Genomic DNA, 115,343 nt, shown 5'->3' with positions numbered 1-115,343 from the left:
TAATAGACGTTTGGTATATATTTGCCTCCCAAGTCGGTTCTTTTTCTAAGATATCATTCACTAGATCTTCTAGTGACTTTGGGTCTGGTGTATCCCCATATACAAAGTTCTCAAGTGTTTGTATATGGTCTAAGTTTCCGAGAATTGTACACTCTGATTTATGACCATCTCTACCAGCTCTGCCTATCTCTTGTGATAGTCCTTCTAAAGATTTGGGTAGATCATAGTGAATAACTCTGCGTATATCTGATTTATCGATCCCCATTCCAAATGCAATGGTCGCAACGATAATGTCTACTTGACCTTTCATGAAAAGTTCTTGAGTTTCTCTTCTTAGGTCATTAGATAATCCAGCATGATATGGTCTTGCACAATATCCTTTCTCAACTAGTTTGGTCGCAACTTTTACCGCAGAATCTTGAAGCGTGACGTAGATAATGGTTGGAGCCTTGGGATCTATTGAGATGAGTTGATCGATATGTTCAATCTTATCCTCAATACTGGTGCCCTGGATGTTGATATTGAGGTTGTCTCTATAGAATCCTGTTGAAATAACATCCTCTGAAGAGATATTGAATTTTTTAATGATATCCTTCTGAACCACCTTGGGTGCCGTTGCCGTCAATAAAAGAACTTGAGGAAAACCAAACTCTTTTTTGTATTCAGGTAGCTTTATATAATCAGGTCTAAAGTTATGTCCCCATTCTGAAATACAGTGTGCCTCATCTACCACAAGCATTGAAAGAGTAAGAGAGTGCAAGAATCTTCTGAAACGTTCATTTTTGAATCTTTCAACAGAAACGAAAAGAATTTTATGTTTTTGATCAACTAACTCTTGTTTTATTTGTTGTGCTTGTGGAGGCGTTAGTGTCGAATCTATCTTTACTGCAGAGATATTTCGAGAATGTAGGAATGCCAATTGATCATCTATTAATGCTATCAGAGGCGAAACAACTACTGTTAGTCCGGGAAGAAGAAGTGCTGGTAGTTGATAACATAGCGATTTACCACTTCCTGTAGGAAAGATTGACAATACTGATTTCCCTGCAAGAATCCGTGTAATTACCTCCTCTTGTCCTTCTCTGAAGTTCGGAAAACGGAATGTGTCTTGGAGTACTTGTAGATGTATTTTAGTTGGATCCATGAATTAAATAAAAATATGAAAATATTGGATGGAACAATTTTGATACGAATAAAGTTTATATTTACGTCATTAACAAAAGTAAAAAATAATGAATCAACGTACTAGAAATATATTGATAGGTATTGGTTTTATCTTTTTGGCATTACTCTTATGGTATTTTAGTGATATTGTCATTTACATCTTGATCGCCTCTGTTTTGAGTGTGTTAGGTAGACCAATAAAGAACCTTCTAGAAAAGATTCACATCAGAAAATGGCGTATGGGAGACAACCTCTCTTCTGCATTAACATTGATTGCTTTGTGGATTGTAATTATTGGTTTTTTCTCTTTTTTAATCCCGATGTTTGCTTCCGAAGCAAAAGAACTTTCCAATGTGAACGTTCACTCTGTGGTTGCTTATATCAAGGATGCTGCAGAACAACTGACCACAAATTATCCGTTTATTAAACTTCCTTCATTGGATGAGCAGAGCTTGGTGGAAATGGCAAAAGGAGAGTTATCTCAGGCCTTCGACCTATCTAAAATGACCAATATATTTAGTTCCGTTTTTGGTACTTTAGGAAGTCTCTTGATCTTATCCTTCTCTGTTAGTTTTATCCTCTTCTTTTTTCTTAGAGATGAGAATATGTTTACCGATGGGATAATGCTATTTGTGCCGAGTGAATATGAGTCAAAGGTAAGAAACATACTTCACTCTACCTCCTCGTTGTTGAAGCGATATGTTATCGGTATTATTCTAGAAATTTTAGGTATAATGATCTTTGATACCATCGGTTTTACAGTAATTGGATTGGGATTTTCGCATGCTGTTGTGGTCGCAACATTCGCTGGTCTTATGAACGTAGTACCTTATGTTGGACCATGGATTGGGGCTATATTTGGTGTTCTTGTGGCAATTGCAACCAATGTTCAGTCACCGTTTATGGAGGTAACCTTACCACTTATCGGATTAGTCCTTCTTGTGGCTGCACTATCTCAGATTGCTGATAATATAGTTTTCCAACCACTGATTTACTCTAATAGTGTGAAAGCACAGCCTTTAGAGATCTTCTTGGTTATTTTAATGGCAGGATCTGTTGCTGGAGTACCTGGTATGATTCTAGCAATACCTGGGTACACTGTCATACGAGTGGTCTTAAGAGAGTTCTTTTATGGTTTCTCTTTTGTCCGGAAATTAACGCAAGGAATGGATATTGCGGATGATTGAATCTATTCCCATTGCATTTAAATATGGTTGTGGGAATAAGTTAATGGTACCCATCCTAATGGTCGTATAGGTAAAAGGTGAAGCTGAAAAGTTTCACCTTTTGCTTTTTCTTATATTTTGAAGTGCAATTGACTAAATTTTGTTACCGATCTTAGTTTTGACTTTAAAGGAATGACACCATTGAAAACAGGAAGATCCGACTTTCGTTTGTATGTTTGATCCTTTCGGTTTCGAAGAATCGAAGGCAATTTCAGATAGAAATCTCTATGTGCCTTTAAGACCGATGGTATAAGTTTATACTCTCCTGTAAAAAGGAAAATAACCGAAGCCACTCCATCCAATATCATTCTAATAAATAGTGTGTATAACCACTCTTTAGGATGCAAATTTCTCGCTAGTAGAAATAGATTGTTTCGAAAGTTTAAGTATGTCTTCTTTGGATTGCCGTATGGTAGTGATCCCCCTCCGAGGTGAAAGACTCTCGATTGTGGTTCCACTTTAATGGTAGTTCCCTGGTTTAGCGCACGCCAACATAGGTCAATCTCCTCCATATGTGCCCAAAAGATCGTATCAAATCCGTTAAGATCGTGCCAAAGCGTGGAACGGATAGCTAAAGAGGCTCCTGATGCCCAGAAAATATCTTGGGTATTATCATATTGATGGGTATCTTTCTCTATATGATCCATGATACGACCTCTACAAAAAGGATATCCTGCACTGTCTAGGTATCCACCTGCTGCACCTGCATATTCAAAATGATCTCTCCTCTTGTCATCAAGAATTTTGGGTTGTAGTATACCGACCTCTGGTTGTTTATTAAATACCTCCATCAAAGGTTCGAGCCATCTATGAGAAACTCGAATATCTGAATTGAGCAGTATATATACATCTGAATTAATGAGTTGAAGAGCCATGTTATATCCCAATGCAAAACCATAATTCTTATCAAGAGGAAGCCATTCAATAGTGTCGAAATTATCTACCACTCGTTTGCTTTGATCGGTAGATCCATTGTCTGCAACAATAAGACGACATTTATCGTATGTCGAGTGTGCCACTAATGAAGGGAGATACTCTTCTAAGAGAGAGGCTCCATTCCAATTAAGAATGACAACTGCGACGGATAGTTCTGATGATAGTGGTTGATGCATGAATACTCTTTTATTGTAAAAATAAGAAACTATAGCAAAGGTATACTGTTTTTGTACTCCTTCAAAGGGATACGAATCTTATCTCATGTTACACTCACTATCTTTTACGCGTTGTGTATCAAACATAGTGCTTCGGATGGAGTTTTAAGAGGATCTAATGATGTCGTTTTAACTTTAGCTACTCTTTCTTATGCTTCCATCTTTTATGTGACCACAACCAGTATTCAGGATTTCTACGGATTATCTCTTCTAAATGTCGAGTATCCTTTTCTGTAATAGCAAAAGGTGCTTCCTCTTTTGGTTTATCTGTGATGAGGGTAAACTTCACTAGATAATGTCCACGTTTGGGTTTCTGTATCTCTGCAGTAATCACCACTGTATCTAATTTCTTTGCAATCTTCTCGACCCCTAAAAACATAGGAGTATCTTGATTTAAGAATGTGGTCCAATATTGAATATTTTCTCTCTTCGGGGTCTGGTCATTGACAAAACCAGAGACAGATGGAATGCCTTGCTTCAAATCGTTATATAGTCTCTTGAAGATGGTGTTCTTTGGAATAGGTTCGGCACCAAAACGGCTTCTTAGATTTCGGTAGAACTTATCAAAAGCTTTGCTGTGCAGCGGTTTATATACGGGGTAGTAATTTGCGTTTGTATAGTACTTAAGAAAGCATAACCACTCCCAATTGTTATAGTGGCCGAGGGAGATGATCACCTGCCTACCTTCGTTTAGGTACTTAATAGGTAGTTCAGGATTATCTATCGTAATTCGTTGTTCAATCTCTTTTGCCGAGATATCCGCAAAGTATAGTGTCTCCACCGCAAGGTCTGCAATATGTCGATAATACTTCTTCTCTATCTCTTTAATTTCAGAGATTGAACGTTCCGGAAATGAATTAATGAGGTTTCGGCGCACAACTTTTCGTCTGTACTTTACAATATAAAAAGCGAAGACATAATAGAGGTCTGAGAACCAATAGTGTACTCGTAGAGGTAGAAAGTTTGTCGTACGGGTAATGCCCCTTATGATAAAATATAAAACCTGTTCCATTGCATTGCGTTATTCAGAATCAAACAATAATTTATTGACGTGGATTCTATTTGTCAAAAAGTATACCATTCTATATTTAGAATAGGTAAAATGTTCATTGCATATTAAATATATAACTTTTGTAAATATTTACCATGAAAAATCCAATGTATATTTGGGTTATTTAACAAGTGTGTTAAGTAGTCTTATGGTCTGTAACATAATAACATGGAGGTGTTATGTTAAGTATTGGGGATGCAAGTATTGCTTGTCCATTCAATCCTGATATGGGCAAAATCCAAAGGCTGTATTGTCCTTATTTAAACTCTAAGATCATGCTTAATTAAGGAGATATATCGTGTGCTTTTGATGTACAATTGGTTGAAAAATATTCGATCCTCCCTTTTTTGAGTTAAAAGTCTTCTCCCTTACAAACAGTATAGCTTATATATCCACACTTTTTTTTATTTTTGTATCCTTAGGATAAGAAGATAAATATTGAAATTTAATATATAATAGAAGAATTGATGGAAATACCTGGCAAGTACAATCCGGCGGATGTTGAAAGTAAGTGGTATAAATATTGGATGGACAATAAAATGTTTCATTCAGAGCCAGATGAGAGAGAACCTTATACAATCGTAATTCCTCCACCAAACGTCACAGGAGTTTTGCATATGGGACATATGTTGAACAATACGATTCAAGATATCTTGATTCGTCGTGCTCGCATGCAAAACAAGAATGCTTGTTGGGTTCCAGGAACCGATCATGCTTCTATTGCTACCGAGGCCAAAGTCGTTGCTCGACTTAAAGATCGCGGTATTGAAAAGAGCGATTTAACCCGTGATGATTTCATGACACATGCTTGGGATTGGACGGACGAATACGGTGGAATTATCCTTGAGCAGCTTAAAACTCTAGGTGCTTCTTGCGATTGGGATCGTACCGCTTTCACAATGGATGAGGAGAGATCAAAATCTGTCATCACAGCATTTGTTGATCTCTTTAATAAAGGCTTTGTTTACCGTGGTGTGAGAATGGTAAACTGGGATCCTGCTGCTCTGACTGCTGTTTCTGATGAAGAGGTGATTCATAAAGAAGAGCAGAGTAAACTTTACTACCTTCGTTATCAAATTGAAGGAGCAGATGAGTTTGTTACCATTGCAACAACGCGTCCTGAAACAATTTTGGGTGATACTGCTGTTTGTGTCAACCCTAACGATGAGCGTTTCAAGCACCTTGCGGGCAAAAAAGTTATCGTACCATTGGTAAACCGAGTAGTTCCAATTATCCAAGACGAGTATGTGGATATGGAGTTCGGAACTGGATGTTTGAAGATAACTCCAGCACATGATGTAAACGATTATGAGATTGGATTAAAATATAACCTTGAGTCGATTGATATCTTCAACGACAATGGAACCATCAATGATAAAGTAGGCCTATTTGTTGGAGAGGATCGTTTTGATGTTCGTAAGAAGATCATTCCTCAGCTAGATGAATTAGGTAACCTTGTTAAGGTGGAAGATTATGTGAACAAAGTAGGTTACTCAGAACGTACCAATGTCGTGATTGAACCAAAACTGTCTGCACAGTGGTTCTTGAAGATGAGTGATATGGCTAAGCCTGCCTTGGATAGTGTGATGAATGACGAGATTGAATTTCACCCTAAGAAATTTAAGAACGTATATCGTCACTGGATGGAGAATGTAAAGGATTGGTGTATCTCTCGTCAGTTATGGTGGGGACATCGTATTCCTGTATACTATCTAGAAGATGGTTCTTATGTTGTTGCTAGCAACATGGATGAAGCCGTTAAGATTGCTCAAGAGAAGACGGGCAACACATCTCTTACTGCGGAGAACCTACGTCAAGACGAAGATGTTCTTGATACATGGGCATCTTCTTGGTTGTGGCCTATTTCTCTTTTCGATGGTATAGACAATCCAGATAACGAAGAGTTCAACTACTACTATCCAACAAATGATCTTGTAACAGGTCATGACATTATCTTCTTCTGGGTAGCACGTATGATTATTGCTGGTTACCAATTTAAAGGTAAGATGCCATTCAAGAATGTATATTTCACAGGAATGGTTAGAGACAAACAACGTCGTAAGATGTCTAAGTCTTTAGGTAACTCTCCTGATCCATTAGATCTAATGGCGAAGTATGGAGCAGATGGTGTACGTGTTGGTATGTTGTTATGTTCTCCTGCTGGTGGTGACCTTCTTTTTGATGAGTCACTTACAGAGCAAGGCGCAAACTTCACTACTAAGGTTTGGAACTCATACCGCCTTGTTAGTGGATGGAGTGTTGATAATACAATACCTCAGCCAGCTTATGCTGCAAAAGGAATTGAGTGGTTCAACAGCAAGTTGGATGGTGTTATTCTGAATATCAACGATAACTTTGACCAATATCGTCTTTCAGAAGCACTGATGTTAATCTATAATACATTCCGTGATGAGTTCTCTGGCTGGTTATTAGAGGTCGTAAAACCTGCTTATCAACAGCCAATCGATGCGAAAACATATGGTGAGGTACTTGCAATTTTTGATAAATTGTTACGTATCCTTCATCCATTTATGCCTTTTATTACCGAAGAGATTTGGCAATTACTTCAAACTCGTGAAGAGGGGGCATCCATTATGTTGGCACCATGGCCTGAAACGGCAGAAGTGAATGAGCAACTAATCGCAGATTTTGAAGATCTTAAAGAAGCTGTTGCGGGTATCCGTACAATTCGTAAAGAGAAAAATATCGCGAACAAAGAAGCTTTAGAACTATCTATTCTGGCTGGAGATAAAGGTTATCATGCGACATTAAACCCCGTGTTTGAGAAGATCGCAAACTTATCCTCTCTACAGGAGGTGAATGAAGAGATGAGCGGTGCTTTATCATTCCTTGTGAAGTCGACACAGTTCTTCTTGCCTTTGGGTGATTTAGTAAATGTGGAGGAAGAACTTGAAAAGCTAGCAACAGAACTAAAGTATACGGAAGGATTCCTAAAGACTGTTATGAAGAAACTAGGTAACGAGAAGTTCGTTAATAGTGCTCCAGAAAAAGTCGTTGAACTTGAACGTAAAAAGAAAGAAGATGCCGAAGAGAAGATGCGTGTAATCAATGAACGTATTGCTTCTTTAAAGTAATCTGAAGAATATATTTGATTAAAAGGTAGTCTTGATAGGCTACCTTTTTTTATGTGCTAAAAAGGGTGTAAACAAGTATGTCTACACCCTCAAATGGTAAAAAGGATCATTGTCCAAAGACAATGTCAATTGTATTAAAATATATAAACGGTATAATTACACCTATTTCATCTGTTGAGATACAGCTACAGCCACTGCTACAGAAGCACCAACCATTGGATTATTTCCCATACCTATCAACCCCATCATCTCAACATGTGCTGGAACTGAAGAAGATCCTGCAAATTGGGCATCAGAGTGCATACGTCCCATGGTATCTGTCATACCATAAGAAGCAGGTCCTGCTGCCATATTATCAGGATGAAGTGTTCTTCCTGTACCCCCTCCTGAAGCTACCGAGAAATACTTCTTGCCTGATTCATAACACTCTTTTTTATAAGTACCAGCAACAGGGTGCTGAAAACGAGTGGGGTTGGTCGAATTTCCTGTAATCGACACATCTACTTCTTCAAGGTGCATGATGGCTACCCCTTCTCTTACATCATCTGCACCATAACATCGAACTTGTGCTCGCTCTCCTTTAGAGTAAGACTTCTCTTTCGATACCGTAAGCTCTCCTGTATGGTAGTCAAAGATGGTCTCTACATGTGTAAATCCATTCATTCGCGAGATGATTTGGGCAGCATCCTTACCTAGACCATTAAGAATCACCTTAAGTGGCTCTTTGCGAACTTTATTGGCCGATTTTGCTAACCCAATAGCCCCCTCTGCTGCCGCAAAAGACTCATGGCCTGCAAGGAATGCAAAACATTTTGTCTCAGGACGCAGTAACATAGAAGCTAAGTTCCCATGCCCTAAGCCTACCTTACGGTCATCAGCAACAGATCCTGGAATACAGAATGCCTGTAATGCCTCACCTAGAGTGATGGCAATATCTGCCGCTTCTCCTTGACCACGACCAATAGCTACAGCAGCACCAATAGTATATGCCCAACCAGCATTTTCAAAAGCGATCGGTTGAATCTCTTTTACAATACTTTGTATATCTAGATGATGTTCTTTACAGATCTGTTCTGCCTCCTCTAATGATGATATATTGTTGGCCTCCAAAAACGTTTGAATATTCTCTATTCTTCTTTCGTATCCTTCGAAAAGTACCATAACTATTACTGTTTTCTAGGGTTAATATATTTTACTGCATCATCATATCGACCATAGGTCCCTGTCGCTTTAACAAGAGCATCATCAGCTGTTAGACCTTGTTCTATATACTCCATCATCTTTCCTAACTGTACAAACTGATAGCCTATGATCTCGTTATCCTCATCAAGTGCTTGCCTAGTTATATACCCCTCAGTAACTTCTAAATATCTAGGCCCTTTTTTGATCGTTCCATATGTGGTTCCAATCACCGAACGTTCCCCTTTGCCAAGGTCTTCTAACGCTGATCCTACAGGTAGACCTCCTTCTGAAAATGCGGTCTGACTCCTACCATAAACAATCTGTAGAAAGAGTTCCCTCATTGCTACATTAATTGCATCACACACAAGATCTGTGTTCAATGCCTCTAGAATTGTTTTCCCCGGCAAGATCTCAGAAGCCATCGCAGCAGAATGTGTCATCCCTGTACATCCAATCGTCTCAACGAGTGCTTCTTGAATTGTCCCCTCTTTGATGTTTAGTGTGAGTTTACATGCTCCTTGTTGTGGTGCACACCAACCAACTCCGTGAGTTAAACCATTAATGTCTCTTATCTCTTTTGCTTTTGTCCACTGTCCTTGTTGTGGAATAGGAGAAGGTCCATGATTCGGGCCTTGTGCAACAATGCACATGTTTTTGATATCCGAAGTATAATCCATCGTTAATCCATTAAAATAATTAGATATTAACTATGTAATAATTTTGAATCAAAGCTATGGTAAAATGAAGCTCATTGTTCACCTCTTTTGTTAAATTAACAATGTGAATTAGTGTTTATTATGGCTTGTAGGCATGGCGATTAATCCACTCTGATAAGCTCTGGGTTGAGGTGTGAGTATCTAGATATAGACTTTACCAAAGAGTTCGTTAAATCGTGATTTATCCCATTTATAAGCTTTTATATCTAAAATAATAGTGTGTGATCTTCTTGTCAGTAACACAAAACATTATCATAGAATGTCTGATAACACTTTTTTGTAGTATGATCTATTTAAAATCTTTCTATTGTTGCTTATTAACAGTAGTCGTTCTATTTTAAGTTATGTTGCCATTCTTATATTCCTATTCGATCTTCAATAACTAATTCGATAGCTACTAGGAGCTAGCCATACGTAATCGATATCACCTTGATGTTTGACAACCAATCAAAGTGATAGATAAAAAAAAGGATATCTTCCTTTTTCGGGGGAGATATCCTTCTTAATAGTCTAATAATAACCTCCATTGTCTCAAAGAGACAACAAGATCACATAAATCCAGTTTATTCTTATTTATTTAACTCCAGGAGTAAGAGGTATCCATGAGTCAACAGGTCCAGCAGCATCCGTGCTAGGTGTATTCACTCCAGGAGTAAGAGGTATCCATGAGTCAACAGGTCCAGCAGCGTCTGTACTAGGTGTATTCACTCCAGGAGTAAGAGGTATCCAAGAGTCTACTGGTCCAGCAGCATCTGTGCTAGGTGTATTCACTCCAGGAGTAAGAGGTATCCAAGAGTCAACTGGTCCATCTGTAGTATTTCCTGCTACAGCACCTTGAGTGTTAGGAGCAATATCATCTAAGCTGTCTACTAGGTCGTTTGAACAGCTGAAGCAAAGCATAGAAATGCTTAGCATAAGGAAAAATCTTTTCATGTCTAGGTTTGTTTTGAAATAAGTTATTTTGTATTCGATATCTTAATAGTAAGATATCGAATACAAAAGGTAATACATCTAAATATGTATTACTTCATCATACGCAGCAGCAGCTGCTTCCATTATTGCTTCGTTCATGGTTGGATGAGGGTGTACAGCACTTATGATCTCATGAGCCGTTATCTCAAGATCTTTACCTACAACCAATTCTCCAATCATTTCCGTCACATTCGCTCCAATCATATGAGCTCCTAATAGTTCGCCATATTTTTCATCAAATATAAGTTTGACGAAACCTTCTTTTGTATTAGATGCACTTGCTTTACCTGATGCTGAGAATGGGAATTTACCTACTTTGATATTGTGCCCAAGCTCTTTTGCTTTGGCTTCAGTATAACCTACTGATGCCACTTCAGGTGATGTGTAAGTACACCCTGGTATATTATTGTAGTTGATGATACGTGGACTCTTACCTGCGATCTTCTCAACACAAGTAATCCCTTCAGCAGAAGCAACGTGTGCTAGAGCTTGCCCTTTCACAATATCTCCAATAGCATAAACTGATGGAATATTAGTTTGATAGTAGTCGTCTACTGTGACTTTACCATTTTCAACTAGAATACCCACCTGCTCTAAGCCTATATTTTCAATATTAGGAGTAACTCCTACTGCCGACAGTACAATCTCTGCTTCAACAGTCTGTTCTCCCTTCTTTGTCTTAACCGTAGCTATACAACCACTGTCCGTAACTTCAACATGTTCCACTGCGGCATTGGTCATGACTTTGATCCCGCTTTTCTTGAAACTTCGAGCCAATTGCTTCGAAACCTCTTCGTCTTCATTCGGAACAATATTTGGTAAGAACTCAACCACAGTAACCTTCGTTCCGATCGAATTATAGAAATCAGCAAACTCACACCCTATGGCTCCAGAACCAACAACAATCATACTCTTCGGTTGTTTTGGAAGAGTCATCGCTTCTCTATAACCGATAATATTCTTGCCATCTTGAGGAAGATTAGGCAACTGTTTTGATCGTGCTCCTGTTGCTAAGATTATATGATCTGCTTCAACGATCTGTTTTTGATTGTCTTTATCAGTGACCTCTATTTGGTTTGGCGAGACCAAAGTCCCGTTGCCCATGATAACTTCAATCTTGTTCTTATTCATCAAGAAGTCAATACCTTTGCTCATCCCTGATGCCACGCCACGACTTCTCTCAATCACCTTGTCGAAGTGAATTGTTGGCTCTGACTCTAGTGAAATACCATACTCTTGAGCATGCTTCATTTGATCAAAAACATGAGCACTTTTAAGAAGTGCTTTGGTCGGAATACATCCCCAATTAAGACAGATCCCTCCAAGGTTTTCTCTCTCAATAATACCAACTTTAAATCCTAGTTGTGCAGCACGGATCGCTGCTACATATCCTCCTGGTCCACTTCCAAGAACAACAATATCGTATTTTGTCATGATTTTTTGTATTTATCAATGCTTTAAACTCACAGCCCTAAACAATGTTTTAGACTATATGTTCTAACGAAGTACTAAAAATCTTCATACAAATAACATGCAAAAAGTCATAGTATAGGCTTCATAAGCCCCATTTATTCTATGACTTTCCATGTCATATATACTAGCGTAAAAGCGTTGCTAATTTCTTGTCTAGTTCGTCTCCTACAATTCCTTTGGCAACGATCATTCCGTTGGGATCAACCAAGTAGCAAGTAGGAATACTTCGTACATTATACAGTTGCGCTAGCTCTGTCTTCCACACTTTAAAATCACACGTATGATTCCATGTGAAGCCCATATCTTCAATTCCTTTTTTCCATTTTACCTCATCTTTATCTAGTGAGATCCCAAAAATGGTGAAATTATCGTTCTTATATTTGTTGTATATTCTTACAAAATTAGGAGCCTCTCTTCTACATGGTCCACACCATGATGCCCAGAAGTCAAGAAGAACATATTTCCCTTTAAAAGTGTCAAGAGTGATTGTATTACCATCGATGTCTTTTACCGAAAAGTTCGGAGCTTTCTGTCCAATAGCTGTCTTTTTCTCTTTTGCAACTCTTTCAGAGAGTACTTTAACTACAGGTGAATTCGGGAAGTTCTTCTCAAATGTTTTACTTAACTCTTCCATTTTAGAGAACTCCATCTGTCCATTTAAATCATAAGTTGTCATATAAACAGATACATGAGAATCCATGTGTTCATCAATAAATCTAATTTGATCTTTTATAATTAAATCACTAAGTTCAATTGCATTTTTACGAATCTCACTCTTCTTTACTGGATCTTGTTCTGCATGATAAGCTTTGATCATAGGCTTTAGCTGATCCTCTATCTTCTTCTGCTCGTCGTTTAATGTGTTAACTAAATCCTGTGAAGCCGAACCTTGAATAATAATCTTTTCTGCTTCTGCTATATCTCCTTCAATAGTGATGTCCTTATTTTCAACATATAACCTGATGTTCTTTGGTCTTGCTCCAGTTGGCCCAACAAACATGAGTGTCGGATACTCTACTTTCCCACTAAACTCAAAATGTCCGTTTTGAACTTCTGTACTATCTATTTTTGATAATGAATTATTCTCAATTACTTGAAGATATACTGTTCCATCTTTAATGCCTACAACATCTCCTGTGATCTTAAAAGAGCTCTTTTGGCAACTTGCTAGGATAAATAGAGAGAATAGTAAATACGCGATTTTTTTCATCATAATTAAACATTGTTACTTAGTAATTAATCACTTGAATTTACTACTATTTTTTGTAAAAGCATTTTTAAAAAGGTAAAAATTTAGATACTTTTTATGAATTTAATGATACGGTTACTTTTGTGTTATTTTATGTTTAATCATTAAGCCCCAACTGATTGACCAAATTGTCTGCTCTCCTTCTATATGATCTTTCTGCCTTAACTACCCCCTCATTGATTATAAGTTTGTCCTACACTTTTTCTATCCTCCTCCCACTCTCCTTCGTGTTTCCTTCGTGTTTTCTTCGTGTTTCCTTCGTGTTTCCTTCGTGTTTCCTTCGTGTTTCCTTCGACTATTGGTCACATATTAGATATCGGTTGGTCATATATTGGTTACTAGTTCTCCATAATAATGTGGAGGAAGGATGAGCAGTATGTGACTAATATGTGATCAATATGTGAACAAGAGTCGAAGGAGGTACGAAGTTGGTACGAAGGAAACACGAAGGAGAGTGGGCGGAAGATAGAAGGAGAGTGGGAGGAGGATTGGAGGAGAGTTGAAAGGTTTGTCTATATTTGGGTGGAGTCGATCTGCTTTTTTATATCCTTGTGAAGGGGGAGGATGCATAAGAATTTTAGTGAGACATGGTGTTTATGTTTATTTCTTATGAATACAATGAATTTGAGAGGAAAGGGTGAACAATATCAACTTTATTCTTACTTTTATATAGATTGAATGGAAGCTATCCGATTCAATGTTTGTATTGTTGGATTCTTAAAAACAAAAACGAGATGAAAAAAGTGAAGATATCGGCTGTGTCATATTTGAACAGCAAACCGATGGTTCATGGAATCATGAAAGATCCCATTATGAATAGTATTGATCTAGCTCTAGACCATCCTGCAGACTGTGCAAAAAAACTTCTGCAAGGGGATGTTGATCTAGGTCTTGTTCCTGTTGCGATACTCCCGAAGATGAAGGAGTACCATATTGTATCGGACTATTGTATCGGTGGTGATGGACCTGTTCATACGGTCGTGATAGCTAGTGATGTTCCTCTTCATGAGATCCAAACAATATATTTAGATTATCAGTCCCGAACTTCTGTGATGCTTTGTCAAATTCTCTGTCGTTTCTTTTGGAATATTACCCCAGAGTTTAAACCAGCTTATGAAGGATATCATCAGGAGGTGATTGGAGGAACGACTGCTGCGGTAGTGATTGGGGATCGTGTATTCGATATTGAGCATAAGTATAAGTTCATGATCGATCTTTCGGATATGTGGAAGAAGTCGACTGGTGAACCATTTGTTTTTGCTGCTTGGGTGGCAAATAAGCCGTTAGATAGTTCATTTGTTGATGAACTGAATAATGCATTGAAAGATGGGTGTACTCATTTAGATGAGACCATTGAGATATATCAACCACTTTTCCCTAAAGTGGATATTGCAAAATATTTTGAAGAGGAGATTGTTTATGATATGACTGAAGATATGCATCGCGGTCTCGATCTCTTTTTACAATATGTACATAAAATAGAAAGTGAATAATATGTGGAATAGAGTTTACCAGCTTTTGATGATTATTGTTTTGTGTTTTTGTTCGCATGTTGGACAGGCTTCACAAAAGAAGATCCTTTCTTATAACTTGAAGGATGAGATTAATAGTGTTAGCTGGTATGATACTAGAATGGCTTTTGAAAAGGCTGAAGAAGATAGTGTAGATGCTATTTTGATATTGATGAATACCTATGGTGGAAGAGTGAAAGATGCGGATTCGATACGTTCGCGTATACTCCGCTCTAAGATACCTGTCTATGTCTTTGTTGATAACAATGCGGCTTCTGCTGGTGCAATGATTTCATTGGCTTGTGACTCGATCTATATGACGCCGGGTGGTAGCATTGGAGCTGCTACTGTTGTAGGGATGGATGGCAAAGCGATGCCAGATAAATATCAAAGTTATCAGAGGGCTACCATGCGTGCTACTGCCGAAGCGAAGGGTAAGATTGTGGATGGTGATGGCAATGAAGTTTGGCGACGTGATCCATCTATTGCGGAGGCGATGGTGGATGAAGATCTACAGATTGAGGGGGTGAGTGAAGAGGGCAAGGTGTTGACTTTTACTGCCGATGAGGCATTGAAATATAGGTATTGTGATGCGATTGTTCTTTCAGAACAAGATTTGCTCTTGCGATTGGGATATGAAAAAGAGCAAGTGATATCTTTTGAATTATCTGCACAGGACAAGTATATTCGTTTCTTTGCGTCCCCATTTCTTCCTACAATTATTGTCACTTTTCTATTGATAGGTTTGTTCTCTAGCTTTAAGATGCCAGGACTGTTCTCCCCATTTCTTATGATTATTGGGTTTGGAGCACTGTTCTTTATTCCTCTATTTCTATTTGGATACGCTACGACATGGGAGGTGCTTATCTTTATGGCTGGTGTTGTCCTGCTGTTTCTAGAGATATTCATTGTCCCAGGGTTTGGTTTTACGGGGATATCAGGAATATTGTGTGTTGTCACTTCGCTAGTGCTTGCGATGGTCGATAACGATACTTTCAATTTCGAATGGGTAGAGACCGATGCATTATCTACAGCACTTACGATTGTGTTGGGAGCTTTGATCGTTGCTCTCGGTGCGATGTTCTATATTGGAAAGAGCTTTTCCACAATGAATTCGCCCTTATTCCGTAAGTTTGCATTGCATACAGAATTAGAAGGTGATGCCACGACAAGTAATGTCCTTTCAGAAACAAAACAGTCCCTCGTTGGATGTGAGGGTGTGGTTGTTACAGACCTTCATCCGATCGGAAAGGTGAGCATTAATGGTGCGTATTTTCAAGCGACAAGTATCTCTGGTATGTTGACCAAAGGGGATCGTGTGTTGGTTAAAGATAAATCTATGGGACAACTCGTTGTTCAGAAGATTAAAGATAAAAATAGCTAATCTCTTTTTGTTATAGAGTCAGTAGTGGCTGCATTGAGAAACCCTCAATATCTTATAAAGAGATGTTGGGGTTTTTTATGCTCTGATAAACTTGGTTCTTCGATATCTATCTCTCCTGTGAATTATCGAGTATGGTAGAGTTATTAGTTTGTTTGTAGTTGTCTGATTATTAGGGTTTATTGTGTTGGGTTATGTGGATTGTGCTATTAAATGTATTATATCTATTAATTCATTATATGTGAAAGTATTAGCTTATTACAGTTGTATTTATTTTTGTTAAAAATAGTAGTGATTGTGTTAAAAGTAGATTTATTTATGTTAATAGAAATCTTGCTGTATATGGATATTTGCTCTAGATAAAATATTTATAATAGATCACGGATTGTAGGGGAAGAGGTGTCCTATATTTTTAATTCATCTATCATTTCTCATATTAAAACTAATAGTGTGCATTCGTAGAGGTCATTCGTTTTACATTTTGCGTTGGACTTCTCTCTTTACAGTCTGTGTTTTGCAAATAATTTCTTCAATGAAAAATATCTACTTTCTACTGAGCTTATGGCTTTTGATATTTCTTGGGGGTCAGCGTGTGAATGCGCAAACTAAAATTACCACAGGAAATAAGTATGTTTCACCTTTAGGAAATGATGTCCTTAATAATGGGTCCAAAGTGAGTCCATTTAAGTCAATAAAGTTTGCACTGTCTAAAATAAAGGCAGGAGATACGCTATATGTTAGAGAAGGTAATTATCATGAAGAGCTTCATGTGAATGGTATAAAAGCCTCAAGTGGGGCGCCAGTTGTAATTGTTAATTATAATAATGAAAGAGTTGTTGTAGATGGCTCACTATCGGTTTCAGATCTTTCAAAAGGAGGTTGGCAAAGTGATCGAGATAATATCTATAAGATCAAGCTAAATGATCGGATATGGCAACTGTTTAATGATGGAAAGTGGTCTATGTTAGCACGATGGCCGAATGCTTCTTTTCAAAATGATAATGCCTGGAAGAGAGAGTTATGGTGTCAAGGGGATGAGAAGAGGTCAAAAATCACGACCAACGCGGTTGGTGATAAGATTGGTGTCGAATATGACGATCCACATGGAGGGATTGATTTGAAGAATATTGGTGTTGATCTTGACAATGCTATGGTGGTATTGAATGTATTTAACTTCTTTACCTATGCAAAAAAAGTGACAGAGCATCATATTGGAGAGGATCATTTCTCGTATAAAGCAGGAGGTGTCCAATTGAAACCTGTTTTTCATCACTACTTCTTTGATTCAAAATATGAATTGATTGATGAAGCAGATGAGTGGTATTATAATCCCAAAGATTCCATGCTTTATTATAAGCCATTAACTGTTGGAGTTCCTTCTGGTGTCAAGGTGCGAAATATTGATAAAGCCTTATCGATTGAAGCTTCTGAGAACATTAAAGTGGTTGGAATTCACTTCTTTTCTGCAGGGGTCCGTGTTAGTAAATCAAACTATATCTCTTTCGAGGATTGTAAATTTGATTATCCATGTTTTAACAAAAGAACTTTAGGTAAAACGGGTGCAGAAACAGGCTTGTTGTTTGATAATTGTCGTCACTCTAGTATAATAAATTGTGAATTGGCATATACGGATGGCTTGGTAGCAAAGTTCCAAAAGGGGAGTCATAATTTGGTCGAGAACTGTCTGTTACATGACCTTGACTATTCTGTTGCTCCTCATCAGGGAAATTCAGGTTTTATATGGTTTAGAAATTGTCCTAATAGTACTTTTCGTCGTAATGAAGTATACCAGACAGGTGCATCAGAGGGGGTGATGGCTTCTGGGAATTCAATTATAGAGTTGAATAAAATACATGATATTCATCCTCTTCAACATGATGGCGCAATGGTTCACTTCTTTATGGGAGCCAACGATTCAGAAGTGCGTAATAATTGGTTTTACAACAATACGAAGAGATGTATTCGTATGCAAGATGGACCTAAAGATGTGTTAAATCCAAGGCAAGGTCCAGGTTTGGTTCGTAATAATGTGAATTTCAACACTCCTGATGTTGGAATGATGTTGAAAGGAGACTATAAAAAGGCGTATCATAACTTGAGTTTAGAGAGAATTGATTTTGCAGATACTTCAAAAGATCCTGCTAGTGGTATCCATAAGAATTCAAAAAGTGCCAATAATGCGACTCGTGATGGGGTCTCTTTTAAGGCTGGTGACCATAAGAAGAATTGGGATGGTAAAACAACTGGTCTTAATCTTGAGGATCAGGTGTATGATTGGATTAATAGAGATTTTCGTCCTCGTTTAGAGTCGGAATTGATTGATCAAGGAGTTGATATTGGGTATAAATATGTTGGTGTTAAACCTGATATTGGTGCCTATGAATGGGGGGATAAGAATTATTGGATTCCAGGACGTAAGCTCGTAAAATCAAGTATGCCAATACCAAATGATAAAGGAGCTACATCATATAGTTTAGTTGATCTTATGTGGCTTCCTGCGTATAAGGCAGAGAAATCAGATGTGTATATATCGACCTCTTTAAGTGAGGTTACATCGGCTACTCCAAGCTCTCTATCTTATAAGGGGCGATTGGATTGTAATGTCTATCATCCATCGAACTTAATGAAAGGAACGAAGTATTACTGGAGAGTTGATGGAGTGCTGAAAGGCGCGATCGTAAAAGGGAATATATGGGAGTTTACTGCTGGTGAAAGTGCGAATATTGCAAAAAACACATTGACGATTGATGTATACGGTAAGAATGGAGCTAAGGTTGAAACGTTAAGTGATGTGAAAGTCGTGTGTACTGGGGTGAATTATAATACCAACCCTTTAGGCCGAACCGTGATTACTCCTATTGAGGATAACGTCTATACAATCAATCTGAGTAAGGCTGGATACCATCCCAAGTCATTTAGAGTAAATGTGCATGGTAATGTATCAATTAAAGATACACTTGAGCAAGATCTCACCTCTTCAGTTTCGTCAAAAAGAAGTATGCCTCCAAAATTTATTCTTTATCCAATTCCAGTAAATCAGGTGGTTAATATTGAGTGTAATACAGAAGTATTTACATATCAAGTGATATCCTCTACAGGAGTAGTAATAACGGAGCAGAAAGTATATAGTAAACAAGTTAGAGTTGACTTGTCCACTCTTGGTGCTGGTAACTATTTTATGAAAATAGAAACGGCAAAAGGTGTTCTTTCTAAGCAGTTCACCAAGAGATAACAACATTTAGTTTAGTGTTTTTATTGGGTTTTATTTTAAGGTAGAAGGGGTTTTCTCGAGAAGAGAGAGTCCTCTTCTATTCTTTTTCAAAAAGGATCTAAATACTCATTGATCTCTATTTATATGATATTGGATCTTACGTTGGAATTTTTCGTGATGAATTTATAAAAGTTTTACATAAAGGAAGATGAAATATGAAGAAGATTTGGATGTTAGTATTGGTAATGTCAATAGGTTATTTGAGCTGCTTGGGACAGAAATCAAAGAAGACACTACATGTTCAAAGAGCTCGTTATGTAGTAGAGATGTCAAATGATAGTATTGCGCGTAGGTTGTCTTTGGATAAGTTGAAGCATTTGGCTGAAGAAGGAAATCGTTATGCCTATAATGCATTGGGTTTGATTTATCTGAAAGGTGCTAAAATACCAAGAGATACGTTATATGCTTTGGATATGTTCCAAAGGGCTGCAGCGTTAGGACTAGGTGATGCAATGTGTAATGTTGGAAAACTTTATCGAGAAGGAAAAGGAGGAGTACAAAAGAACCTCAAAAAGACATATGCCTATTATAAGATGGGTTCTGAAACGGGTCACCATTTATCTATTTATAGCTTGGCTCGATGTTACTATCTTGGAGAGGGAGTTTCTCAAGATTATAAAGAAGCATATCGGCTGTATAAAGAAGCAAGTGAATTCAATATACAGACGGCCCTATTCAAGATTGGGACATTAACTTATAAAGGGCGTGGTGTGGCACAAGATAAAGAGAAAGGATTAGAGATAATCAAAGAGGTGTATGAACAGGGGTATGTGAAGGCGGAGGTTTTCTTTAACAGCAATAATATTCCATATAATAAAAGATAAATCAATAGATCTATATTATGTAGATCGTCGTGAAAGAGATCTTTAATGAGGAGAGTGTTGTTATTTGATAAGGGGAATTGATTGTATTCGTCTTTCCTCTATTTTGTTATTATATATTAATAATAAACTAAGCATGGGGCTAATGGCATAATAAGAATTGGTAAATATATTTTTATTTTATATTATTGTGATATATGTTAAGTACAGATGTGTGCCATTTTGATCTAATATTGAGCCTTTTCATGTTTATCTTTCAAGAAAAATTAGTGGTGTCCTTGGGGTGTTTGAAACTCTTTAAAAGATACATTGGATGGATTAATGAAACTCACTTTTAGATAGAATTGGTATCATTTAACAACCAATCAAAACTTGCTAAAATGAGGACGATATTGCTACTAGTCTTAGTCATGACAATAAACTTTCAGAAGAGTCATGCAAATAATGAAAATAGAGTCGATAGAAAAAGCTCTCTCATGGTGCAACGATCTCGTTATGTCGTTGAGATGTCTGAAGATAGTATAGCCCGCAAAATGTCATTAGATAAACTGAAAGCACTAGCTACCCAAAACAATAGTGAAGCATACAATGCACTCGGGATACTCTATCTTTATGGTAAAGGTCTTCCGAAAGATACTCTAAAGGCTTTTGATATGTTTAAGAAATCTGCAGAACTTGGACTTAAAGATGGAATGTGTAATATTGGAAAATTATATAGAGAAGGTAAAGGTGGGGTTGAACGGAACTATACTGAAGCATTCAAATACTACAAGATGGCAGCAGACGCAGGTCACCATTTAGCAACTTATAGTCTTGCTAGATCTTACTATCGAGGTGAAGGCGTAGAGAAGAACTTTGATATTGCATATCCATTATATAAAAAAGCTGCCAGCTTCAATATCCCTGTCGCAAAGTTTAGAGTAGGGACTTGTACTTTTAGTGGTAAAGGAGTCGTACAAGATAAAGAAAAAGGTATTGCTATTGTTAAAGAAGTCTATAACGAAGGGTTAACTAAAGCAGAGCGTTTTTTTAAATATAATAAAATACCTTACGACAAAAAGCAGTAGTTTTATCCCCACGTATACGTAACCCAATCCTTTAGATAATAGATGACAGAAAATAAAATTGCAGAGTACCTACTTCAGGTGCGCTTTAGGCGTACTATCGACTTTCTTTATATCATAGTTATAATTGCATGTTTATCACTGATTCTGTTATCTATTACCCTATTGAAGGCAGATGTGGCTATCGGGACAATAACATCTTCCATATTGCTCACTCTATTTTCATACCTGATGATTGAGAGAGCTGCAGCCAAGAAGAAGATTGGCTTACAAGTAACTGATTATGGTTTTAGTTTTGAAGATAAAGCAGAGATATGGTATTGGGAAGATGTGAAGTGGTTTAAAATAAAGGAGCAGAGGAGATCATTACGAATGATCTTGAGCATTAAGATGAATGATGGTACTCGATTTGATTTTCCTCAGAACTATCCTTTTGATTGTAGTGAAGATATCGATGAGTATATTCGATTTTATGATGATATGAATATATTGCTTCCTCGTTGTACACAGAAGAGTAACGTCTTTCATCCAAATAAAGGGTTAAAGAGATTACGAAGGGCTATAAGTATTTTGACTGTGCTGTTGTTAACTTACAGAAATCGAGCTTCTGATGAGTTTATTTCAGAAACATTGATGGTAATAATGATACTTACTGTGGTCGATTTTACTTTACCTTTTGTGTTAGAAGTATTACGAAAAAGAAACTCTGCACAATCTTAGATATGTAAATGGTATAGGTCCTACATCTACATTCTCAATGACTCTTCACTGTTTCGTAGATGTAGGGTATATTATTTTTTATCTATTAAGACCAACCTGTAGCTGCAATCTCAGCATTAGAGAATCCTAATCGTGCACATTTAGTTCTATTATATTCTCTTGTGGCAGACATCACTGTAAATAGTCTGATCAATCCCCAAATACCAAAACCGGCAAAGGTAATATAGAATAGTATTTGGGTTCCAATTTTATCAAGAGATCCATAACTCCATCCAAGGAAGAATTGAAGTACTAACATCAATGTGGGGTCTTTCATCTGATTTTTTGCAAGCATAACGCGGTTCATGTCAACATCAGATATTATCTTTGGGTCTGTCATAATTGTTGGTTTTTAAATGTTTTTGTTTTACAAAGTTATGAATTGTATTAGGATAAAAAATAGATAGTGTAAATATTGCATCTATCCATATTTTGCTATGCACATAGAATGCATAGTAATACGTTTTTTGTTGGAGTATGTGTATATAATGAATGGATCAAGATCATTATCCGGAGATATTTACTATCACAAATAAAATAATGATCTCGATCCAAACATGTAAAGTCTATAAATCAAACAGTGTTTCGTATGGAGATAATCCTGAAAGAAGGAGACTAGGCTCTTCTAAAAGCTGTTTTACTTTCACGAGAAATCCTACGGAGTCTTTTCCATCAATGATGCGATGGTCATAAGATAAGGCCACATACATCATGGGACGAATCACGACTTTACCATCTTCTGCAATTGGACGTTCAAGGATGTTGTGCATTCCAAGTATTGCAGACTGAGGGGGATTGATAATCGGTGTACTCATCATAGAACCAAATGTTCCACCATTGGTGATCGTGAATATACCACCTTCCATCTCGTCTAAAGTGATCTTCTTATTTCTTGCACGTGTTGCTAAGTCTTTAATCTCCGCTTCTACTTCAGGTATGCTTTTTTGATCGACATCTCGTACTACAGGAACCATCAATCCTTTGGGGGTTTGGACGGCAATACTGATATGATGACGATGATGTACAATAATTTGATCACCATCAATGCTTGCTCCCACCATAGGGTGATGTTTTAGTGCTTCGCTGACAGCTTTGGTAAATAGGGACATAAAGCCGAGCTTAATCCCATGCTTCTTTTGGAAAGCACCTTGGTACTGTTTGCGTATCTCCATGACCTTATGAAGATTGATCTCATTGAAGGTGGTTAACATCGCTGTCTCATTCTTCACAGACACCAATCTTTGGCTTAGTTTCTTGCGAAGAGCAGACATTGGAATTACCTCATCTTCTTTAGGAATACTACTTTTAATATTTTCTTTTAAAGTGCTTTGTAATGGGGTGTCGATCACCTGCATTACATCCTTTTTTTGTATGCGTGCCATACCAGCAAGGACCTCCTCAAGATGAAGACCATTCTCCTCTATTACTGCTTGAGCTGATGGGGTGACTTTTATATGTTCATGTTCTGGTTTGACCTCTCTCTTTTGAGGAGCTTTATTCTCTTCTTTCGGAGTTAACGGAACTTCTTTCACCTCAGCTACCTCTTCTTTTGGTGAGACATCACCTTCAGGAGCTATTGCTTCGGTGTCGATATCTGCTACTTTTGATCCGACCATTACTGTTTCACCCTCTTTCGCGAAAATATGAATCTTCCCTGCGACATCTGCTACCAATTCAAGGGTTGCCTTGTCTGATTCTATCTCTGCAAGGGCCTGGTTCTGTTCGACATATTGTTGATCTTCAACAAGCCAGCTGCCAATTTCTACTTCTGTGATGGACTCTCCTGGGGTTGGAACGATTACTGCATACATAGTCTCGGGTTATTTTAAGTCTTTAAATACTTCTGAAATAATATGATTCAAACGAACAATATGTTGTTTTGGCAAACCAGTGGCAGGACTACCACTCTGAGGACGTGTAATAGGGGTTAGTCTTAAATCCATGTGATTGAGTGCAATTGAAGGCCATGTGCCCATGTTGTATGGTTCGTCTTGTACCCAAAAATGCTTTTGTGCTTGTGGATACTTCTTTTGAATAGCCACGATCTCTTCTGATGGTAATGGATATAGCTGTTCCACTCTTACCAGTGCTACTTTATTGTTGTCAAGTGAGTTCATCTTCTCTACTAAATCAGTATATATTTTCCCAGTACAGAATACCACTCTATCTATAATATTCACATCTTCTACTTTCTCTTCGATAAGTGGTTGAAATTCCTTGATCGTTAGTGAATCCAGTGTGTCATATACCACGGGGTTTCGGAGTAAACTTTTTGGAGTATATATGATCAAAGGGATGCGACAACGAGAGATTACTTGATTACGCAAAGCATGAAATAGATTGGATGGAGAGGTTAAATTCAGTACCCTCATATTGTTATTTGCACATAGTGTTAACATCCGTTCTATTCTTGCAGAAGAGTGTTCTGGACCTTGCCCTTCATATCCATGTGGAAGGTATAGGGTGACTCCATTTTTCAATCCCCACTTCTCTCCAGCACTACTAATATATTGATCAAAGATAATCTGAGCACCGTTTGCGAAATCTCCGAACTGCGCTTCCCAAATGGTAAGCCCATCAGGTCTCGCTAGCGCATAACCATATTCAAATCCCAATACACCATACTCTGACAGGTGGGAGTTGAATACATGAAAAGGAACTTTCTTACCTTGGATCGTTTTGAGTGGGAAGTACTTCTTAGTACTATCTTCTCTCACCCATGCCGCATGACGATGAGAGAATGTTCCTCGCTCAGAATCTTGGCCAGAGAGCCTAACGGAGTAGCCTTCATCTAATAGAGATGCATATGCCAACTGTTCTGCTATAGCCCAATCGATAATACCATCAGCGATCATCTTTTTACGATCGTTATTTAGTTTCAATATCTTTTTAAAGAAACTGCCTTCGTTAGATACCTTTGTCATCTCTTCACCTAACTCAATCACTTTCTCTTTCGATAGAGAAGTATCTTCATAGCATATCTTCTCATCTCCATTGGGTAAAATATAGTTGTGTTGTTCTTCCAAGAGGAACTTCTTGATCTTAATACGTCCTAAAGCTTTGGATGCCTCTAGATTCTCATCTAAGATATGTTCCACCTCTTCGATCTTTGATACTACATTCTTTCTTTGAAGTACCCCTTCTGAAATAAGTTTCTCAGCATAGATATCTCGTGGGTTCTTATGTTTGGCGATGATACTATATAATTTAGGTTGAGTGAAGCGAGGTTCATCTCCTTCATTATGACCATATTTTCGATAACATAGGATGTCAACAAATACATCTGAATGGAACTTCTGACGAAACTCCATGGCCAATTTGATGGTGTAGATTACCGCTTCTACATCGTCGCCATTCACATGGAATACCGGACACCTTGTGACTTTTGCCACGTCTGTACAGTAGGTGCTAGATCGACCATCCAAGTAGTTGGTTGTAAATCCCACTTGGTTGTTGATCACAAGATGAATCGTTCCACCACATCGATAACCATCCAACTGTGACATCTGTATCGATTCATATACGACCCCTTGGCCTGCAATGGCAGCATCTCCATGAATAACAATAGGTGCAATCTTGTCTTCGTTCTTTTGATATTTAGCATCCACATAACCTCTAGCCATCCCCATCGTTAATGGACCAACTGTTTCTAGGTGGCTAGGGTTTGGAAGCAACTTAATTGCCACTTTTTTACCTTTATCTGTCGTGATCTGATTTTCATAACCTAGGTGATATTTTACATCACCAAGTGTAATGCCCTCTTCGTATTCCGTTCCGATAAATTCATTGAATATCTCCTGACTTGGCTTCTGCATGATATTACAAAGTACGTTGAGGCGACCTCTATGGGCCATTCCTACAACAAACTCTTCAATCCCCAGTTCAGCACCCCATTCAATAACACTATCTAGTGCAGGGATTAATGTCTCCGCCCCTTCAATAGAGAAACGTTTTTGTCCAACAAAGCGACGATGAATGAAGTTCTCAAAGCCTACTGCATGACTTAGATGGTGAAAGAAATGACGTTTCTTCTCGGCCGTCAGTGGCTCCCTGTTTTGTGATCTCTCCATTCGTTCTTGAAGCCATTGCACCACTTCAGGATGGCGCATATACAGATATTCAACCCCAACGGAATCACAATAGGTGTGTTCTAAATGAGCAACAATCTCTCTCAATGTAGAGGTAGGTAGCCCAATCTGTTGTGCTGCATGAAATTTAGTATCTAGATCCTTATCTGATAAACCAAAATTCTCTAGAGCCAAAGTAGGAGCATACTGTCTACGTGTCCTAACAGGGTTCGTCTTTGTAAAAAGGTGCCCTCGTTGCCTGTATCCATGGATCAGTTCTATGACCCGAAATTCTTTCTGTATGGGTTCACTCAGAGCAATATCCCCTGGTTTTTGTGGGTAGTGGGTTTGTGCAAAATCAAACCCTTCAAAGAAATGTCTCCATGATGCATCTACCGCATCAGGATCCTCTAGAAAGCTCTCATACATACTTTCTACACTGCTTAGCTCTTGGTTGCCAATATTGGAGAATTGATCCATAAAACAGGATTTTATATTGATTTCTTATCATAACCGTTTTCTAAGGAAAATGTTCCATAAAAAGAGCTGTTTTTATGGAATAGAAGTACGATTACATCTAACCCTTAGTATGATATGATGATGCTTTACTATTATTATTAATCTTTTCTGTGTGAAGCTAATTTTAGTGTTTGAGATCTATATTGAATTTAGGATCAAATATGAACACTTCGTTTAAAGACTTAAATAGATCACTTACTCTTTATTAAGTATTTACGTGTAATTGATGACGTATTCTTCGTTACAAGAATTTCGGTGTCTTTTAAGTTAAATCACAGGAGTTTACAATTCTCATATGCAAAAAAAGTTCAATGGTAAGCAATAAAACACATGTCAATATTTATGATAATCTAGTTAAGAGTAACAAGTATCCATTCTTATAGGTTGTTATTAATAATCTTTGTTTTCAATCAAATTAGAACCAACTGTAAATTTAGGGTAGGTGGAACTTTAAGGGAATGGTCTGAAGGTTATAATGATGATTTCTCTTTATTTTTTTTAGTTGTGGGTTTTCGTAAAAAGCAGTTGAATCTACTTTCGTATTGTGATTTTCAATAATAACAGATCTTAGTTCATTTTTTCGAAAAGCTTTCCTTCCAATAAAATGAACACTTGAAGGTATTATCACAGATTTGAGTTTATTAAATGAAAAAGCAATCTTACCAATATTTTGAGTCCTATGAGGTATCTTTAGTTCTTCAATTTTATTGTCCAAAAAACACCCTTCTTCAAAAACAACAACAGAATCGGGTAATGTTACATGGTGTAATTGGTTCTCATAAAATGCATATTCTCCAATGTGTTTTACACTTTGGGGGATAACCACTGACTTAATGAAATTTGCATGGAAGGACCAGTTACTAATAACTTTAAGTTTATCTGATAAGATTAACGTTTCTATTCTATTCCTAGTGAAGGCTGATTTTCCTATATGTACGACACTATTGGGGATTATTAGTGACTTAATTTGATTGTCTGCAAATGCACTTTCATCAATGTATTTGAGATAATTTGGAAGTGATAGCTCTTTTATGGCATTGTTTTCAAATGCCTCTTCATATATTACAGTAATATTTTCGGGAATGGTAAGTCTAGTAATTTTGTTGTGGGCAAAAACATTGTCTGCTAGAAAGGTTAATTTAGATGGAATTTCAACTTCACTAAGCTGATTGAAACTGAATGCACTGGAGCTTAACATTTTTAAAGAGTCAGGAAGTGTTATGTGTGTTAGAACATTTGATTGGAATGCTTTCGATTTTATATATTTAACTGAAGGTGGAATATTTACCGTTGTCATTTTATTGTGCTGGAAAGCTAATTCTCCTATACTTATTAATGAATCTGGAAATATTATGGTTTCAATTTCATTATAAGAAAACAGTGCATTGCCTATTCTTTTGATATTGTGAGGTATTTTAAGTGTGACGAGTTTGTTGCTGTGAAATGCTCCATCACCAATCTTTTTAATGTTATATGAAAGGTGAAGTGTGGCAATTTCATTATTACGAAAAGCATTGGCCCCAATCGTCTCAACCTCTTCTGGAATCGTGATGTGCTCTAGATTGTTATCTGAAAAAGCACAGAATCCTATTCTTCTAAGTTTAGGGGGTAGGTCAACATTGGTTAATTTATTAACCTGAAATGTTCTAGATCTTATATTGGTAACTTGATTAGAGATTGTTAATTCTTTTAGTTTATTATAACTAAAAGAATCTTCTCCAATTTCAAGTACACTATTCGGTATTTTTATGGATGTAATACGATTCCTTGAAAAGGCTCTTTCTCCGATTGAAATCAGACCTTTAGGTAAAATAACTGATGTGAGAGACATATTATAGAATGCACCTATTGCAATATAACGTACTTTAATATCTCTTCCATTAACATGAAAAAGCGGAGGGATAATAATGTCTTTTTTATTTCCATAATAGTCATGAATAACTCCATTGGTTCCTAATTCAATATCTTCGATTGTAAGGGTATATTGTGCATTTAAATGAGGACTAAATACAGTGTTAAGAACGATTAGTATAAGTAGTAATCTGAATTTTTTCATCTTTTGATAATGGGTTATAGATTTAATAGTTGACTCCCTCCCAAAAAAAATGTGAAGTTGTTGTAAATATCAGATTTCATAGAGAAGAGTATGTTTAAAAAGAAGGATGGCTAGCTTAAAATCCTATATTAAATGTGAAACCTAAAGATTCAAATCTAGTTGATGAACAAGATACCTACTAAACAAATATTGAACAAGCATACTCTATATTATTGTAAAATAAATAATTATTTGACTAGGCCAGAATTACGATGTGCCAGAGAGATTATAACAAGTCATCTTAAGACTGGATCTGTTATTATCTATCAAATAGTGACAGCTATAAGAGCCTCTGTAGATAAACAACAGACAACTAAAAGTCTTCGAAACCATTATAATAAGAAAGGTTTTTTGATGAAACTTCGTAAAGGTCACATTAGATGCTTAGCAGATAGCATTCATGATGGAGACTATATTCTTTAGCTCTTTCCGAGATTTGGTGAGTAACCATATATCGTTGCAACCAAATCATCAATGCAATGTTATATTCTCCAATTAAATTACGATAAACAGACCATCGTTTAGTGTAGGTTTAAGCTTTTTGAACCCGCAGCTATAATATTCTCATCAAAAACATCACGAACACATATCGTTATGGTTTGTTAACTCTTTTGCATCACCAAATCTATAACATGACAATAGAATATTCATCTATTAAACATTTTTGATGAAGCAACTATCAATGAAGTATCCTTGAAGTATCAATAAACTACGAAGGAAACCCTATCTAAGATGTCGGTTATTTCCTAAAGTAGAAGCACTTTTTTAATCCTAGTTATCATAAGAATAATGAACGATCTTAATAGGGTAATTCATGGTCTTTATGCATCCTCATAGGAACACGCAGCCCGAGCTCGGATACAGATTCGATTGCAATCATACTCCTGTATTCTGAATGCCAGATATCGCCTTCACCAAAACTAGTAACATAGAAGAGTTTAGATGCCTATTAAAGCAGTGCGATTATTGAACAACACATTCAAGGTTGAAGAAGATAACGAATCATTGAAATAGTATTCTAAAGGATCCAAGCTGTGAGTTTAAGATGTTTTAGATAAATAGAGATTCATAAAGAACTCTTAAAGCCCCCATCACCTGACTAACATGTTACTATCACCTGCTTTTTCTTGGGTATCATTCCAAGTATATTCGAAATTCCCTCACCCAAAAAGGGAAATCGATGAATGAACTTCGAGTGAACTTTGAATGAACTTCGAGCCATCTCAGGGGAAAAGCAGGAGAAAGTAGCTTGTTGGTCAGAGTAAGGTGATATTGATGTGGTCGGATGTGATAAGGGTATATAAGCATTGTTCTATTTAACATGGTCACCCACCAAGTTTCGGAAAGAGCCTTTATTTACGACTATTTTTCTGTTCTCATTCATATAACTCTCTAAAAATATAAGCTCTTTTACTATCACATCACTCTCTCGTATTACACCGAAAGGTACTGCTCTTGAAGATAAAAAGGTATAATCATATGCTTTATATCGATTATCTTTGGAATTACCCTTTAGATCTGCTCCACAAAAGCAATAGGATGAAAATGCCAAACCTTGGAATCTTTAGGAAAGAATCTTTCTGGTAAATTCTTGATGCCTAGAATATAATTATTTTCGTTTTGTTGTCAATAAAGAAGGTTGTGGCTAATGGTTTATATCAGCATTACCAATAAAAACAATCAACCGACAACCTTTTATTATTACCAATTATAATCGATAGCCATAGATTTAAATAGGCTTGTAGTTATTCTCAAAGATCTTATTTAAACGTGAATTAAAATCCTTCTCCAAAATCTTCTTTTGTCCACTCTTTACCCTTTACAATTAGATCCTTGGCATAAACACTATCAACCAATAAAAAAACTTTTTCAACCTGAGGGAATATACAGTTTATATACCCTTTTCTCTCAGAAACTGGTGATATTTTATAGCCGTAACTGGTATCAATATACTCTTTATCTCTGTATATCTTAGTATTTTCATAAAGTATCAAACTATTTTGTTTTAACACAATTGAGTCGATCTTAAAAGACCAAACATCCATACCAAAGGAATAAAATGAATCATTTGTAATCCGAATTCCAGTTAGTCCATAATCGCACATATCTTCTACGATTTCTTTTCCGTCTTTATCTTCATCCACATAATAAAAGGTTTTATTCTTAATTAGATCTTCTGTAAGCTTATTACCTTCAGTAGAATCTGGAATAGTCACTTGATTTTGAACATCCCCCTTTTGTTCTTGCGACTTTAATCCTTTTGCAGTATCAATATGCTTACTGTCCTCTGTAATGGGGGCTGTTTTTTTATTCGTATTCTGCGATGAATTGCCATTACAAGAACAAAATATGTATAAGATTAAGATAAAGAAGAAACTATTTTTTTTCATAACTTAATGTTTTTTCTAATTTGTACTACAGTATATTTGTCGTTTTTTAAAAGATATGTGGGATCAATATATAACCGATTCATTGGATTATGACCTGTTTTGGGGTGGTTTGTCCCGACTTCTAGAAATCTATAATAAGTCCCTTTATCATCGGTCAACCTTCCTGTAATCACAAGGAATCCGTGGCCGATATCTTGTACCTCCACTAATAATCCATCTAACAATTGGCAATAATTTGAGACGCGAGCATCGCGTCTTTACCAAGCAACACCATGACCTCATAAGGCACGATGTTCACGCCTCCGCATTTCCATCAACCATCGTACACAGTGTGACAAGACATTGGCATAAGAGGGATAGCCCAACCCCTGGGAACGCTGAGCTCCGCTCGGCATCGTACCACAACCTACTATAATACGACCACCTTCTAACCCACTTGAGGCGCGAACATCGCGTCTTTACCAAGCAACGCCATGACCTCGTACAGGCGCGATGTTCGCGCCTCATCACCCCATTTACCAAGGCACTTTCATATAAAACAAAAGATCCGTGTTGATCCCTTAAATCCGTGGTCTATCCCTTACACACCAATCAGAATAGACAAAACACGATCTAATCCATCCAAATAGCCTTTTTTGTACTTAACTTTCTTGATATATTTCAATAAAGCAGGTAAAATGGGACTTTTAGTGAGTCGCATTATACTTTCATAAGTACCAAACCCATACTTAAAAAACACCTACTCTAGATTGAGTTTACCTTTTGTCTACCCTTTCTCTACCTGAGCAGCCTCGAGGTGGAGAAAGGACGAACGAAGTATAGACTAAAGGTAGACTAGGTGCTTTTTAAGTATGGGTTTGGTACGGGTTTGGTGTGTACTAATATCAAGTAAATCATCAGAAATAAAATCTATCTTCTCCTATACAAAAAGGTCCATTAAATGGTAATTACATAACCACATAATAAGCATATATGGAAAATTAAATTGTTTCTAGATTTGCAATAATGACTCTTAAAATTTATTATATAGCAGTGTCACATGCTTATGAGTTCAATGCAAAATGATTCACGACTTATTTTTCAGTTCTCATTCATATAATTCCCTAAAAACATAAGCTCTTTTACTATCACTATCTTGCGATTTTAAACGTAAAATGCGTGACATCTCTGAGAAATCTGTAGATGCATCCATTTCGACCACCACACGTACCCAATCCTTTTTTGCTACTACCTTATATAGAAATTGAACATCTTTTTCATAAATAAATAGAGTTCTCACTGCAAACCAGACTTTCTCGTCTTTCGTAAAATACATATCACTCTTAGCACTATCTAATGGAAACAGATAATTAATAAACTGGATTCCTCCTAAAAATGACATTGAACGTTTTGGAAACATAATGTTAGTGTATCTCCAAAGTGTTTCCTCATCATAAAGGCTTAACGAATTATAATCTTGTCCATACTTCCAACCTATCTTCTCAATATGTGATGCAAAACTTCCTAGAACTTCATAATCATTATCATCAGCTATGTCCATAGGAAGTCTAGGGAGTTTAAACTTACTTATATAAAAATCAGGAATAGAATCAAGATGATTCATAATTCTCAACCATTGAAAAGGTACGCCTTGGATAGAATCTCGGCTTAATCTCTTCTCAATTCGAACAGGTTCATTAAGGTTATAGCTCTTCGTAAATAATACTTTATTAGAATCATTTATTAAGTATTCAGCCACCCTAGGATACAAAAAACTAGCACATTTCCCTTCGATAACCAAAGGTTTATCCATAGACATTGTCGTATCATGAATAGATAACCCTTCTTTTTCATCATTCTCTAAAACAATTTCTTTCTGCTTCTTTGAGCCTTCTAAAGTGGTGTCTTCGCAATTCTGAAGCACTATAGCCTTTACATCATCAACTTTACCGTCAGAAGTTGATGACTGCTTTTTTTCATTAATACAACTCAATAGTAGTAACGAGGAAATAACAACCAGTATTCTTGTCTTTTTTATCTTTTTCATAAGTCTTTTATCATTTCATTCAGATAATACAATGGATTGATAAGATCCTTTCTTCTATTATATCTTCTGTTGCTGTTATTTTTAGATTTGCAAGTCATAGTAGGGTCATCCGATTCTGAATATAACATCTCTGTATAACCTGCAGAACCACTTACACTGTCTCCCTTGCATTCACCCGTATACATTTCAAAATGCAACATTCCTCTTGCATCTCCAGATGGCTGCTCTATTTTGGGAATAAGCAATCCAATTTCAGCAATCTTTTGCCCTTTAGTTACTTTATCAGGCACCTTAACTTTTATATTATTTTTATGTACTTCACCATACCTTACAATCATTTTAACTCCCTTCTTTATTTCAAAATCATGTCTGATGGTTATCTGATATGTGTCATTATAGTATTTTGTAACAGAAATTACTTTACCATCTGCAACTGCAAGAACATCATCCCCAGGATCCCCGTACAAATCACATGCGGCATGAATTCTATTCCCACCACGTACTACCCCAAAAGGTGCTGCTATTGAAGATGGAAGGGTATAATCATATGCTTTATATCGATTATCTTTAAAATTATTAGGATGATTATATGGAATCTTTCTAAGTGGGAAAGATAACTTTGGATTAATCCTCTGCATCTGCTCCACAAAAGCAATAGGATGAAAATGCCAAACCTTCGAATCTTTAGGAAAGAACCTTGCTGGTAAATTCTTATTGGTATTGGCAACCGCACCACTTTTGACCTTATCCCAAAAACATAGATTCGCGAGTTTTTCCTCAATCTGAACCCATCGTTCATCTCGTATATCCTCTATTTTCTGCTTTCTTGTACTGTCACTCTCTGATGCAATGGCTTTCTCATATAAGGTTTTGACCTCTTTATGGAAAGGCTCTTTCGATTTTAAGAGATCCCATTCACTAGGATGACAACATATGAGTTTACTTAATGTGTTTACGGTCTTCTCATAACGAAGAGCATTTTGCAACTCAAATTGACTTAAAATACGATCTTGTTTAACCTCTTTAACTCCTCCGCCTTTACTAGTTCTATAAACAGGCAACTTCTCTATCTCGTCCCAAATCTTCTCTATAAACGAAGGCGCACTTTCTCCATTATTTGCATCAAATTGATAGATGTATTGATCCCCGGTTTCTTTAAACGCCTGCCAGCCTACAGAGCCCCAATCTGCAGCATTTATCTCCTTTATATCATCCTTTTTAACCCATCCTTTCTTAACAACCTTCTTTGTCCCCTCAAAGGTCATTCCTGAAACATGACACCAATGCTGCTTATCTTGGGTGGTTCTTTTTTCAAGGATCGTTTCAATATCCAGTACTTGCTTCAGAGTTTCTCCTTTCAGAAACTCTGGTGTAGGCTCTTTGGTATAGTACCATTCTGGAGTCTCAAGCAATTGGCACCAACAAGGAGATACAGAATAGTTTGTTTCACTATTGGTTGTTTCAGATGTACTTTTTTTTACATTCCTATACTCTATATTACCATGATTTTGGGATGATCCAGCTGATTCATTTAAAATCTGGGGATGGGTACTATCTAGTTTTCTTAAAGGATGAATCGCTTCTTTGGGAATTATATCTAATTTAACCCAATATCTATTTCCCGCCTCTTTTAAATCTAACACCACTTTTCGATGGGTAGGTTCTTGGTCCATATGATTCCCTTGTTTATCCGTCTCATCAACGATCTTAAGTATATCTGTTTTTGAGAATTGATAATTAGTACCTGTAATACAGCTGTCAAGTTTATCACTTTTTATCTTCGCAACCTTATCGGTCACATCCAAATCCTTGACTTCAAGGATCATTGTTATATTTTCAAAACCAATTTGAGCATAAGCACCCTTAACCTGTAAAAGCATCACATTCTTGCCTTTAACAAGATTGGTGGAATATTCTTTTTGATAGATTATCCCACCTTTGCCTACTTCATATTCAAGATTGCTCGCTTTTCTCTTAAAGAAGAACTCTTCTTTTGAATCTTTATTAGAGATTTTCTCAATATCACTATCATCTGAAAAAACCTCCAAATGGACACCTCGATAAGTCGGTTGGTTCTTAAACCCATAAAGCAAATATATAAAATATAGATTACTAAGGACTTAACCTTATCTCCGGTCAAATGTAGCAATTCCAACCTGCTGCAATTTCAATATCGTCATTCACGACCTCATTTAGCAAGATATCTGGATGAACACTTTTGGTTAATTCAAGAACACCTGCACTTACATATTCCTCTTTACCTTTCAATTTAAACCACTTATCAGAACATTTTTCTACCTCATCTAAGTTCGTTCCTTTTTTTCTGTTCTAATATACTTTCGATGTCCATATTTATCTGTAGCACTATATATTACAACACCATGAAGAGCATTCTTGTTAAACTTTGTGATTTTATCTTTTTTATACGTGAATTCAAGCGACAAATACAACACTCTATTGTTTTGCTCAAGATATTGAACATCTATTTAACCCGTTCATAAACTCGCTTAGGAATAAGTGAGGTCTTCCCTGACTTCGTCATTAGGGTAATATACTGCTGGTAAGCTTTTTTTGCTTTTTCCTTCTTTTTATATCCCCAATAAGCATCCCCTAAATTGATATAAGCAACCATACGCTTAGGGTATACAGTAAGAATATTTTCGAGAATCATATATGATATATAATAGTTCTTTGTCTTCCCCAAATAATAAGCGATATCATTTAGAGAGACTACATTTTTTTTATCGACGGTCATTGTTGATTTAAAATAATCAATATTAAAATTATCTACTGAAAAATTCATATTTAGGTCATGCCATTCTTGGGCATTATAAATAAACTCACTATTTCCAATAATGCTTCCATCTTGAAAAAAAAGAGGCAATGACAATAAAATTTTATCTCTTGATTTCACCGCCTTACTATACGCCTTATTTTTATCACTAAAAACTAATGTACTTCGAGAATATTCCTTTATCTCATATATATCGTAAGACTGTTGACTTTTTATTGATGTCAAACTATCATAATTAAAATCTTGCACTGATATTTTATCTGTACAATAATAAATCCACCCAAATGGCAAAGCTTCTCGATCATCATAGTTCAAATGCAAGACATGTTTTACACCTATGGCATTTTCTTCAAGATATAGTGAATAAACAATCATAGATTTAGTATATGAGCCATAATAATGATATACAATATGGAAGTTTTTTTTGTCTGACAAGAAGAACTCTGCACCGACATTACCATTGAGTACTTTTCTTAAGATAATGTCTCGTCCATTTGTTGTAATGACTAGATCTTCCCCTTCTTTATGAATATCATAAATATTTGATTGTGCTTTTATAAAACTACTAACCAAAAGCAAAAGTGTACAAAAAACATATTTTAACCTCATCCCAATTAATTTATTGCATTTACTTTACAATTAAACATTTCTCAAATTTACATGCATATTCTTTAATTCTTTTTGCTTGATCTTGCCCATTTATTACTCTCCGTGCATTTAAATAATCACATTGAACTTCACCAATGTAATCGTGAATAGACTTCCCTGTAAACATGCCAATATCAAAACCATATAGGGTAATATCAATAGCGTTTTTAGGAACTAATGCTAACTCTGGATTGTCAACAAAATTAACCTCAAATTTATCCATGGCTTTTTTATAATTATTCTTCCATGTAATCTGAACATATCCTTTTCCTGCATACCTAACTCCATCACCTTTTGCTGTATTTCCATATTTCAATGCAGCTCTTCTTCTTGATTCATTCTTACCTAAAACTGGGTCATACATTTCTTCATAATATTTTTTTCGCGCTTCCTCAGAACACCAATAAGACTCGACCACGGGTTTATAAACTTTAGTTTCATGTTTGATTGTTGCTAATATATATGCAATTTGTTTTTTTGTAAAAGGTTGACCTTTTTGGGTTACGTACTTTTCTATTCCCTCAAATATGATCTCAAAACTTTTTTTTAAATCGTCTGTTATTTTCTCAAATTTAGTTGAATATACTTCATAGAAATATATTCTATCGATAAAGCAGACATATAAACTACACCTTTTCATCTGCTCCACAAAAGCTATAGGATGAAAATAATAAAAGCGATTATCCTTAAATTTACGCCAACTCACATCAATTAAAGGTACTTGACTTCGTTTCCTGGTAAACTCCTTTCGTAAAAAAATAAGATCTTGCCAAAACATCGAATATCTACCCTCATCCTTGGACGTCTCACCCAAACGAAATGGTTTCTTTTTAAGTGAATCTAAATATAAAACAACTGGAGATTCTTTTAACTCGACTACGGGAATTTTAATCGATGAGCAAAAATCCAAAGCTTCTACTTTGGTCTTCAAACTGCTTAGAATCGACTCTTTATCTTCTTCGGTGACCTTATCCCCTAAAAAAGACTTCACTTCAGACTCTAAACTCCCATAATCCACGCCCCATTCACTTTGATGATAGCAAACCATCTTTGATAACTTCTCCTGAATATACCCATTACGCTGGGCATATCTCAGCTCTTGACTACTTAAATCATTATCTCCATTGGTATCTATTAAATTCCAAATGTCTTTTAAAAACTTCGGACAATCCTGCTCTTCTAACAGTTTGGCTTCTTGATTATATAAAAACTTATCGGGCTCTTCATTGTAGACTTTAAAACCAAATGATTCCCAATCATAGGATGATATCCGTTCAATACTAGCGTCTTTTGATGAAATAAACCCTTCAATATTTTTAGACACAAGTAGGTTATGCTCATTTCGAACCGCTGTACCTGTTTCAATCTTGAACCATTTCTCATCATCCATATAATGGATACTATCTTTTAGCTCTGATTCCTTTATGAAATAGTCATGACCTAAACAATCATTCTTTACCTCTTCTATTGGTTTATTAGTATGGGCAAAAACATTGAAATTATCCTGTAATATATATTTATCGCTTGGCTTTGATGTTAAAGCAATATCTGTCTTTTTCACCCAATACTTTGTACTATCACTTCCAAACGTAAAAGAGACACGCCGACGCTTCTTTCCCTCTTGTTTCGGGAGCTTCTTTACCAAATTAAGTGTCGAATCTACTTTCAATGTTGCGCTAAAGATCTTATTTAATGCTTGTAAATCTTTAGGTTTATAAACATTTTCTTGATAAGTTAAGTCACTCCGATTTACATCACGCACTTGTTTATGTAGAGATATTTGACAATATTGCTCTGAATCTATATTGCTAAATTCATGAACAGTAACCTCATCATCTTTTTTCAGGACACAAGGAATACCTTTCTTTAGTTCAACACCTTCTTTTATTTTAATATATTTCTTGCTGTTCTTGACATCATCTTTATCCCCACATACCCCCTTTAAAAATTCAGTAGGGTCTTCTTCGGTAAATACTTCAATATGACACGTGCGATGATTCTCATGTCCTTTAAATTGATATTGTCCAGTGTATCCTATAACATCTCCAGCTTTACATACAATATCACACTCTTCTCCTGTAATAATCTGATCAAAATCTTTCTCATCAATAGAACAGCTATTTGATTTTTTGATGTTATTGACATATAAGCATCTAACTATAATTAATGACGCATTATTGATCTTGCGATTATAGTATATCATTTTGATCTCAATGAGAGAGGCTTAGTTGTTATTTCGTTTGACAAATATGGTTCAAAAATAAGCAATTAAACGTACGTCAATAAATATAGTCATGTACTTACATAGCCTGTTCTTGTTAATTTTTCTCCATTCACAGAGATTACTTTTGCCCAATTTCCAGTTTGTTGACTAGGATCAATTTCCAGCTTAGTCCCACGAGCCAAAACACGAATAATACTACCATTGGGTTCACTTCTCAATCTTAGACCAAGATCACCATTGCTTCCATTATCCCTGTTATAAGTGACAGTAACTTTTTGTGACTCTTCGTCTACTTTTACATATCGTTCAGGATTATGCTCATCATACTTCCACAACAAATGTTCATTATAAACAGTACCATTAGGACTCGTATAGTTAACTTTCACATAGTTATCAGGAGTGTCACCTGTATTAACTAGATCCAATACAGTTCCAAATGGAACAACTGCAACTGGAGACTCTTCAGGCCTAGATCTCAAGTTTAAGCCACGAACACCACTTGCATCTTTGTCGTTACTTTCTTGTGTTACTTGATAACACTCTTTCTTAAAAATAGATGGCAATTTCTTTTCATCACTATCTGGAAAAGTTGGCATCTCATCATAAGTCATCAAGTGGTGATACAAAGAAAAGAATCTAAGCTCCCTTCCCTCTGGACTTTCATATTTGTGTTGCAGTAATACAAATCCATTAGAAACCTTCATCCCATCAACGTCTATAGGTTGTTTGGGCATCCTATAAGCGACTACAACCCCATCTGTAATAGCCTTAATAGGGTCGTGACTATCTTCATTCACATGAAAACCGCCATGCCAATTAAACTGACCTCCAATAGGATAACTACCAATGGTATTATTCTGTCCAAAATTCTTTTCTTTAAGTCTAATATTAATAGGAAATTCGAATTTCATGCCTCTCAATTAAATCGAAAAATCATAATATGGTAAAAAACCATTCTCTTTGGCTTCCTCTTTTATCTGCTCCTGATTGGCTACGGCTTCTTTCAAACTAGAACCATTCTTGCTTCCAGTTACCGCATCTTTCGCTTTATTAAACCACAGATCTAATTTCTTCGGCTTAGGAAATGGAATCTCTATTTCTTTTAGTGTAATCTTTTTGTTAGAAACTTTATTTCCAACAATCACAGTAGGCTCTCCTGAAGTAATTACCCCTCCGTGGGCAGTCATACATCCCACTGTTGCTATAGGTTTACCATTAATTAGTACTGTTGCTTCCTTGAGCAATAGTATCTGGAGGCCCTGCACAAGCACATGTGTCTCCTAATAGAGCCACAGGTTTGCCATTAATAAAAACATTGGATGATCCTGGTCCTATCACTGGACCTCCAACATGAGGAGCTGTCCCGGTCACCATGGGACATGTATGCATACTACCTACTGTAGCAACTGGTTTTCCTGCCATAATTAATGTAAGAGTTTAGAAAATTTCTTTACTTGAATTTTATAGGTATAAATGTAACATAATAAATACAAAATAAGGCTTATTGAGATATAAAATTATTTACCATCAAAACTATTTCTTTAAGTACAATGTTAAATGAAATACATATTTCTGCTTTTAAAGGCAGTACGGCCTTTAAAATATAGTTACATATAACACACGGTTGAAAAGAGGAGTTTTAAATTTGTCTTATCTACTTTCTATCCCTAAATGAAATGGTATCTTTACCCATAGATACGATACGAAGAAAGTTATGAAAGGATTTTTACATCAATTAGCCGAACATTTTTACCTTACTTATGGACATAATATTCACGCATTAACGATTATTATGCCGAGTAAACGTGCGGGGGCATTCTTTTTAAAATACTTGAAGTCTATTGCACGTGAGCCGATATTGACACCAAAGATTGTAACCATCAATGAGGTAGTAGAGTCTTTGTCGTCCATTCAACGTGTCGATACGCTGACGCTATCTTTTCACCTCTATCGTATCTACAAAGAGATTACCCAAACCGATGAATCTTTTGATAGCTTCTATCCTTGGGGAACCATGTTGATATCTGATTTTGATGATATCGATAAGTATTTGGTGGATGCCAAACTTCTTTTTACTCATATTGAAGACTATAAAGCCGTAGATCAAAAGTTCGATTTTCTAACGGAAGAACAGAAAGAGTTTCTTGCGAAGTTCTGGAGATCGTTCAGCTTGAAGCGCCGAACGAAGATGCAGGAACGATTTGAGAAGACTTGGAATACGCTCTTTGAGGTATATGAGACTTTTCGTCGTTTTCTTCATGAAGAGAATATGGGATATGAAGGGATACTGTATCGTGATATTGCCGATAAGATCCATAATGGAGCATTAGAAGCCCATTTTCCTGGACCGGTATTTGTGGTTGGTTTGAATGCATTGAATCGGTGTGAGATTGTTCTGCTTAACTATTTGAAAGATTATCATAGTGCCTCTTTCTTTTGGGATATACACCCCGACTATATCGAAAATAGTGAGCATGATGCAGCCTTCTTTTTGCGTCGAAATATGAAGATGTTTCCACAAGATAAAAAGTTTGAATACCGTCCGTTAGAGGATAAGAATATCGAGATTGTATCTGTACCATCTTCTATTGGTCAGTCGCAGCCTGTTGCAGGTTTTGTGAAGCAAACACTTAAAGAGTATGCTGGGAAACGAGGGGTACGATTTGATGATATTGCTATTGTCCTTTGTGACGAAGATCTGTTACTGCCTACGATTGGGGCGATACCTAAAGTGGCAAATCAAGAGACACTGGTAAATATTACCATGGGGTTTCCGATGAAGATAACACCTGTGAACAGTTTGGTCTCTCTACTGATGGACCTACATCGCAATATCCATACCGATGCCCGAAATATCCGACTGTTCTATCATAAAAATGTACAGCGCATTTTGAATCACCAATTGGTTCAGATGTGTGACACGGAACATGCCGTGCAGATCTCGAATAAGATTATACAAGAAAATAAAGTATACCTCCATCCATCGGAGTTACAAGAGGGCGATTTTCTAAAGATGCTTTTCTCTTTCCATCGTGATGTGATGTCTTTTAATACCTATCTTCTGCAGGTATTGCAGACGATATTCTCGAAAATTAAGGCCAAAGAGGAGTCTTTTGTAGGAATGCAAGAGGAGTTTATATTTAAGGCTTATAAGTCGATCAAGCGCCTTGGAGAACTGTTGGACGAAAACCAAAAGGCACAAAACTTTACGATCTCTCTGCCTATCTATTTTAAGTTACTCAAGCAATACCTTTCGCAAGAGTCACTCCCATTTGAAGGAGACCCTTTAGAAGGGGTGCAAGTGATGGGTATTTTGGAGACACGTCTTCTTGATTTTGAGCATTTGGTTGTGCTCTCAATGAATGAGGGAGCGATGCCTAAAACGTCAGGTGGTAATTCGGTGATTCCGTACAACTTACGTAGAGCCTTTGAGTTACCTTCTGTGGAAGAAAAATGTGCAATATACTCCTATTACTTCTACCGCCTTTTGCAACAACCCAAAAGCGTACAGTTGGTGTATAACTCCACTACCGATGGAATGAACAATGGTGAGCGTAGTCGTTACCTCTACCAGTTACAGATGCAATATGGATATGCTTTGAAGGAATCGACCATCACCTATGATGTGGGTAGTATGGAGAATAAAAATATTGTGGTAGAGAAAGACGCTAAGGTGATGCAACTCTTAAGTGACTATATTGAAGGGAAACGAACACTTTCTCCATCGGCGTTAAATGGTTATATTGATTGTCCTATGCGCTTCTATTTTCGTTATGTGGCAGGGGTTAACCCACAAGACGAAGTGGCTGAAGAGGTAGATGCACGTCTTTTTGGTAATATTTTCCACAAAGTAATGGAAGATCTATATAAGCCTTGGCTCAGACAAGAGGTTCGCAAAGAGATGTTTGAACAGCTAGCCAAAAATGATAGTAAGTTGGATCAAGTGATATTAAATGCCTTCCGAAAAGAGTATTTTAAAGTCGAGAATGCTACTCTTCAGGGGAGAAATATCTTGGTGTTTGAAATCGTAAAGAAGTATGTCAAAAAAGCCCTTTGGGTGGATAGTAAACAGGCACCTATCACGATCCTAGGATTGGAAGTTCGAAAGCAGAAAGCCATTCCTATTTTTGATGGCAAGCACCATATCATGATTGGAGGAACTATTGACCGTGTGGATGAAGTCGATGGCAAACTACGTATTATTGACTATAAGTCAGGAAGTGTAGAGTTTAATTTTGATAATATCCCATCTCTTTTTGATAGTGAAGATTTGCGACGCAATAAAGCAGCCTTACAGACCTTAATTTATGGGTTGGTATATGAAAGGTCATCTAGCATAACTTCTCGTCCCATAAGTGCTGGAATCTACCAAATACAGGCACTATTCAAAGAACCATTTGTCTCTATTATCAACTCCAAAGAGGATGGAGAAATAGAAGATATCGGCAAACAGACACCTCAATTAGTTTCCCATTTAACTCAAACATTTGAGATTCTCTTTAATCCAGAGGTACCCTTTGTCCAAACCGAGTGTACTGATAAATGTAGCTACTGCGACTATAAACAGATATGCCGAAGAGAGTGATGGCAAATAGATCTTTGTTATAGCATTGTTTCTACAACCAGACTGATCTTATTTAGGGCTATGTGGTATAGAGGGAATAGGTTGACTTTAGAACAGTTCTTGCTGTGTAAATAAAATTAGAACGTATAAGTTATTTTGATCACTTATACGTTCTGATTTATTGTTAATTGTATATTATTAGTTACGGACTAATCCTTTTCTTAGCACTACAACTCCTGACTGATCCGTTATGACCACTCTGTAAACACCCTTACCTCCTGTTGAGCTAACTCTTCGTCTAATTCTCATCGGAACATTAATCTTAGGATTCCATTCGTTCACCTTACGACCTGTTTGGTTGAAGATTGCGATCTTATAATTTCCTTTCTTCAGAAAGTTAAATGTTAGATATTCAATAAATGGATTAGGATACACTTTACATGTAACAACTGTTGGAGATGAAGGTGTAGGTGTTACTGTACTTTTTGACATCTCACTATGAATAGCTCTTAGCAAAGAGTATTTGTCATCTAAGGGGGAAACATCTTGTCCCAATTCCCATATCATCAGGCCTCCTAGCTCTTTGATACTATACTTCGCTTTATCCTTTAATCGTTCCACTCCATTGTATACATAGTTGAGTGTTCCTATACGTACACTATTTTGTGCTGGGGAAACTGTCACTGAAGCATCTTTTGCTAGAGTTAGAAGCTTTTCGTATGGAACTCCACGAGTCGGTCTCTTTCTAGGCCCGCAGGTATAGAATGGAACTCCTGCAATGACTTTCTCTCTAGGTATTTTACAGTAGTTTACAAAGACATCTTTGGCAATTTTAACTCCATTGAATGTGTCAACATATCCCATTACATTAATCATCTCAAGCATATGTGCACAATCTTTTGCCACCTTAATACTATAAGGTTGTGACGTCCTATTATTGGCAAATGCAGCAGAAAGTGATATTTTATCTGGACTTAGAGTTGTGTGGAGAACAGTTAATAACTGTTTCATCTTTAGATAATCATCATAGTTTTTTGGAAACTCCCAATCAATATCTACACCATCAATATCGTAGTTTTCACAAAATAGAGCTAAATCTTTTGCAAGTTGTGACTCCTTATTATTTTTGACTAACTCTCTGAAAGGTATTGAGTAGTCACCTCCACCAACGCAAATGTGTACTTTAACTCCTCTTTTTTGACTTTCTGTGATGACTTTCTCAAGGTCTACCTGTTTAAGTCCTTTTCCCCCTTTGATATTCTTATAAATTGCTTTTCCTTTTACAGTAGAGTGGATTCCTATCTTTCCTGTAATTGGATCAGGAAAGATGGAGAAAACGATAATATCCGATAAATAATCAAGTTGATTGGGATTAAACTTACCCATCCGATAAGATGGAATATACCCAACAATCTTTTTCCCTATCTGTTTACTTGTCTCTGTCTGTGCATAAGGTTGTGCTAATAATTGACTTACACATAGAAGCACCATAATGGTTTGTAGAACTCTTTTCATAAATGTGTTATGTTTAATTGATTATAATACAATACTACTATATTGCTATGAGTTGCATGTTCAAAATTAGTTATGTTATGTATAGTTGTGTCTTTTGTAAAAGGATATACATGTCGTTCATGATATTAATCAGTGTATGCAAGTGGAATTGCTTAGTGAAGTCTAGTATAGTACAAGCTGTTTGTACAATAAGAAAACATCCGTTATTTCTGTTGTATTATTTATGATGAAATGCTCTGTTTATCGCATTCGCAAAAACACTATTACGAGTGGCATTTTTGTTAATATTATTCTAAATTTGACTATTCAAATTAAATATCTTTACAGATGATAGTAATAAACGAGAACGTATATACTGAAGAGCTTTATAAACACACTTGCCATATCATGGATAGGATGAAAAGGTGTAATATAGTTTTATTAAAGCGTTTGCTTGTAGATATTAAGTTTAAAAAGGACGGACGTAAGATTTATACTATTGCTAATATCGATACATTTGTGGATGATCTATTGACTTTGAAGCAGTTCTCCTTTTCTGAGGACTATGATGATGTAATATTCGAATATCCCGAATGGCAGAAAGATTTAGGTGACAAAATCTTTAGCGACCAAGAGCTAGCCGATGTGGTTATAGAAGCACTAGATAAAGATAATAACCTCCAGGTTGATTTAAAAGTGCTGATAATGGTGAAGTTTGGATTTCCAGATATCGCATCATCCTATTTTATTTCAAAGCTAATTGATGTACATGGAGAGTATAAGTATGATAAGTTGTTTAGGAACGACTATTTTCTTCGATATATGGGGTATCTTATTCGAGAAGTCTTTGCCCATCGTGACATTAGATCAAACGATGAATTTATACGTTCTCTTGTATTTCAAATCCATGATAAACAACATCGTTTAGAGGAGGTTCTCTTTGACAACCTACTCAATAAAGTTTTTGATAGTGCATCTAATATGACTTTATTTCAACTCGGAGTCGATCTTCCTAAATTTACAGAACTGCAAGAGGCGATAAAGGAAGATTTGATAGGTCGAGCTATACTAAACGGCAATAAGTCGACGATTAATGAGATTAAATCCACGCAAAAAGAGCTATTCGACACGTATAAACTACCTTGGTTTGATGATCTGAATGAATTGACTTCTGTGCCTATCGAAGATCTAAATAAGTGGACCAATGCACACATGAATCAAAACAATAAAAAGCTATTTGTTCCTGGTCATCGTGGTCTTTTTATTGCATTCGTATTGGTGAAAAACAATGATGATCGTTCTATCAAAGCTCTTCTGACTTTAGCCAATGATGGCATAAAACATTATAAAAGCTCAATTTCATCAGAAAAAGATAAATATCAAGGAGCTTATGCTTTCTTAAGACTTTATGCCCGTGTCTTTAATGGAAAAGAGATCAGTGGTGAAGCTGCTTGGGAAAATATATATAATGATATTGAAAATATTCAGACACCTTCAGCTATCATTGGGATATGGGTAGCTAAATGGTTAGGGTATGATGGTGCAGCTATGGACGTTTTTAGTTATCATCAAGATGATCTATCGGATTATGACGATAATGAATATATCAATAGACTTTGGATCGAGTTTATGGAAATTACTGAAAATGCAGGAATTGGTGGCAATTGGTCTATCCAGTTAGATTCTAAAATGAGAGACGAATTCTACTCTTATCAATTCCTTCAAAAAGCCGAAGAGTGGACCAAAGCCTTAAAGCTAATACAAACTCTTACAGAAGAGGAGACCAAACATGCCAATGCTTGTATCATGTGGGTAGTTCGTAGTTCTCACTATTATATGGACATCTTGCCTTATGAGCGATCTTATGGTAAGACAGGGTTGAGTAAAGGACGAAAACTATCGATCACTAAGCTGAAGAATTCACCGCCAACCTCAGCTACTGCCCTTGATATTCACGTTGCCAATCAGTTCGATGAAAATCACGACGATTATGATATGAGTAGTCTTGGTAGAATGCTTCTAGCATTAAGCAAACACCCTCATGTCTATACTGATAACGACTATAAAAAAAGAGTTGAGATTATTGAGTATCCGTTTATTGTGGAGATAACCCAAAAGAAGGATGTATATCATATCTCGGCTAATCAACACATCCAAGAGAACTATTTTTTCAGAGAGATAAGTAAATCAAAATTCCACGTTACCAAAGCTTCTGATATCGAGATTAAGTTCTCTAGAATATTGAAAGAGTGTAACGATAAGATTGTGGTTCCACAAGATCAATGGTCGGCTTTCCAACAGACATTAAAAGGTCTCTCTACAAAACTATTTATCGACAGCAATACTACTGATGCCACAGTCACAATACAAGAGAGCATCGCTGCTCCGATAATTCAAATGCGACCTATACGCGATCTTTTAAAGGTCGATTTTGTGGTCAAACACCATGACAGTCAAACGCATTATAGCCAACTGGGAGCAAACACAAAAAACATGGTGATCGAGGGAGAGAACCGTTCTTTCTTAGTGCGCCCAGACAAAAAGAAAGAGAATAAGATAATCAAGGAAATCACCAAAGTATTTAGTGATGTAGATTTCGAATTCGATAACGAGGAGATGTCCGTCATTTCAAACAGTACCCTTGAATCGCTAGAGCTACTCTCTTTCATCAGAGAAAACTTTAAGTCATGGACTATTCTATGGCCTGAAGGCGAATCGTTCAAGCTCTCTAAACCCATTACCGAGAAAGATTTGAATATCCAAGTCTCATCTAGTAATGGATGGTTTCAAGTAAGCTCCAACTGGCATCCAGATAGCGAGAATGTCATGTCATTGGTCGAACTGATGCAACGAACAAATAATGGACACAATCGTTTCATTCAACTCGACGAGGACAACTATATTGCCATGAGCGAATCGCTTCAGAAGAAGCTACAACAGATATCCTCTTTTGGTGAGATGCCTTTACAAGACGATCAATCCATACGTATCCATCCGATGCTTATGGAGATATTCGACGACTGGTTTCAAGAGGACCAGGTGGAAATACCGACACAATGGAAGAAGAGAAGAGACCAAATACAAAAAGTAGACAAGAAGAAATTTACAACCTCAAAGGAGTATAAAGCAGAGTTGAGAGACTATCAAGACGAAGGATTCCAATGGATGTGTAAACTTTATGAGCTTGGTCTTGGTGCTTGCTTAGCTGATGATATGGGACTAGGTAAAACGATCCAAATCCTTGCTGTGTTAGATAAATACAAAACCAAAGGACCCTCAGTGGTCGTGGCACCTTCATCGGTCACTATCAATTGGGAGAAAGAGATCGAACGATTTGCTCCTACATTGAACTGTAAAGTACTTCCGTTAAAGGGGCGAGATAAATTTGTAAAGGCTCTAACCAAAGGAGATATATTGCTTGTAAGTTACGGTGTGTTGCAGTCTAACACCAAACTATTGGAAAACAACAGTTGGAATGTCGTGGCTTTAGATGAGGCGCATGCCATCAAAAACAACCAGACATCACGCTCTAAGTCTGTAATGAACCTAGATGCTAAATTTAGAATCGCCGCCACGGGAACCCCCGTACAGAACCACCTTGGAGAGCTTTGGAACCTATTCCAATTCCTAATACCAGGACTCTTGGGCGACTATAAATCGTTCCAACTTAAATACATCACTGGTGAGCATGCCTCTAAAAACAAAGAGCTCTTAAAGCAACTCTTCAAACCATTCCTTCTTCGTAGAACCAAAGAAGAGGTGCTCACCGAACTGCCTGAAAAGACAGAGATAGTACGTGAGATCGAATTCTCCAAGGAAGAGAAAGAGTATTACGAAGCCAGTAGAATCGTGGCACAAAAGAATATAGAGAATGCCGACGATGGCAAAGCGCGATTCCAGATACTGTCAGAAATCACCAAACTGCGCCAAGCATGCTTGTCTAGTGCGCTGGTAGACGATAAGATGACACTAGAAAGCTCTAAGCTTAAAGCATTCGAAGAGTTGATATATACCATCTTAGATGGAGATCACAAAGTACTTGTCTTTAGTCAATTTACAGGCTATCTAAGGATGATAGAAGAGAAAGTGAAGCAATTAGGCTATGAATATTGCTATCTGGATGGAAGTACCTCCAAAGCCAAAAGAGCAGCACAGATGAAGACCTTTCAAGAAGGGACACCCAAGATATTCCTTATCAGCCTAAAAGCCGGAGGACTAGGACTCAACCTAACGGCCGCCGACTATGTGATACATATGGACCCATGGTGGAATCCAGCTATCGAAGATCAAGCCACCGATAGAGCTCACCGAATGGGACAAGAGAAGCCAGTGACAGTCTATCGACTGATCACCAAAGGAACCATCGAAGAGAAGATCATTGCACTGCATGAAACCAAACGTAACTTGGCCGATCAGATCTTAGAAGGTACTGATACTTCGTCTACATTAGATCTCGACGAACTGAAATCGCTCGTACTTTAAAAAATATCTATTCCAATAATGAATGAACTCCATTCATTATTGGAACCTTTCAATTACATAATAATCAACATACACTGAAAGTGTTACACTTTCTATCCCCGTGCGAAGCGCTGGGTATTCAAAACAAAAGATAAAAAGAGGACTGAAAGTCCAACACGATAATATCACTCCTTAAGACATTGGTAAGTGTGGTTTGTGCCAATTCATTGGCACGAGTGGGATACGTAAACTTAACTTTGGTAACTTCAGTGCATGATGAATCATCAACATAAAATAGATCTGCGTGAATCTGTGTAACCTTTGGATATATTTCATCAATTATTGGATACAGATATCGACTAGTACCGATCAATAGAATACAGATTTCCTTTCGTTGGTTTGACGATGTTTATTAATTACATATATTTAAACTATAATAAATAAGCATGACACGCCTAATATGAAAAAGATAGGATTTAATCACTTCCGTAGATTTGAGAAGTTTGAGCCTTTAGAACTAGGAGAAGTCACCTTTTTGGTGGGAAAGAACAATTCGGGCAAGTCCACGATGGTAAAAGCCATTCTTCTTGTTTTGGATTATCTAAAGACTCAGCAATCTGACAAATTCTCTTTTGCTAATACAGTTTTAGACGAAGCCAATATTGTCACATTTCAACGAGCAAAGTGTAGTCAGTCAGAGGCTTCTTATATAGAGTTCTTCTTTGAGATTGAGGAGTTTAAAGTGTATGTAAAGATCTCAGGAGAAGACAACTATACATTTGCAGATGTAAATCAAATTCATATTGAAGATAAAGAACTCAACTATACTTTTGTATATAACTTTCAGAAGAAGGAGTTGCAAATCTTAAAACGAGAACATCAAGAGAAGGAACAGCTAGAGCCTAATAACGTGATATGCCAATTGAAAGCAGAGCGTAAAGAGCTTCGTACACAGCTTAAAACACTACAAAAAGAAGCACCTATTTCAAAAGATGTGTTAAACACCATTAGTGAGATAAACACCATCAACCAGAAGATCAAATTCTATGAAGAGAATCATCAAGATGAACCTAATTTTGATGCAACAACACTCTTCGATGTAAAGTATCCTATGGGAGATCTAGAGTTCAAAGAGGATAGTTCCCCATTTATTGATTATGTGCGTAATTTCTTAGAAAGAAATAGTGATGTAAAGACCTTTATCAATGAAATCCACCATAAAGATGTGTCTCTATATGAGAACTCTTTTGTGGAAGATGGTGAACTATATATAAGTGCTCGTGTCATTGATAATGAGAAATTCAATATTCAGAAGTCTATCGCTCGATTTGTATCTCTAGTCAACACCAAAAAAGTCTACTACCTAGGGGCCAATCCAATGAAACAGTCTGGACTATTCTATCTTCGTGATAAGCAAAATGCATTGGGGCAAGCCATCCACCAATTCTACCAGCTAAAGGTGAGAAAAGAGGAGCCTGAATACCAGTTCATCGAAAGATGGATGAAAGAGTTTGAGTTGGGCAATAGCCTTCATATTGAGTTTATCTCAGGCGAAGCATACAAGTGTGTGGTAGAGGAAAATAGTCGATACATACCATTAGCAGATATGGGGATGGGATCACTCCAACTGATGCAACTATTTGTTCGTATTGCTACCATTATCCGAAAATATGGTGACAAAACCAATGGTATTAACCTTATTGTTGAGGAGCCAGAATTAAACCTTCATCCTGGCGCACAAAGTAAATTGGCGGACTTTCTTTATGAGGTAAGCACAACTTATGGAATAAAATTTATTATCGAGACCCACTCTGAATATATTATTCGTCGATCACAAGTGTTAGGGCTACAGAACAACTTACACCAAAATGAAGCGTTAGATCTTAACCCATTTAGAGTCTACTATTTTCATACCTCCGAAGGGCCTTACGAGATGAAGTATCAAGAGAATGGTAAGTTCAACCGGAAATTCGGGAAAGGGTTCTTCGACGAAGCAGATAGTAGTGCCATGGAGCTTTTCAGACTAAACCGAACCAAGAAATAGATTATGGCCATACAAGATATCTACTGTTCAGATGCTATATTTACGAAAATCGTAGAGGAAGAGGATGCTGCCTTTGAGTCCAAAACACTTTTCCCCATCTTTATGGACTATAGTAATATCATTCTAGACCTTGATGAGGATGAGTTAGAGGAGAAGATTTATGCCCATGAGGTGTATCGCATTTTCAATAAGAAAGAGGTGGGAGAGTTGGTGCCTCACAAGAAGTTCTTTCAATCTATCGACGAAGAAAACTACTGCAAATTTCCAACCGATATTTTTCTTTTAGACCATGAGCATATCGATGCCGAAAAGATTCGCCTATCCCATGGCTGTATGATCTTAAAGAAGAACGAACTTCATCTGTTCGAAAAACTAAATAAGACCTATGGTTTTAGCTTTAAAACTCCTGTCGATGGTTTACAACGCCGAAATCGAAACGGCTCTTGGGAAGCATTTCTTAAAGAGGTGTCACTAACCCCAATTAACTCTGCTATCTTGATCGATAGCTACTTATATAAGAATATCGTGGATTTCAACAATTTCAAAGAAGAGAACCTTTTCGAAATTGTAAAAAACATTATCCCTTCTACCCTAGAGGTCCCTTTTCATATCACCTTGGTATTTAATAACTCCAATGATATTATCAACAAAGAGAAGTCGCAATGGGTGATGGCGGAACTAACCCAATTTATTGAACAGGAGATAGGAAAAGCGATAGAGGTCGGTATTATCACACACAATCTTAATCCAGCGATTCACGAAAGAGTGTTACTTACCAACCACCACTATTTCTATAGCGATAAGGGGTTTAATATTATTCGTGATGGCAAAGTTAGAAACGAAACCCGTGGCAAAATTGAGTGGCTCTATCATGATGTGGCTGAAAACTACGGTACCATTCGTAAAGAGGATCATTTCGACTATCTAGATGTGATACGCAAACAGAGAGACAATAACAAAACAACAGGCAATAGACTCTGTTTTAATATCGGTCATACCGATAATCGTCTTTTATCTTAACCATCCCCAATAATTTACTTACATCTCTTTTAGAAGTACCCCCTGTCGTAAAATGTGTCTATTACTTTAATCTATAATGTAGGTTGAAGTAATAGCAATGTTTTGTATTTGAGGATTATATGTCGATTTCTCTTGGCTGGTAGTGCTGTTTTTTATATATTTAGGAGAGCCATTTTTATGTGCTTAATTCGAAATACCCAAGCAAGTCCAGCATGCCATCGTTAAGATGGAGAACAGAATACTCGATATTCTGAGTAAACCTCAAAGGGACTTGCTTCGTACCTCCTTCTACCCTGATAGGTACCTCCTCCTACCTTTGTCCATGTTTTAGCCATGTTTTGTCCATGGTTCAGCCATCGAAACCCCCGAAATCGATGGACAAACCATGGACGAACCATGGAGGAACCATGGACAAAGGTAGGGGAAGGTACCTACCATCCCCTTAGCAGGTAACTAGGAGGTGTAGTTTAGTGAATACAGAAGAGTAAACAAAATAGAATAGTGAGGGAGGTGTCCATTTGATTGTTAAATGGGTAATGCCCTATACTTAACGAGGAGGTACTTTCTGCTTTCCTTCTGTTTAATAGGGGATTACAACGCTTTAAGCAGGGGATAAAAAGGGAGATGGTTCGATAATAGGTCGAAGTTCATTCGAAGTTCATTCATCGATTTCCCGTTTTCTTCGAACCAATTTCGAATGTACTTTTAAGGAATTCTGAGATTACCCCCTGTTTGCCCCCTGTTTAGAGCGATGATGCCCCGATGATGTTCAGGGTTAAAGTATGGTCAATCTGATGTTAATGCAGGAGGAGGTTGGTGGATATCTGCATATCCACCAATCTTTATTATTGATAATCGGGATCTAGAAAATCCTTCTTGGCTATCTGTTCACGCTTTAGCTCCTCTTTCAGTTCGGAAATCTTAGATGCAAATAGTGGATTGTTGATCTCATTTTTAATCTCTAAGGGATCATTTCTTAGATCGAAAAATAGATACTCATCTGTACCTTTATTTTCTGTTTTTGATTTGTAGTGTCTAATGAGTTTATATTCTCTTGTGGATACTGATCGTTTTAGATTGGATAATGCTCCAAACATATATTCATGAATCGGTTGTTTTTTCTTTTTCAAAACGGAAAGGAAACTCTTTGACTCTACAGTCTCAGGAATTGAGATGTCGGTCATATCACAAATGGTTGGGAAGAGGTCGTGTAGATATACATAAGTGTCTGTTCTATAGTTCTCAGGGATCTTAGGTCCTCTCATTATCAGTGGGACTTGCAGACTATGTCCATAGAAGCTAAATTTCCCCATTAGTCCGTGGTGTCCAATAGCCAAACCATTATCTGAAGCATAAATGACAATGGTGTTTTTATCGATCCCACTTTTCTCAAGTGCATCTAAGATACGACCAATTTGTGTATCCATGTGGCTTATCATTCCATAGTAATCGGCAATCTCCTTTCTAACGGTGTCAATATCTCGTGGATAAGGAATGAGTACTTCATCTCTGATCTGGTCGTATCCATCGTTGTAGTTGTAATGAGATAGTAAATTGGCAGGGAGAGGAACTTCATTGGGTTTATACATGGTAGCATATTTTCCTGGAGGTGTTCTAGGATCGTGTGGTGCTGTAAATGCGATGGTTGCAAAGAATGGTTTATCATGCTTTTGGTTGATGAAATTAATCATTGCATCTGCAAATAGTTCAGAGCTAAAGCCTGTAATGGTTTTTCCATTCTCTTTAAAAGACATCTCATGATCTCCCATTCCGCGAGGGAAGATTCTTGCCGTTTGATCTACTCCCCACTCCATCGGTTTGCCATGTGTATTAAATTTACCTGTCCAGAATGTCTCATAGCCAGCATCCTTCATTGTTTGTGGCCATCTTTTTAGATTTTTATTGACACTCTGTGAATATTTTGGGTAGAATGTGCCATGGGTTAAAGAACCACAACCTGTGAGAAGGGCTGTGCGACTAGGAGCGCAGGTTGGTGTTTCTGTAAATGTTTTTGTAAATGTGGTGCCCTCATCTACTAGCTTATCAATGTTAGGGGTTTGAATATATGGATTTCCCAAAGCATTAATGGCCGTTGCCTGGTGGTCATCAGAGAACAGCAGGAGGATATTGGGCTGTTTTCTTTTTCCTGCAGCATTACTCGGTAGATCTACCAATATTAACAGCAGAAGAATAAAAGAAAGTCGATGAATAATGGTTTTAAATCTTGAATTTAAGTTGTAGTTGTGCATGTTTTCAGTTGTTAGTTATCAAGTTCTTCAACGGAATTTGTGTTTAGTGTTGAGAACAGTGTATTAATATAAGCGTTTTATTTTAGTCTTTAATGGGTAAACCCTTAAAAATATTTGCTTTTACACTATATGTGAATCGTATATCCGAGTGTGATGACAATGGGTTGTCAGGTATAAACCCGCAGGGAGAGGGGAAGAGATGTTTTTAGGCCAATATCATCAAGGTGCCAAACGATACTCTTGTTTTAGATTTATTATAAGAAGATAATGTTTCCTTGATCAGATGTTTGCGATGGGGGATGGTTAAAATGGAATTAATGTTCTTCAGGTTTAGAAAGAGAGTCGTTGATGTATGGTATATGATAGGGTTTGTTCAAATTAGTATAATTCTATTTTAACATCTTTAATCAATTGAAGTGTTTCGTGTTAAAGAATAATAGTTGTTGTATTTTTGTTACATTACCTTTTTTTAATTATGATAAAAAACAATATCGATTTATGAATAAACACACATTACTATTCACTTCTTTCGCACTCTGCTCTGCTATGACATCGTGTAGTGTAAAGAAGAAGCAAGAAAAAGAAGAGAAAGTTGAGAAACCCAATATCGTTGTAATCTATCTTGATGATTTGGGGTATGGCGATTTGAGTTGTTATGGTGCGGATGCGATCTCAACTCCCAATATGGATGCTTTAGCTAATGGAGGTGTTCGTTTTACCAATGGACATTCGACCTCTGCTACTTGTACGCCTAGTCGTTATGGATTGTTGACAGGTGAGTATCCATGGAGGAATGCGAAGGCGAAGATACTGCCTGGGTCTGCACCATTACTGATTAACCCTAAGAAGATGACGCTGCCTAAGATGTTAAAGACCGCAGGTTATCATACAGGAATTGTTGGTAAGTGGCATTTGGGTCTTGGAGCAGGAGATCTTGATTGGAATAAGGAGATTAAGCCAGGACCTAATGAAGTCGGATTTGATGATTCTTATATTATGGCAGCGACACAGGATAGAGTTCCTACTGTCTATATTGAGAATGATCATGTGGATAATTTGGACCCCAATGATCCTATATCGATATCATATAAACATAACTTTGATGGACAACCCACAGGAAAGAATAATCCTGAGATGTTAAAACTAGAATGGCATCATGGACATAACAATACCATTGTAAACGGGATTCCTCGTATTGGCTTTATGAAAGGTGGAAAAGCTGCTCATTGGAAAGATGAAGAGATGGCAGATCATTTTCTTGCGAAGGCTAAAGCGTATGTAGATAATCATAAAGATGAACCATTCTTTTTATATTATGCATTACAACAGCCTCATGTACCTCGTACACCAAGCCCACGTTTTGTTGGAAAATCGGGTTTAGGGGCTCGTGGTGATGTCATTCTTGAGGCCGATTGGTGCGTTGGAGAGTTTATTAAGCATTTAAAAGAGAAACATCTTTTAGAGAATACATTAATTGTTCTTTCGAGTGATAATGGTCCTGTTTTAAATGATGGATATAAGGATCAGGCGGTAGAACTTAATGGTAATCACAAGGCTACAGGACCTTATCGAGGAGGGAAATATAGTTTGTATGAGGCGGGTACTCGTGTACCATTTATCTGTTATTGGAAAGGTAAGATAGAGCCAAAAGTATCTAATGCATTGGTTTGTCAAGTGGATTTAATGTCATCATTTGCCCACTTTGTTGGAAGTGATATCAGAGGTAAAGATAGTAAGGATATTCTAGGTGCTCTTTTAGGGAAGAGTGACGATGGGCGAAAGGGATTGGTTCTAGAGGCTTTTACTCGAACAGCCTATGAGGAAGGAGATTGGGTAATGATTCCACCACATAAAGGAGCTGCGATCAATAAGAATGTTAATATTGAGTTAGGAAATTCAAAGGAGTATCAGCTATATAATTTGAAAGACGATATTCATCAGCAAGTTAATCTGGCGACAAAGAATAAAGAGAAGTTAGATGCAATGGTGCAGACATATAATTCGATTGTCCATAGTAAATAATATCAATTGAATATCTAAATGAGTTATATCCTTGCGTTCTTTATTGTTTATAGGTAGCGAAGAAATATCACCGATAGTTAAATTTCAAGTCTTGTAAAAACAAAATATATTTGGAAGCATAATCGCTTATTTCAAAATACAATTAGATCAATACTTAATGTTTGGAACTACTGTTTCATGGTAACAACAGATCATCGTGATCATAAATAGAAAATAGGGGTAAAGCGTAGATCTTTACCCCTCTTTCTGTTTATGCTGCTTTAGATATTTCAAAGTGGGATTACTTGTTTTAACTATGATAGAAAAATATATCTAGTATATTTTTGATTTTAGGGATTCAAATTTTCTACAGAATTCAATTTTATATTAGCTGATATTAATATTATATGCGTTGACATTAGATGGTTTTTGTATGAAACATTGGGTTTTAATAGTGTGTGGGTTCTTTTTGTTTTATGGGGCTGCACATGCACAGAATAGTCTTGATTACTATTTGCAGGAGGCGATGATTAATAGTCCTGTATTAGAGGGATATCGGAGTGGGAATAGGCAAAATGAGCTTCGTGTAAAATCAGTATATGCTCTATATCGGAAGCCTAAAATAGGGTTGCAGGGGAATATTGTGGCAGCACCTGTGTTGGCTATGGAAGGAGGAAAAACATCGTTGAGCTTTAGTCCATCTAATAATAACTATTGGGGGTTTGATACGGCTGTAACAGATGGTGTTTCTTATCAATCACTTGTTTCGATAAGTCAACCGTTGTTGAACAGTAAGAAGTTGGGGATTGAAATTGATGGAATCAATAATCAAACGGATATCAATAATCAAAATATAACGTTATCATCTCATGATCTAAAGAAATTGGTTGTGGACGCTTATTTGTTCGCATATATGCATCAACAAAGATCCGATCATTTAGATGGGATATTGAGGTTATTGCGTTCGAATAAGGCGGTATTGGAACGGTTGTCACAGCAGTCTCTTTGCAAGCCTTCGGATATTTCGAGATTGGCGATAGAGTCTACAACGATTAAAGAGCAGCAAGAGTTGGAGAGAGGCTTATATTATAATTCATTGACTCAACTACGAATGTTATGCGGTATTATGGATAGTTCGAAGGTTGTTTTAACTGTTCCATTAATGCATAAGAGTGAGTTTGAGGGCTTGACACAGTTTACACATCTCTACGATCTTCAAATTAGATCATTAGAGATTCAGAAACAGAAGATGAAGTTGCCTTATATGCCACAGTTAAATTTAAATGCTTCAATGGGACTTAATGGGATTTATGGAAGAAGTATTTATAAGAATGTTGGGATGGATTTTGGGGTAACTCTTTCATGGAATATTTTTGATGGTAAACAGTTGAAGTATCACCAGAGAACCGTAGATATTCAAGAGGATATGGTTGGCTTTGAGAAGCGTAGTTTTATGGTACAACATATGAATCATATTGTTCAGGTTAATGGAGATCTTACGAGTTGTAATCGACGTATCGGGTTGTTGGAAAATCAATTGATAGAGTACGGGGATTTGATGAATGTATATCAGCATGAATTGGCTATTGGTTCGAGAACGGTAATGGAATATATTCTTCTACTCAGAGAGATGGCTTCGTTGCAAGTTAAATTATCGGATTTAATGGTGGAAAGAAAGCAGTTGATAAATACATATAACTATTGGAATTGGTAACTATAAAAAGTATCATAATGAACAGATATTACTTTGTTTCGCTCCTATCTCTTATCTATTTGTTGTCGAGTTGTACTGAAGCAAAAAAGGAGAAATCTTCTGAAAAGGAGGCTATTACGACCACTGCTATTCAAGTTGTAAATTATCGACAGGGAGTGATTCCTTCAATAACTCCTATTATTTCAAATTCGAAATATTTAAAGAGAGAGAATTTAAAGACACCAATTGCGGGGTATGTATCGGAGGTTAATATTCATTTAGGAGCCTATGTTAAGAGAGGGGATGTGCTTTATAAGATTAAGCAGTTGGAGAGCAGTGTCTTGGATGAGAAGACCAAGAAGAGGTTGGGTTATAGTGTGGAAGATTATATTGTAAGATCCCCATTTAATGGTGTAGTATCTAATTTTGTAGTAAGTGAACCTGGAGGGTATATCGCTATGGGTACGCTTTTGTGCGGTATCACTAAAACAACTTCGTTGCGTTTCTTGACGGAGGTTCCTTTTAATATTTTATCTGATATTGGACCTAAGAGTGTTTTGCGTGTTGTAATGCCTAACGGGGAGAGAACAAGGGTTGTCGTTGAGTCAATATTGCCAATAGCAAATGCAGTGACTCAAAATATTACCTATGTTACAAAACCGGTAAAAGCACTTTATGTTCCTGAGGGTATCCGTTTGGTCACTGAAATTGTGAATCAGCGGGACTCTTCTGTATTAATTCTTCCAAAGTCAGCGGTTCAAAGTTCGGATGATTTAACGAAGAGTTGGATTTTTACGGTTGATGTCGATTATACTGTAACCAAGCATGAGGTTCAACTAGGTCGTCGTGATAGTAAAGATGTGGAGATTATTTCACCGATATTTAATAAAGAGGCACGTTTTGTAACCGTAGGTTCTTATGGTTTGGAAGGTGGAAAGCGTGTTAGAATAACAAATCAATAAGGGTAAAGGGAGGAAGAAGATGAAAAAGAGTTATTATCAGATTCTAACGAAACCGATACTCTTTGTAGGGGTTTTGTTGTTGATTGCAGGTGCATTCTCGTTATCGAAGATGAAAACTAATTTGTTTCCTGAGGTTCAATTTCCTCGTGTTGCTGTGGTTATTGATGCAGGACAACTGCCTGTGGATCGTATGATGATCACTGTCACTAAGCCAGTAGAGAGTGCAGTGAAGAAGGTGCAAGGGGTTACTATCGTGAAGAGCAATACAAGTAGGGGTAGTGCAGTGATCGATATATTTATGGATTGGGGTACGGATACTTACCAAAAGAAGTTAGAGATAGAGAGTCGAATAAATGAGATAAGGAGTTTTTTTCCTGTGGATGTAATCACCACAGTAGAGGCGGTAAACCAATCGACGTTTCCTGTTTTTGGCTTTACTTTAGAGCATGATGGGAATGATCAAATTGCATTAAAAGATCAAGCTAATTTAGTGGTTCGTCCTTTGTTATCACAAGTGAAAGGGATGGCCAATGTTGTGATTAAGGGCGGGCGATCGAAGGAGTATGTGATTATTCCAAAGGCTGATAGAATGGCTCAAATGCAGATAGGCCCCCAAGCTATTATTGATGCATTTAACAATACTAATTTTGTAGCATCGGATGGTCAAATAGCACATTCGAATAGGATATATTTGACACTGACAGACACCCGGGTGCAAGGTGTTGATGATTTGATGGATACCCCTATTGTTAAGAGAGGAATAGAAGTTGTTTGTCTTAAAGATATTGCCACTGTGAGAGTGAAGCCTTCTGAAGAGTTTACGGAGGTAAATGCCAATGGACACAAGGCACTTATTATTGACCTAATTAAGCAACCAGGGATTAATTTATTAGACTTTGCACAAGAGGTAGAGGCTAAATCCGAAGAGGTTGCCAAACAGTTGCCTAGTGGTTTTCACCTTAAGCCTTACTATAATCAAAGTGCTTTTGTGAATGATAGTATCAGTAGTGTTATGGAGACCATTTATGAGGGGCTTCTACTCGCTATTATCGTGATGTTCTTTTTTTTACGATCATGGCGAGCGAGTTTAGTTGTTCTATTGACGATACCTGTTACTGTTGCCTTTACTTTTTTGGTTTTATATCTGGTTGGTATATCGATTAATATTATGTCTTTGGGGGCCATTGCAGCATCTGTAGGTTTGATTATCGATGATGCAATTGTTATTATAGAGCAGATCTATAGAACCCATGAGGAGCATCCTAACCATAGTCGTTATAGGGTGGTGAGCAAGTCGATAAAGATGTTGTTTCCTGCGATGATCGCTTCTTCATTGGCTACTATAGTCATCCATTTCCCTTTTCGATTGATGAGTGGATTGGCAGGCTCTTTTTTCAAAGAGCTCTCTGATACCATGCAGATCACAATGGTTGTATCCTTTTTAGTCACATGGCTTTTACTTCCTGTGTTGCATTTGGTTATTGGTTATCATGCGAAGGTGTCGGTTCATAAAAGAGGACAGGAGGAGAAGGAGCATCAGTTAGATTGGTTGACTAATATCTTTAAGTATCCAGTTTTGGCTTTAAGTTTTGTTGTTCTCTTGTTGGGGGGTGCTTGGTACTCTTATGGTCATGTATCGCAGGGTTTTCTTCCTGATTTAGATGAAGGTTCAATTGTTTTGGACTACTATTCTCCCCCAGGGACTAGTGTGCAAGAGACCGATAGATTGTGTCGACAGATGGAGACCATTATCATGTCTAATGATCAGATTGCAACCTATTCTAGAAGAACAGGAATGAAGATGTCTATACGCACAGTACCACCTAACTTTGGGGACTATTCGATACAGTTAAAGAGTGGTCATGAAAAGACGACAGAGGAGGTTATTAATGAGTTGCGTAGAGATATTAGTCTTTCGGTACCCATATTGAAGATATCTTTTGGACAACGTATTGCAGACCTATTGGGCGATTTGATGAGCACTTCAGAGCCAGTGGAGGTGAAGATTTTTGGTGACAACTATGCCGATTTGAAAGATTATGCACAAAAAGTGGAGCATGTTTTGCAGGGGGTGGATGGAGTTGTTGATATCGATAATGGATTGGTTACTGCTGGCCCCTCTTTCTTGTTTATTCCTAATCAAGATAGGTTGGCTGAGTATGGTCTTACACCGTTACAATTTCAGAATCAGTTGCAATCATTAGTTGAAGGGTTGGCTGTTGGTATTCATGCAGACATCCCTACTCCCTCTCCAACACAGGTTGCTATTGCTAGTGGTTTGCAGATTGGTCAGATACAGGATGGGGAGCAGATGCGTAAGATTCTACTTCGAAATACAGACTATAGTAGCAATAGTTTAGATAGAGTATTAGATTCCCCAATTTATCTATCTAACGGAAGCTACCGAACTGTAAGTTACTTTTCGAAAGTGGAGGTTATTTCTGGAGAGATGGAACAACAGAGAGAGGATTTAAAGTCAGTCATACGTGTTACTGCTAGGTTAGATGGTCGTGATTTGGGGAGTGTGATGAGTGAAATACGTTATCAGGTAGCACAAAATGTGATGCTTCCCAAAGGCTATCAGATTGTATATGGTGGTGCATATAAAGAGCAACAGCAATCTTTCAAGGAGTTGACACAGATACTTGTTTTTGCGGTATTATTGGTCTTTACAGTGTTGCTATTTTTGTTTCGAAGATGGACTCTTTCACTTTTAATTATATTAATTTCGATGTTAGGAATATGTGGCTCTTTAATTGCTTTGTGGACTTTCGCTATTCCTTTAAATGTAAGTAGTTATACTGGGATTATCATGATTGTAGGTATCATCGCAGAGAATGCGATTTTTACTGCTTATCAATACCAAGCAAATTTAAAACAGAACAATAGTGTATCTCATGCTATTCATTATGCGATAGCATTACGTATTAGGCCAAAGTTGATGACGGCAATAGGAGCGATTTTGGCGTTGATGCCATTGGCTTTAGGTGTTGGTTTAGGTGCACAAATGCAGCAACCATTGGCTGTGGCTGTCATTGGTGGTTTTGTAGTGGGGTTACCGTTGTTGTTGTGGGTATTTCCATCTTTTCTTGAGAGCCTAGATCGTAATCGTAAGGATTTTAACCATTAGACATTAGAATTATTTCGTTCTATTTTGTTTATCTATCGTTAAAGATATCTCACTGAGCAGAGTCTATATCTATTTTGAGCTTCTAATAAAGGAGATAAATTAGATTCAATTATTTAGAGATGCTAGGGTGGATTGATGTTAAGTAATATAGATGAGTGTGAAAGTGTTAGAATGACTTCACACTCTATCTGTTTTTATCTTAGTTTTGTGGTTTTATTGTTGTAATCGATAAAAGTGACCAATTCGGAGGATCAAGAATGAGGGTATTGATTGTTGAAGACATGGTGGCATTGGCCGAAAGTATAACTGACTATTTATCATCGAAAGATTTTCGAATGGATCACGCATGCAGTTATGATGAGGGACTAGACAAGATTGTGAATTTCGAGTATGACTGTATTTTATTGGATTTGATGATTCCTGGAGGTGAAGGGTTAGATCTTCTACGAAGGTTAAAAGAGATGAATCGTGAAGATGGTGTTTTGATCATTACTGCGAAAGATCAAATCACAGACAAAGTAGAGGGTTTTAACTTGGGAGCGGATGATTATTTGACGAAACCTTTTCATCTGGCTGAATTATCTGCAAGGATTGATGCGATTGTCCGTAGGAAGTACGGAATAAATAGTCAAGTACTAGAACAAGGTGATGTTACGATTGATATGCAACAAAAGAGCGTTTGTGTGTGTGACTGTTTGTTGTCATTAACTAAATCAGAGTATGATGTCTTGCTGTTCTTAATTCATAATAGGCAACGGGTTGTTTCGAAAATAGCCATAGCAGAACACCTTTCTGGAGAGTTGACATTTATGCTCAATGATTTTAATTTTGTGTATGCACATATTAAAAATTTAAAGAAGAAATTATCAGAATACTCAGATAGTGAGTATATTAAAACTGTTTACGGAATTGGTTATCAATGGCAAGAGTAAGGAAATTAGTTACAAAGCAATATCTACATTACACTCTATTAGCTGGAGTATTGTTACTAGCGTCTACTCCTCTATTCTACTATCTTAATAATGCGATATATATTGAAGATGTTGATGAGTCAATCTCTTTGCGTGTAGAGGAGTTTCATGTGTTTAATGAACCTGACTTGAAGTTAAGAGATGTTCGCCAATGGAATCGTTTTAATCGAGACATTAAGATTGTCTCCTATCATGATACTACGATTATTAATAGATGTTATAACACTTTTTTCTACGATGCGTTGGATAATGAACTAGAGCCATACCGAGTTCATTATGCACCAATAAAAATAGAAACTGAAGATTTTCTACTCATGGTAAGGCAGAACCTTGTCGAGTCTGCTGATTTAATGTGGTCAATTGTGGAGTTATTCAGTATTATTATTGTTGTGTTGCTTATCTCTTTTGTTTTCTCGACTTTGCTTATATCCCAAAAATTATGGACACCATTCTATGATACTCTTCATCAGATTAAGAATTATTCTATTGAGAATACAGTACTACCTTGCTTCCGAAATAATAATATTAAAGAGTTTGTTGACTTAAATCGTGTTTTAATAACGATGCTAGAGGATGCCAAACAAACCTATCTCTCACAAAAAGAGTTTAGTGCTAATGCAGCCCATGAACTACAGACTCCTGTCGCTGTGATACAGTCAAAACTAGAGATGCTTATTCAGAGTCGAAGTATCACAGAAGATCAGGTCGTTCTCATTGAAGATCTATTTGAAGCGGTGTCACGACTTTCTCGTATCAATAAGAATCTATTGTTACTTACACGCCTAGATCGAAAGGAGACAGGGGTTACAGAGAAAGTGGATGTAATTGATCTATCTGTTAGCTTATGTTACCATTATGAACTCTATTTGGAAGGGAAAAAAGTTGTTATGGATAACTCGAATTTGAATGGTTCTATTTTTATTGAAGCTAATCGAACATTGATTGAAATACTTATTGGAAATTTAATTATCAATTCAATACAACACAACAGGGAAAATGGTAAAGTCATCATAGGTAACGATGATAGGGTATTCTATATAGAAAATGACGGTATTTTAGGTGCACTTTGTGGAGACAAAGTGTTTGAACGTTATGCTTCAGAAGGTAAACATTCATATAGTAATGGGTTAGGATTGGCTATTGTGGAGAATATATGTGGTCTCTATGATTGGAACATTGAATATAGATATACTTCTTGCCATAGACATCGATTTGAAATTAGTTTTAATAGATAGAGGTAGCGAGTCATCATTGGGACATATACTCTTTGCATATTTTGTTGACCATATTTCTATTCTAAGTGTGTAAGCTCCTTGTGTTCTACTTGGTTTATGCTGAATAAAAAGTGTCGAGGGGGTGACGTAATCTCTCTATTTCGAAGCTGTTTAAATACAATATATTACGATACTATATATTTTACTTCATAATTCAATTGGTGAAACTAGTTTATGTATTCCTTTCATGCCATTAATTTCGCATAACTAAGTTGTGTTGGATTTAGAATGAAAGATATATTTTGTTGATCTAACGGTGAATTTGGTTGAATTTAAATGTTTTCTTGTTTCTTTTTTGTGTGTAGTTATCCTTTTTGTGAAGAAATGATTTATTTCATTGCACTGATAGTTAATGTGTTGTGTTTTTTTTATGGAAAGAAAAGTGATTTTTTTCTAATCGACGTAGGGGTATTTTGTTTTTGTGCGTGTTGTAGGTGTAAATCCAATATAAGATTTAAGATATTGATCGATCAATTCAATATAGAGTTGGAATTAGTTTAGGAATACAAACAAGAACAAACATATAAGGAAAAGATGAAAGAGCTTATAATAATGATACTCGTTGCAATATTTTCATTAATTACTCAGAAGAGTATTGGTCAAGAGAAAGGGACAAACGAATTTAATGTAAATATTGGGGCATTTACTTCAAATGATATATTCAATATTGCAAGTGATGTTGCTACCACTACCATAACTGGGGGTTTGATAAGAAGTAATACTACGAAATCAACACCACAAGTAGGAATCACTTATAGGCATGCTGTGGCAGATCGTTGGATGGTATTTACAGATGTTTCCTATCAAAAATTTAAGACGGAGTATACTACTGCTGATATCAAGAGTGGCGATATTACGCAACATTTTATTACAGCAGGACTTGGTACGGATTATCGTTATATCTCTAATGGTTTTATTCAAGTCTACTCTGGTGCATCTGTGGCTTATTCAGTGATTCTGGATCAAGATAATATGCAAAAAGATAAACAGGATATGGATCGTTCTGGTCAATGGAATTTCCAAGTGAATGCTTTAGGATTGAGAGTTGGAGGGGATTTAGCTGCTTTCTTGGAGCTTGGAGTAGGATATAAAGGGGTGGTTAATCTAGGTGTTTCATACCAGTTCTAGTATTAATAAAATCATGAGATGATCATTCTTATTGCATGTATATAGTCTTTATGTTGAGCAGAAATATCAGAGCAGGGGGATTTGTGTTTCAGGTATTTACTTTGTGTAAACAAAATATATTCGCAATGATTTATCGTTCGTCTCAAATTACAATTGGTATAGATTTAATAAAAACAGTTGTTCTCTATGAAAAACCAATTAAGTTGTAAAGTAGTTCTTCTTCTATTTATGATTAGTGCGATGGTAAGTTGTGAGTCTATCGACTCTATGGAGTTGGATGCTAAATCGGCTATTTACCAAGAGTATCAAGTGACATATAATAAGACACGCAATACAACGAAAGTTGATGCTACTTTTAGAGAGAGGACATCCAAAGGTACTCGTATAACTCTATCAGGGGATTCAAAGGTGCAGTTTAATGATGAGAATGAGGATAGCTTTTCGACAATATCTCACTATTTCTATCATTGGAAGCGAGATAAAATAATGGATGTAACTGTAGTTTTTAACAAGAATCCAAAGACCACCTTTGTAAATAAATTTTCACAAAAGAATTCAGCTGATATCAACTTTGTTGATGATTTTACAACTTTTAACGGTAGACAGAAAAATGTAATCCATTGGAAGGGAGCTGCTCCTAAAGAGAATGAGCAAGTAATTGTAAATATCTATCAGGACAAAACATTTTCGATGTATGCAACGACTGAAAAAGGTGCGGATAAGATTGAAGTAGAAGGGCTGTTCAGTAGTGGTTTTAAAGCTGGAAAGGTAAAGGTGGAATTAATAAAAAAACATTCTTATAGTGCTATTAATCAGTCAGATAAAGATGCTGGAGGCAAGGTTTCTTATCTGACACTTGTAGAGAAGGAGGTGATGATCAAGTAGATTTAATAAGAAAAAATCCATAATCGTAAATACAAAATTTCGTTTAGAAATCCGTTGTTGGTCCTCATGGTACGCTATATGCCATGGGGATTTTTTCACTCTTACTCTGTGATATTACCTGTTTTGAATCATTCGAGGTGTAATACTTTATCGGTTGTTTTGGGATGTAGTTGATATTTAGAGACTTCTCTTTGCCTTTCCTTATGTATTATTGACGTGTTTGGATGATGGTAGTATGTTTTGATGATTAATGTTATTAAACGAAAAGTTGTATTGGGGTGTTTTAGATGTATGTTAAACCACTCTGGTGATGGATGTTAACTATGAAAAATATATATTCGTATCATTATGTGGCTTTTATGTGCGATATAAACAAAAGATAACCAACTGATATGTCTGATAACAAAGAGATGGATGCCTTCCATATATTTTTTGATAAGCACTATGCGATGCTATGTTCTATTGCGTATAACTATCTGAAGGATAAGTGTGAGAGCAAAGATGTCGTACAAGAAGTGTTTATAAAAATCTGGACCCAAAAGAGGGAGCTGGTGGAAGATCCAAAAGCAAAATATTACCTTATTACTGCAGTTAAGAATAATTGCGTATCACTACTGAGAAAGAAGATTCATCATTATTCGGTGGAAGAGATTCCATTAGAAGAGAAACATATAGATCAAGATTGTTTAGAAGAGTTTGAACCAAATCAATATATTGAAAAAGCGTTAGAGACTTTACCACCCAAATGTGCGGTTATTTTTAAAATGAGTCGTCTGGAATCGATGACTTATGTTGAGATTTCGGAAGCGCTTCAGATATCTATAAAGACTGTGGAGAATCAGATGGGAAAGGCAATCAAATCGATGAAGGATTTTATTAAGAAACACCCTATTCCAAGCTCTTCGTTTATTTATATTATACAATTGTTGTCGAACCATTATTAAGAAAGAAGATGAAAAATATAGATGAAATATTAGCAAAACACTTCTCTCAATGTACAACAGCGGAGGAAGAAGAGATTCTTTCGCAATGGCGTCTTAATAATGAAGAGACATACAAGCAACTTTCTACTATAATGAAAGAGACCCAATATATTGATTATAGTGATCTGTTTGACCCCCAAGAGGGTTGGGAAGAGGTGTCATCTAAAATGAATTTGAAGGAGGCTAAAGTAACTGGTAAGGTTCGAAACTTATGGTTCCGTAACCTCTCGATTGCAGCATCGATAGTTATGGTGTTATCTTTGGGATTGTGGCAGTTGTTTTCGTCGCATGAGAAGGTGATAAGAGCTGATCAGATGATGACTTACACTCTACCAGATCATACTAAAGTTATTTTGAAGAAAAATAGTGAATTGAAGTTCAATAAGACATTTGCAGATGATCGTAGAGACGTGTCTTTGAAGGGAGATGCATTCTTTGAGGTTGAGAAAGATTCATCACGCCCTTTTACTATTCATTTGGCTGAAACGAAAGTTACGGTGTTAGGCACCTCTTTTAATATCATGACCGAAAGAAGTGACGCTATTGTAGTGGTGCGTACAGGTCGTGTTGCTTTTGAAAGTAAAGATCATCAGAAAGTGATATTAACTCCGGGGGATAGAGGAGTCTATCGTTCTCAGAATATTATTAAATCAATCAATAAAGATCCTAATTATATGTCATGGGTGACCAAAGATATGGATTTTAAGAATTGTTCATTATTGGATGTCTTTGATAAATTGGAAGAGGTGTATATGCAAAAGCTTTCTGTTCAAGGGGATTTTAGTGATATGTTTGTTACGATACATTTTAAAGATCAAACATTACAAGAGACGTTAGATGAACTTGCGATCCTATTTGACTTAAAGGTGGTCTCTAACGGGAGTCGTTTTATCGTCGTTAAAAAGGATGAAAAGTAATGAGAGATCGCATTGTATTTATTTTATTGATGACTACGTTACAATCTTATTTTGCAAAAGGACAGGATTATATTGAAAAAAAGGAGGCGATATTTGTCGTTGAGGAAGATCTGAATTATCCGATGGTTGTGCTATTGGATTGGGTTTCTACACAAGGTATTAATGTGGCATATCGAACTAATGATATTCATTTGAGCGACTCTCTATTTTTAACTACAGGAAGATATAGCTGTGATTCACTGATTGGGAGTATTGTGATCAAAAAGAAGCTAAGAGTTGTAAAACGAAAGCATAAGGTGCTTTTGGTTCCACAGAAGGGGCATCGTACTGAAGAGAAAACGATATCTGGTTTTGTCCGGGATGTCGTATCTAAAGAGACACTTATTGGTGCAGCGATCTATATTCCAGATATTAAGCAGGGGGTCTATACCAATAAGCATGGTTTTTTTAGCGTGAAGGTGCCTAAGAATACGACTAATCTAGTTGCGTCATTTTTAGGGTATAGTCCTGTGATTATTGATCTTGATGAGGAGGTGTATGATATTGAATTGAAGCCGAAACAAGAATCACTCGTTGAGGTTAAAGTTCGTCCTAATAGAAGTCACTCTACATCATTCGATCATGAGGTTATTCGAGAGTCTGACTTGGGGCATTCGGCAACGTTCCTTGGGGAGACCGACCTTGTTCAAGCATTGCAGTTTCGAGCTGGAGTAAGCGGAGGTGTCGGTGCCGGAGGTGGATTTTCTGTGCGAGGAGGGAATCCGAATCATAACTTATTCTTGATTGATGGAGTACAGGTATACAACCCTAGCCATTTGGCAAATATATTTTCTGTTTTTAATAGTGCTGTAGTAAAACAGGTTGATTTCTATCAAGGGTCTTTCCCTTCGAGGTATAATGGGCGTCTCTCTTCTGTTGTGGATATACGGACAAAGGAGGGAGATATGAGAAACTATCATGGAAGTGTTTCATTGAGTCCTCTTACGTTTACTACACATCTGGAGGGGCCTATATTAAAAGATAAAGCATCTTTTATCGGTTCATTAAGACGAAGTTTTCTAGATCTGTTTTTTACCGATTTGACATTAAACTTATTTGATCTGAATTTAAAAGCAAATTATGTTATTTCGAAAAATGATCGTGTGTTTTTGAGTTTCTATAAAGGACATGATCGGTTTAATTTGAAATTGTCGAATAATAATTTCTTCGATATTTTCAGTGGTGTAGAGTTAGATTGGGGAAATACCCTACTGACTGCTAAGTGGAATCATATTCAAAGTGCCAACCTGTTTCAAGAGACCAATATTAGTTTTAGTAGTTACAATAACTCTTTTAATGGAAATACGCAATCGATGGAGAGTGTCGATCGTAATAAGATTTTAGATTTTGTGATTCAGACCCAGTGGCAACATACCTTGTCTAATAGAATGTTGAATACCTATGGCGTGAATATAAGATATCAGAATTTTGTATTTCCATTTGTTGAGTCGAGAGTTGGTGCTGTAAGTACCAACCGTCGGTTGTCTATGATGGCTGCTACGTTGAATTTATATTATGAGGGCAAATGGCGAATATCAGATATGTGGCATCTAAAGGCTGGTATAAATGGTAATTTTCATATGACTAAGAATGCTACGTTTGCTTATGCTTCTCCTAGAGCTACTATTGGTTTCTTACCCACTTCCAATATTAACCTGTATGCATCTTATTCAAGAATGGATCAGTTTCAGCATGAGATTACTATTGGTTACTTCTCTTTACCAACAGAGTTGAGAGCCCCAAGTAGTAAGTCCGTTCCTCCTGAGATTTCTAACCAGGTTGAGATTGGAGCGATCTTGGTTCCCACCCCAAATAGTAAGTTAAAGGTTCAAGCATATCTTAAAAGAATGGATAATATTCTTCGTTATAAAGATGGACAAAATGTAGCACAGAATCTTCTAGCTCCCAGTTTAAAAGATCGTGTTCATATCGGCACACGAAGAGTTAAAGGGGCAAATGTTAGTTATGAATATAGAATAAAATTATTGACGTGTGGATTGTCCTATAGTTTGATAAGATCAGAAGATGCTTATCCTGAGATTAATGGTGGGGCATATTATCCATCATTAAATGATATAAGGCATAATCTGAATGGTACTATTGATATAAGGTTAACCAAAAAGCTAAGGACGTTTATTACTGGATATTATTCTACAGGTCGCCCTGTTACATTACCAGAGTATGCGATTCAAAGTATGGATCATATTCATGGTATTGAGGATTGGGACAGTGGCTCTTTTGTGAATTATAATAGTTATGGAATTAATAATCATCGTTTGTCAGATAATTATAGTTTAAATGTTGGAGCGAGTTATAAGAAGAGTACCAAAAGGCAGCATACGATTGTTTATCGGTTTGGGGTGAATAATATTGTTGGTCGTCCTTCTCCCATCGTTATTTTGCCAGAGTATGATAGCTCTAATCGTATTGTTGAGTTTGAGCAGATGTCTTATATGAATGCTTTCCCATATATTTCTTTTAGTTATGCGTTTTAATCGTTTTAGAGAGAAGATCATCATCGTTGTGGTAATAGTTGTTTCTGGACTACTCGTTGTTGGTTGTAGCATGGAGAATTTGGATTTCTCACAAAATAAAGAAGATAAGATTACTGTTTTAGGAGAGTTGTCTCCTGAAGGTAAGAATACATTAAGCTTGTATTATGCCGCGAAGTTATTGACAGGCGAACTTGAACGACCTATTGAAAATGCTGACGTGGAGTTGGTGGATTTAAAGAGTAAGGAGAAGGTGAGCTATAAGTATACTAAAAATGGAATATGGGAGATGGATTGGAGGGACAACTCTTGGGTCTCAGGTAGAAGTTACCAATTAAACATTGATGATGGTAAAATACAGGCCTCTTCTGTTGTTCAAATGCCTTATGCTCTTGAAGCTCATGTTAAGAGTATTAAAAAATTTGAAGATTACTATTCGATCTCTGTCTTGATTAAAAATCCTCATCCTCATGCGTGTTATTGTTTGGTGAGGATGTTGGGTAGAGCTTTTCATATTGAGAATTCTGTTGAAAAGGTGTATGCCACAAATTATCAATCGGTTCCTGTTTCGTCACAGGATAAGTTTATTGCGAACAATATCTTTAATGAGATTCGGTCTCCATATAAGATGTTATTTCTAGATATCCCTGCTGATCAGGAACGCTTAGTTACTTTTAAAAGTTACCTATCTTTGGTTTACAATACTGATTTTTACCTGTGGATAAAGTCTTTAGATAAGACCTATTATAAGTTTCGTTATCGTAGTGTGGTGCAAAGTGAGAATGTAATTGATGGCGTGATGAATGTTATGCCACTCCATTCTAATATAGATCAAGGGGTGGGTTTTTTTGGTGCATGTCGCACAAAAGAAATAAATATTGATCTTCCTTAGTTGATCCCATATAATGGACTTTGAATATGGTTATCAACAAGTTAATAACTCTGTTTGTAGTCTTATTATTATACTAAATTATTTGGTCTCATCACTTTTATTTCGGTTTTTAAAAAGATGTTCCTTATTGTAGTTTGGTTGTGTCAGTTGTTATTCATTGATATACAGCATCAACTGTGTGTTGAGCTATTTTCTTGTATTCAATTTGTTGGTTCTTTTAGAAACTGGGTATACAACAAAATGAGGACAAATAATGTAATGATGAAGATCTTCGTTGTTTATTATACTAAATTTCGATCTTCGTATGATAAAAAGAGTAATAATATTTGTGTTCATTGATCTCAAACTGAATTATATGAAAAAGGTTCTCTAGTTACTACACTTTTCCAATTATGACTTATGGCTCATGTTTCTTGTAACTGTTTTTGATGTGTCTTGAACAGTGCTGTCTGAATAAAATATCATTTATGGCTGACAACTTCCATTTAGCATCACCACCTTCCTGTTTTTTATAACAATACTCTCCGTAGCCATATCATCCGAATTTGATCATCTATCATTTTGAAATCATACATATCTATTGCAGTTGTTGAATACGACGAACTCAATAATGTTAAATTGAACAGGGATTGAACCCTCTGTTTAAGTGGTTATAAGCAATTGCTATTACAAGGTATTTTGTAGTTACACTATTCCTAATTGGTTCTTTTCTATTATGCTAAATTCTCTGCTTTTTGATGAATAACTTCCTGAAACTTTAGTCCTACGAGTATTTTGAGTCTCCTATATTTTGATGTTATAATATAAATAATAATGTTGCGTCATTTTGATCTTAGTTTATTAGATATAATTTTTAAAGCCATTTTACAGTCATTTTAATAATAACAATAGTTTTATTTTGTAATTATTGATGGTGTCTCATTGTTTGCTTTGTTTAAATTGTAGTGTTTATTGCAACACATTTCATTTATTAGATAAGATAACCGTTTATAAAAAGTAATAGCTTCTGTTTATATATTTAAGTATACAACAATATAACCGAACCGTATTACGCATTCGTCATACTATTTATGAAATCAATTTAAGTTATAATGAGTATAGAACAGGCTATCCCTAAGAAAAGCAGAAAGATTGTTATTCGTGTAAAAGAGAAGACACACTTTATCAATATTGAAGAAATTAGTTATCTGCATTGTGATTGTTATCTTACCACAGTCCACACTTGTATTGGTGAAAAAATTACCGTAGCAAGATTATTGAAGTATTTTGAGGAAGATCTTCTAGGAGAAGGTTTTGTCCGAGTTAACAGAAATATTCTGATTAATTGCAAAAAAGTAAAGTCGTTCGAAAGAGGGGGTAATAGAATGATCACTATGGACACAAAGGAACGACTAAAGGCATCAAGAAGAGGATTGGTGAAACTAAAATTGGTGATTGACAATCAAACCGATTACTTCCTTCCATAAACACTGCCATTTATTAGATTAGAAAACCAAAGTGAATTACCTTAATGATAACTTTCTATCTTTAGTTATTGGATATTCGTAAATATGAATATCAGAATATCAACTATAATTATAAAAAAATGTTATGAAAGACCATTTTGGAATTGCAGCTAGTTCTGCAACAATTATTGCAGCTATTATTGGGAGTGTAACGACAACAGCTACAGCTGTTTGTGCTCAGGTGGGACAACATCAAGGAAAAAGTGGAAGAGGAGAGCCCATGACAATTGAGCTTGATGAGGAAAATAAAGACTTCTTGATGTCAGAAGAAACAAAGAAGGTTTTTGAAGCAATAGTTTATTGTATGTATGAACGAGAGAAATTGTATTGCTCTGAAATCTCAGATGAAGTAGCGAAGCTTAATACAGTAAGTTTGTTCTCAAGAACATTGAATAATAATAAAATAAAGTTTACAGGTGAATTTGTAGCGAGTGGAGATAATGGAACAAAGAAAATAACTCCCTATGGTGTTGCAAATATACAATATGAAGGTGGGACATTTAATATCTCATCTTTTGACAATGACACTTATATAGAAAATAACTTGTCAATAACAGATGTGGCAGATAAGAAAGGTCTAACCTCCTTGAGATTATTAGAGAATGAATCGTTTGATTTTTTGACGCGTTTTGAGGTTAATTACGAATCACATAAAGATGTTGATTGGTTATCTGATGACGATGTTTATGTAAGGGGCGAATATATTAAGTTTGTTAATGAAGGATACAAGTTGCTTCTAGAATGTTCTGTGGCAATTGATTTTGATGGAGACACTGTTTCATTGGAAAATAGCATACAAAAGAAAACGGCGATTAAGGTTGGAAAACCAATTCCGAAACCAGCTTGGTGTGGACCATTAGATCCAGATGATTAATGGTGTTTTTGAATATATGAGTCCACTCCGATAATCTCATTTTATTGAAAAATACGAATCTTGTATACACTTGATAATCAGTGTGTGTTTTTCTTGTAAAATGAATAAAATACATAATTGATAGTTTTCGGAGTGGACTCAATATATATGATTCTTCGATGAACTGTGTATATGACCCAAAGTATTTAGGGAAATAGAATCTATAGTTATAGGTTCTGTTTCCCTCAGTATTTTTGATTACATAAACCAAAAGCCAATGTTCTATTCTTGTGTTGAAGATGTGATATGTCTTAACATTTAAAAAAATAAAGATAACAATGTTATTTGACTCTTAATTTATAAATGTGATTGCTTTTCCTGTGGATCCTGCTCTACCTGTTCTTCCAATACGGTGGGTGTAGCTGTCCATTGTTGGAGGTATTTGAAAATTGATTACAAGAGATACGTCTTTAATGTCAATTCCTCTTGCAGCAACATCTGTTGCTACCATCACTTTCAATTTTCCTTGTTTGAAAGCCTCAATGACATTCGTTCTGTAGTTTTGAGACTTATTTCCGTGAATCACATCTGATTTAACACCAGACTTATTTAGTTTTTTGCTTATTTTATTTACTTGATGTTTTGTCTCTGCGAAGAGGATAATCTTTTCATAACTATCATCTTTTACGAGCTTAAGTAAGAGATCAAATTTACTTTCATCACTACCGACTTTAATGATGTCTTGATCTACATTATTTCCTGATATATTATGGTTTGTAGCATTTACTCTAACAGGATTTTTAATGATCTCTTTGATGAGTGCTTCTTGTGACTTATCTGTAGTTGCAGAGAAGAGCATCGTTTGTTCTCGGCTCTTCATTGCAGCGATGATCTTACGAACATCATGAATAAATCCCATATCTAACATTCGGTCAAATTCGTCAATCACTAGCTTGGAGACACGACCTAATTTTAGGTTTTTACGTTGTATTAAATCATTTAGTCTTCCAGGAGTACCAACGATAAGGCTCATCTTTCTTTTTGTATTCGCGATGTCCTTATTAATGTTTGTACCACCAATAAAACATACTGAATTAAGAGATGTTCCTAATGTAAGTGACTTAAATTCGGCATCTACCTGCTGTGCTAATTCTCTTGTCGGAACCATGATAAGTGCCGTAATAGAGTTGTCGTTTAACATTTGGTGTACCATTGGAATAAGAAAAGCTCCCGTTTTACCAGTACCTGTGGCAGCGATACCGATAAGATTTTTCGATTCCATTAGATGGTCAATACTCTTTTCCTGAATTTCCGTAGGCTGTTGGTAGTTCTTACGTTCAATATTTTTGGCTAGCTTAGGGTGTAGATCAAGGTCTGCATAATGTATTTCTGATACATATTTAACTTGCTCTACAGAAGTAGCTTTTTTAATAAGTTGCTCTGGCTTGATATCAGAAGTTGCGGCTTTTTTATTTCCTCGACTTCTTGGGTTTCTATTTGACCTAGGTGAATTGCTTTTATTCTTGGTAAAACTTCTACCGTTACTTTTATTGTTTTTACTCTTATTATTGTTTTGATTCATTATTATCTTTTTTGTTGTCTACATTCTTCAAACACTGTTTTGTTGTAATCAGATTTTATGCTCTGATCATTGAAAACATATTCGATCTATTAGAGATTAAACCTAGCCGTTTTGACTACTTTTTAATAAAGTTGGTCAATGGGCATCTACCTTCTTATATGATGATAATCGGATTGTATTATTTAAAATTCTTCTGTCAAGCTCAAGAAAAACAGACCATAATAAAACAGCAAGCTGTACCTACTTTATATTTTTCAATTTGGAGCTTGTTGCCATAGTGGATTTTCTTGTATCCAGGAATGTCAAATCATGTTAACTCTAATGGTAAGATCAATGTTAAAATGTGGGGTGTAGAAGGATGAAAATCAAACAATTGATTATTTACTTTAAATATCTCGTTATACTCGGGTGCAAATGTAGGATTATTAAGTTGAAGTACAATTTAATTTGTGTGATATTCATCATTTTAGAAGGTCCTCTTTCGTTTTATGATGGTAAAAGTAAATAATATGTAGGTAAGAGTTTCTTTTATCAAGTTTAAAACTTGATTGTTACATCGACGGTGATCATATTATCTGTTTGTAACGTATGCTATAGATGATCGTATTGATTATCATAAGGTATCAGATATCACTTAAAAGTGAATCTATATTTATCCTTATGTAATTTTTATTTAAAGTGTTGATATATTGGTCGCTTTCTTGAATATTGGATGGTATAAAGCAATGAGGTTGAAAAATAACATCGATAATTGGATTCAATAGATAGAAGCATTAAGGGGGTATATCTAATAAAAATTTACATAGGATAATAATAGGTGTAAAAGGTGTCGTATTTAATTATACGAACCCGTTAGCGGGTAAGCCCATTTGCTAACGAAGACTTACCATTTGCTTTACTTGTTCAATTTGAGAGTCGATAGATTGGATATATTCTCTTTTAGTCATTCCATCAACCAAAGTGTTTTCGTCAAAATCTACTGCTTCTTTTTTTAGCATATTAAAATGCTCTAATGTTTCGAAATATTCTTTTCTTCCCATAATGTTAAAATTTTAATTGATAATAAAAATGGAGATTTTCTCCTTTTGTTAAATGCAAAAGTCTTTTTCGTACGACATGGTAGAGATAGACATATCGTAATATGTTTATCTGCTAGACATTATTATTCTAAGATCATTTGTACGGTAAAATATGTCTGTGATTTAGACTACTTCCAATGAATGATGACAAAAAATAAAAGTTAAATGCATTAATTTTAGCAATCCTTACAGAAGTATATTCTAGATAATCATTTGCTATTTTGAAATGCAAGTGTGTCTTGTAATAAGAGACTTTTTAGTTGTTGTAATATTGTTCTATTTCGCTTTGTTTGAAGAATTGGTCATGAGGACACCCATGCTTTTTTTTCTTTTTATCCCCAACTCTTCGGGTTGATACTAAATACAGCGTTAAGTCAAACTAAATAAAAATACCTTTAAAGTAAAGAAATTAGAACGTGATATTTACTTCCAATTCCAATAGATGACTTTGTGAGTAGAACTCTACCACGATACAAATATACAATAAAAATAATAAATCGCAATTCTGATGGAGAAATTTGGCTTGTAAATCGATATTGAACGTCTCATCTTTTTGAGAAGATGTCGGGGATAAATGATTTAGGATATTCTTTACCATTTTTAGAGTTCAGATAAAATAATGACATATGTAATATTTTAGAAGTGATTTTTGTCTTAAATGATAATGGGAATCTTTAATTTTGTAATGAATGCTGATCCTATATTGAAATGAATCATATTTTTACGTTTTATTTTGTTCTTAATATCGTTGATGAAAATAATTCTGCTTCTTTTGACTCAGACGAAGCAGAATATATTTGAAACAGATTGATGATCATTAAATAATAGAATTAGTATAAATTTCAAGGTGATTGTTTGGGGATATTCATGATGTGTTGCTGTTGTGGAGTATTGCTGATGAGTTTGACGAGAGTAATAAGATAGTCGATTTGTTATGAATTCGATTTGTTTTATTGTAGGTGAGAGAGGAATAAATAAATTAATTGAAGACGAAATTAAGATGTCAAAACCCAAGATTTTATTAGTACACGCATTAAAGGCTGAGATGACAAAGATTCATAATGACTCTTTTCGGTTTGAGACGTTGATATGTGGTGTTGGAAAGGTGAATTCATCTCTCAATTTATTACAGTATCTATATGATTATGAGCCGGACTTGGTGATTAATATCGGTACATCAGGATCTGTAAAGCATAAAGTGGGAAGTATTCATTGGTGCAATGAGTTTGTCGACAGAGATATGGAAATTGTTAAGGAGTTTGGAGCACCTCATCGATTGAATTTTTCTTCAGAAATCTCTGATATAGAGTGGTTGAATGTGCCTAGTAGGACTGCTGTATGTAATACTGGAGATCAATTCCTAACAGATGTCGATATTCAAGCAGATGTTTTTGATATGGAAGGGTTTGCTTTGGCGCTTGCATGTAAAAAATATGGTGTTCCAATGTTTTCTGTCAAATATGTAACTGATATTATTGGACAGAATTCTATTGCTGCTTGGGAAGTGAAATTAGAAGAAGCTAGAAACGGATTGACTAAATATATGGAAGATCTATTTAATACGATGAAGAGTTAATTCATCCGTCATCTCATTAAAATCCCCAATATTTATGTGCGAACATATATTGGGGATTCTTTTTTGGTGTGAACTACTTTTTTGTTTAAAAGTATTGTTGTTGAAGTCTAATAGTTTTAGTTACTTGTTATAGCTATCTTGTTAACAATATGGCCAATAAACGAATTAAACACACAAAAAAAGATTTATGAAGATCACTAGTAGACTACGAATTGTGTTCTTATGCATGATGATTTACTCATCTGCTTTTTCGCAAGAACATCTAGAAGGCAAATCATGGAGTGCTCAAGTGGATAAGTACGGTCGATTGCTACATTACATTGATACTACAAATGGTACCCGAGATACCATTTCATTTCGAAATGATAAATATGGTGGCCCATCATTTGAGAATGTAATATTACAAAAAACGGAGAAATCCCTTCCTGTATTTTCTTCATTGAAAGACGGTATAAGGTATCAAGTAACCTATAAAGGTCACCCCGATTGTTTAGAAGTGATGATGTCTATTAAGAATTGTCGCAAAGAAACGTATAGACCAAAGTATGAGCGAATCTTGTTGGGTTTAAATACTTATATGGAGAAATATCCTGATTGGAATTATAAGTATTTTCCGACGATGTTACGTGCAGAAAAGACTCATTTTAGTGGATATGCCATGTCTCCTTTAGGACGTGTTTTTGCTTTTGCTTCTCCTGATCCTATCGCATCATGGAATTATGAATATCAAAATAGAGGTTCATTAAAAGGACATTCTAAAGCATTAAGAGTTTGGCATAGGATATACACAGTATCACTTGATATGTTACACTGTTTGCCTTTACCTGAAAGACATCCGCAGCATTTAACTCAGTTAAGAGGTGGTGAAGAGAAGAGTATTAGATTGTTTCTAGGAGCATTGTCGTCACTTGATAATTTATCTCCATTTTACCTTAGATATACGAAAGCACCAGTATTTGATATTCCTCTTTACACAAAATCCGATAGAGAGACAATAAAAGGAAAAATAAAGTCAAACAGTGCATTAGATGTGATGGTATATGGTCCACAAAATTATGCAACCAAGTTGAAAGTGAAAAAAGTATCTTCTGATAGTTATGATTTTGAAGTAGTTCCTAATAGAGGAAGTGGAAACTACAAATTGGTCGCGACAGATCAAGAAGGGAAAGTGTCTGAGGCAATACTATATTTCCGAAAGGATTGGGACTGGTATCTAAATGCAGCACGTGATTTCGCATTGAAAGCCAAGCCAACAGATACGCATCACTCTGAATGTTTCTACCCTCTATATACCTATTTTTTAGCTAGACGCTATTTGCCTAATGCTACGGTCGATCAAAAGTGTGAGCGAGTCTTTAATGATATCTTCCCTGTACTTTATGATAGCAAGGCCAAAGAGATGCGTAATGGTAAATTTAGAATACAAGATGCTTCAACTATGATTGGAGTAATGGCTGATCGTTATCAGGTAACGAAAGATGTTGAGGATCTAATAGTTGCGTCTAATCTTGTGGATTTCTTAATCAGTACGCAGCGTGAGGATGGAGCTTACTATAGCGGTCATAACACGCATTATACATCTGTCATATACTTGGCAAAATCGATCATGGAGTATTTAACCTGTATTGAACCTTTAGCTCAGGAAAAAGGAGAGTGGGCAGAACGATATCGTCGACAATACGATTCTGTAGAGAAGTCTATTGAAAATTTAGAACGGATGAAAGATGATATTGGAACAGAGGGGCAGATGACTTTTGAAGATGGTATGATCAGTTGCAGTGCAACACAGTTGTCTTTTGCGGCATTGAGATCTCCTGATAAAAGACAGAAAAAGAGATTTTTAGATGCATCTCTTTTGTTGACCGATAAACACCAGTGTCTGACTATGTTAAATATACCAGATGCAAGGATGAATGGCGCGACATTACGTTTTTGGGAGTCTCAGTATACTGTCAATTTGATGCATGGGAATATGAATACCCCATGTGGATGGTCTGCATGGAAGACTTATGGTGTATGGTATCAATATCTGTTGACAGGAGATGAAAAGTATATTCAATTGGTGTATAATGAGCTTGGTGCGTTTATGCAGTTGATTGATTTAGAAACAGGAAAGTTTCGGTTTTCTTTTACCCCTGATCCATATATCGAATGTGAACAGTATTTAGAAACGCCTATTGGTTCAGGGAAAGCGGCTTTGCAGCCTGTTGTTATCGGGGAGCAATATATTGATGCTATCAGTGATTGGCATCAATATCCAAATCCAACATGGAGGAAAAAATGGGGTATTGATAATTTTAATCATGAAGTGATCAAGTGTATGGTAGAGGTAAGTCTCTTAAATGCTTTTATTGTAGAGCAAGAAGATGGCTCTTTTCATACCTATGGTTGTTCCGTCGTGAAAAAAGGAGATACACTTTTTGTTGAAGCTCAAGAACCTTTAATTGAGAACCTACATGTGAATTTTAAAAAGCAGTATGATATTGTTTTTCAATCAAGATCAAAACAGTTTTTTGAAAAGATCTCGGGTTTGAGGTGGGTTAATAATATTCCTGATGATATAAAAGAGTATCGTCAGATGAAGTAAAATGGTTTTCTCCTTATTTTGATATAACAAGATAAGGAGATTTTCTTGTCTATATGGATTTAGGTGAGTGAGTTTTATTTGTAAATTAATGGAGGAACAACATTTTTAGTGGAAAAAAAATGTGTTGGTGGATCTCCACAGAATTTCTTAAATGTGCGTATAAAATGGGCTTGATCATAGAATCCAGAATTCAGTGCAATCTGAGTTTGTGATAGTTGTGGGTATGTCTGTTTTAGATGTATTGCATGATTAACTTTATTTAATAGAAGGTATTGGTTTGGTGTGATTTGAAACTGATCTTTAAAAATATGTATTAAATGTTTACTTGAAATAGCATGTTCTTTAATGATATGTTTAATTCCTACATCTTCGATGTGATGGGCTCTGATAAATTTCTCTATTCTTGATGCTTTGTCATTAAGCGAGAGTTTCTGAAATAGTGGTGTTAGGATCTTTTCTGCGTCTTTAAAATTAGGAGTCTTATTTTGTATTAATGCGTCATAAAGTCTATCCGCAATATCTGACATTAGAGACGAATAGAAATGAGGAGTTACAATTCTATATCCAGATGGTTTCATAATTAATCCAATAGTGATATATTTTCCTGATACTTCAGTGGTAAATGGTGTTTTTTTTAGTCCTGATAAAAGGATGTTACAGCCAGTGATTTTATTTGTTACTATATGTTCTCCGTATACACTGAAATTTCCTTCGTAGTTGAAAATAAGTTCGGTAAAGAGTGGTGCGTGGTGTCTTACTTCAATATCAATATTAGGTCGAGTTTCTATCCAAACCAATTCGATAAACTGATTAAGTGTGTTTACAGGAGTGTATTGATAGAGAGTAGACATAAGCTATTGAGGTGTTATATCAACATATGTTGACATGCTAAAACTTAAGAAGATATGATCATTCTAATAATCAAAACACCATATGCAATGATAGTGATTGCATATGGCGTTTGGGTAATTTATTTTATACTTCATCATCAAGAAGGTCTGGACGGATCTTCTTTGTTCTCTCGTATGCTTGTTCAAGTCTCCATTCTTCTATTTTACTTTCATTACCAGAAAGAAGAATCTCAGGAACTTTCCATCCTTTGTAATCGGCTGGTCTAGTATAGACAGGAGGGCTTAAAAGTCCATCTTGGAAAGAATCTGTTAGTGCTGATGTTTCATCGGACAGTACACCTGGAATTAATCGGATGATAGCATCACAAACCAATGAAGCAGCTAGTTCTCCACCTGTTAAAACATAGTCACCAATGGAGATCTCCATCGTTATAAAATGATCACGAACACGTTGATCTACACCTTTGTAGTGTCCGCAAAGAATGATTAAATTCCCTTTTAATGAAAGAGCGTTGGCATCTTGTTGTTTGAACGGTTTTCCATCAGGGGTCATAAAGATTACCTCGTCATAACTTCTTTCTGATTTCAATTGGTTGATGGCTCTTTCGATGGGTTCGATGGTCATCACCATTCCAGCGGTCGTACTGAATGCATAATCGTCGACTTTACGATGCTTTTTGTCTGTAGACCAATCTCTAATATTGTGCACATGTACTTCTGCAAGTCCTTTGTCCTTTGCTCTTTTCATGATAGAGTGGTTAAAAGGGCTCTCTAGAAGTTCTGGCACTACGGTAAGTATGTCAATTCTCATATTACGATGAAATAATTAGATCGCAAAGGTAGGGTAGAAGAACCTTTTTTTCAAATATATATGAAAGTGTTCTTACAAAAATGGAGCAATGAATGTGGTGTTAATGTAAAAAAAACTTGTGGCTCTTCAATTTAAAAGGTGAGTTCGTTTCTTTATTACACGTAAAATAGTATATTTATAAACGAGACATCTAATTTAGAGTTTTTTATCTTCTCAGTAGCCAAAGGAGACCGATGGTAAAGATGTAAGTTTTTAGAGCTACTGAATTAATCCATATTTAGAAATAAAATATGAGCGAAATGGACGGCGACTTGCAAGAAATGAACACAGACCAATCGTCTGTTGAGAATGAAAAGAGTTCGGAAACACCAAAAGAGGAGGTGGTTAAAGAATTAACTGTTAGTGATCTTATCGATATTGAGAAGGATTTCTCTACATGCGATAAAGAGACATTAATTTCTGACTTTAAAAAATTATTAAAGTATCCGAATATCTCTGAAATAAGAGCGTATGTTGAAGCAATTGAGAAGGCGTTTACTGCTTTGAAGATTGTTGAGAACCAACAGTTGAAAGATGCTTTTATTGCTTCTGGAGAAAAAGAAGAGGATTTTAAACCTCCTTTTGATATTTTGGAGAGTAACTTTAAAGAGTTGATACATCAGTATCATGAGAAGCGAAAACGCCAGAGGGAGCAGCGAGATGTACAGCAGAAAGAGAATTGGGCCATTAAAGATGGAATCATCCAGGAGATCAAAGATATGCTGGAAGGGAAAGGCTCAATGCGTACATATTATGAGCGTGTTCGTGAGTTACAGTCGTTGTGGAGTAAGACAGGTTCTGTCGCCGCTGATAAATATAAAGAGCAGAATGAGCGCTATCATTTTGCTTTGGATCAATTCTTTGACCTATTAAGAGTTAATCGCGAGCTTATTGAGATAGATCAAAAGAAGAATGAAAAGCTTAAGATAGAGCTATGTGAAGAGGTAGAACGAATGGCTGATGTAGAAGATATCGTTGAGGCATTCAAAGAACTTCAGCTACTACATGATCGTTGGAAAGAAATTGGTTTCGTTAAATCGGAAATAAAACAACCTTTGTGGGATCGTTTTAGTGCTGCAACTTCTGTAGTGAATAATAGATACCATACTTATCAAGGAGAGCGCAAGGCGATACAAGCAAAAGATGTTGCACGTAAGCAGCAGTTGACAGACCGTATCACTGAGATTATGTCTGACACTTATGAAAAATATAAAGACATTAGTGCTTTTACGGATGAGGTAGTTGCTCTACAAAAAGAGTGGAAAGGGTTAGGTATATATTATATAAAAGAAGATCGTAAACTTAGTGAGACTTTCCGTAATGCATGTAATATGTTCTTTGCTCAAAAGAGAAAACTTCAGAAAGATCTGAAACGTCAATATCAGGATGTGATAGATCGTAAAGAGGCAATCTGTTCTGAGGCTGAATCCTTGTTGAATAGTGACGATGTGGAAGGAACAACAGCTAGACTGATTGAATTACAACGTGACTGGAAGAAAGTTGGGAATGTGCCACCACGTATGAGTGAACCTATTTGGCAGCGATTTAAGACTGCTTGTGATGCCTTCTTTGACAGAAAGAAAGGTATTCATAAAGAGGCAGCAGCCGAAGAGAAACTACATTTGGAGAGTAAGAAAGCATTGATTGAAACGATAAAATCATTTGAGCCAGTTGCTTCATTAGAAGATAATAGAGATGCTATCCGTGATTTTATCCGTCAATGGGATGAGATTGGTTTGGTTCCTCGAAGTAAAACTTCGGATGTGAATCACCATTACCGTTTGGCTCTTGATGAAGCGCTATCGAAGATTGATATGGATCAAGAAGAGAAAGTGTTGTTCCGTTTTAATATTCGTTTAGATAGTTTGATGAAGAGTGATGATAAGTTGTTTTTACTTAATAAGGAGCGTAACCATATCTTATCTAAGATGGAGAAACTTCATAATGAGTTGAGAACAACCAAGAATAATTTAGGATTCTTATCATCATCAGCTGATTCTCCTTTGATGAAAGAGGTTAATGAACGTTTGGGAAATCTTCAAAAGCAATTGACAGAATTGTCGACGCAGTTACAACGCGTGAAAGAATTGATGAAAGAATAACATATATAAACACGATTTTTTACAGATAGTTTCTCTTTTTTTCGAAAGAGAAACTATTTTTGTGTCGTTAAATTAGGTTGCATATAAGTTCAAAAAATCCATTTTTTATTTGTTACTTTGTATGCTTTGTAAACAGCACTAAATTCTTTTAATCGTGGCAAATACGAAATATATCTTTGTTACAGGTGGGGTTACCTCATCACTAGGGAAGGGGATTATTGCATCATCTCTAGCCAAACTTTTACAAGCTAGAGGTCATACTGTTACAATCCAGAAATTGGACCCATATATTAATGTGGATCCAGGGACGTTGAATCCATATGAACATGGAGAATGTTTTGTAACGAATGATGGTGCAGAGACGGATCTTGACTTAGGACACTATGAGCGTTTTTTAAATACTCCTACTTCTCAGGGGAATAATGTGACGACAGGTCGTATCTATCAATCTGTAATCAATAAAGAGAGACGTGGTGATTATTTAGGAAAAACAGTTCAGATTATACCGCATATTACGGATGAGATTAAGAGATATGTAAAGTATCTTGGAACGAAGAATAATTACGATGTAGTTATCTCAGAAATTGGAGGTACGGTTGGTGATATTGAATCTCTTCCTTTTGTTGAATCTGTTCGACAGCTTAAGTGGGAATTGGGTGATGATGCTCTATTTGTACACTTAACATTAGTTCCATATTTGGCTGCAGCTGGAGAGTTGAAGACAAAACCAACTCAGCACTCTGTAAAGATGTTGCTTGAGAATGGTGTTCAACCTGACATCTTAGTACTGCGTACAGAAAAAGAGTTGAGTAAAGATGTTCGTCGTAAGGTCGCTCAATTTTGTAATGTTGAACAGGATGCTGTAATCCAGTCTATCGATGTGCCTACGATATATGAGGTGCCATTGAAGATGCAAGAAGAGAAGTTAGATGAAGTTGTTTGTCGTAAGTTGGGACTGAAATCACATTCAGAGCCTAAGTTAGAAGCATGGAATGATTTCTTGTATCGCTTTAAGAATCCAACAAAGACTGTAACAATTGGATTGGTTGGTAAATATGTAGAACTACACGATGCATATAAATCGATTACAGAGGCATTAATTCATGCTGGTACAGTTCATCAAGTTAGAGTGAAGGTAAAGTGGATCCATTCGGAAAAGGTGGATGCCACAAATATTAAAGAGACACTTTCTGACTGTAATGGTGTTTTGATTGCTCCAGGATTTGGGCATCGAGGAATTGATGGTAAGGTCGTGGCAGCACAGTTTGCAAGAGAGAACAATATCCCATTGTTAGGTATCTGTTTGGGTATGCAGATTGTATCGATTGAATTTGCACGTAATGTGCTTGGTATTGAAGATGCTGATTCGGCAGAGATGAATCCATCTACTAAGGATCCTGTTATCGATTTGATGGATGCCCAGAAAGAGATTACTGAAATGGGTGGTACCATGAGATTAGGTGCTTATGCATGTGAAGTAAAAGAAAATACAAATTTATACCGTGCGTACGGAAAGACGAAGATTGAAGAGCGTCACCGTCACCGTTATGAATTTAACAACGAATATCTGCAGCAATATGAAGATGCTGGGATGATCGCTACGGGAATTAATCCAGAGACTAATTTAGTTGAAGTGGTTGAGATCCCTGATCATAAGTGGTATGTTGGAGTACAGTATCATCCAGAATATAAGAGTACAGTACTAAATCCACATCCTCTCTTTGTAAGCTTCGTTGATGCAGCGCAAAAAGAAGTTAAATAATTAAGAAATATCTATGGATAAGAATACGTTAAGAGCATTTGCGTTAATTTTCCTTATTTTGATTGGTTCTCAGTATCTAATGAAGCCATCTGAAGAAGAGTTAGCACAAGCGCAACGTCAACAAGATTCCATTGCAGCATTAGATACCCAAGCAGCTGTCAAGGGGGATGTTGTGAATAGGGAAAAACTCACTCCTGCATCAGCAGTAGATGATTCTGCTCGTATAGCATTACAAAAAACGCAGTTAGGGTCCTTCGGAGAAGCCGTTGATGGAACTGAAAGTTTTGTAACGCTAGAGAATAACTTGATGAAGGTGAAGTTATCGACAAAAGGTGGACGTGTTTATTCTGTTGAGTTGAAAGATTATAAGCGTTTTGATGGTACACCATTGGTTTTATTTGATGGTGATATAAACCGTTTTGGATTGCGATTTAATGCATTGCAGAATGGTGTTCCTGTTGAAACCAATAAGTTGTTTTTTACCTCTTCAGTTAATGGAGTATTAACTGCAACGGGACCTGATGTACCTAAAGGTAAAGAAGCAAAGATTAAGTTTAATGAAGAGAACCCAGGGAAGTCTGTTGAGGCTAATATGACCTTACGAACTCCTGAGGGAGCAGTGGTTCAATATCAGTATGAACTACCTTATAACTCGTATATTCTTAACTTTAAAATTGCTACCCACAATTTGTCTAAAGTCGCAACTGCACGTAATGGCTTTGTTCAAGTAGACTGGAGTTCTCGTATCCCTCGTCAAGAGGCACGTTCTAAGTATGGTGAAGATAGTCACACAACGGTAATGTATCGTGAGCTTCTGAAGAAGGGTAGTGGAGATGTTGATGATCTAGGAGTTTCAAAAGATAGTGAAGAAAAGATTGAAGGAAATACAGAATGGATCGCTTTCAAGCAGTTGTTCTTCTCTTCTATATTAATAAATCAGAAGGGTTTTTCAAACTCTGATTTGACCGTTAAAACAGAAGTTAATGATTCGACCGCTTATCTTGGTCGTATGACTGCAGCATTGGATCTACCTTTTGATGGTGTTAAAGAGAATAACAATTACAATCTAGCGTTCTACTTTGGTCCTAATAAGTATTCGATCTTAAGTCAGAATAGTGATCTTGAATTTGATCATTTGATTGAGTTAGGATGGGGAATTTTTGGATGGGTTAATAAACTTATTGTAATTCCAGTATTCAACTTCTTGAGTAAGTATATTGGAAGCTATGGTATTATTATCTTACTCTTGACAATCTTTATTAAATTGTTGATCTTCCCATTTACTTTTAAGTCATATAAGTCACAGGCTAAGATGAAAGCATTGAAGCCTGAGATTGATGAGATTCAACAAAAGTTTGGTAAAGAGAAAGCGATGGAGTCGCAGCAAGCGACAATGGCATTATATAAGAAAGCGGGAGTCAACCCAATGGGAGGATGTATTCCTATGTTATTCCAAATGCCTATTGTTATTGCGATGTTCCGTTTCTTCCCTGTGTCGATCGAACTTCGTCAACAATCGTTCCTTTGGGCACATGACTTGTCTACTTATGATTCGATTTTTCATCTACCATTTACAATTCCATTTTATGGGGATCACGTAAGTTTATTTTGTCTTCTAATGACTGTTACTAATATCTTGTATATGAAGTATAACAGTGAGATGACAGGATCATCTAATGCGATGCCTGGAATGAAAGGTATGATGTATATGATGCCTGTGATGTTCTTGTTTATGTTTAACAATTATGCATCAGGACTTTCTTATTACTATTTCTTATCATTATTGATTACATTCCTTCAGATGTTTTTTGTGAAGCGATTGATCAATGAGGATGATATTCGTGCACAAATTGCGAAAAACAAAAAGAAGAAAGTTAAGAAGTCTAAATGGCAGACAAGAATGGAAGATATGGCTCGTCAACAACAACAAGTTGCTAAGAAAAAGAAGTAGAATACTTCTTTGTTTACAATATAAAAAAGACCTCTTTACTTTGGAAGAGGTCTTTTTTGTGCCTTTATTCGATACGATAACTAAAAGGAGTTAAAGCTAATTTTGCTAATTTGAGATGCTGCCTGCCCCATGGTATTCCAATGATTGTTATACATAAAATGATTCCAAAGAAGATGTGTGTTAGACATATCCAGAACCCTCCAAATACAAGCCATATAATATTAAGGAATAGGCTTGTTATTCCTGTATCACTTTTGGGTACGATATTAGTTCCAAATGGCCATATCACTACAGATGCATATTTAAAACATTGAAGTCCCCAAGGGATTCCAATAATAGTCATGCAGTAGAATATCCCGGTAAATAAGTACTCAAGAGCAGTGATAAACCCTCCAAATATAAGCCAGATTAGATTTCCTAGTATTTTCATTTTTACAGATTGTTTTCATTTGGTTTGGTATGAATTTACAAGAAAAATCATAGAATTCATATAGATAAAGAGTTATATTGTAATCTTCATAGAGTATCAACTCTATCTTGAAATGAAACTGAATCTATTATTCACAAGATTAAAGTTGGGATAAATGGTATTTAAATGAAGTATTTTATATGGCTCAGTTTAGCAATGAGAGCTCCTATTAGAGTGGATTTTAAGATTTTAATCGGTGTACCTTTTTCATGTATATAACACAAATAAAATAGATAAATGATTGATAAAAAAAGAAGATCTAAAATTGATATTTCAACATGGAAAAGAAAAGAGCATTTCGAATTCTTTCAGAAGATGCAGGAACCTTATCACAGTGTCTGTGTAGAGGTTGATGCTACTCATGCTTTCGATTGGAGTAGAGATAATAATAGGTCTTTCTTCCTTACTTATATGTACGCATTCGGATGTGCTTTGCAAGAGGTGGAGAATTTTCGTTATCGCATTGAGAATGGAGAAGTCTATTGTTATGATTTTATTGAATTAGGTACAACTATTGGTCGAGATGATGAAACCTTTGGGTTTGGGTTATTATCATATGATCCGGATTATAATCAGTTTGTTGAAAATGCAACTATAGCAATTGATAGAGTACGAAGCAGAAAAGGGATTTGCCTTGATGCGAATCAAAGCTTGCTGAATGTCGTATACTGTTCGACTATTCCATGGTTACGATTCACTAGTATTAGTCATGCTAGAGATTACTCTTATAATGATTCAATACCTAAAATAACTTTTGGTAAATGTGAACTAGACGGGGAACATCGAAAGATGCCTGTTTCTATTTTTGTGGATCATTCATTGGTTGATGGAATTCATATAGCAAAAATGATTGAACGATTTCAATACTACCTAGATTGCTTTTAAAAACTATCTAGGTAGCAGAACTTATTTATTCAATCATAAAGTCTATATCAATATAATGAGAATACTGTGATAATGCCTCTTTTAGATTTTCTCTTCTGTCTTGAGTAAGAAAACGTAGGCAATATTCTTTTCTTCCTTTATTGGTTTCAACAAATAGAAACTTATCATTCATGCCCCATGACTTCATAAAATTAATATGTATCCATTCTGGACGAAGACGACCTTTCCACTTGATGACCATGCTTTTAGGTTGAAGTATGATGTTACAGGTATTCAGATTGAAAATGTTCGTATAGAGTAAAACTCCGATAAATGTCGTCGCAAAAAGAGCTATCTTAATCCAACTATTACTGTTATCTAAACCATATAAATTAATGGCAACGGAGATAATGGTTATAATAGCACCCACCACCTTATATTTTGTTCCATGTGGGTTCATATTGATTACTGCTTTCATAATGCTAAAAATTATTGATACATTTTCTCAATGTGTGATTTATACTTCTCCTTTAGATGTTTTCGCTTAAGTTTTAATGTTGCGGAAAGAAGTCCATTAGATGGGTTCCATTCTTCACAAACTAGATCAATCTTCTTTACCTGTTCATGCGCTGACAATTTGGTGTTCAAAGATGCGATGTCTTTACGAATAGCTTTTTCAACTATCGCATCTTTAATTATCTCTTCTTCAGTTGTAAATGATATACCACTCTTTAGACACCATTGTTTAATGTATGAAAAGTCTGGCTTAATAATGGCTCCTGCAACTTTTTGGTTCTCACCAACAACAAATGCTTGTTCGATAAAAAGACTTCCTTTAAGAATATTTTCTACCGCTTGGGGTGCAACATATTTTCCTGCCGATAGTTTGAATATCTCTTTTTTACGGTCAGTAATCTTCATAAAACGATCTTCTACGAGAGTACCTATATCACCTGTATGAAACCATCCGTCTGAATCAATAACTTCGTCTGTTTGTTCTTTATTTTTGAAATAACCTTGCATAACACCAGGCCCCTTAACTAAGATCTCACCATCATCTGCAAGCATAAATTTAGTTCCATTATCTATAACAGGTCCTACAGTTCCTAGTTTAACAAAGTCATCATCCATTGGGTTGTTTACAAATACCACTGGAGATGTTTCGGTCAACCCATATCCTTCATATACACGAAGTTTGGCAGTCCAAAAGAATTTATGGATTTTAAGTTGTAGTGCAGAACCACCAGAAACCATATAATATAGTTCTCCACCTAGAATCTCTCTCCATTTTTTGTAGATTAAAGCATCATAAATATGGAATTGTATTTTATCTAAGAAGCTATATTTAATACCTATTTCATATTTGTTAGTGAATTCAACTGCTTTATCAAAAAGAACTTTCTTGATCCCTTTTAAATCGTCTCCAACACTAAATACTTTGTCATATATCTTTTCTAATAGCCGTGGAACAGTATTGAAAATATGGGGTTTAATTGTCTTTATATCGGTTACAAGTGACCCTAAGTTCTCAATATAGTATAGAGACAATCCACTAAATTGAAAAGTGTAAGTTACCATTCTTTCATACACATGTGATAGTGGTAAAAAACTTAGCGCTCTGTGGTTCATACCCATTCCTCTTTCTCCATTTTGAAAAAGCCTTGCTGCCCCTTTGGTATTGCTAAGAATATTGTGATGAGAAAGCATTACACCTTTAGGAGTTCCTGTTGTACCACTGGTATAGATAATTGAAAGTAGATCATCTGATGTTATAGATGCTTTTTCTAGCTCTATTTGATCTTTAAGAGTATTATATAGACCTTCCGAATGGTGCATTAGTTCATCCCATTGGTAAGTATTCTCAATGGTATCATTTATCGATACTGTTTTCTTAATTGCAAGGTTATTGATGAAGACTGAAGAGTACTTTCGATAGATGGACTTATCGTTAATAAATAAAATCTTAGCATCCGAGTGATCTAATATATATTCAACTTCAGAAAGGTTTAAAGTTGTGTAGATAGGTACATGAATGGCACCAATAATAGCAGCACCCATATCGATCATATTCCATTGTGGCGAGTTGGATAAGATCGTTGCAATCTTGTCTCCCTTACGTATTCCCATCGAATATAGCCATGCCGCAACTTTATGAGAGTTGTGTACATACTCTAACGATGATGTCTTGATCCACTCACCTCCTTTTTTCTTACAAAGGGCATCCTCTTTAGAGGCGTAGGTCGTTTTATACAATTCTAATATATCGAATAATCGGGTTACCTGTTCCATCATTTCATTAATCTTTAGTTCTTTCAACAAAAAGAGGCTTATCGAGAGCCTCTGATTATAATGTTTCGAAGTTGTGAAATTTAGATAAAAAAAACACTTTACTCAAATAAAATAGGGTTGAGTGTGATAAAAAATCGTATTAATTGTATATAACAATTAAAGAATCTCCCATCCACTACTTCTTAGTATTGGCCATATCTTATGGATAAATAGAGTCTCAAGACTTTGGTCTATAGTTTTTTCTATATCCTTTATGAACACACCTTTTTCTCTGATATAAGGCGTAGAGAGAAGGTTTTGAATAGTATGATATGCATTCTGATCTATACCGATCTGTTGCACTCCATTATCTGTATTTATAGCCACTTTTAGTTTTTTCTTCTTCTGAGAGATAATCACGATGTCGAAGTCAGGGTTTATCCATAGCCTAGCACGAGGATTATTCTCATATATAGGGCTGTAGGAGATCGCCTTTTCTATATGGTCGACAGGAATCAATGTTGTAGGAACCTTATGATCGAACCACTCTTGAAGATTAAAATCAAATCCAACCATATGCATATAGTTGTATAGTGATTTTCGTAATCCTTCTCCAAATAGAGTATTATCAGCTCCTTTATGATCTATATGCTCACAATCGTTCTCTGCAAATTGTTTATCCGAGATATCTACTCTCTCCACATCAAAATCTTCAGGTGCGATACCTACAGGGCTGTGAACAGTCATCGCAAAGCGATGCCAAAACCCACTACTTATACAGCCTTGTTCAAAAAGCTGACGAACAACCTCTAGGGAATCAATCGTCTCTTGTGCTGTTTGTGTTGGAAAACCATACATCAGGTAAGCATGTACAAGTATTCCTGCATTATTCATTCCTTTGGTTACTCTAGCTACTTGGCTTATGGAAACCCCCTTATTCATCTTCTCTAGCAGTCTATCTGAGGCCACTTCCAATCCTCCAGAGACTCCGATACAACCAGCTTTGGCCATAAGGCGAGCTAGAGAAGGAGTGAATGTCTTTTCAAATCTTAAGTTAGTCCACCAGGTAATCTTTAGCTTTCTACGTATAATTTCAAAACTCAACTCCATCAATACCTTTGGTGGAGCTGCTTCATCGATAAAATGAAAAGAACTAATATTTGTTTGGTCAATAATACATTCTATACGATCACATATAGTATTTGCTGAAGCTTGGCTATATCGTTTAATGTAATCTAAACTGGTGTCGCAGAAAGAGCATTTATGCCAATAGCAACCGTGAGCTACCATCATCTTAACCCACTTACCCTCCGTCCATAGACGATGCATTGGATTGGTCATCTCTACCATACACATATATCTATCCCAAGGTAATCCGGTATAATCCGGTGTTCCTATCTCTTCATGAGACAGAGGAAACTCTTTACTGTTGTCGACATATGTGACATTACCGTCATTAATATAGAATGTCCTTACAAATGGAATCTGTTTATTGTAGATCTTGTTTTGAATTAAGTGTTCTAGAGGCTTTTCTCCATCATCTAATGTGACAAAATCAACATATTGAAAAAGACGAGCCTCTTTCAATCCACGTAACTCCGTGTTTACAAATCCACCACCTATAGTAATCGTAATATTAGGATAGTGGGTTTTTATATATTTACAACAGTGAAGCGTCGATAATAGATTGCCTGGAAAAGGAATAGAAAAAGCTACGAACTTAGGGTTTAAATGTGCGATCTTCCTATCTAAGATCTTTTTGAATAGATCTGTAATAAGTGTGTTTTCATCTAGCGCTTCCTCTATTTGACGGAAAGGGGCCGAGAATGATGAAATACGTTCGGCATAACGACTAAAACCAAAGTTCGGATCTTCATACTTGGCGATGATATCTATGATCTCTTCAATAAAAACAGTCGCTCTATATCTAGCTTGATCAATGATTGTATCTTCAGTGTAGATCTGTATGTTCTCTTCTAGTTGTCCATTTCGATGACCTGTAGGAAGAATTCCTTGGTTTATTTGATAAGCAAAACCTTCATTACTACCTTGTAAGAAGTGTTTAACAGGTGATACAAATTCAACGTACTGATTCTTGATTAAGTATAATTCAAAATCTTCAGATGACACCTTATTAACAATAGTTTGAATAAAATCGGGCGTAAGAATGGCATCTAACACTTCGATGCTTAAATCCAATTGTTCAGTTGCAATCCCTTTTTCTATCAAATACCCTTTCAAGAAAGCCGAAGCTGGGTATGGCGTATTCGGCTGGCAAAAAGGTGCGGTAACAATCAATAAATCGTGCTGGCTCATCTTAAAAATTATCAAACAGTTTAATCCTATGCAAAAGTACTATTTATTCATGAATGGACTAGGCTATCCCTATATCATTTACAATTATTGAGTTGCTTTCTATCTTAAATTAATGCTATGGTTTTACCATAAATGATATATCCCACATAACCATATGAAACAACCCTCTATATTTGCGATACCAAAATTTAATTCCCGATATAAAATGAAAAAGAGAATTCTTCTTTTAGGTTCAGGTGAACTAGGTAAAGAGTTTGTGATTGCAGCACAAAGACTTGGTCAAGAGGTGATTGCAGTTGATTGTTATGACAATGCACCAGCAATGCAAGTAGCTGACTATAGAGAGGTCATAGACATGCTTGATGGCGATCAATTAGATCTAGTGGTACAAAAGTATCTACCAGACTATATCGTCCCAGAAATCGAAGCTATACGTACTTCAAGACTCTATGATTATGAGAAGCGTGGGATTACAGTTGTGCCATCTGCAAAAGCGGTCAATTATACCATGAACAGAAAACAGATTCGTGATTTGGCAGCGAAAGATCTTGGTTTAAAAACAGCTAATTATCTTTATGCAACTTCTTTGAAAGAGTTAGAAGAGGCTGTGCTTCATGTTGGAATGCCCTGTGTGGTTAAGCCTTTAATGTCCTCTTCTGGAAAAGGGCAATCCACAATCAAGAGTATAGACGATATGTCAAATGCGTGGTATAATGCACAAGAGAAAGGCCGTGGCGATGCGACAGAAGTGATTGTTGAAGCTTTTGTCCCATTTGTATATGAATTTACTCTCCTTACCGTGACACAAGAAGAGGCTCCTACACTTTTCTGTCCACCTATTGGTCACCGTCAAGCTAATGGTGATTATCAAGAAAGTTGGCAACCTGTTGCAATGTCCGAAGAGGTGTTGTGCAAAGCAAAAGAGATGGCACAAAAAGTTACAACGTCCTTGGAAGGTAATGGACTTTGGGGGGTAGAGTTTTTTGTAACAGCTGATGATGTAATTTTCTCTGAATTATCACCACGTCCTCATGATACGGGGATGGTCACACTTGGAAATACACAAAACTTGAACGAGTTTGAGCTACATTGTAGAGCAATTTTAGGATTACCTATTACTGAAGTTAGATTGGAAAAAAAGGGTGCAAGTGCGGTGGTATTGGCTCCTATTGAATCGAATCGTTTTTTATTTGAAGGAATTGAGTGTGCAATGATGGATTCTTACTCAGATTTGCGTATCTTTGGAAAAGAAGATGCTCGAATAGGTAGACGAATGGCTGTTGCTTTAGCTTGGGAAAATAACAAAGAAGAGCCATTAGAAGATATTATTGAAAGAGCAAAGAAATGTAGTCAATCCATTGTATTAAAAGAAATATAAAAAATAGTCATCTTCTTGAAGTGACTAGTGTGTTATGTCTGAAAAAGTCCGATACCATTTATTAATGGTTCGGACTTTTCTTTTGTTATGTCTATTAATAATTATTTATTTTCATAATACATGAGTGCAGATAGCCTAAACATTGTTAATCTTAGTGAAAATAGACCGTTTCTGTCCTATAAATAGTTGATAGTATAAAGTATTTTGAGGAAGATATGTTATTTTACATTCATCTAAAATCAGTCTATCTATGATCAGAGTTTTATTGTTTGAGTTACTTCTATTCGTAGGAGTCGTGAATAGGGTGAGTGCTGAAGAGATGAGTGATTTTGATCGTTATACCATGTCTAATGGCCTTTCTAATAATACCATCTCCTCATTATTGCAAGATGATCAGGGCTATTTATGGGTAGGAACCTACGATGGACTCAATCGATATGATGGATACAACTGGAGCACTTTCCGAAAGAGTGAAGATCCTACTTCTATAAAGAGTAATCATATCAACAGACTTGTATCTTATCATGATACGATACTTATTGCTACGGATGAAGGTCTGTCATTCTATAATAAGAATTCAAGAGACTTTAAAACAGTCTCCATATCCAACCGGTCCAATCGTTCAATTTCAGATATATGGGTTTCAAATGATACTGGAATATGGTGCTCCGTAGTTGGCAAAGGTCTATATCATAGTGAGGATGGAATAAGCACTTCATGGAAATGGAGATTAAATGAAGCTCATATTGTGGCTTTGGATAAAGACAAAGTAGATGAACATATATGGCTTGCTACATTGGATGGCTCTTTGATCTCTTACTCAACCTTAACGACACATACAGAACGTTTTTTTCTTCCATCATCTCAAATTGTAGACATACATGTGCGTGGTCCATATGTGTGGATTGCAACGGAGAGCCAAGGTGTAGTGTTATTTGATAAGCGAACTAAAGAGTTTGCTCCCTTTCATCTACCAAGTAGAGCAAAAGTTATTCGAAAGATCCATGAGGATCAAAATGAGAATTTATGGATAACTACCGATGGGGATGGGGTCTACTGTGTCTCGAAAGAGGGAAAGATAAAAAGACATTTTAATTTTAGTGGTTCCCCTGGAATACTATCTATTCTTGTTGATCGTCAGGGCGTGGTATGGTATGGAACTGTGGGATTAGGCTTATGGGCACAAAACCCAATGAGAAGCTACTATGGCTATCGTAAAGTGAATTCTGGCTCTTTAGATAAAGATCTATTAGTGAACAATATCATCTCGCTTTATGAGTGGTCTAAAGACACACTTTTGATTGGAACTGATGGAGCTGGATTATGGATGTATGATTTGAAGAGAATGAGAATGACCAGTGCCAATATCTTTCCAACGCTTGAAGCAAAGGTGATTAAGAGTATTTCCGAAGACGATAGTGGAACATTGTGGATTGGAACTTATAAGGAGGGGGTATTCAAACTCAGCAAGAACTCGAAATATTGGAACCATTATACCTCAAATTCTGAACTTAATGATCGACTCCCTTCAAACAGTATCTGGACCATTGCAAGTAACCGAGAAGATGTTTTTTTAGGAACCTTAGGAAAAGGTGTCGTTAAGTATGAGCCACAAAAAGGGTTCAAGACTCTGTCAAAATATCGAACCCAAGGAATACAGCTAAATGAATATATCCTAACAAGTTTAGTTGATCAGCAAAACACTACCTGGTTTGGTTCTTCCAACGGTCTGTTCAAATTAGATAACAGCACCCAAAAACTAACCAGCTACTATAGCGATCCGACCAATAAAAATGGGCGTGGAGCTTCTGCAATTACCTCTTTAATGCAAGATCAATCACACGCCATTTGGATGGGAACGAATGGTGCAGGTATTGCAAAAAAAGAGGACGATAGTTTGGTCTGGATAAATGAATCCAATGGGTTGATAAATAATACAGTATATGCGATATTAGAGGATGCCCATATGTCCATATGGATCATGACCAATAGAGGTATTTCTATTCTAGATAAGAGCCGACAGAAGTTGACCAATCTAGATGAAAGCAATGGATTACACGCACTCCAATTTACATGTGCTTTAAAGTTACATGATGGTCGTTTTGTATTAGGTACCGTTGGTGGGTTCTATGTTTTTAATCCTGAAAAAGTCCACTATCAAATTCCTACTCCACGATTAATACTTGAAGACCTATCCTTAGTAGATGGCGAATTTTCTACGCCTGTAGATCTCTCCAAAGATTCACTCTCTGTTCAATGGTTTCCTAAGTATGATGCACTGCATCTAAAGTTTGTAGGGATAGATTACATCCAAAAAGAGAAGGCGGTTTATAGCTACTCTATAGATGGTTACACGGATAAGTGGTATAAACTAGAAGAGCAACGTTTCTTAACCTTAATGGGATTACCTTATGGAGATTTTACCCTTCGTATAAGAGCTGGTTATCCAAATACAAACAAGTTTAGTAACGAGGTGGTTATCCCTATATCGGTGATACGTCCTTGGTGGCGAACAAAAGCGGCTTTCTTCCTATATTTAATGATCTTGTTATTTACTTTATGGGTCTACCAAAAGCTCTCGAATAGGTTTTATTTTCTAAAGAAGGAGGCCGAGATAGAATCGCTTAATAGCAAACGAAAACAAGAGTTTCATCGGATTAGAATGGAGATGTTCACCAAGATGGCTCATGAGTTCATGACCCCATTAACACTTATCCTTGCTCCAATAAAAGAGATGCTTGAGAAGTCGAATATAGAAGGAGAACAACGTTCTAAACTAAATCTTGTATATCAACAATCGGTCTATCTAAAGAAACTAGCCGAAAATATCCTATCCTTTCAAAAGATGAATATTAGTAAGTTACGGTTGAATGCACGCTTCTTCGATATAGATGCAATGGCAGAGCGGAAAGTACATGAATTTCAAGAGCTAGCAGGAGAAAAAAATATCGAAATTCAATATGATGTGCAGACAGAGAGACCTCTAGTGGCTTTAGACTTCGAGAAGATAGAGGCCATCATCACTAATCTACTCTCTAATGCAGTGAAGTATAGCGATAAGAATGGTGGGATTATTCATCTAATCACAACGGTCAAAGAGAGTAATATTTCTATTGGTGAAGGAGTCGTGCATATCGAAGTATCCGACAACGGGATTGGGATACCGAAACACAAACAAGCTAAAATATTTGATCCTTTCTTTAGAGTGGATGAGGAGAGTAAAGAAGAAGGTGCTGGTATAGGACTTAGTATTGTCAAAGATTTTGTTGATCTACATCAGGGGCAAATTACATTGGAGAGTAAGCAGGGAGACGGAACAACATTTAGGATCACTATACCTTGTAAGATTAAAGAGGCACATGATGTTGAAGAGTTGCCCAAGGTCAATAAATTGCCATCCCCAGTGAAATCAACAAAGGTATTAGGAAATAGAGCTAGATGTTTGATTGTCGATGATCATCCTAGCATGTTGCAATATATTCAGGAACTACTTTCAGAACAGTATGATGTAATGATCGCAATTAATGGAGAGGAAGGTTATAAGAAGGCCACTTCATTTATGCCTGATATTATATTAACAGACTTAATGATGCCTAAGGTCGATGGAATAGAGTTATTATCACTACTGAAAAAGAATATTATTACAAGTCATATTCCTGTAATTGTACTCTCTGCAAAACATGTTGTTGAGGCCAAAATGGCTTCTGTAGACGAAGGGGCTGAACTATATCTATCCAAACCCTTCGACCCTCTTCTGTTGAAGTCTTATATTGCCTCAATCCTTCAAAATAGAGCTCGCCTTGCGCAAAAGAGAAAAGAGGTCCCACTTAGTATTGAGAAAGAAGTATCGTCAGAAGTAGATAGTAAATGGGTTGCCTCTCTACGTAAACTCGTTTTATCCAACCTAGATAACCCAGAATTAGGTGTCTCTTTCGTCTGTGAGAAGTCTCATATGAGCAGGACATCAATGCATCGTAAATTAAAGGCAATCTGTAGTATGTCAACGACTGAATATATTAATAGCCTTCGTTTAGAGCAGTCTATAACACTATTAAAAAGTAGAAAATATCAAGTTACAGAGGTAGCATATATGGTCGGATTTAACAATGCCTCTTACTTTACTCGAGCTTTTCATAAGCGATTTGGAGTTTCTCCCTCAGAATATGTATCCTCTTTGTAAAGTATTGGTAGTGAGTGTTTTTCTTGTTGGTGGTGAAACATTAGTTTAAACCTATTGTAACAATAATTCAAGTAGTGGAACAACTGTTTGTATTAAAGAAACAATGGTGAAAAACGAAAATGTACACTAATTGTACTTTCGGGATATGAGAACAGAGAAAGAAATTCAAGAAAAACTAAAGCGCGTACGAAAAGCTCAAATTGTTGTATTGATTCTACTCTTTTTGCTTGTATCGACGCTATTACTTTTTCTTCTCTGAATATACCCTACTAGATCAACCATTCAGAGGGGAATGAAACACAATTAACTAACAAATACGTATCCGCTATGATGAGAATACTTAAGAACGGAACACGGAAACTACTCTTAACTACGATGCTAATCATCGTTTCCACCACTCTTTTTGCTCAAAAAAAGACACTTAATGGAGTAGTAAAGGGGAAAGAAGACCAAACTCCTATTCCCGGTGCAACAGTGCTTGTGAAAGGCACTGCAAATGGAACAGTAACTACTTTTGAGGGAACTTATTCATTAAAAGTAGAAGAGGGAGATATCCTGCAATTTTCTTTTGTAGGAATGAAAACAATTGATGTTCCTTATGAAAATCAAACGACTTTAAATGTCGAGCTAGAGACTGCTTCTATCGGTGTTGACGAAGTTGTCGTGACGGCTCTTGGTATCAAAAGAGAGAAGAAATCATTGGGTTACTCAGTACAAGAGGTGAGTGGTGATGATCTTTCGAGAGTAAAAGATGCCAATGTCGTGAATAGCCTTTCTGGTAAAGTTGCAGGGGTGACGATATCTCCTTCAAGTACTGGTACAGGTGGAGGTAGCCGTATTGTCATTCGTGGAAATAGCTCTATATCGGGAAACAATGAACCATTGGTCGTGGTCGATGGGGTTCCAATTACTGATAACTCTTCAAACACTGACGATCGTTGGGGAAATAGAGCGATTGATAGAGGTGATGGTATTGCAGATATTAATCCTGACGATATTGCAACAATGTCTGTATTAAAAGGGCCTGCTGCAGCAGCTCTTTATGGCTCTAGAGCTGCCAATGGTGTCATCTTAATCACAACCAAATCTGGAGCAAAGACCGACAGAGTGAAAGTCTCACTTAGTTCTAATGTTGTATTTGAATCTCCGTTAACCCAACTAGATCTACAAAATGAATATGGTCAAGGTACGGGGGGTGCATTTGTTGAGCGTGGAGGATCAAGTTGGGGTCCAAAAATGGAGGGACAGATGATTAAAGATTGGACCGGAGAAACAAGGGCATTCACACCTTACGACAATGATTTAACAGACTTTCTGGAAACAGGGGTGAATATGACCAACAATATTGATGTTACAGCAGGTTCAGATAAAGTGAAATTCCGTGCTGGATTTAGCCGTATGGACTACTGGGGACAACTTCCAAACAACAAGCTCAATAGGAATACATTGAATCTACGATCGACTATCGATTTCAATGAAAAACTATCTCTTGATATGAAGTTTAACTACATCAAATCTCGTGGAGAGAACAGACCAAAACTTGCAGGTGACCCAGATAATGTATACTTAAATATGGCATTAATGCCTCGTAGTATTCACCTTTCTGATATGAAAGATTATCGTAACGATGATCTAACGGTTCGTAGATACTCTGATAATGGAGGTATGATTCTGAATCCATATTGGACAACGAATATGAATACCAACTGGGATGACAAGAACCGTGTTATTGCTATGGCAAGCCTGAATTATAAATTCAATGACTGGTTGACTGCCAAGCTACGTTATGGTACAGACTATACAACGGTCAGAGGATATGACCAACTTGGAACAGGTGTTCCTTATTGGCAACCTTCGGGGGATGTAAAGCAAGATGTCTCTACATTGAGAGAAGACAATGCCGACTTCCTACTTACGGCGACAAAAACAGAACTCATCTCTAAGCTGTCAACCAACATTAGTGTCGGTGGTAACATTATGCGTCAAAACAATATGAGTACAACTCAGTGGGCAAATGGGTTGATAACACCTGATTTCTACTCTATTAATAATGGGAAAGCACCAAGAACAACTACCAACTATTATGAGAAATCAATTAATTCACTCTATGCTATGGGGCAATTGAGTTGGGATGGATATCTATTTATGGATGTAACTGCTCGTAACGACTGGTCTTCAACATTACCATCAGACAATAGATCCTACTTCTATGCTTCAGTAGGACTTGGGTGGGTGATTTCAGAAATGGTCGAATTGCCTGAATGGATTAACTTCTTAAAAGTAAGAGGATCATGGGCACAAGTAGGTAACGATACAGCACCTTACAAACTTGACCAATATCTAAATATAGACCTTATTGGCGAGTCGGGAGTGCCAGGAGCAACTCTTCCTTCAGATCTACCTCCAACAAATTTAAAGCCCGAACAGGCAACATCGTATGAAGTAGGAGCCGAAGGACGTCTCTTTAACGACCGTTTAGGGTTTGATTTTACCTACTATAAAGTAAATACACGTGATCAAATTCTTGCACTTCAAACTCCTCCTGCAACAGGATATGCCAACCAATTTATCAATGCAGGTAATATTCAAAACCAAGGGGTCGAGCTAATGATACGTGGAACCGTAATGAAATCGTCTAACTTTCAATGGGACATGACACTTAATTGGGCAAAGAATACCAACAAAGTAGTGGAGTTGTATGATGGAATTGATACCTATGTGATCTCTCCTAGTACATCACAAGTCTCTGTAATTGCCAAAGAAGGTGGCGTTTTTGGTGATCTTCAAGGAACCTATTATGTTAGAGATGATCAAGGTCGAAAGGTGCTAGATGACGAAGGTCTTCCTGTGGTATCACAAGACAAAGGTGTAATTGGTAATTATCTTCCAGATTGGACTGCTGGGCTATATAACAACTTTACATACAAAAATATAACCCTTGGGTTCTTGCTTGATATACGTAAAGGTGGAAACCTCTATAGTGGATCGGTTAAAGCGGCAGCAGGTGCAGGTACCTTAGCTCAAACTACAGATGGTCGTGATGCATGGTATGCTGGAACAGGTGGTTATGTTGTATCAGGAGTAGATAAAGATGGTAATGCTGTACAAACAACGGTAAACCCTGAATCATATTGGTCAAGAGTGTCTCAAGTCGATGAAGAGTGGATCTACGATGCAACGAACATCCGACTAAGAGAACTATCTATCGGATATTCTCTTCCTAAATCAATATTAGAAGGAACTCCATTCACGAATGCACAAGTAAGTTTTGTCGGACGTAATTTATGGTTGATATATTCTGACCTGCCAGGTTTAGATCCGGAGTCTTCTTATTCACAAAGTAATGCACAAGGATTAGAGCTAGGGGCAGTGTCAACTCCTCGTACGCTAGGATTTAATATTAAGTTGGACTTCTAAAAATAGCAGACTTATGAAAACGATAAAAACGATATATATTGCACTGCTAACTATTGTGATGGTTAGTTGTTCAAACTTTGATGAGATGAACGTAAGTCCCAATCAACCAGGTATTGATACGGGAGACCCTACACAGCTGTTTAGTAAAATGACTAAGGAGTCAACACTTACAGCTTACCTTCATCAGCGTATACACAATCTTGGAGTAGATGCTTTCTCTCAATATTACTCTGCTCCAAACTTCTCTACCGAGAGAGGAACGATGCCCGATATATGGGCTCAAGATTATTGGAAAGCATATTATGGTTGGCTCAATTCGGCAAATACCATTATGCGCATGACCAAAGATGATCCTGTAAAAGTGAATATCTATAACATTACACGTATATGGAAAGCATGGATGACCCAACGTACTTCCGATCTTTATGGAGACATGCCTTATTTTCAGGCTGCGGATGGTACTGGTGTAAATCCAAAGTATGATACACAAGAGAATATCTACTTGGACCTTTTAAAGGAGCTCAAGGAAGCAGCAGATGGCTTGTCTCCTACTGCAATCAGCATGGGGCGTCAAGATTTTATTTATGGTGGAGACGTAGACCTTTGGAAGCGATTCGCAAACTCTTTAAGACTACGTGTTGCCATAAGAATATCCAATGTGGCACCAGAAATTGCGAAGCAAAATGCAGAAGAGGCTGTGGCAGGAGGTGTACTAGTACTGAACAGTGAGATGCCTAAGATGCAAAACTGGTCTGCCCCTTGGGGAAATGGTTATTCAACAAAATACTATGTAGATTGGGGACCTGGTAACGGAGTTGCTATGTCTACCTCAATGTATAATTTGTTGGTAGGATTAGGTGGCCAACCTTTCCCTTCATCAGACTATTTTGGTGCTGGCATAACTTATACCGATGTGCCAGCGACTGTTGACCCAAGGGGTCCTCACTTCTTTGGTGTTTCGGATAACAATGGAGCATTCTTAACTGATGCAACATATGCTGGGCGTTGGACTGCTATTAATGTTGGACTTACGGAAGATGATAAGTCGAAGCCTGAGAATCTCCCAGAAAACAATTCTCGTGTAGGTAAAGAGATGCAAGAGATTACTCGACCATTTATTATCATGCCAACTTCAGAAGCCTATTTCTTAAGAGCGGAGGGTGCTCTAATGGGATGGAATATGGGGGCAACCGCAAGAGATATGTATGTCCAAGGAGTAACTGCTTCAATGGAACAGTGGTCTGTTGATGCGGTAACCATCGCAGACTATTTGGATTCGGAATCACAAAATATCAATGGTACAACTGCCAATTATGACTTTAATAGTGGTGCCAATGATTCATTCCTTGACAAGGTGATGACCCAGAAATACATAGGAGGTTTCCCTGATAATGGATGGGAAGCATGGGCAGACTATCGTCGTATCCAACTACCTGTATTAAAAGCACCAAACGTATTAGACGAAGGAACAGGATTAGCTCCAGGTGAATTTGTTCAGAGAATCAAATACCCACAACTAGAGCAGAATGTAAACAAGTCATTCTACGACGCAGCCATTCAAAATCAAGGTGCTGACTTAGTAAGTACGGAGTTGTGGTGGGCAAAATAGTGTGTGGTTGTGTTAAGGATAGGATGATCTGTTTCGTCCTATATGAACATTACATATTTATTTAGAAATATGACATAATAGAAGATTGATGTATTCGTAGCCTGCAAGTTCAAACTTGTGGGCTACATCTTTATATGTCTTCCCTTCGATATGATTACTTTCTTATGTAACGCTATATTTGGAAAATATCTAATTTAGAAAGAATGATTTGGGTACATCCTAAGCTTAGTGATAGACGTCGTGAAAGGTATGGTTATCATAAGCCTATTTAAGTGCATAATTACATGTAAATAATAGAATGTTTGTATGTGTTATATGAATTTGCGAATTAGATGTTGGTCAATTATTGTTGATATATTTAATTGTAAAAGGTAATTATTGTTTTATTATATTAATAATATTGGATATTATGTGTTTAATTGTAATGATGTTACTGGTGTTTGTATTAGTTTTATGTTAGTATATGCCTTTGTCTAAAGGCGATATTGCCCTTATGATTTATAATAACATTTTAAGCTATGAATAAACAAATACTCCTAGAGAATTTCCAAGTTGAAGAACTCGAAAAAAAACACGATGGGATGTCGTCGAGATAAACGTGTAGAGTTTGTAGATTATATAATTTATTTTGAATAAATGACTTTAAATGTCGTAAGAAGTGATCCGTATTTCTTATTGCATTTCTGATATCTAATAATATGAGAATTACATTTACCTCTATTTTTTTACTCTTTTTTTCCATCGTAATGTGTCAGGAAAAGAAAGAGATCACCGTTATTGATAAATCCACACGTAAGCCTATCGAATTAGTTCATGTTTACTACCCGAACCTCGATATCGGTAGTATAAGTAATGCGGAAGGAGTCGTCAAAATAGATAAACAATTACGAGACACAATCGCTTTTAGTAATGTTGCTTTTAAGACGAAGATAATAGTATCAGATATAGCATTACCTGATACTGTTTACCTCGAACCTTCGGATTACTTTCTTGATGAAATTGTGGTTGGGTATAACTTGAGGAAGAAAATAGAAGAAGTCTTACAATATTACAATGAAAACTACTTAATTTCAAGTTCTTTGAATCGATGCACCTATAAAGAGGTGATAAAAGTAGATGACAATATCTCGCGATTAAATCAAGTCCAATTAGATTGGTGGAGTAAAAAGAGTTCTTTTCGAAAAAGGAGAAAATTGGAGAATGAAAATAAATTCTCTTTACGTTCCATAGACTATGCAAAAAGAGACACTGCATTTGTTAGCAAGTGTTTCCTAAATAACAGATATTTACTGCCTAGGTTATATATAAGCTGGTATTTGGATGCATTATTGAAAATAGTAGATGACAATACCATCATTATAAACAAAGTCGAAAAAAATCACTTACAAACAAAGGTCGTTTTCTCTACTAATGATTATATTAAAGAAGGCTCTCTTCTGTACAACCTAGTAAAGAATTACATCATCTTTGATAATAAATCTAATGCCGTCACAGAGATCTACTGGAATGCGGTGAACAAAGATGAGGTTAGGAAGAGGATAAGGGGAAAGAGTGGTGAAAAATTTACGATTGAAAATAAAAGACAAGTTTTCCACCTATCTTTACAGAAGCTAAATAATAATAAATGGACAATTAATTATTTTCATTCAAGAGCAATTGCTGAAGTCTTTTATCAAGGTAAGAAACATCAGACCGATATTGAACAAGGCTTCGTGATCACAGGTGTATCGAAAGATAAATTAGATGGAGATATTATTGATATAGATAGACCTTTTTACTTAAATTTCCCTACCCATACATCGATTAAAAACACATTGGTTTTAACCAAAGAAGAACTTCAATATATAAACAAGAAGTAGATCCATCGTCTGCATTATTTCATCTAAATAAACTAAAAACAGTATTGATATGCGGTTAAAGAGGTGTTGGGATTATAATACAAAAGGTTATAGTTCAGGTGAAGAAACGAACAGATATTGTGGCATATCAACACCTAGCTGATGAATACCAATCGCAAAGTCAACTACTGTATTAAGAGATCCAAGTTGGTTCTTAATAGTGAATAAAATACTGCCCAATTCCATATAACTGAGTAGTAAAAATAAAAAAGGAGGTTGTCCCCAACGCACTATAAAAAGCGCATGCAATTTCTTTACCAGTGTAAAAGAAGGTAGATCTACTGTAACACCAATCACGCTAAATCCTCAAACTAGAGGAAGTGATATCGATTGGAGACAGCCTCTTTTTTCTCCTAAAAAAGGAGTTCAACGTTTCTCTCCATAAATATACAGAGAGTGATGCGAAAGCTTAAAATTCTGCTTTTCACATACTTCTTCTATGATCTTACGAATACGAGGATCACAAAATTCAATCACTTCGCCACTATTGGTATCAATGATGTGATCATGAAGATCCTCATCAAAAGTACGTTCAAACTGTGCGATGTTCTTCCCAAATTGGTGTTTCACCACGAGTTTACAATCTAGTAGAAGTTCAATGGTGTTGTACAATGTTGCACGACTGACACGATAGTTCTTATTCTTCATCGAAATGTATAACGATTCGATGTCGAAATGACCTTGACGTGAATAGATCTCCTCTAAAATGGCAAACCTTTCTGGTGTTTTCCTATGCCCCTTTCTAATAAGATACTCAGTAAAGATATTCTTTACTGTTTCCTTTGTTTTTACAGTACCGCTATTCATTGTTGATCTAAGTTTAAATAGTAGAGTAAAATTAAGAAAATTATTTTTATTAGATCTAAATATGACTAGAATAATTGTTAATACTTAATTGTTTGTCTCCAAACGTACCACCGAATCTACTCCTTTTACCTTCTTTAAGGTTGTCATTAAGTATTCAAGGTCTCCTAGGTTATGAATGTATAAATACAACAAACCTTCAAAGACTCCGTCATGGGCCTCGAAACTTACAGATCTAATATTAATGTCATTTTGCTTTGATATTATATTGGTAATATCATTCAATATTCCAACACGATCTAAGCCTTTAACTCTTATCTGGGCGAGGGATGAAAAGAGCTTGAACTTAGTCCACTGAGCGGTAATAATTTTATCTCCCTGGTTTGCCATCAGCTTAATTGCATTCGAGCATGTCATCTTATGAATCACAATATGTTCTTCACCGAGATAACCAACCACTTGGTCGCCTGGTAGGGGTAGGCAACATTCGCTAAGTACGTAATCTTTATTGGATTCTCCTAATAAAAATGGCTTCTTTTTATCAATATTGTTTTTTTCCTCCTCTAGGGCTTTCTTTTTCGAGAAAGTCAAGCGCCAATACTTAACAAATTTGTTCTCCGACTTCTTCTCTAAAATTTGGTCAATATTATCTATATTGATGATCCCCATACCGAGATTCGCGTACAGTTGTTCCTTGGTGTTCAACTCAAAGTGACGAAGAATCTTCTTTATAGCATTAGACGAAAGTTGAAAGCGACTATTCTGAATCGCATCTTCCAAAATCTTATGACCACTTTCAATATGTTTTTTATGCTCTTTCTTAAAGGAGTTACGGATCTTCTCTTTGGCACGTGAGGTAACCACTACTGCAAGCCATTCGGGTGAAGGGCTCTGTTTCGATGAAGTTAATATTTCAATTTGGTCCCCACTAGATAGCTTTTGACTATAAGGAACCAACTTATGGTTTATCTTGGCTCCAATACATTGATCTCCTAGACGAGTGTGTATGTCATAAGCAAGATCTAATACCGTAGCATTCTTGGGTAGAATTTTCATCTCCCCTTTAGGGGTAAAGACGACAATCTCATCACTAAAAAGATTCAGTTTAAAATCATCCAAAAAGTCTAACGCATCGTTCTCTGAGTTCTGTAGAACCTCTCGGATCTTCTCAAACCATCGATTAAGTTCGATATCCTTCTCCTTCTCTTTCTCCTCAATACCTTTATACTTATAGTGCGCAGCAAATCCTCGTTCTGCTACCTCATCCATTCGTTGACTTCTAATCTGCACCTCTACCCACTTGCCTTCAGGTCCCATAACTGTCACATGAAGGGCTTCGTAACCATTGGCTTTCGGTATGGTGATCCAATCACGAATTCTATCGGGACGAGGCTTATATATATCAGTAACCAAAGAGAGGATATCAAAACATTGTCGTTTCTCCGATTTATTGGGATCAGGTCGGAAAATAATACGAATGGCCAAAAGATCGTATATCTCACTAAACTTAACCCCTTTGTTCTGCATCTTGTTCCATATCGAGAAGATTGATTTAGGGCGACCATTGATGGAGACATCAAACCCCTCCTCTTTAAGCTTTTTGTCTATAGGCTTACAAAACTCTTCTACCAACAACTTACGCTGTTCCTGATTGTTATATAGCTTTAGCTTTATCTCATTGTAATCTTCCGAATGTTTATATTTTAGCGACAGATCCTCTAATTCCGATTTGATGCGATATAGTCCCAAACGATGGGCTAGTGGGGCGAATATAAATAGTGTTTCTCCTGCAATCTTCAGCTGCTTATGGTGGGGCATCGCATCCAATGTCCGCATATTATGAAGCCTATCGGCTAGCTTAATCAAAATAACCCTCACATCATCCGATAGGGTCAGAAGCATCTTACGAAAGTTAGCTGCCTGCTTCGAATCAAACTCTCCAGACAATTTCGTCAACCCATCTACGATATAAGCAATCTTGGCACCAAAAAGATTCTCGATATCCTCTAATGTATATTCCGTATCTTCTACGACATCATGAAGGATCGCCGAAATAGCAGCTTTGGTCCCTAAACCGATCTCACTCGTAACAATCTTAGCCACAGCCAAAGGGTGTACAATATAAGGTTCACCCGATTTACGTCGTATCCCCATATGGGCATCGTTCGCAAAATGAAATGCTTTATCAAGCAACTGACGATTCTCTTCTGTGAGAGGTCGGTTGAATGACTGAAGAAGATCTTCATAAAGATCCCTGATATATCGCTTCTCTGCTTCTGTCTGTAGATTCATCTTTAGGATACCAAAAATGTGAGTATTTATTTCTTTACCTTATACCAATTATAAACCAAACCAATTCACCGCACCTTATATAGACATTCATTTCCCAATAAGAAAAGAGTTCTCGAGTGCTATCCAATTCGCTTTATCCCCCCAAATCAGTACAAAAGGGGCCGTAAATTACAATGATTTTATCTCTTGACAAACATCATCGCATGCTTTTGTCAGTTTATCCCAACTATATTTTTTCTTCTCCTCCTCTATACTCTCTACAAAAGAGGCATATCTATTGTTTAAATAAAAATCATCTAAAGCTTCTGCAATCTTTGTTGGAGCAATATCAGTTACATATCCAACCTTCTGATCTGGAACAATTTCGGAAAGTCCTCCAACATTCGTGACAAGCATCGGGACTTCAAAATGATAGGCAATCTGTGTCACCCCACTCTGTGTTGCCGATTTATATGGTTGTGCAACGATATCCGCACCATTAAAATAATATTTCACTTGATCTTCACTGATAAAGTGGGTATGAAGCACTACCTCATCCTCTATACCCAATCGTTGGATCAATTCATGATACTTATCCGGTTTCGAATAAAACTCTCCTGCCACAAGTAGTTTTACTTTAGGATCTTCTCTATTCATCTGAGCAAATGCCTCTAAGAGAAGATCAAGACCTTTATAATCACGTATAAACCCAAAGAATAGAATATATCGAAAACTCGGATCTAAACCCAAAGCATCTAAAGAGGCTTCTCTCGAAACTTTATCTCCATAGTTATCAAACAGTGGGTGAATAGATAATTTCCTAGGCTTTTGAATATCAAATTGATCTAGCTGTTTTAGTACACTCGATGACATGGTCAAAAATCCATCAATCCCCTTAACCATATATTTGGTCAATATCGGATCGAAAAACCTCTGTTCATGCGGGACAATATTATCTGCTAGTAACAACACCTTGGCACTACTGTTTTGCTTAATGATACGCGCTATCGTACCAAAAGCAGGTGCCAGAAATGGAATCCAATAACGAATAATCACCATATCAGGTTTTCGCTTCGCAATACGCTTCCCCGTTTTGATCCACGAAATAGGATTCATCGAATTGATACTTCTCTCTATGCTTAGTGATGGTGCTTCGCAAGTGGCATACTGACTGCTTCCAGGAAATAGAATGGACGGATATTGCATCGTAAAAGTCTCTAAATGAACCTCTCTGCCCTCGGATTCAAACTCCTTAGCCAAACGTTCATTGGTCGTTGCAATGCCCCCTCTATATGGCCAAGCTGGCCCAATAATGACAATCTTCGTTGGTTTCATACACTAGCTTTTCCCAAAAATACGATTTCCTATTTAGACTTAAAAACATTGTTAACCTATAAATGTTTTGGGAGCTTCAACAAACCACACTGATATTTAGAATAAACCATGCTTATACTCTTAACGCCCCATACCCAGATTAAAAATAAACCGTGCTTATAATCTTAACAAATCATATCCTATCCTATATTAAAAATAGATTCATTGTTATCATCATAAAGTAATCCCACTCTTTGGGCCTTATTATCCCCACAGTAATCCACGACGGTGTAAAATTAACTCTGTCTAAAAAACAACAAATATATTTATAGACCCTTACAATACCTATTGGCTCACCCCATAACGAGATGAACACAATTTCTCCCACTCTCCTTCGTATCTCCTTCGTGTTTCCTTCGTATCTCCTTCGTGTTTCCTTCGTATCTCCTTCGTGTTTCCTTCGTATCTCCTTCGTATCTCCTTCGTGTTTCCTTCGACTATTGTTCATATGTCGGTCACATATTGGTCACATATTCCTCATCCTTCCTCCACATTTTTGTAGAGAACTAGTAACCAATATATGACCAATCTATATCTAATATGTGACCAATAGCCGAAGGAGACACGAAGGAAACACGAAGGAGAGTCAAAGGAACTACCTTTAATCCATCGTGAAATACCATTCCATACAGAGTTTAATTTACACGACCTGTAAAAGTTTCATTTGCTTTAATGGTGAATATCGTTTGGAGAAAAAAGACACTCTGGATGATTGTTTTTATTTGTTAAATGTGTACATTTATAAGTAGTTATCATATGATATGTGTTTTATGAGAAACAGTAGTCATCCCTTTTGTGGTGGATGATAGTGTTGATTCTCCTTATCGTATTACATGCCATAGATTTTACTTAATTAACCTACCGATATGAATTGTCATAAAATTAAAAGCTATTTACTTACGATTATGTGTATTCTCATGGGAGTGATACATGTCAATGCAAAAAAATCGAATGTTACCATCATGGGAACTGTGGTGAGTGAGGAGCAGCCTATTCAGTTTGCGACTGTAGCACTCTATACAGAAAACAAAGTTTCGCTATTAGGTGGAGCCATCACAGATGAGAAGGGGTCCTTTAGAATCGAAGCCCCCAAACATAATGGTTATGTGTTGGTGGTTAGCTCTATTGGGTTTGAGAAACAAGAGTTGACGTTAAATGGGAATCAACCTGTGATTCAAAAAATGATTGACCTGAAAACTTCTGTCACCAGTTTATCTGAAGTCCAAGTAAAGGGATCTGCAATTCAGAATAAGATTGATAGGGATGTGGTGACGATCACAAAGAGTATGAGAGAGGGAGCTCCAACTACCAATTTCTTATTACGGAAGACCCCTGGTGTGGATGTCGATTACCTCAGTGAAGGGATCACGGTGGATGGTAAATCGAATGTCCTACTATTGGTTGACGGTGTGAAAAAAGATGTCAAGTATATACAGAGTCTCTCGTCAAAGCGTATTGATAAGATGGAGATTTACAGGGATGCTAATGGTCGTTATGCGATGGAAGGATTTAGTGCGGTAATTAATATAATTTTACGTAAGAACTATCGTGGTTTCTCATTGTCACTAGAGGATAAAGAAGTTTTTTCTACCAATGGTAATAATGGTCCCAATACACGGATGCAAACGCAGCAATATGTGCAGACAGATTATACTATGGATAAGTTGCTTGTATATGGAAGTTTTAGGCATTATAAGGAGGATTTCTATTTCGAACAACAAGAAGATCTACAGTATGGTTCGCAACGAATTACTTCACATAACCTGAAAGATTTGGACTATAATAATTATAGACAGACAGGTTATCTTTATGGAAAAGCGGGTTTGGATTATCAGATTACAAAGAAGCAAAAGCTTGGATTACAATATAGTTATAATAATGATCTAGATGGTGCAAACAAAGATAAGCGTATGTTTGAGCGTTGGGTCTATAACGATAGTAATAATGAGAATCCAGATGAGGTGTATCAAAGTGATCAGTATGTTGATGAGAATGGACATACCCATGATTTTCAGACTACCTATATGTTTGATGTTAGCGATCGTACGAAGATTAATATGGAGGGGTATTATAATCGGTCTCTTTCTGATCGATGGACCGAAATAAGTACTACCAATAGTCTTTCGGGTACTATCCAAAATGAAGATAAACAGTCAGACTACTTTAAAGGTGTGGCAGAATGGGAACAGCGATTGGGTAAGAAGACCGAGTTGTCGATGGGGTATAATTATATATGGAAATACTCTAACGATACGATACATAGTGCTGTAGCAGACCAGACAACTGATTCTAATTTTAGCTTAGGTGTAAACAAACGTAAGGAGATTTATCACAGGGTGTATGGAAATATTAATATTCCTATTTCTAAGAAGTTTGTGACTGGCTTTGGATATGGAGCAGAATGGAATAAGTTAGGGAGTGCCACCTCTTTTCAAGTACAGCATTTGCCATATGCTAGGATTCTTTATAAACCTTCAACAAAACTAACCGTGTTGTTGAACTATAAAGTGAAAACGAACAATCCTTATCGTTCTCAAACGATGAACTACGATACTTATATAGATGAGTTCTCTTTGAATAGAGGAAACCCCAACCTCAAAGGATATAGCACCCATCGTGTGGAGATGGGTATCAATATGTTTAGAAATAAGTTAAGAATTACTCCCTATTATAGTACGAGTGACAATGCGATTACTACATGGGGATTGGGAACAGAGACCATCAATGGGGCAGACAAGTATGTTTATACTTATGTGAATGCTGATCGATATGATAAAATGGGGGTCGTATTTAGTGGTAATCTGAAGCTTTCTAAGAGGTGGTTGGCAGCGGTTATGGGAAGTTACAACCACTATGAATTAGCATACGGAAATATGGTACAGAAAGAGAATGCACTACTTATCAGAGGACAGTTGATTTATCAGGTAGCGAAGCGAGGTCTTGTTTTTGGTGCTATATATAAGAATTTCGTTTATGATGAGCCATTGTTAATGGGATATAGAACGACAGGAAATGATATGCTCTCTTGTCTTGTAATGAAACGCTTCAAAAAGAGTGGTATTAATATTATGGCTTATTACGGTTTACCTGTCGGTGGGGATCTTTTTGATTATTCCTTGGGTCAATCTTGGAATGATCCTCGTGGAGTAAAGCCTTACCGAAGTGATAATTTTACGGATGTAACTATTTTGAAAGGCATTGGAATGATCAAAATAGGATGGCGATTCAATAAAGGAAAAGTGCATAAGAAGATGAAACGCAGTGACTTGGAAGAGAAGAGAGATACTTCGGGTGATTTGGGTATCTAAAGAGGTTTTGATTATAGACCTGTTTTTATGATTAGATTGTTACAATAAAGTGTAAACAATCGATCATTTATTTGATTCGAGATTCGTTGTAATTCTCTATAAAAGAATACAACGAATCTTTGTTTTGATATAACGATATTATTGGATTTATCCATTACATCGTTGATACTACTGGTAATACTGGTTAATTATTTTCATTGACTGATTAATAGATTTTGCATGAATTGGTGCATCATCTAAAGGGTTTAGGTCAAGATCGGTGATTTCAAATGTTCTATCGTCATTGATATATGTAATGCGATCTTTTTCACGAAATGCAAATTTAGTTTCAGTTCCCATGACAATAGGCTCTCTTGCACTTTTGTCGTAGATATTTTTCCCAACAGAATAGGATTTAATCGGAGTCTTACATTGAAAATATTTCTGTAGTATGGTTGGCGT

74 protein-coding genes (2 of these 74 running past the window's edge) are annotated in these 115,343 nt (G+C 36.4%); 39 read left to right on the top strand and 35 right to left on the bottom strand.

Annotation, left to right across the window (positions count from 1 at the left end):
- A protein-coding gene (locus tag K5X82_08980) for a RecQ family ATP-dependent DNA helicase (GenBank protein QZT39017.1) crosses the window boundary here: on the bottom strand, nucleotides 1-1,144 show its 5' portion. Its footprint begins 797 nt before the window's first position; only the first 1,144 of its 1,941 coding nucleotides appear in the window; its start codon is at nucleotides 1,142-1,144; its stop codon lies off the left edge, out of view.
- Between the two features lie 88 nt (nucleotides 1,145-1,232).
- Between K5X82_08980 and K5X82_08975 the strand changes: the two genes are divergently transcribed.
- On the top strand, nucleotides 1,233-2,351 hold the full coding sequence (locus tag K5X82_08975; protein ID QZT39016.1) for an AI-2E family transporter: 1,119 nt from the start codon (nucleotides 1,233-1,235) through the stop codon (nucleotides 2,349-2,351).
- Nucleotides 2,352-2,461: 110 nt separating this feature from the next.
- Here K5X82_08975 and K5X82_08970 read toward each other — a convergent pair whose 3' ends face one another.
- Nucleotides 2,462-3,502 (bottom strand): glycosyltransferase family 2 protein, encoded by a 1,041-nt coding sequence (locus K5X82_08970; protein QZT39015.1) that lies wholly within the window; start codon nucleotides 3,500-3,502, stop codon nucleotides 2,462-2,464.
- A 178-nt stretch (nucleotides 3,503-3,680) separates the two neighbouring features.
- Nucleotides 3,681-4,553 (bottom strand): lysophospholipid acyltransferase family protein, encoded by an 873-nt coding sequence (locus K5X82_08965; GenBank protein QZT39014.1) that lies wholly within the window; start codon nucleotides 4,551-4,553, stop codon nucleotides 3,681-3,683.
- 506 nt (nucleotides 4,554-5,059) lie between these two features.
- Between K5X82_08965 and K5X82_08960 the strand changes: the two genes are divergently transcribed.
- Complete coding sequence (locus tag K5X82_08960; GenBank protein QZT39013.1) at nucleotides 5,060-7,687, top strand: valine--tRNA ligase; 2,628 nt, start codon at nucleotides 5,060-5,062, stop codon at nucleotides 7,685-7,687.
- 162 nt (nucleotides 7,688-7,849) lie between these two features.
- Here the strand turns inward: K5X82_08960 and K5X82_08955 are convergent, their stop codons facing one another.
- The 5 genes from K5X82_08955 to K5X82_08935 form a co-directional block, all read right to left on the bottom strand.
- The gene (locus K5X82_08955) at nucleotides 7,850-8,848 is read right to left on the bottom strand and encodes a GGGtGRT protein (GenBank protein ID QZT39012.1); all 999 of its coding nucleotides are present in this window, start codon (nucleotides 8,846-8,848) and stop codon (nucleotides 7,850-7,852) included.
- Between the two features lie 5 nt (nucleotides 8,849-8,853).
- Entirely contained in the window at nucleotides 8,854-9,546 is a 693-nt protein-coding gene (locus tag K5X82_08950) for a hypothetical protein (protein ID QZT39011.1), read from the bottom strand.
- A gap of 612 nt (nucleotides 9,547-10,158) precedes the next feature.
- Nucleotides 10,159-10,518: a hypothetical protein gene (locus K5X82_08945; protein ID QZT39010.1), complete on the bottom strand. Its 360-nt coding sequence runs from the start codon at nucleotides 10,516-10,518 to the stop codon at nucleotides 10,159-10,161.
- Nucleotides 10,519-10,596: 78 nt separating this feature from the next.
- A complete protein-coding gene (lpdA, locus tag K5X82_08940; protein ID QZT39009.1) occupies nucleotides 10,597-11,991 on the bottom strand; it encodes a dihydrolipoyl dehydrogenase in 1,395 nt (464 codons plus the stop codon).
- A gap of 163 nt (nucleotides 11,992-12,154) precedes the next feature.
- Entirely contained in the window at nucleotides 12,155-13,243 is a 1,089-nt protein-coding gene (locus K5X82_08935; protein QZT39008.1) for an AhpC/TSA family protein, read from the bottom strand.
- Nucleotides 13,244-14,013: 770 nt separating this feature from the next.
- Between K5X82_08935 and K5X82_08930 the strand changes: the two genes are divergently transcribed.
- The 6 genes from K5X82_08930 to K5X82_08905 all read left to right on the top strand — a co-directional run bounded on the left by K5X82_08930 (nucleotide 14,014) and on the right by K5X82_08905 (nucleotide 22,047).
- Nucleotides 14,014-14,772 carry a menaquinone biosynthesis protein gene (locus tag K5X82_08930; GenBank protein ID QZT39007.1) on the top strand — a complete coding sequence of 253 codons (759 nt, stop codon included), beginning with the start codon at nucleotides 14,014-14,016 and terminating at the stop codon, nucleotides 14,770-14,772.
- Nucleotide 14,773: 1 nt separating this feature from the next.
- Nucleotides 14,774-16,174 (top strand): S49 family peptidase, encoded by a 1,401-nt coding sequence (locus tag K5X82_08925; protein ID QZT39006.1) that lies wholly within the window; start codon nucleotides 14,774-14,776, stop codon nucleotides 16,172-16,174.
- Between the two features lie 529 nt (nucleotides 16,175-16,703).
- Nucleotides 16,704-19,403 (top strand): right-handed parallel beta-helix repeat-containing protein, encoded by a 2,700-nt coding sequence (locus K5X82_08920; GenBank protein QZT39005.1) that lies wholly within the window; start codon nucleotides 16,704-16,706, stop codon nucleotides 19,401-19,403.
- 194 nt (nucleotides 19,404-19,597) lie between these two features.
- A complete protein-coding gene (locus tag K5X82_08915) occupies nucleotides 19,598-20,266 on the top strand; it encodes a sel1 repeat family protein (protein ID QZT39004.1) in 669 nt (222 codons plus the stop codon).
- A gap of 377 nt (nucleotides 20,267-20,643) precedes the next feature.
- Complete coding sequence (locus K5X82_08910) at nucleotides 20,644-21,330, top strand: sel1 repeat family protein (protein ID QZT39003.1); 687 nt, start codon at nucleotides 20,644-20,646, stop codon at nucleotides 21,328-21,330.
- 42 nt (nucleotides 21,331-21,372) lie between these two features.
- Nucleotides 21,373-22,047, top strand: coding sequence for a hypothetical protein (locus K5X82_08905; protein QZT39002.1), 675 nt, complete (start codon nucleotides 21,373-21,375; stop codon nucleotides 22,045-22,047).
- An 85-nt stretch (nucleotides 22,048-22,132) separates the two neighbouring features.
- Here the strand turns inward: K5X82_08905 and K5X82_08900 are convergent, their stop codons facing one another.
- The 4 genes from K5X82_08900 to K5X82_08885 all read right to left on the bottom strand — a co-directional run bounded on the left by K5X82_08900 (nucleotide 22,133) and on the right by K5X82_08885 (nucleotide 28,728).
- Nucleotides 22,133-22,426 (bottom strand): hypothetical protein, encoded by a 294-nt coding sequence (locus K5X82_08900; protein QZT39001.1) that lies wholly within the window; start codon nucleotides 22,424-22,426, stop codon nucleotides 22,133-22,135.
- Between the two features lie 226 nt (nucleotides 22,427-22,652).
- On the bottom strand, nucleotides 22,653-23,897 hold the full coding sequence (gene odhB / locus K5X82_08895; protein QZT39000.1) for a 2-oxoglutarate dehydrogenase complex dihydrolipoyllysine-residue succinyltransferase: 1,245 nt from the start codon (nucleotides 23,895-23,897) through the stop codon (nucleotides 22,653-22,655).
- A 9-nt stretch (nucleotides 23,898-23,906) separates the two neighbouring features.
- Nucleotides 23,907-26,633: a 2-oxoglutarate dehydrogenase E1 component gene (locus K5X82_08890; protein QZT38999.1), complete on the bottom strand. Its 2,727-nt coding sequence runs from the start codon at nucleotides 26,631-26,633 to the stop codon at nucleotides 23,907-23,909.
- A 472-nt stretch (nucleotides 26,634-27,105) separates the two neighbouring features.
- Entirely contained in the window at nucleotides 27,106-28,728 is a 1,623-nt protein-coding gene (locus K5X82_08885; GenBank protein ID QZT38998.1) for a leucine-rich repeat domain-containing protein, read from the bottom strand.
- Nucleotides 28,729-28,890: 162 nt separating this feature from the next.
- Here K5X82_08885 and K5X82_08880 point away from each other — a divergent pair, with 162 nt between their 5' ends.
- Nucleotides 28,891-29,190, top strand: coding sequence for a hypothetical protein (locus K5X82_08880; GenBank protein QZT38997.1), 300 nt, complete (start codon nucleotides 28,891-28,893; stop codon nucleotides 29,188-29,190).
- A gap of 889 nt (nucleotides 29,191-30,079) precedes the next feature.
- Here K5X82_08880 and K5X82_08875 read toward each other — a convergent pair.
- The 9 genes from K5X82_08875 to K5X82_08835 form a co-directional block, all read right to left on the bottom strand.
- Entirely contained in the window at nucleotides 30,080-30,319 is a 240-nt protein-coding gene (locus tag K5X82_08875) for a hypothetical protein (protein QZT38996.1), read from the bottom strand.
- A 223-nt stretch (nucleotides 30,320-30,542) separates the two neighbouring features.
- A complete protein-coding gene (locus K5X82_08870) occupies nucleotides 30,543-31,157 on the bottom strand; it encodes a hypothetical protein (protein QZT38995.1) in 615 nt (204 codons plus the stop codon).
- A gap of 1,087 nt (nucleotides 31,158-32,244) precedes the next feature.
- Nucleotides 32,245-33,183 carry a hypothetical protein gene (locus tag K5X82_08865; GenBank protein QZT38994.1) on the bottom strand — a complete coding sequence of 313 codons (939 nt, stop codon included), beginning with the start codon at nucleotides 33,181-33,183 and terminating at the stop codon, nucleotides 32,245-32,247.
- A complete protein-coding gene (locus K5X82_08860) occupies nucleotides 33,180-35,231 on the bottom strand; it encodes a M23 family metallopeptidase (protein ID QZT38993.1) in 2,052 nt (683 codons plus the stop codon). The genes K5X82_08865 and K5X82_08860 overlap by 4 nt, the downstream gene beginning before the upstream one ends.
- A 434-nt stretch (nucleotides 35,232-35,665) precedes the next feature.
- Nucleotides 35,666-36,586, bottom strand: coding sequence for a hypothetical protein (locus tag K5X82_08855; GenBank protein ID QZT38992.1), 921 nt, complete (start codon nucleotides 36,584-36,586; stop codon nucleotides 35,666-35,668).
- A gap of 19 nt (nucleotides 36,587-36,605) precedes the next feature.
- Nucleotides 36,606-38,828, bottom strand: a complete 2,223-nt coding sequence (locus tag K5X82_08850; GenBank protein QZT38991.1) for a hypothetical protein — start codon at nucleotides 38,826-38,828, stop codon at nucleotides 36,606-36,608.
- An 89-nt stretch (nucleotides 38,829-38,917) separates the two neighbouring features.
- Nucleotides 38,918-39,760 carry an SH3 domain-containing protein gene (locus K5X82_08845; GenBank protein ID QZT38990.1) on the bottom strand — a complete coding sequence of 281 codons (843 nt, stop codon included), beginning with the start codon at nucleotides 39,758-39,760 and terminating at the stop codon, nucleotides 38,918-38,920.
- Nucleotides 39,761-39,769: 9 nt separating this feature from the next.
- On the bottom strand, nucleotides 39,770-40,036 hold the full coding sequence (locus K5X82_08840; GenBank protein QZT38989.1) for a hypothetical protein: 267 nt from the start codon (nucleotides 40,034-40,036) through the stop codon (nucleotides 39,770-39,772).
- 28 nt (nucleotides 40,037-40,064) lie between these two features.
- Nucleotides 40,065-40,271, bottom strand: coding sequence for a PAAR domain-containing protein (locus tag K5X82_08835; protein QZT38988.1), 207 nt, complete (start codon nucleotides 40,269-40,271; stop codon nucleotides 40,065-40,067).
- A gap of 292 nt (nucleotides 40,272-40,563) precedes the next feature.
- On the opposite strand from K5X82_08835, the gene K5X82_08830 reads away from it, so the two are divergent.
- Nucleotides 40,564-43,434 carry a PD-(D/E)XK nuclease family protein gene (locus tag K5X82_08830; protein QZT38987.1) on the top strand — a complete coding sequence of 957 codons (2,871 nt, stop codon included), beginning with the start codon at nucleotides 40,564-40,566 and terminating at the stop codon, nucleotides 43,432-43,434.
- Between the two features lie 177 nt (nucleotides 43,435-43,611).
- Here K5X82_08830 and K5X82_08825 read toward each other — a convergent pair whose 3' ends face one another.
- Complete coding sequence (locus K5X82_08825; GenBank protein QZT38986.1) at nucleotides 43,612-44,928, bottom strand: T9SS type A sorting domain-containing protein; 1,317 nt, start codon at nucleotides 44,926-44,928, stop codon at nucleotides 43,612-43,614.
- Between the two features lie 327 nt (nucleotides 44,929-45,255).
- Here K5X82_08825 and K5X82_08820 point away from each other — a divergent pair, with 327 nt between their 5' ends.
- From K5X82_08820 to K5X82_08810, 3 genes are all read left to right on the top strand, one after another.
- A complete protein-coding gene (locus K5X82_08820) occupies nucleotides 45,256-49,389 on the top strand; it encodes a DEAD/DEAH box helicase (protein ID QZT38985.1) in 4,134 nt (1,377 codons plus the stop codon).
- Nucleotides 49,390-49,828: 439 nt separating this feature from the next.
- Nucleotides 49,829-51,412 carry an AAA family ATPase gene (locus tag K5X82_08815; protein ID QZT38984.1) on the top strand — a complete coding sequence of 528 codons (1,584 nt, stop codon included), beginning with the start codon at nucleotides 49,829-49,831 and terminating at the stop codon, nucleotides 51,410-51,412.
- Between the two features lie 3 nt (nucleotides 51,413-51,415).
- On the top strand, nucleotides 51,416-52,432 hold the full coding sequence (locus tag K5X82_08810; GenBank protein ID QZT38983.1) for a hypothetical protein: 1,017 nt from the start codon (nucleotides 51,416-51,418) through the stop codon (nucleotides 52,430-52,432).
- Between the two features lie 845 nt (nucleotides 52,433-53,277).
- Here K5X82_08810 and K5X82_08805 read toward each other — a convergent pair.
- Nucleotides 53,278-54,681, bottom strand: a complete 1,404-nt coding sequence (locus K5X82_08805; GenBank protein ID QZT38982.1) for a sulfatase-like hydrolase/transferase — start codon at nucleotides 54,679-54,681, stop codon at nucleotides 53,278-53,280.
- 498 nt (nucleotides 54,682-55,179) lie between these two features.
- Here K5X82_08805 and K5X82_08800 point away from each other — a divergent pair, with 498 nt between their 5' ends.
- The 14 genes from K5X82_08800 (at nucleotide 55,180) to K5X82_08735 (ending at nucleotide 74,427) form a co-directional block, all read left to right on the top strand.
- Nucleotides 55,180-56,703, top strand: a complete 1,524-nt coding sequence (locus K5X82_08800; GenBank protein QZT38981.1) for an arylsulfatase — start codon at nucleotides 55,180-55,182, stop codon at nucleotides 56,701-56,703.
- Between the two features lie 412 nt (nucleotides 56,704-57,115).
- Entirely contained in the window at nucleotides 57,116-58,396 is a 1,281-nt protein-coding gene (locus tag K5X82_08795; protein QZT38980.1) for a TolC family protein, read from the top strand.
- Between the two features lie 17 nt (nucleotides 58,397-58,413).
- The gene (locus tag K5X82_08790; protein QZT38979.1) at nucleotides 58,414-59,337 is read left to right on the top strand and encodes a biotin/lipoyl-binding protein; all 924 of its coding nucleotides are present in this window, start codon (nucleotides 58,414-58,416) and stop codon (nucleotides 59,335-59,337) included.
- A 19-nt stretch (nucleotides 59,338-59,356) separates the two neighbouring features.
- Entirely contained in the window at nucleotides 59,357-62,467 is a 3,111-nt protein-coding gene (locus K5X82_08785) for an efflux RND transporter permease subunit (protein QZT38978.1), read from the top strand.
- Between the two features lie 257 nt (nucleotides 62,468-62,724).
- The gene (locus K5X82_08780) at nucleotides 62,725-63,399 is read left to right on the top strand and encodes a response regulator transcription factor (protein QZT38977.1); all 675 of its coding nucleotides are present in this window, start codon (nucleotides 62,725-62,727) and stop codon (nucleotides 63,397-63,399) included.
- Nucleotides 63,387-64,673 carry a HAMP domain-containing histidine kinase gene (locus K5X82_08775; protein QZT38976.1) on the top strand — a complete coding sequence of 429 codons (1,287 nt, stop codon included), beginning with the start codon at nucleotides 63,387-63,389 and terminating at the stop codon, nucleotides 64,671-64,673. Before K5X82_08780 ends, K5X82_08775 begins: the two co-directional genes overlap by 13 nt.
- Nucleotides 64,674-65,246: 573 nt before the next feature.
- Nucleotides 65,247-65,840, top strand: coding sequence for a hypothetical protein (locus tag K5X82_08770; protein QZT38975.1), 594 nt, complete (start codon nucleotides 65,247-65,249; stop codon nucleotides 65,838-65,840).
- Between the two features lie 186 nt (nucleotides 65,841-66,026).
- Entirely contained in the window at nucleotides 66,027-66,725 is a 699-nt protein-coding gene (locus tag K5X82_08765; GenBank protein QZT38974.1) for a hypothetical protein, read from the top strand.
- 392 nt (nucleotides 66,726-67,117) lie between these two features.
- Complete coding sequence (locus K5X82_08760; protein QZT38973.1) at nucleotides 67,118-67,669, top strand: RNA polymerase sigma-70 factor; 552 nt, start codon at nucleotides 67,118-67,120, stop codon at nucleotides 67,667-67,669.
- Between the two features lie 8 nt (nucleotides 67,670-67,677).
- The gene (locus tag K5X82_08755) at nucleotides 67,678-68,625 is read left to right on the top strand and encodes a FecR domain-containing protein (protein ID QZT38972.1); all 948 of its coding nucleotides are present in this window, start codon (nucleotides 67,678-67,680) and stop codon (nucleotides 68,623-68,625) included.
- Nucleotides 68,625-71,159, top strand: a complete 2,535-nt coding sequence (locus tag K5X82_08750) for a TonB-dependent receptor (protein QZT38971.1) — start codon at nucleotides 68,625-68,627, stop codon at nucleotides 71,157-71,159. Before K5X82_08755 ends, K5X82_08750 begins: the two co-directional genes overlap by 1 nt.
- Complete coding sequence (locus K5X82_08745; protein ID QZT38970.1) at nucleotides 71,149-72,048, top strand: DUF4249 domain-containing protein; 900 nt, start codon at nucleotides 71,149-71,151, stop codon at nucleotides 72,046-72,048. The genes K5X82_08750 and K5X82_08745 overlap by 11 nt, the downstream gene beginning before the upstream one ends.
- 1,091 nt (nucleotides 72,049-73,139) lie before the next feature.
- Nucleotides 73,140-73,514, top strand: a complete 375-nt coding sequence (locus K5X82_08740; GenBank protein ID QZT38969.1) for a LytTR family transcriptional regulator DNA-binding domain-containing protein — start codon at nucleotides 73,140-73,142, stop codon at nucleotides 73,512-73,514.
- A 124-nt stretch (nucleotides 73,515-73,638) separates the two neighbouring features.
- Nucleotides 73,639-74,427: a hypothetical protein gene (locus K5X82_08735; GenBank protein ID QZT38968.1), complete on the top strand. Its 789-nt coding sequence runs from the start codon at nucleotides 73,639-73,641 to the stop codon at nucleotides 74,425-74,427.
- Nucleotides 74,428-74,758: 331 nt separating this feature from the next.
- Here the strand turns inward: K5X82_08735 and K5X82_08730 are convergent, their stop codons facing one another.
- Both K5X82_08730 and K5X82_08725 read right to left on the bottom strand, forming a co-directional pair.
- The gene (locus K5X82_08730) at nucleotides 74,759-75,988 is read right to left on the bottom strand and encodes a DEAD/DEAH box helicase (protein ID QZT38967.1); all 1,230 of its coding nucleotides are present in this window, start codon (nucleotides 75,986-75,988) and stop codon (nucleotides 74,759-74,761) included.
- Between the two features lie 872 nt (nucleotides 75,989-76,860).
- Nucleotides 76,861-77,028 carry a hypothetical protein gene (locus K5X82_08725; protein QZT38966.1) on the bottom strand — a complete coding sequence of 56 codons (168 nt, stop codon included), beginning with the start codon at nucleotides 77,026-77,028 and terminating at the stop codon, nucleotides 76,861-76,863.
- Nucleotides 77,029-78,001: 973 nt separating this feature from the next.
- Between K5X82_08725 and K5X82_08720 the strand changes: the two genes are divergently transcribed.
- Both K5X82_08720 and K5X82_08715 read left to right on the top strand, forming a co-directional pair.
- Entirely contained in the window at nucleotides 78,002-78,643 is a 642-nt protein-coding gene (locus K5X82_08720) for a hypothetical protein (GenBank protein ID QZT38965.1), read from the top strand.
- Between the two features lie 187 nt (nucleotides 78,644-78,830).
- Entirely contained in the window at nucleotides 78,831-81,230 is a 2,400-nt protein-coding gene (locus K5X82_08715; protein QZT38964.1) for a hypothetical protein, read from the top strand.
- A gap of 74 nt (nucleotides 81,231-81,304) precedes the next feature.
- Here the strand turns inward: K5X82_08715 and K5X82_08710 are convergent, their stop codons facing one another.
- The gene (locus tag K5X82_08710; protein ID QZT38963.1) at nucleotides 81,305-82,081 is read right to left on the bottom strand and encodes an AraC family transcriptional regulator; all 777 of its coding nucleotides are present in this window, start codon (nucleotides 82,079-82,081) and stop codon (nucleotides 81,305-81,307) included.
- A gap of 124 nt (nucleotides 82,082-82,205) precedes the next feature.
- Nucleotides 82,206-82,892, bottom strand: a complete 687-nt coding sequence (gene trmD / locus K5X82_08705) for a tRNA (guanosine(37)-N1)-methyltransferase TrmD (protein ID QZT38962.1) — start codon at nucleotides 82,890-82,892, stop codon at nucleotides 82,206-82,208.
- 299 nt (nucleotides 82,893-83,191) lie between these two features.
- Here trmD and K5X82_08700 point away from each other — a divergent pair, with 299 nt between their 5' ends.
- The 3 genes from K5X82_08700 (at nucleotide 83,192) to yidC (ending at nucleotide 88,746) form a co-directional block, all read left to right on the top strand.
- Nucleotides 83,192-85,033, top strand: coding sequence for a DUF349 domain-containing protein (locus K5X82_08700; GenBank protein QZT38961.1), 1,842 nt, complete (start codon nucleotides 83,192-83,194; stop codon nucleotides 85,031-85,033).
- A gap of 154 nt (nucleotides 85,034-85,187) precedes the next feature.
- Nucleotides 85,188-86,795, top strand: a complete 1,608-nt coding sequence (locus tag K5X82_08695; GenBank protein ID QZT38960.1) for a CTP synthase — start codon at nucleotides 85,188-85,190, stop codon at nucleotides 86,793-86,795.
- Between the two features lie 13 nt (nucleotides 86,796-86,808).
- Nucleotides 86,809-88,746 carry a membrane protein insertase YidC gene (gene yidC, locus K5X82_08690; protein QZT38959.1) on the top strand — a complete coding sequence of 646 codons (1,938 nt, stop codon included), beginning with the start codon at nucleotides 86,809-86,811 and terminating at the stop codon, nucleotides 88,744-88,746.
- A 64-nt stretch (nucleotides 88,747-88,810) separates the two neighbouring features.
- On the opposite strand, the gene K5X82_08685 is transcribed toward yidC, so the two are convergent.
- Nucleotides 88,811-89,176, bottom strand: a complete 366-nt coding sequence (locus K5X82_08685) for a YccF domain-containing protein (GenBank protein ID QZT38958.1) — start codon at nucleotides 89,174-89,176, stop codon at nucleotides 88,811-88,813.
- A 276-nt stretch (nucleotides 89,177-89,452) separates the two neighbouring features.
- Between K5X82_08685 and K5X82_08680 the strand changes: the two genes are divergently transcribed.
- Nucleotides 89,453-90,100, top strand: coding sequence for a chloramphenicol acetyltransferase (locus K5X82_08680; GenBank protein ID QZT38957.1), 648 nt, complete (start codon nucleotides 89,453-89,455; stop codon nucleotides 90,098-90,100).
- Between the two features lie 25 nt (nucleotides 90,101-90,125).
- Here the strand turns inward: K5X82_08680 and K5X82_08675 are convergent, their stop codons facing one another.
- The 3 genes from K5X82_08675 to K5X82_08665 all read right to left on the bottom strand — a co-directional run bounded on the left by K5X82_08675 (nucleotide 90,126) and on the right by K5X82_08665 (nucleotide 94,663).
- The gene (locus tag K5X82_08675; GenBank protein ID QZT38956.1) at nucleotides 90,126-90,557 is read right to left on the bottom strand and encodes a hypothetical protein; all 432 of its coding nucleotides are present in this window, start codon (nucleotides 90,555-90,557) and stop codon (nucleotides 90,126-90,128) included.
- Between the two features lie 11 nt (nucleotides 90,558-90,568).
- Complete coding sequence (locus tag K5X82_08670) at nucleotides 90,569-92,395, bottom strand: long-chain fatty acid--CoA ligase (protein ID QZT38955.1); 1,827 nt, start codon at nucleotides 92,393-92,395, stop codon at nucleotides 90,569-90,571.
- Between the two features lie 129 nt (nucleotides 92,396-92,524).
- Nucleotides 92,525-94,663 (bottom strand): radical SAM protein, encoded by a 2,139-nt coding sequence (locus K5X82_08665; GenBank protein ID QZT38954.1) that lies wholly within the window; start codon nucleotides 94,661-94,663, stop codon nucleotides 92,525-92,527.
- 205 nt (nucleotides 94,664-94,868) lie between these two features.
- On the opposite strand from K5X82_08665, the gene purT reads away from it, so the two are divergent.
- The 5 genes from purT (at nucleotide 94,869) to K5X82_08640 (ending at nucleotide 107,106) form a co-directional block, all read left to right on the top strand.
- Entirely contained in the window at nucleotides 94,869-96,041 is a 1,173-nt protein-coding gene (gene purT, locus K5X82_08660) for a formate-dependent phosphoribosylglycinamide formyltransferase (protein ID QZT38953.1), read from the top strand.
- 250 nt (nucleotides 96,042-96,291) lie between these two features.
- A complete protein-coding gene (locus tag K5X82_08655; GenBank protein QZT38952.1) occupies nucleotides 96,292-100,221 on the top strand; it encodes a response regulator in 3,930 nt (1,309 codons plus the stop codon).
- A 327-nt stretch (nucleotides 100,222-100,548) separates the two neighbouring features.
- A complete protein-coding gene (locus K5X82_08650) occupies nucleotides 100,549-103,638 on the top strand; it encodes a SusC/RagA family TonB-linked outer membrane protein (protein QZT38951.1) in 3,090 nt (1,029 codons plus the stop codon).
- Nucleotides 103,639-103,651: 13 nt separating this feature from the next.
- On the top strand, nucleotides 103,652-105,247 hold the full coding sequence (locus K5X82_08645; GenBank protein ID QZT38950.1) for a SusD/RagB family nutrient-binding outer membrane lipoprotein: 1,596 nt from the start codon (nucleotides 103,652-103,654) through the stop codon (nucleotides 105,245-105,247).
- A gap of 698 nt (nucleotides 105,248-105,945) precedes the next feature.
- The gene (locus K5X82_08640) at nucleotides 105,946-107,106 is read left to right on the top strand and encodes a hypothetical protein (GenBank protein QZT38949.1); all 1,161 of its coding nucleotides are present in this window, start codon (nucleotides 105,946-105,948) and stop codon (nucleotides 107,104-107,106) included.
- Between the two features lie 405 nt (nucleotides 107,107-107,511).
- On the opposite strand, the gene K5X82_08635 is transcribed toward K5X82_08640, so the two are convergent.
- The 3 genes from K5X82_08635 to K5X82_08625 all read right to left on the bottom strand — a co-directional run bounded on the left by K5X82_08635 (nucleotide 107,512) and on the right by K5X82_08625 (nucleotide 111,555).
- A complete protein-coding gene (locus K5X82_08635) occupies nucleotides 107,512-107,952 on the bottom strand; it encodes a transcriptional repressor (protein QZT38948.1) in 441 nt (146 codons plus the stop codon).
- An 84-nt stretch (nucleotides 107,953-108,036) separates the two neighbouring features.
- The gene (locus K5X82_08630) at nucleotides 108,037-110,241 is read right to left on the bottom strand and encodes a RelA/SpoT family protein (GenBank protein ID QZT38947.1); all 2,205 of its coding nucleotides are present in this window, start codon (nucleotides 110,239-110,241) and stop codon (nucleotides 108,037-108,039) included.
- Between the two features lie 168 nt (nucleotides 110,242-110,409).
- The gene (locus tag K5X82_08625) at nucleotides 110,410-111,555 is read right to left on the bottom strand and encodes a glycosyltransferase (protein QZT38946.1); all 1,146 of its coding nucleotides are present in this window, start codon (nucleotides 111,553-111,555) and stop codon (nucleotides 110,410-110,412) included.
- A gap of 905 nt (nucleotides 111,556-112,460) precedes the next feature.
- Here K5X82_08625 and K5X82_08620 point away from each other — a divergent pair.
- Entirely contained in the window at nucleotides 112,461-114,902 is a 2,442-nt protein-coding gene (locus tag K5X82_08620) for a TonB-dependent receptor (GenBank protein QZT38945.1), read from the top strand.
- 168 nt (nucleotides 114,903-115,070) lie between these two features.
- On the opposite strand, the gene K5X82_08615 is transcribed toward K5X82_08620, so the two are convergent.
- A protein-coding gene (locus K5X82_08615) for a sulfatase-like hydrolase/transferase (protein ID QZT38944.1) crosses the window boundary here: on the bottom strand, nucleotides 115,071-115,343 show its 3' portion. Its footprint extends 1,554 nt past the window's final position; the window shows 273 of its 1,827 coding nt (coding positions 1,555-1,827); the start codon falls outside the window, past its right edge — the gene reads right to left on this strand; its stop codon occupies nucleotides 115,071-115,073.

Source organism: Prolixibacteraceae bacterium (assembly GCA_019856515.1).
Classification (GTDB): domain Bacteria; phylum Bacteroidota; class Bacteroidia; order Bacteroidales; family Prolixibacteraceae; genus Halosquirtibacter; species Halosquirtibacter xylanolyticus.
This window is presented reverse-complemented; position numbering and strand designations above follow the sequence as displayed.

Excerpts from the sequence above, each read along its gene's own strand:
- K5X82_08975 (QZT39016.1), top strand. The coding sequence starts at position 1,233 with ATGAATCAACGTACTAGAAATATATTGATAGGTATTGGTTTTATCTTT.
- K5X82_08970 (QZT39015.1), bottom strand. The coding sequence starts at position 3,502 with ATGCATCAACCACTATCATCAGAACTATCCGTCGCAGTTGTCATTCTT.
- K5X82_08965 (QZT39014.1), bottom strand. The coding sequence starts at position 4,553 with ATGGAACAGGTTTTATATTTTATCATAAGGGGCATTACCCGTACGACA.
- K5X82_08960 (QZT39013.1), top strand. The coding sequence starts at position 5,060 with ATGGAAATACCTGGCAAGTACAATCCGGCGGATGTTGAAAGTAAGTGG.
- K5X82_08955 (QZT39012.1), bottom strand. The coding sequence starts at position 8,848 with ATGGTACTTTTCGAAGGATACGAAAGAAGAATAGAGAATATTCAAACG.
- K5X82_08950 (QZT39011.1), bottom strand. The coding sequence starts at position 9,546 with ATGGATTATACTTCGGATATCAAAAACATGTGCATTGTTGCACAAGGC.
- K5X82_08945 (QZT39010.1), bottom strand. The coding sequence starts at position 10,518 with ATGAAAAGATTTTTCCTTATGCTAAGCATTTCTATGCTTTGCTTCAGC.
- lpdA (QZT39009.1), bottom strand. The coding sequence starts at position 11,991 with ATGACAAAATACGATATTGTTGTTCTTGGAAGTGGACCAGGAGGATAT.
- K5X82_08935 (QZT39008.1), bottom strand. The coding sequence starts at position 13,243 with ATGATGAAAAAAATCGCGTATTTACTATTCTCTCTATTTATCCTAGCA.
- K5X82_08930 (QZT39007.1), top strand. The coding sequence starts at position 14,014 with ATGAAAAAAGTGAAGATATCGGCTGTGTCATATTTGAACAGCAAACCG.
- K5X82_08925 (QZT39006.1), top strand. The coding sequence starts at position 14,774 with ATGTGGAATAGAGTTTACCAGCTTTTGATGATTATTGTTTTGTGTTTT.
- K5X82_08920 (QZT39005.1), top strand. The coding sequence starts at position 16,704 with ATGAAAAATATCTACTTTCTACTGAGCTTATGGCTTTTGATATTTCTT.
- K5X82_08915 (QZT39004.1), top strand. The coding sequence starts at position 19,598 with ATGAAGAAGATTTGGATGTTAGTATTGGTAATGTCAATAGGTTATTTG.
- K5X82_08910 (QZT39003.1), top strand. The coding sequence starts at position 20,644 with ATGAGGACGATATTGCTACTAGTCTTAGTCATGACAATAAACTTTCAG.
- K5X82_08905 (QZT39002.1), top strand. The coding sequence starts at position 21,373 with ATGACAGAAAATAAAATTGCAGAGTACCTACTTCAGGTGCGCTTTAGG.
- K5X82_08900 (QZT39001.1), bottom strand. The coding sequence starts at position 22,426 with ATGACAGACCCAAAGATAATATCTGATGTTGACATGAACCGCGTTATG.
- odhB (QZT39000.1), bottom strand. The coding sequence starts at position 23,897 with ATGTATGCAGTAATCGTTCCAACCCCAGGAGAGTCCATCACAGAAGTA.
- K5X82_08890 (QZT38999.1), bottom strand. The coding sequence starts at position 26,633 with ATGGATCAATTCTCCAATATTGGCAACCAAGAGCTAAGCAGTGTAGAA.
- K5X82_08885 (QZT38998.1), bottom strand. The coding sequence starts at position 28,728 with ATGAAAAAATTCAGATTACTACTTATACTAATCGTTCTTAACACTGTA.
- K5X82_08880 (QZT38997.1), top strand. The coding sequence starts at position 28,891 with ATGAACAAGATACCTACTAAACAAATATTGAACAAGCATACTCTATAT.
- K5X82_08870 (QZT38995.1), bottom strand. The coding sequence starts at position 31,157 with ATGAAAAAAAATAGTTTCTTCTTTATCTTAATCTTATACATATTTTGT.
- K5X82_08865 (QZT38994.1), bottom strand. The coding sequence starts at position 33,183 with ATGAAAAAGATAAAAAAGACAAGAATACTGGTTGTTATTTCCTCGTTA.
- K5X82_08855 (QZT38992.1), bottom strand. The coding sequence starts at position 36,586 with ATGAGGTTAAAATATGTTTTTTGTACACTTTTGCTTTTGGTTAGTAGT.
- K5X82_08850 (QZT38991.1), bottom strand. The coding sequence starts at position 38,828 with ATGATATACTATAATCGCAAGATCAATAATGCGTCATTAATTATAGTT.
- K5X82_08845 (QZT38990.1), bottom strand. The coding sequence starts at position 39,760 with ATGAAATTCGAATTTCCTATTAATATTAGACTTAAAGAAAAGAATTTT.
- K5X82_08840 (QZT38989.1), bottom strand. The coding sequence starts at position 40,036 with ATGACTGCCCACGGAGGGGTAATTACTTCAGGAGAGCCTACTGTGATT.
- K5X82_08835 (QZT38988.1), bottom strand. The coding sequence starts at position 40,271 with ATGGCAGGAAAACCAGTTGCTACAGTAGGTAGTATGCATACATGTCCC.
- K5X82_08830 (QZT38987.1), top strand. The coding sequence starts at position 40,564 with ATGAAAGGATTTTTACATCAATTAGCCGAACATTTTTACCTTACTTAT.
- K5X82_08825 (QZT38986.1), bottom strand. The coding sequence starts at position 44,928 with ATGAAAAGAGTTCTACAAACCATTATGGTGCTTCTATGTGTAAGTCAA.
- K5X82_08820 (QZT38985.1), top strand. The coding sequence starts at position 45,256 with ATGATAGTAATAAACGAGAACGTATATACTGAAGAGCTTTATAAACAC.
- K5X82_08815 (QZT38984.1), top strand. The coding sequence starts at position 49,829 with ATGAAAAAGATAGGATTTAATCACTTCCGTAGATTTGAGAAGTTTGAG.
- K5X82_08810 (QZT38983.1), top strand. The coding sequence starts at position 51,416 with ATGGCCATACAAGATATCTACTGTTCAGATGCTATATTTACGAAAATC.
- K5X82_08805 (QZT38982.1), bottom strand. The coding sequence starts at position 54,681 with ATGCACAACTACAACTTAAATTCAAGATTTAAAACCATTATTCATCGA.
- K5X82_08800 (QZT38981.1), top strand. The coding sequence starts at position 55,180 with ATGAATAAACACACATTACTATTCACTTCTTTCGCACTCTGCTCTGCT.
- K5X82_08795 (QZT38980.1), top strand. The coding sequence starts at position 57,116 with ATGAAACATTGGGTTTTAATAGTGTGTGGGTTCTTTTTGTTTTATGGG.
- K5X82_08790 (QZT38979.1), top strand. The coding sequence starts at position 58,414 with ATGAACAGATATTACTTTGTTTCGCTCCTATCTCTTATCTATTTGTTG.
- K5X82_08785 (QZT38978.1), top strand. The coding sequence starts at position 59,357 with ATGAAAAAGAGTTATTATCAGATTCTAACGAAACCGATACTCTTTGTA.
- K5X82_08780 (QZT38977.1), top strand. The coding sequence starts at position 62,725 with ATGAGGGTATTGATTGTTGAAGACATGGTGGCATTGGCCGAAAGTATA.
- K5X82_08775 (QZT38976.1), top strand. The coding sequence starts at position 63,387 with ATGGCAAGAGTAAGGAAATTAGTTACAAAGCAATATCTACATTACACT.
- K5X82_08770 (QZT38975.1), top strand. The coding sequence starts at position 65,247 with ATGAAAGAGCTTATAATAATGATACTCGTTGCAATATTTTCATTAATT.
- K5X82_08765 (QZT38974.1), top strand. The coding sequence starts at position 66,027 with ATGAAAAACCAATTAAGTTGTAAAGTAGTTCTTCTTCTATTTATGATT.
- K5X82_08760 (QZT38973.1), top strand. The coding sequence starts at position 67,118 with ATGTCTGATAACAAAGAGATGGATGCCTTCCATATATTTTTTGATAAG.
- K5X82_08755 (QZT38972.1), top strand. The coding sequence starts at position 67,678 with ATGAAAAATATAGATGAAATATTAGCAAAACACTTCTCTCAATGTACA.
- K5X82_08750 (QZT38971.1), top strand. The coding sequence starts at position 68,625 with ATGAGAGATCGCATTGTATTTATTTTATTGATGACTACGTTACAATCT.
- K5X82_08745 (QZT38970.1), top strand. The coding sequence starts at position 71,149 with ATGCGTTTTAATCGTTTTAGAGAGAAGATCATCATCGTTGTGGTAATA.
- K5X82_08740 (QZT38969.1), top strand. The coding sequence starts at position 73,140 with ATGAGTATAGAACAGGCTATCCCTAAGAAAAGCAGAAAGATTGTTATT.
- K5X82_08735 (QZT38968.1), top strand. The coding sequence starts at position 73,639 with ATGAAAGACCATTTTGGAATTGCAGCTAGTTCTGCAACAATTATTGCA.
- K5X82_08730 (QZT38967.1), bottom strand. The coding sequence starts at position 75,988 with ATGAATCAAAACAATAATAAGAGTAAAAACAATAAAAGTAACGGTAGA.
- K5X82_08725 (QZT38966.1), bottom strand. The coding sequence starts at position 77,028 with ATGGGAAGAAAAGAATATTTCGAAACATTAGAGCATTTTAATATGCTA.
- K5X82_08720 (QZT38965.1), top strand. The coding sequence starts at position 78,002 with ATGAATTCGATTTGTTTTATTGTAGGTGAGAGAGGAATAAATAAATTA.
- K5X82_08715 (QZT38964.1), top strand. The coding sequence starts at position 78,831 with ATGAAGATCACTAGTAGACTACGAATTGTGTTCTTATGCATGATGATT.
- K5X82_08710 (QZT38963.1), bottom strand. The coding sequence starts at position 82,081 with ATGTCTACTCTCTATCAATACACTCCTGTAAACACACTTAATCAGTTT.
- trmD (QZT38962.1), bottom strand. The coding sequence starts at position 82,892 with ATGAGAATTGACATACTTACCGTAGTGCCAGAACTTCTAGAGAGCCCT.
- K5X82_08700 (QZT38961.1), top strand. The coding sequence starts at position 83,192 with ATGGACGGCGACTTGCAAGAAATGAACACAGACCAATCGTCTGTTGAG.
- yidC (QZT38959.1), top strand. The coding sequence starts at position 86,809 with ATGGATAAGAATACGTTAAGAGCATTTGCGTTAATTTTCCTTATTTTG.
- K5X82_08685 (QZT38958.1), bottom strand. The coding sequence starts at position 89,176 with ATGAAAATACTAGGAAATCTAATCTGGCTTATATTTGGAGGGTTTATC.
- K5X82_08680 (QZT38957.1), top strand. The coding sequence starts at position 89,453 with ATGATTGATAAAAAAAGAAGATCTAAAATTGATATTTCAACATGGAAA.
- K5X82_08675 (QZT38956.1), bottom strand. The coding sequence starts at position 90,557 with ATGAAAGCAGTAATCAATATGAACCCACATGGAACAAAATATAAGGTG.
- K5X82_08665 (QZT38954.1), bottom strand. The coding sequence starts at position 94,663 with ATGAGCCAGCACGATTTATTGATTGTTACCGCACCTTTTTGCCAGCCG.
- purT (QZT38953.1), top strand. The coding sequence starts at position 94,869 with ATGAAAAAGAGAATTCTTCTTTTAGGTTCAGGTGAACTAGGTAAAGAG.
- K5X82_08655 (QZT38952.1), top strand. The coding sequence starts at position 96,292 with ATGATCAGAGTTTTATTGTTTGAGTTACTTCTATTCGTAGGAGTCGTG.
- K5X82_08650 (QZT38951.1), top strand. The coding sequence starts at position 100,549 with ATGATGAGAATACTTAAGAACGGAACACGGAAACTACTCTTAACTACG.
- K5X82_08645 (QZT38950.1), top strand. The coding sequence starts at position 103,652 with ATGAAAACGATAAAAACGATATATATTGCACTGCTAACTATTGTGATG.
- K5X82_08640 (QZT38949.1), top strand. The coding sequence starts at position 105,946 with ATGAGAATTACATTTACCTCTATTTTTTTACTCTTTTTTTCCATCGTA.
- K5X82_08635 (QZT38948.1), bottom strand. The coding sequence starts at position 107,952 with ATGAATAGCGGTACTGTAAAAACAAAGGAAACAGTAAAGAATATCTTT.
- K5X82_08630 (QZT38947.1), bottom strand. The coding sequence starts at position 110,241 with ATGAATCTACAGACAGAAGCAGAGAAGCGATATATCAGGGATCTTTAT.
- K5X82_08625 (QZT38946.1), bottom strand. The coding sequence starts at position 111,555 with ATGAAACCAACGAAGATTGTCATTATTGGGCCAGCTTGGCCATATAGA.
- K5X82_08620 (QZT38945.1), top strand. The coding sequence starts at position 112,461 with ATGAATTGTCATAAAATTAAAAGCTATTTACTTACGATTATGTGTATT.